Annotated in this window: 103 protein-coding genes, 1 tRNA gene and 1 pseudogene (1 of these 105 running past the window's edge); 57 read left to right on the plus strand and 48 right to left on the minus strand. The window is 71.8% G+C overall.

The genetic code is table 11. The features are described from left to right. The first annotated feature begins 301 nt into the window (after positions 1-301). Positions 302-838 (plus strand): flavin reductase family protein, encoded by a 537-nt coding sequence (locus ABZX96_RS08880; protein ID WP_355540523.1) that lies wholly within the window; start codon positions 302-304, stop codon positions 836-838. A 456-nt stretch (positions 839-1294) separates the two neighbouring features. Here ABZX96_RS08880 and arfB read toward each other — a convergent pair whose 3' ends face one another. Continuing rightward, entirely contained in the window at positions 1295-1732 is a 438-nt protein-coding gene (arfB, locus tag ABZX96_RS08885) for an alternative ribosome rescue aminoacyl-tRNA hydrolase ArfB (RefSeq protein ID WP_355540196.1), read from the minus strand. A gap of 228 nt (positions 1733-1960) precedes the next feature. Here arfB and ABZX96_RS08890 point away from each other — a divergent pair, with 228 nt between their 5' ends. Further along, positions 1961-2536, plus strand: coding sequence for a TerD family protein (locus ABZX96_RS08890; protein ID WP_355540199.1), 576 nt, complete (start codon positions 1961-1963; stop codon positions 2534-2536). A gap of 415 nt (positions 2537-2951) precedes the next feature. Here ABZX96_RS08890 and ABZX96_RS08895 read toward each other — a convergent pair whose 3' ends face one another. Then, the gene (locus ABZX96_RS08895) at positions 2952-3251 is read right to left on the minus strand and encodes a helix-turn-helix transcriptional regulator (RefSeq protein WP_355540202.1); all 300 of its coding nucleotides are present in this window, start codon (positions 3249-3251) and stop codon (positions 2952-2954) included. Positions 3252-3339: 88 nt separating this feature from the next. Between ABZX96_RS08895 and map the strand changes: the two genes are divergently transcribed. Then, complete coding sequence (gene map / locus ABZX96_RS08900; protein WP_355540205.1) at positions 3340-4107, plus strand: type I methionyl aminopeptidase; 768 nt, start codon at positions 3340-3342, stop codon at positions 4105-4107. Positions 4108-4262: 155 nt separating this feature from the next. Here the strand turns inward: map and ABZX96_RS08905 are convergent, their stop codons facing one another. Then, positions 4263-5600 carry an SGNH/GDSL hydrolase family protein gene (locus ABZX96_RS08905; protein ID WP_355540208.1) on the minus strand — a complete coding sequence of 446 codons (1338 nt, stop codon included), beginning with the start codon at positions 5598-5600 and terminating at the stop codon, positions 4263-4265. 234 nt (positions 5601-5834) lie between these two features. Between ABZX96_RS08905 and ABZX96_RS08910 the strand changes: the two genes are divergently transcribed. The 3 genes from ABZX96_RS08910 to ABZX96_RS08920 all read left to right on the plus strand — a co-directional run bounded on the left by ABZX96_RS08910 (position 5835) and on the right by ABZX96_RS08920 (position 10084). Further along, a complete protein-coding gene (locus ABZX96_RS08910) occupies positions 5835-6332 on the plus strand; it encodes a hypothetical protein (protein WP_355540211.1) in 498 nt (165 codons plus the stop codon). 1169 nt (positions 6333-7501) lie between these two features. Further along, entirely contained in the window at positions 7502-8668 is a 1167-nt protein-coding gene (locus ABZX96_RS08915) for an FAD-dependent oxidoreductase (RefSeq protein WP_355540214.1), read from the plus strand. Positions 8669-9073: 405 nt separating this feature from the next. Then, a complete protein-coding gene (locus tag ABZX96_RS08920; RefSeq protein WP_355540217.1) occupies positions 9074-10084 on the plus strand; it encodes a zinc-binding dehydrogenase in 1011 nt (336 codons plus the stop codon). Positions 10085-10251: 167 nt separating this feature from the next. Here ABZX96_RS08920 and ABZX96_RS08925 read toward each other — a convergent pair whose 3' ends face one another. Further along, entirely contained in the window at positions 10252-11352 is a 1101-nt protein-coding gene (locus ABZX96_RS08925) for an aminopeptidase P family protein (protein ID WP_355540526.1), read from the minus strand. A 212-nt stretch (positions 11353-11564) separates the two neighbouring features. Then, positions 11565-11638 (minus strand) — tRNA-Thr (locus ABZX96_RS08930). A 531-nt stretch (positions 11639-12169) separates the two neighbouring features. On the opposite strand from ABZX96_RS08930, the gene ABZX96_RS08935 reads away from it, so the two are divergent. From ABZX96_RS08935 to ABZX96_RS08950, 4 genes are all read left to right on the plus strand, one after another. Further along, a complete protein-coding gene (locus ABZX96_RS08935; RefSeq protein WP_355540220.1) occupies positions 12170-14143 on the plus strand; it encodes a trypsin-like peptidase domain-containing protein in 1974 nt (657 codons plus the stop codon). A 374-nt stretch (positions 14144-14517) separates the two neighbouring features. Further along, complete coding sequence (gene ugpC, locus ABZX96_RS08940; RefSeq protein ID WP_355540223.1) at positions 14518-15654, plus strand: sn-glycerol-3-phosphate ABC transporter ATP-binding protein UgpC; 1137 nt, start codon at positions 14518-14520, stop codon at positions 15652-15654. Between the two features lie 329 nt (positions 15655-15983). Continuing rightward, positions 15984-16403, plus strand: coding sequence for a hypothetical protein (locus ABZX96_RS08945; protein ID WP_355540226.1), 420 nt, complete (start codon positions 15984-15986; stop codon positions 16401-16403). Positions 16404-16447: 44 nt separating this feature from the next. Next, complete coding sequence (locus ABZX96_RS08950; protein WP_355540229.1) at positions 16448-17176, plus strand: nucleotidyltransferase family protein; 729 nt, start codon at positions 16448-16450, stop codon at positions 17174-17176. A gap of 298 nt (positions 17177-17474) precedes the next feature. Here ABZX96_RS08950 and ABZX96_RS08955 read toward each other — a convergent pair whose 3' ends face one another. The 7 genes from ABZX96_RS08955 to ABZX96_RS08985 form a co-directional block, all read right to left on the minus strand. After that, positions 17475-19163: a DoxX family membrane protein gene (locus ABZX96_RS08955; protein WP_355540232.1), complete on the minus strand. Its 1689-nt coding sequence runs from the start codon at positions 19161-19163 to the stop codon at positions 17475-17477. A gap of 323 nt (positions 19164-19486) precedes the next feature. Further along, a complete protein-coding gene (gene rlmB, locus ABZX96_RS08960) occupies positions 19487-20443 on the minus strand; it encodes a 23S rRNA (guanosine(2251)-2'-O)-methyltransferase RlmB (protein WP_355540235.1) in 957 nt (318 codons plus the stop codon). Positions 20444-20625: 182 nt separating this feature from the next. Further along, positions 20626-22023 carry a cysteine--tRNA ligase gene (gene cysS, locus ABZX96_RS08965; protein WP_355540238.1) on the minus strand — a complete coding sequence of 466 codons (1398 nt, stop codon included), beginning with the start codon at positions 22021-22023 and terminating at the stop codon, positions 20626-20628. A 191-nt stretch (positions 22024-22214) separates the two neighbouring features. Beyond that, positions 22215-22619 carry a PPOX class F420-dependent oxidoreductase gene (locus tag ABZX96_RS08970; RefSeq protein ID WP_355540241.1) on the minus strand — a complete coding sequence of 135 codons (405 nt, stop codon included), beginning with the start codon at positions 22617-22619 and terminating at the stop codon, positions 22215-22217. A 427-nt stretch (positions 22620-23046) separates the two neighbouring features. Next, the gene (gene ispF / locus ABZX96_RS08975) at positions 23047-23547 is read right to left on the minus strand and encodes a 2-C-methyl-D-erythritol 2,4-cyclodiphosphate synthase (protein ID WP_355540529.1); all 501 of its coding nucleotides are present in this window, start codon (positions 23545-23547) and stop codon (positions 23047-23049) included. Next, the gene (gene ispD / locus ABZX96_RS08980) at positions 23540-24253 is read right to left on the minus strand and encodes a 2-C-methyl-D-erythritol 4-phosphate cytidylyltransferase (protein WP_355540532.1); all 714 of its coding nucleotides are present in this window, start codon (positions 24251-24253) and stop codon (positions 23540-23542) included. Before ispD ends, ispF begins: the two co-directional genes overlap by 8 nt. Before the next feature lie 746 nt (positions 24254-24999). Beyond that, the gene (locus tag ABZX96_RS08985; RefSeq protein WP_003953493.1) at positions 25000-25482 is read right to left on the minus strand and encodes a CarD family transcriptional regulator; all 483 of its coding nucleotides are present in this window, start codon (positions 25480-25482) and stop codon (positions 25000-25002) included. Between the two features lie 692 nt (positions 25483-26174). On the opposite strand from ABZX96_RS08985, the gene ABZX96_RS08990 reads away from it, so the two are divergent. Then, complete coding sequence (locus ABZX96_RS08990) at positions 26175-26852, plus strand: DUF461 domain-containing protein (RefSeq protein WP_355540244.1); 678 nt, start codon at positions 26175-26177, stop codon at positions 26850-26852. 221 nt (positions 26853-27073) lie between these two features. Here ABZX96_RS08990 and ABZX96_RS08995 read toward each other — a convergent pair whose 3' ends face one another. Continuing rightward, complete coding sequence (locus ABZX96_RS08995) at positions 27074-27754, minus strand: response regulator transcription factor (protein ID WP_355540247.1); 681 nt, start codon at positions 27752-27754, stop codon at positions 27074-27076. Then, positions 27751-29043, minus strand: coding sequence for an ATP-binding protein (locus ABZX96_RS09000; protein WP_355540250.1), 1293 nt, complete (start codon positions 29041-29043; stop codon positions 27751-27753). The genes ABZX96_RS08995 and ABZX96_RS09000 overlap by 4 nt, the downstream gene beginning before the upstream one ends. 202 nt (positions 29044-29245) lie before the next feature. Between ABZX96_RS09000 and phoU the strand changes: the two genes are divergently transcribed. Next, positions 29246-29923 (plus strand): phosphate signaling complex protein PhoU, encoded by a 678-nt coding sequence (gene phoU, locus ABZX96_RS09005; RefSeq protein WP_355540253.1) that lies wholly within the window; start codon positions 29246-29248, stop codon positions 29921-29923. 1625 nt (positions 29924-31548) lie between these two features. On the opposite strand, the gene ABZX96_RS09010 is transcribed toward phoU, so the two are convergent. Then, positions 31549-32310, minus strand: a complete 762-nt coding sequence (locus ABZX96_RS09010; protein WP_355540256.1) for a phosphoglyceromutase — start codon at positions 32308-32310, stop codon at positions 31549-31551. Between the two features lie 238 nt (positions 32311-32548). Here ABZX96_RS09010 and ABZX96_RS09015 point away from each other — a divergent pair, with 238 nt between their 5' ends. Beyond that, entirely contained in the window at positions 32549-33955 is a 1407-nt protein-coding gene (locus ABZX96_RS09015) for an MFS transporter (protein WP_355540259.1), read from the plus strand. 70 nt (positions 33956-34025) lie between these two features. Here ABZX96_RS09015 and ABZX96_RS09020 read toward each other — a convergent pair whose 3' ends face one another. Beyond that, positions 34026-35258 carry a helix-turn-helix transcriptional regulator gene (locus tag ABZX96_RS09020; protein ID WP_355540262.1) on the minus strand — a complete coding sequence of 411 codons (1233 nt, stop codon included), beginning with the start codon at positions 35256-35258 and terminating at the stop codon, positions 34026-34028. A 134-nt stretch (positions 35259-35392) separates the two neighbouring features. Here ABZX96_RS09020 and ABZX96_RS09025 point away from each other — a divergent pair, with 134 nt between their 5' ends. Then, positions 35393-35704 (plus strand): hypothetical protein, encoded by a 312-nt coding sequence (locus ABZX96_RS09025; RefSeq protein ID WP_355540265.1) that lies wholly within the window; start codon positions 35393-35395, stop codon positions 35702-35704. A 20-nt stretch (positions 35705-35724) separates the two neighbouring features. Here the strand turns inward: ABZX96_RS09025 and ABZX96_RS09030 are convergent, their stop codons facing one another. After that, complete coding sequence (locus ABZX96_RS09030) at positions 35725-36243, minus strand: YbjN domain-containing protein (RefSeq protein ID WP_355540268.1); 519 nt, start codon at positions 36241-36243, stop codon at positions 35725-35727. A gap of 282 nt (positions 36244-36525) precedes the next feature. Then, the gene (gene mshA, locus ABZX96_RS09035) at positions 36526-37917 is read right to left on the minus strand and encodes a D-inositol-3-phosphate glycosyltransferase (protein WP_355540271.1); all 1392 of its coding nucleotides are present in this window, start codon (positions 37915-37917) and stop codon (positions 36526-36528) included. Positions 37918-38233: 316 nt separating this feature from the next. Between mshA and ABZX96_RS09040 the strand changes: the two genes are divergently transcribed. Then, on the plus strand, positions 38234-39055 hold the full coding sequence (locus ABZX96_RS09040; protein WP_355540274.1) for a class I SAM-dependent methyltransferase: 822 nt from the start codon (positions 38234-38236) through the stop codon (positions 39053-39055). Between the two features lie 152 nt (positions 39056-39207). Here ABZX96_RS09040 and ABZX96_RS09045 read toward each other — a convergent pair whose 3' ends face one another. Next, positions 39208-39765, minus strand: coding sequence for a TetR/AcrR family transcriptional regulator (locus ABZX96_RS09045; RefSeq protein ID WP_355540277.1), 558 nt, complete (start codon positions 39763-39765; stop codon positions 39208-39210). 254 nt (positions 39766-40019) lie between these two features. Between ABZX96_RS09045 and ABZX96_RS09050 the strand changes: the two genes are divergently transcribed. Then, complete coding sequence (locus ABZX96_RS09050; protein ID WP_355540280.1) at positions 40020-41147, plus strand: oxidoreductase; 1128 nt, start codon at positions 40020-40022, stop codon at positions 41145-41147. 16 nt (positions 41148-41163) lie between these two features. On the opposite strand, the gene ABZX96_RS09055 is transcribed toward ABZX96_RS09050, so the two are convergent. Then, positions 41164-42063 carry a helix-turn-helix domain-containing protein gene (locus tag ABZX96_RS09055; RefSeq protein WP_355540283.1) on the minus strand — a complete coding sequence of 300 codons (900 nt, stop codon included), beginning with the start codon at positions 42061-42063 and terminating at the stop codon, positions 41164-41166. Positions 42064-42213: 150 nt separating this feature from the next. Here ABZX96_RS09055 and ABZX96_RS09060 point away from each other — a divergent pair, with 150 nt between their 5' ends. Together ABZX96_RS09060 and ABZX96_RS09065 are read left to right on the plus strand one after the other, a co-directional pair. Next, the gene (locus tag ABZX96_RS09060) at positions 42214-43221 is read left to right on the plus strand and encodes an aldo/keto reductase (RefSeq protein ID WP_355540286.1); all 1008 of its coding nucleotides are present in this window, start codon (positions 42214-42216) and stop codon (positions 43219-43221) included. 863 nt (positions 43222-44084) lie between these two features. After that, positions 44085-44294 (plus strand): hypothetical protein, encoded by a 210-nt coding sequence (locus ABZX96_RS09065; RefSeq protein ID WP_355540289.1) that lies wholly within the window; start codon positions 44085-44087, stop codon positions 44292-44294. 559 nt (positions 44295-44853) lie between these two features. Here ABZX96_RS09065 and ABZX96_RS09070 read toward each other — a convergent pair. The 5 genes from ABZX96_RS09070 to ABZX96_RS09090 all read right to left on the minus strand — a co-directional run bounded on the left by ABZX96_RS09070 (position 44854) and on the right by ABZX96_RS09090 (position 50847). Continuing rightward, complete coding sequence (locus ABZX96_RS09070) at positions 44854-45291, minus strand: NUDIX hydrolase (protein WP_355540292.1); 438 nt, start codon at positions 45289-45291, stop codon at positions 44854-44856. A gap of 49 nt (positions 45292-45340) precedes the next feature. Next, positions 45341-46477, minus strand: a complete 1137-nt coding sequence (locus tag ABZX96_RS09075) for a CHAD domain-containing protein (RefSeq protein WP_355540535.1) — start codon at positions 46475-46477, stop codon at positions 45341-45343. 295 nt (positions 46478-46772) lie between these two features. Beyond that, the gene (locus tag ABZX96_RS09080; protein ID WP_355540295.1) at positions 46773-49076 is read right to left on the minus strand and encodes an RNA degradosome polyphosphate kinase; all 2304 of its coding nucleotides are present in this window, start codon (positions 49074-49076) and stop codon (positions 46773-46775) included. A gap of 334 nt (positions 49077-49410) precedes the next feature. Next, positions 49411-49803, minus strand: coding sequence for an ATP-binding protein (locus tag ABZX96_RS09085; RefSeq protein ID WP_355540298.1), 393 nt, complete (start codon positions 49801-49803; stop codon positions 49411-49413). A gap of 159 nt (positions 49804-49962) precedes the next feature. Continuing rightward, positions 49963-50847 carry an MEDS domain-containing protein gene (locus ABZX96_RS09090; protein ID WP_355540301.1) on the minus strand — a complete coding sequence of 295 codons (885 nt, stop codon included), beginning with the start codon at positions 50845-50847 and terminating at the stop codon, positions 49963-49965. Positions 50848-51197: 350 nt separating this feature from the next. Here ABZX96_RS09090 and ABZX96_RS09095 point away from each other — a divergent pair, with 350 nt between their 5' ends. Then, on the plus strand, positions 51198-51533 hold the full coding sequence (locus tag ABZX96_RS09095) for a DUF3140 domain-containing protein (RefSeq protein ID WP_355540304.1): 336 nt from the start codon (positions 51198-51200) through the stop codon (positions 51531-51533). A 117-nt stretch (positions 51534-51650) separates the two neighbouring features. Here the strand turns inward: ABZX96_RS09095 and mshD are convergent, their stop codons facing one another. Further along, a complete protein-coding gene (gene mshD, locus ABZX96_RS09100; protein WP_355540307.1) occupies positions 51651-52622 on the minus strand; it encodes a mycothiol synthase in 972 nt (323 codons plus the stop codon). 282 nt (positions 52623-52904) lie between these two features. Between mshD and ABZX96_RS09105 the strand changes: the two genes are divergently transcribed. Continuing rightward, the gene (locus tag ABZX96_RS09105) at positions 52905-54761 is read left to right on the plus strand and encodes a bifunctional metallophosphatase/5'-nucleotidase (RefSeq protein WP_355540310.1); all 1857 of its coding nucleotides are present in this window, start codon (positions 52905-52907) and stop codon (positions 54759-54761) included. A 90-nt stretch (positions 54762-54851) separates the two neighbouring features. Here the strand turns inward: ABZX96_RS09105 and ABZX96_RS09110 are convergent, their stop codons facing one another. Then, positions 54852-55499: a maleylpyruvate isomerase family mycothiol-dependent enzyme gene (locus ABZX96_RS09110; protein WP_355540313.1), complete on the minus strand. Its 648-nt coding sequence runs from the start codon at positions 55497-55499 to the stop codon at positions 54852-54854. A gap of 71 nt (positions 55500-55570) precedes the next feature. On the opposite strand from ABZX96_RS09110, the gene ABZX96_RS09115 reads away from it, so the two are divergent. Both ABZX96_RS09115 and ABZX96_RS09120 read left to right on the plus strand, forming a co-directional pair. Next, the gene (locus ABZX96_RS09115; RefSeq protein WP_355540316.1) at positions 55571-56503 is read left to right on the plus strand and encodes a LysR family transcriptional regulator; all 933 of its coding nucleotides are present in this window, start codon (positions 55571-55573) and stop codon (positions 56501-56503) included. A gap of 105 nt (positions 56504-56608) precedes the next feature. Beyond that, positions 56609-57100 (plus strand): DUF3574 domain-containing protein, encoded by a 492-nt coding sequence (locus tag ABZX96_RS09120; RefSeq protein ID WP_355540319.1) that lies wholly within the window; start codon positions 56609-56611, stop codon positions 57098-57100. Between the two features lie 27 nt (positions 57101-57127). Here the strand turns inward: ABZX96_RS09120 and ABZX96_RS09125 are convergent, their stop codons facing one another. Genes ABZX96_RS09125 through ABZX96_RS09135 form a run of 3 tightly spaced genes read right to left on the minus strand, consistent with a single transcriptional unit; the run spans position 57128 to position 58472 of the window. After that, on the minus strand, positions 57128-57424 hold the full coding sequence (locus tag ABZX96_RS09125) for a hypothetical protein (RefSeq protein WP_355540322.1): 297 nt from the start codon (positions 57422-57424) through the stop codon (positions 57128-57130). Continuing rightward, complete coding sequence (locus ABZX96_RS09130; protein ID WP_355540325.1) at positions 57424-57609, minus strand: DUF397 domain-containing protein; 186 nt, start codon at positions 57607-57609, stop codon at positions 57424-57426. The genes ABZX96_RS09125 and ABZX96_RS09130 overlap by 1 nt, the downstream gene beginning before the upstream one ends. A gap of 11 nt (positions 57610-57620) precedes the next feature. Continuing rightward, entirely contained in the window at positions 57621-58472 is an 852-nt protein-coding gene (locus tag ABZX96_RS09135; RefSeq protein ID WP_355540327.1) for a helix-turn-helix transcriptional regulator, read from the minus strand. A gap of 128 nt (positions 58473-58600) precedes the next feature. Between ABZX96_RS09135 and ABZX96_RS09140 the strand changes: the two genes are divergently transcribed. Both ABZX96_RS09140 and ABZX96_RS09145 read left to right on the plus strand, forming a co-directional pair. Then, positions 58601-59080 (plus strand): ATP-binding protein, encoded by a 480-nt coding sequence (locus tag ABZX96_RS09140; RefSeq protein WP_355540329.1) that lies wholly within the window; start codon positions 58601-58603, stop codon positions 59078-59080. A 151-nt stretch (positions 59081-59231) separates the two neighbouring features. Then, complete coding sequence (locus tag ABZX96_RS09145; RefSeq protein ID WP_355540331.1) at positions 59232-59552, plus strand: cupin domain-containing protein; 321 nt, start codon at positions 59232-59234, stop codon at positions 59550-59552. A 45-nt stretch (positions 59553-59597) separates the two neighbouring features. On the opposite strand, the gene ABZX96_RS09150 is transcribed toward ABZX96_RS09145, so the two are convergent. The 6 genes and pseudogenes from ABZX96_RS09150 to ABZX96_RS09175 form a co-directional block, all read right to left on the minus strand. Further along, on the minus strand, positions 59598-60452 hold the full coding sequence (locus ABZX96_RS09150) for an NAD(P)H-binding protein (protein WP_355540333.1): 855 nt from the start codon (positions 60450-60452) through the stop codon (positions 59598-59600). A gap of 158 nt (positions 60453-60610) precedes the next feature. Continuing rightward, a complete protein-coding gene (locus ABZX96_RS09155) occupies positions 60611-62134 on the minus strand; it encodes a HAMP domain-containing sensor histidine kinase (protein WP_355540335.1) in 1524 nt (507 codons plus the stop codon). Beyond that, positions 62131-62868, minus strand: a complete 738-nt coding sequence (locus tag ABZX96_RS09160; RefSeq protein ID WP_355540338.1) for a response regulator transcription factor — start codon at positions 62866-62868, stop codon at positions 62131-62133. The genes ABZX96_RS09155 and ABZX96_RS09160 overlap by 4 nt, the downstream gene beginning before the upstream one ends. Positions 62869-63192: 324 nt before the next feature. Next, a complete protein-coding gene (locus ABZX96_RS09165; RefSeq protein WP_355540341.1) occupies positions 63193-64404 on the minus strand; it encodes a trypsin-like peptidase domain-containing protein in 1212 nt (403 codons plus the stop codon). A gap of 112 nt (positions 64405-64516) precedes the next feature. Continuing rightward, a complete protein-coding gene (locus ABZX96_RS09170) occupies positions 64517-65542 on the minus strand; it encodes a LacI family DNA-binding transcriptional regulator (protein ID WP_355540538.1) in 1026 nt (341 codons plus the stop codon). 405 nt (positions 65543-65947) lie between these two features. Continuing rightward, positions 65948-66691, minus strand: a pseudogene (locus ABZX96_RS09175) (response regulator transcription factor); the annotation flags it as partial. Positions 66692-67054: 363 nt separating this feature from the next. On the opposite strand from ABZX96_RS09175, the gene ABZX96_RS09180 reads away from it, so the two are divergent. Beyond that, positions 67055-67945, plus strand: a complete 891-nt coding sequence (locus ABZX96_RS09180; RefSeq protein ID WP_355540344.1) for an alpha/beta fold hydrolase — start codon at positions 67055-67057, stop codon at positions 67943-67945. Between the two features lie 603 nt (positions 67946-68548). Here ABZX96_RS09180 and ABZX96_RS09185 read toward each other — a convergent pair. Further along, entirely contained in the window at positions 68549-70510 is a 1962-nt protein-coding gene (locus ABZX96_RS09185) for an ABC transporter ATP-binding protein (protein WP_355540347.1), read from the minus strand. Next, on the minus strand, positions 70507-72240 hold the full coding sequence (locus ABZX96_RS09190; protein WP_355540350.1) for an ABC transporter ATP-binding protein: 1734 nt from the start codon (positions 72238-72240) through the stop codon (positions 70507-70509). Before ABZX96_RS09190 ends, ABZX96_RS09185 begins: the two co-directional genes overlap by 4 nt. A 131-nt stretch (positions 72241-72371) precedes the next feature. On the opposite strand from ABZX96_RS09190, the gene ABZX96_RS09195 reads away from it, so the two are divergent. From ABZX96_RS09195 to ABZX96_RS09230, 8 genes are all read left to right on the plus strand, one after another. Next, positions 72372-72674, plus strand: coding sequence for a MoaD/ThiS family protein (locus ABZX96_RS09195; protein WP_355540353.1), 303 nt, complete (start codon positions 72372-72374; stop codon positions 72672-72674). Between the two features lie 8 nt (positions 72675-72682). Then, entirely contained in the window at positions 72683-74764 is a 2082-nt protein-coding gene (locus ABZX96_RS09200) for a hypothetical protein (RefSeq protein ID WP_355540356.1), read from the plus strand. Positions 74765-74773: 9 nt separating this feature from the next. Beyond that, on the plus strand, positions 74774-75223 hold the full coding sequence (locus ABZX96_RS09205) for an alanine-zipper protein (protein WP_355540541.1): 450 nt from the start codon (positions 74774-74776) through the stop codon (positions 75221-75223). After that, a complete protein-coding gene (locus ABZX96_RS09210; protein WP_355540358.1) occupies positions 75199-75909 on the plus strand; it encodes a DUF2993 domain-containing protein in 711 nt (236 codons plus the stop codon). Before ABZX96_RS09205 ends, ABZX96_RS09210 begins: the two co-directional genes overlap by 25 nt. Positions 75910-76223: 314 nt before the next feature. Next, complete coding sequence (locus ABZX96_RS09215; RefSeq protein ID WP_355540544.1) at positions 76224-76319, plus strand: putative leader peptide; 96 nt, start codon at positions 76224-76226, stop codon at positions 76317-76319. Positions 76320-76498: 179 nt separating this feature from the next. Beyond that, positions 76499-77338 (plus strand): sulfurtransferase, encoded by an 840-nt coding sequence (locus ABZX96_RS09220; protein WP_355540361.1) that lies wholly within the window; start codon positions 76499-76501, stop codon positions 77336-77338. A 41-nt stretch (positions 77339-77379) separates the two neighbouring features. Next, positions 77380-77667 carry a DUF1416 domain-containing protein gene (locus tag ABZX96_RS09225; RefSeq protein WP_355540364.1) on the plus strand — a complete coding sequence of 96 codons (288 nt, stop codon included), beginning with the start codon at positions 77380-77382 and terminating at the stop codon, positions 77665-77667. Positions 77668-77947: 280 nt separating this feature from the next. Then, positions 77948-78211 carry a DUF3099 domain-containing protein gene (locus ABZX96_RS09230; protein WP_355540367.1) on the plus strand — a complete coding sequence of 88 codons (264 nt, stop codon included), beginning with the start codon at positions 77948-77950 and terminating at the stop codon, positions 78209-78211. A 107-nt stretch (positions 78212-78318) separates the two neighbouring features. Here the strand turns inward: ABZX96_RS09230 and ABZX96_RS09235 are convergent, their stop codons facing one another. Further along, on the minus strand, positions 78319-78684 hold the full coding sequence (locus ABZX96_RS09235) for a DsrE family protein (protein WP_355540370.1): 366 nt from the start codon (positions 78682-78684) through the stop codon (positions 78319-78321). 334 nt (positions 78685-79018) lie between these two features. Between ABZX96_RS09235 and ABZX96_RS09240 the strand changes: the two genes are divergently transcribed. The 3 genes from ABZX96_RS09240 (at position 79019) to ABZX96_RS09250 (ending at position 81206) form a co-directional block, all read left to right on the plus strand. Beyond that, the gene (locus tag ABZX96_RS09240; RefSeq protein ID WP_355540372.1) at positions 79019-79582 is read left to right on the plus strand and encodes an FABP family protein; all 564 of its coding nucleotides are present in this window, start codon (positions 79019-79021) and stop codon (positions 79580-79582) included. 188 nt (positions 79583-79770) lie between these two features. Beyond that, the gene (locus ABZX96_RS09245) at positions 79771-80229 is read left to right on the plus strand and encodes a transcriptional repressor (protein WP_355540375.1); all 459 of its coding nucleotides are present in this window, start codon (positions 79771-79773) and stop codon (positions 80227-80229) included. Positions 80230-80240: 11 nt separating this feature from the next. Beyond that, entirely contained in the window at positions 80241-81206 is a 966-nt protein-coding gene (locus ABZX96_RS09250; RefSeq protein WP_355540378.1) for a folate-binding protein, read from the plus strand. A gap of 90 nt (positions 81207-81296) precedes the next feature. Here ABZX96_RS09250 and dtd read toward each other — a convergent pair whose 3' ends face one another. Beyond that, the gene (gene dtd / locus ABZX96_RS09255; protein WP_355540381.1) at positions 81297-81722 is read right to left on the minus strand and encodes a D-aminoacyl-tRNA deacylase; all 426 of its coding nucleotides are present in this window, start codon (positions 81720-81722) and stop codon (positions 81297-81299) included. Positions 81723-81896: 174 nt separating this feature from the next. On the opposite strand from dtd, the gene ABZX96_RS09260 reads away from it, so the two are divergent. From ABZX96_RS09260 to ABZX96_RS09280, 5 genes are all read left to right on the plus strand, one after another. Beyond that, complete coding sequence (locus ABZX96_RS09260; protein WP_355540384.1) at positions 81897-82556, plus strand: ABC transporter substrate-binding protein; 660 nt, start codon at positions 81897-81899, stop codon at positions 82554-82556. 55 nt (positions 82557-82611) lie between these two features. Next, on the plus strand, positions 82612-83640 hold the full coding sequence (locus tag ABZX96_RS09265) for an asparaginase (protein WP_355540387.1): 1029 nt from the start codon (positions 82612-82614) through the stop codon (positions 83638-83640). Between the two features lie 159 nt (positions 83641-83799). Further along, positions 83800-85041, plus strand: a complete 1242-nt coding sequence (locus ABZX96_RS09270) for a GNAT family N-acetyltransferase (RefSeq protein WP_355540390.1) — start codon at positions 83800-83802, stop codon at positions 85039-85041. A 413-nt stretch (positions 85042-85454) separates the two neighbouring features. Further along, positions 85455-85937 (plus strand): ankyrin repeat domain-containing protein, encoded by a 483-nt coding sequence (locus tag ABZX96_RS09275; protein ID WP_355540393.1) that lies wholly within the window; start codon positions 85455-85457, stop codon positions 85935-85937. Between the two features lie 409 nt (positions 85938-86346). Then, positions 86347-86913, plus strand: coding sequence for an NAD(P)H-dependent oxidoreductase (locus ABZX96_RS09280; protein ID WP_355540396.1), 567 nt, complete (start codon positions 86347-86349; stop codon positions 86911-86913). 23 nt (positions 86914-86936) lie between these two features. Here ABZX96_RS09280 and ABZX96_RS09285 read toward each other — a convergent pair whose 3' ends face one another. Next, the gene (locus tag ABZX96_RS09285; protein ID WP_355540399.1) at positions 86937-87836 is read right to left on the minus strand and encodes an NAD(P)-binding domain-containing protein; all 900 of its coding nucleotides are present in this window, start codon (positions 87834-87836) and stop codon (positions 86937-86939) included. Between the two features lie 210 nt (positions 87837-88046). On the opposite strand from ABZX96_RS09285, the gene ABZX96_RS09290 reads away from it, so the two are divergent. Beyond that, positions 88047-88406 carry a helix-turn-helix domain-containing protein gene (locus tag ABZX96_RS09290; protein WP_355540402.1) on the plus strand — a complete coding sequence of 120 codons (360 nt, stop codon included), beginning with the start codon at positions 88047-88049 and terminating at the stop codon, positions 88404-88406. A gap of 206 nt (positions 88407-88612) precedes the next feature. Here the strand turns inward: ABZX96_RS09290 and ABZX96_RS09295 are convergent, their stop codons facing one another. Both ABZX96_RS09295 and ABZX96_RS09300 read right to left on the minus strand, forming a co-directional pair. Then, a complete protein-coding gene (locus tag ABZX96_RS09295) occupies positions 88613-90031 on the minus strand; it encodes a carotenoid oxygenase family protein (RefSeq protein WP_355540405.1) in 1419 nt (472 codons plus the stop codon). Between the two features lie 384 nt (positions 90032-90415). After that, positions 90416-90922, minus strand: coding sequence for a carboxymuconolactone decarboxylase family protein (locus ABZX96_RS09300; protein WP_355540408.1), 507 nt, complete (start codon positions 90920-90922; stop codon positions 90416-90418). A 605-nt stretch (positions 90923-91527) separates the two neighbouring features. On the opposite strand from ABZX96_RS09300, the gene ABZX96_RS09305 reads away from it, so the two are divergent. The 5 genes from ABZX96_RS09305 to ABZX96_RS09325 all read left to right on the plus strand — a co-directional run bounded on the left by ABZX96_RS09305 (position 91528) and on the right by ABZX96_RS09325 (position 96610). After that, positions 91528-92064 (plus strand): hypothetical protein, encoded by a 537-nt coding sequence (locus ABZX96_RS09305; RefSeq protein WP_355540411.1) that lies wholly within the window; start codon positions 91528-91530, stop codon positions 92062-92064. Between the two features lie 98 nt (positions 92065-92162). Continuing rightward, complete coding sequence (locus ABZX96_RS09310; protein WP_355540414.1) at positions 92163-92999, plus strand: DUF4097 family beta strand repeat-containing protein; 837 nt, start codon at positions 92163-92165, stop codon at positions 92997-92999. A gap of 173 nt (positions 93000-93172) precedes the next feature. Next, positions 93173-94168, plus strand: coding sequence for an ATP-binding cassette domain-containing protein (locus ABZX96_RS09315; RefSeq protein ID WP_355540417.1), 996 nt, complete (start codon positions 93173-93175; stop codon positions 94166-94168). Next, positions 94168-94959, plus strand: a complete 792-nt coding sequence (locus ABZX96_RS09320; RefSeq protein ID WP_355540420.1) for an ABC transporter permease — start codon at positions 94168-94170, stop codon at positions 94957-94959. The genes ABZX96_RS09315 and ABZX96_RS09320 overlap by 1 nt, the downstream gene beginning before the upstream one ends. Positions 94960-95287: 328 nt before the next feature. Beyond that, positions 95288-96610 carry a cytochrome P450 gene (locus ABZX96_RS09325; protein WP_355540423.1) on the plus strand — a complete coding sequence of 441 codons (1323 nt, stop codon included), beginning with the start codon at positions 95288-95290 and terminating at the stop codon, positions 96608-96610. 464 nt (positions 96611-97074) lie between these two features. Here the strand turns inward: ABZX96_RS09325 and ABZX96_RS09330 are convergent, their stop codons facing one another. Then, on the minus strand, positions 97075-97434 hold the full coding sequence (locus ABZX96_RS09330) for a VOC family protein (protein ID WP_355540426.1): 360 nt from the start codon (positions 97432-97434) through the stop codon (positions 97075-97077). A 213-nt stretch (positions 97435-97647) separates the two neighbouring features. Between ABZX96_RS09330 and ABZX96_RS09335 the strand changes: the two genes are divergently transcribed. Continuing rightward, positions 97648-98208 (plus strand): DinB family protein, encoded by a 561-nt coding sequence (locus tag ABZX96_RS09335; protein WP_355540429.1) that lies wholly within the window; start codon positions 97648-97650, stop codon positions 98206-98208. Between the two features lie 80 nt (positions 98209-98288). On the opposite strand, the gene ABZX96_RS09340 is transcribed toward ABZX96_RS09335, so the two are convergent. Continuing rightward, positions 98289-98810, minus strand: a complete 522-nt coding sequence (locus ABZX96_RS09340; protein ID WP_355540431.1) for an ATP-binding protein — start codon at positions 98808-98810, stop codon at positions 98289-98291. 495 nt (positions 98811-99305) lie between these two features. On the opposite strand from ABZX96_RS09340, the gene ABZX96_RS09345 reads away from it, so the two are divergent. From ABZX96_RS09345 to ABZX96_RS09365, 5 genes are all read left to right on the plus strand, one after another. Beyond that, positions 99306-99863, plus strand: a complete 558-nt coding sequence (locus ABZX96_RS09345; protein ID WP_355540434.1) for a DUF3291 domain-containing protein — start codon at positions 99306-99308, stop codon at positions 99861-99863. 385 nt (positions 99864-100248) lie between these two features. Continuing rightward, positions 100249-101280 carry a hypothetical protein gene (locus ABZX96_RS09350; protein ID WP_355540438.1) on the plus strand — a complete coding sequence of 344 codons (1032 nt, stop codon included), beginning with the start codon at positions 100249-100251 and terminating at the stop codon, positions 101278-101280. A 347-nt stretch (positions 101281-101627) separates the two neighbouring features. Then, a complete protein-coding gene (locus ABZX96_RS09355; protein WP_355540441.1) occupies positions 101628-102020 on the plus strand; it encodes a helix-turn-helix transcriptional regulator in 393 nt (130 codons plus the stop codon). 91 nt (positions 102021-102111) lie between these two features. After that, positions 102112-102756, plus strand: coding sequence for a hypothetical protein (locus ABZX96_RS09360; RefSeq protein WP_355540444.1), 645 nt, complete (start codon positions 102112-102114; stop codon positions 102754-102756). A 307-nt stretch (positions 102757-103063) separates the two neighbouring features. Next, on the plus strand, positions 103064-103408 hold the full coding sequence (locus ABZX96_RS09365) for a DUF2516 family protein (protein WP_355540547.1): 345 nt from the start codon (positions 103064-103066) through the stop codon (positions 103406-103408). 368 nt (positions 103409-103776) lie between these two features. On the opposite strand, the gene ABZX96_RS09370 is transcribed toward ABZX96_RS09365, so the two are convergent. Further along, complete coding sequence (locus tag ABZX96_RS09370) at positions 103777-105225, minus strand: PP2C family protein-serine/threonine phosphatase (RefSeq protein ID WP_355540447.1); 1449 nt, start codon at positions 105223-105225, stop codon at positions 103777-103779. 635 nt (positions 105226-105860) lie between these two features. Next, positions 105861-106946, minus strand: coding sequence for an NlpC/P60 family protein (locus ABZX96_RS09375; protein ID WP_355540550.1), 1086 nt, complete (start codon positions 106944-106946; stop codon positions 105861-105863). Positions 106947-107548: 602 nt separating this feature from the next. Between ABZX96_RS09375 and pstS the strand changes: the two genes are divergently transcribed. From pstS to pstB, 4 genes are all read left to right on the plus strand, one after another. After that, positions 107549-108667 (plus strand): phosphate ABC transporter substrate-binding protein PstS, encoded by a 1119-nt coding sequence (gene pstS, locus ABZX96_RS09380; protein WP_355540450.1) that lies wholly within the window; start codon positions 107549-107551, stop codon positions 108665-108667. 188 nt (positions 108668-108855) lie between these two features. After that, the gene (pstC, locus tag ABZX96_RS09385) at positions 108856-109860 is read left to right on the plus strand and encodes a phosphate ABC transporter permease subunit PstC (RefSeq protein WP_355540453.1); all 1005 of its coding nucleotides are present in this window, start codon (positions 108856-108858) and stop codon (positions 109858-109860) included. Continuing rightward, positions 109857-110936 carry a phosphate ABC transporter permease PstA gene (gene pstA / locus ABZX96_RS09390; protein WP_355540456.1) on the plus strand — a complete coding sequence of 360 codons (1080 nt, stop codon included), beginning with the start codon at positions 109857-109859 and terminating at the stop codon, positions 110934-110936. Before pstC ends, pstA begins: the two co-directional genes overlap by 4 nt. Before the next feature lie 98 nt (positions 110937-111034). Then, positions 111035-111811, plus strand: a complete 777-nt coding sequence (gene pstB / locus ABZX96_RS09395; protein WP_355540459.1) for a phosphate ABC transporter ATP-binding protein PstB — start codon at positions 111035-111037, stop codon at positions 111809-111811. 295 nt (positions 111812-112106) lie between these two features. Here pstB and ABZX96_RS09400 read toward each other — a convergent pair whose 3' ends face one another. After that, positions 112107-112990 carry the 3' portion of an inorganic phosphate transporter gene (locus ABZX96_RS09400; RefSeq protein WP_355540462.1) on the minus strand. Its footprint extends 115 nt past the window's final position, so the window shows 884 of its 999 coding nt (coding positions 116-999); the start codon falls outside the window, past its right edge; it ends in the stop codon at positions 112107-112109.

A 112990-nucleotide genomic window follows, 5' to 3' on the forward strand; every position in this document is an offset into this window, starting at 1 on the left:
TCCGATTAGCGTTCACGTCGTGTTGACGAAATCCGCTGCCGACGTCCCCGCCCCCACGCCCCACGCCGCCCCGTCCCCGCCCGCCGGGACCGCGTCCCCGACCGGGCCGGACGCGCCGGTCACGGCCCCGGGGACACCGGCCGCGGCCCCGGACACGCCGGTCGTGGCGCTCGCGCCCACCCCGCCCGCCGGGGTCTCACCGGGGCCGGGGACGCTCCGTCACCACGTCACCGAGAGTGACGCGCCGGAACGGGCCACCGGCACCACTCCGGACCCCGGCACCACTCCGGACGCGGGGACGATCCCGCATCCCGTCGGCATCCCGCATTCTGGTGGGGTGAGTGACGACGAGTTCCGTGCCGCTTTGTCCCGCCTGGCCGCCGGGGTCGTCCTGGTCACCGCGCACGATCCGGAGGACGGGCCGCGCGGCGAGGACGTGGGCATGACCGCCACGGCCTTCATGTCGGTGTCGCTCGAACCGCCGCTCGTCATGGTGAGCGTTCGCAACGAGTCGCGCATGGACGACCTTTTGGAGCGGCAGCCGCTCTGGGCGGTTTCCGTGCTGTCGGAGAGCCAGCGGCACATTGCCGGGCGTTTCGCCATGAAGGGCCGCATCAGCGACCGACTGCTCTTCGAGGACATCCCTTACGTACGAGGCGAACAGGCCGGCGCCCCTCTGGTCGGCGGCGCACTCGCGGTCCTGGAATGCCGCACCGAACAGCGCGTCACAGCCGGCGACCACACCCTCGTCATCGGCCGCGTCCTGTCGGCCTCGACCCCGAGCGCGGACGGCGGACCGCTGACGTACTTCCGGGGGCGGTACCGGCAGCTTGGGTGAGGGTGAGCCGGGGGCACGGGCCCAGGGGACAGGCACCTCGGCTCCGGCTGGCCTCCCTGGCGACTTGGCGCCGCTCGACCTTTCCCTGGCGCCTCGGCTTCGCCCGGCCCCCCTGGCGGCTTGTTTCCGCCCGGCCTTCCTCTGACGGCTCGGTTTCGCCCGACCTTTCCTTCCCATCCAGCTCGGCTGATGGGCGGCGGCCCGGCAAATTCAAGCCCGTCCGGCGATTGAGGACAACGCCCCCGGCGTTCACCGGGTCCCTACATCACCCCCACCCGCCCCAGAACCCGCACACGCACTCCCGGGGCGCCCCCGATCACCGGACGGATGCGCGGGGGCAACACAAACTCAAGGGCCGCACAGATCGCCCGGCAGCGGAGGCCCGAAGGACACGCGGACCGAAGGGACACGCGGCCCGGCACCGGGGGCCTCGGAGGCCCCCACGGCAACCGCTCGTCAGCCCCAGTCCCGCCCCGAACGGCCGCGCTTGACGTCCCCGCGCTGCTTCTTCTCCCGCAGCCGCCGCTCGTTGATCCCGCGCGGAACCTTGCTCTTGCGGCGCGGCTTCGGGGGCGGCGCGGACGCCTCGGCCAGCAGGGCCGCCAGCCGTACCGCCGCCGTCTCGCGGTTGCGCCACTGGGAACGGTGCTCGGAGGCCCGCACGGAGACCACGGCGCCGTTCAGCAGCCGACCGCGCTCGGCCAGCCGCTGGAGCGCGCGCTCCTTCCAGACCTCGGGCAGCGCCTGCGTGGCGGCGAGGTCGAACCGCAGCTCGACCTGGCTGTCGGAGGTGTTGACGTGCTGGCCGCCCGGTCCGGAGGACCGCGAGAAGCGCCAGTCGAGCTCGGCCTCCGGCAGGGCGACCGAACCGCGGATGAGATAGGGCCCGGACATACCCCCATGATCCCGCCCGCACCCCCGCGCCGTCACCTTCTTTTCCTCCCCGTTCCGACCCGTTCGCCGTGCGCCTTGCCGCGTCACGCCGGGGAGGGCATCAGAAGCTGGCAAAGAAAGTAAAGAGGGCCGGAACCTCCCGGTCCTCTGCAGGCGTTGTGCTGGGTGACGGTAGCTTCGTCCGCAGTACGAGGCACCGACGCATTCGACGAGGAAAGGGACATTCCCATGCCTGTAAGCCTGTCCAAGGGCGGCAACGTCTCGCTCACCAAGGAGGCGCCGGGCCTGACCGCCGTCACGGTCGGCCTCGGCTGGGACGTCCGCACCACCACCGGCACCGACTTCGACCTCGACGCCAGCGCCATCGCGGTCAACCAGGCCGGCAAGGTCTTCTCGGACCAGCACTTCGTGTTCTTCAACAACAAGGCCACCCCGGACCAGTCCATCGTCCACACCGGCGACAACCTGACCGGTCAGGGCGAGGGCGACGACGAGCAGATCAACGTCAACCTCGCGGCGCTGCCCGCCGAGATCGAGAAGATCGTCTTCCCGGTCTCGATCTACGACGCCGAGAACCGCGGCCAGAACTTCGGCCAGGTCCGCAACGCCTTCATCCGCATCATCAACCAGGCCGGCGGCGCCGAGATCGCCCGCTACGACCTCAGCGAGGACGCCGCGACGGAGACCGCCATGGTCTTCGGCGAGCTGTACCGCAACGGCGCCGAGTGGAAGTTCCGCGCGGTGGGCCAGGGCTACGCCTCGGGCCTGGTGGGCATCGCCCAGGACTTCGGCGTCAACGTCTGAGGTCAATGCCTGAGCGTCGACGTCCCAGCGTCGACATGTGAGCGCGTCAACGTCCCAGCGTCGACGTCTGAGCGCGTCAGCGTCCCAGCGTCGACGTCCGGGCCGAGCTTGAACCGGCCCTGAGCCGAGCCGTCGCGCGGCCCGCCCGATCCTCGGTCCGCGCGGACGGCGTCGGCGTGGGGCCGGGGAGGTCCGGATCGACGAGTTCCACGCGCCCCGCGCGCAGATAGGCGGGGCGCGGCCGTACAGACGCAGCGCTCCGAGCCGGCGGCCGGACGCGTCGGCGCGACGCGTGAGAAGGCGCCCGGTCGGGTTACCCGACCGGGCGCCTTCGCGTTGCCACGGGCCGCGCCCGGCACGTCCCCGCCGGTGCTTTCGCCCACCGGGCCTTCCGTCCCGCCGCTCCGGAACGCGGTCAGGCGGCCATTTCGCCGATGGCATGTCCGGGAGACTCGCCCGCCCTCCCGTCGCCCTCCGGCATGACGAGGGCCACCAACTCGTCCAGCGAGAGGCCGAGCACGCCGGCGAGGGCGGCCACGGTGAAGAACGCCGGGGTCGGCGCCCGGCCCGTCTCGATCTTGCGCAGCGTCTCGGCGGACAGGCCGGCGACCGCGGCGATCTCGACCATGCTGCGGTCGCCCCGGGCCTCGCGCAGCAGCGCGCCCAGTCGCTCGCCGCGTTCCCGCTCGTCAGGGGTCAGTGGAGTGCGCACCATGCCCGTGATACTAATACCGGTAAACAAATACCGGTATAAGAATTGGCGCACGGCGCGTTCGACGCGCACGGAGAAGGGCTGGGGCCTGATGGTCGAGATCAAGACGGATGCGGCACTGGACGCGATGCGGGCGGCCGGACGGGTGGTGGGCACCGCGCTGGAGGCGGTCCGCGCCGCCGCCGCACCCGGAGTGCGGCTGGTGGACCTGGACGAGGTGGCCCGTACGGTCCTGCGCGAGACCGGCGCCACCTCACCGTTCCTCGGTTACCGGCCCGACTTCGCCCCCACCCCTTTCCCCGCCGTCCTCTGCGTCTCCGTCAACGACGCGATCGTGCACGGCATACCGAGTACGTACGCGTTGCGGGACGGCGACCTGGTGAGCGTCGACTGCGGCGCGATCGTCGACGGCTGGGCCGGGGACGCGGCCGTCAGCTTCACGGTCGGTACGCCCCGCCCGGAGGACGTGCGGTTGATGGACACCACCCGGCAGGCGCTGGAGGCCGGGATCGCGGCGGCCGTCGTCGGCGCCCGCATCGGCGACATCGCCCACGCGATCGGCAGCATCGGCCGCGCGGCGGGCTACGGCATCGCGGCCGACTTCGGCGGCCACGGGATCGGCCGGCACATGCACGAGGACCCGGCGGTGCCCAACGAGGGCCGCCCCGGACGGGGGCTCGTCCTCCGCCATGGGCTGGTCATCGCCATCGAGCCGATGTTCCTGGCGGGAGGCGGCGACGACTACTACCCGGCGGCGGACGGCTGGACCCTCCGCACGATGGACGGCAGCCGCGCCGCCCACTTCGAGCACACGGTCGCCATCACGAACGACGGCCCGCGGGTGCTGACGCTGCCGTAGGGACGACGGGGTGGGTGCGGTCGAGATGGGGCGCGGTCGAGGTGACGGCGGTCGGAATGGCGCGGTCGGGGTGGGGCGGTCGGATGGCGCGGTCGGGGTGGGGCCCCGGGCCCGGCTTTGCCAGCCTCACCCCCACCGCGCTCTTCCGATTCCTCCTACAGCTCGTCGAGGTCCACGGCCTCGGCCATGGCCCGGTAACCGGCGTCGTTCGGGTGCAGGTGGTCCCCCGTGTCGTAGGCCGGGGCCATCCGGTCCCCGTCGGCGGGGTCGGCCAGCGCGCGGTCCAGATCCAGGACGCCGTCGAACTCGTCGGAGGTCCGTATCCAGTCGTTCAGCGCGTCCCGCTTGGCCTCGCCGCGCTCGGAGTAGTACCCGGCACCCTTGAACGGTGTCAGCGTCGCACCGATGACCTCGATGCCCTTGGCGTGCGCCTGCCGGATCAACGACCTCTGGGCATTGATCAACTGACTCACCGTCACGTCCGGAGCGCCACCCACCCCGCTCCTCCCGATGTCGTTGATCCCCTCCAGCAGGATCACCCACCGGACGTTCGGCTCATTGAGCACGTCCTTGCGGAACCGGGCCACCGCCTTCTCGCCCGACGTCGGGGAGTCGTTGACGAGCCGGTTCCCGCTGATGCCGTGGTTGACGACGCTGCGCGGATGGCCGGTGGCCGCGAACCGCTCCGCCAGTTCGTCGGGCCAGCGGTTGTTGCGGTCGCGCGTGGAGCCGTGCCCATCGGTTATCGAGTCACCGAAGGCGACCACGCCGTCCCGGCGCACCGGCCCGCCACCGGACACCTCGACGCCCGAGAGGTAGTACCAGGACGCGGAGGTCTCCTTGAAGGCCGTGGCCCCCTCGTCGGAACGGTGGTCACCCGCCGCGCGGTAGCTCGTGGCGGACGCGAGGGAGTGGTGGGTGGCGGGGCCCGTCGGACCGGCCAGGTAGAGCGTGATCGTCAGCGACTCCAGGGCCCTGACCTTCAGCGGCAGTGCGTCGGTGCGCACCTCGCCGCCCGCGGGGACCGTCACCGACCGGGTACGCGCGAAGGACAGGTCCCTCACCGATCCGGGCCGTACCGACGCGCCCTGGGCGGTGCGCGCGACGGTCGCCCCGGTGATCGTCAGCGGGGTGCCGCCGTACCGGTTGGACAGCTCTATCCGGACCCGGGAGCCGCCCGTGCTGAGCCGTACCACCTGGCGGACCGTCTGCCGCTCGAAGCCCTTGTCGGACCAGTTCCTGCCGGGCGAGGGGCTCGGAGCCTGCGCCGACGCCGCCCATCCGCCCCGCCAGTTCCCGGAACCGTGCCCCTTCCCGGAGCCGTGCGCCATCCCGGCGCTCTCGCCCCCTCCGCCCCCTTCGGCGACGCCGGCCGTCGGGGCCCGGAAGGCACCGGGTGCGGAGACCGCGGACGCCGGCAGTGCCGGCAGCGCCAGCACCGCGGTGGTCGTGAGCACCGCGACCGCCGCCCGTCTCCTCGTGGAATGCGCCATGATCCTCTCCCCCTTGCTGAGATCCGTCGCTGAGACCTTGCTGCGTTCCGTCCTTCAGGCCTGCCCTCGCGTCCTGTCGTCGAGGCCCGTGGTGGGGGCCCGTCGCCGAGAGCCGTCAGAGCCGCCCTTCGTCGGCCCATGGCCTAGTACTCATGGCCTCGTACTCATGGCCCCGTACTCGTGGCCTGTAGTCATCGGAACGATCAACCGTGCGCGCGTGGCACCATCGATCCCGTGATCGACCTCGGCTATTCCCTTTCCCGCCGCTTTCCGGACCCGCCGCAGACGGACTACCGCACCGCGGACGTACGGACGCTGCGCCACGACCTGTTCGCCGGTGATGTGTATCTCGCCGACACCCGGGCGGACCGGGAGTTGTCCACAGCCTGGGGATGGGTTCCTGTCCTGGATTTCGCGTGGGCCCTGTGCGACATCGTCGAGCGGATCGATCGCGACCCCCGCGGCAGCCGCGCCGCGCAGCCGCAGTACGCCGAACTGGACTTCACGGAGTCGACCGACCGGATGCTCTTCGAGCGCCGCTTCGGCTGGGTGGACGTTACCGCCGACTGGATGCCGGCCGACGAGCCGCCGCTCACCTTCAACCACGCCGCCCTGCGCCGTGAGGCCCGCGATTTCCTTCATGACGTGATCGCCGACCTCACCGATCTGCACGACGGGCTCGCCGACAACCCCGTCATCTGGGACCTCCAGGCTCGCTTCCCCCGCGTCTGACCGCCACCGGAGCATCCCTCCGCCACACCTGGGCCGAGCCGCCGGGCCGCCCCCGCTACCTTTCTCGTGGCTCTGAAACGGGACTCCTGGCTTCCGGCCCGGCACCGCCCCCTCGTACGCCCGGAACCCGCACCACCGGCTCCACACCGTTCCCGTATGCGCCCGGCGCCTCCCCCGCCGACCCGTCACCCTCGCCCCGTATGCCCGAAGGCCGCACCACCGGGCCCACAGCGTTCCCGTATACGCCCGGCGCCTCCCCCGCCGACCCGTCACCGCCGCCCCGTACACCCGAAGCCCGCACCACCGGCTCCACACCGTTCCCGTAAACGCCCGGCGCCTCCCCCGCCGACCCGTCACCCTCGCCCCGTACACCCGAAGCCCGTGCCACCGGGCCCACAGCGTTCCCGTACGCGCCCGGCACCTCCCCCACCGGCCCGATACCGCGCCCCCGCACGCCCGGAGTCTTCTCCGCCACCGAGCCCGGGGCGCTCCCCCACGCGCTCCGGAAGGCCGCCGCGGGCCCGTGGGCGGCGCCGTTTCCCCGTACGGCTTGACGCCTGGCCCCGCCGGCCCCGGCCGCAGCGCCCCGTGTGCCCGCCCGCCGGAGGCCCGTCCGGCGCCCCCACGCCCGGCACCCGGCCCGCAGCCGCGCCCCGGTCCTCGGGCCCGTGCCGCCCGCCACGCCCGCGGCCCGCATCGCGCACGTCCCGGCCCCGCGTCACATCCCCTCACGTTCACTCCCCCGTTCCCCCGCCTCGTCCGCCCGGCCCGTCCCCCGCCGGACGAAAGCATCATGCACCCCGGCACTGACAACGCCCCTCCCACACGGCCTGACCTGCGGGAACGCTCACCGCGGGCCGGCCGTGTCACATTTCCCGCCGTCCCATCCGTCCAAGTCCACGAGAGCCCACGAGACCCCGATGCCGCCCCCGACACCCTGCCCCTCGCCCTCCCTCCACCGCCGGCTCCGGCCCGGTCCCCCACCCGCCCTCGCCGGCACCGTCCCGACCCCGCGCCCACACCCGCTCAGTCCACACCCACCGACTCCCCACCCGCCAAGTCCACGACCGGCCCTTTTCCCAGCCACCCGCACCACCGCACCACCGAGCACCCACGACACCGCACAACTCTCCAACCACATCAAGAACATCAAGAACAGGAGTCCACCCATGACCCGGACCATCACCGTCATCGGAGGCGGCTTCGCCGGTCTGACCGCCGCCATCTCCTCCGCCGAGGCCGGCGCCACCGTCACCCTTTACGAGGCCCACCAGTCCCTCGGCGGCCGGGCCCGTACCGCCGACGGCCCGTACCGCACCAACGACGGCCCGCACGCGATCTACAGCAAGGGACCCCACTGGGGGTGGCTCAAGCAGCGCGGCCTGCTCCAGCCGATCGCCCCGCTCCCGCTCCGCGAGGGCGCCCGCCTGCGTTTCCACCGCGACGGCACGCTGCACCGGCTCCCTCCGCTCCCCATGCTGCTGCGGCTGCGCCGCTACCAGGACGCCCCGGTGGACCAGGACTTCCGCACCTGGGCCACCGAACGGGTCGGCGAGGAGGTCGCCGTGGCCGCCTCCAACTACATGGGTGTCGCGACGTTCCATCACGACCCCGGGCTGCTCTCCGCGGCCTTCGTCCAGGAAAGGCTGCGCCGGGGAACCGCGCTCCCTCCAGAGGCGCACTACATCCGCGGCGGCTGGGGCGAACTCATCGCCCGGATGGCCGAACGGGCACGCTCCCTCGGCGTGCGGATCGAAACCGGCGCGCGTGTCGACGCCCTGCCCGAGAACGGTCCCGTCATCGTCGCCACGCACCTGGATTCCGCCCGCGCCCTCCTCAAGGACGCCTCGCTCACCTGGAGCAGCGCCCGAACGGTGCTGCTCGATCTCGCCCTGCGGTCCCGGCGCGGTGATCCGTTCGTCGTCTCCGGCCTGGACTTCTCCGGCTGGGTGGAACGGTTCACCGCCCAGGACCCGGGCCTCGCGCCGCGCGGTGAGCAGCTCATCCAGGGCCAGGTCGGCATCGCGCCGGACGAGAGCCGCGCCGACGGGATCACCCGCGCCGAGCGCCTCCTGGACGCCGGATTCCCCGGCTGGCGGGAACGCTCCACCTGGCGCAACGAGGCGTTGTCCAACGGCCGTACGGGCGCGGTGGACCTCCCCGGGACCACCTGGCGCGACCGCCCCGCCATCGACCGCGGAGACGGTGTCTACCTGGCGGGTGACCAGGTGGCGGCGCCCGGCATCCTCAGCGAGGTGTCCTTCAGCAGCGCCATCGAGGCCAGCACCCTCGCCCTCCGCGCCCTCAGGAAGCAGCGGACGAGCGCCACGCTCTGAACGCCCCGTAAGAACGGCGGGGAGGAGGATGCCGGGCCACGGGCGCGTCCCGTCCGAAAAGGCACGCAGGGCTATGGCACCCTCCCCGCCGACCTGCGGCGCCTCCCACCCGAAAGTCGCGGCGGCCCGCGCCGACCTCCCACCCCGAGGCGCCCCAGCCCCCGGCGCCCACCCGCACCGGAAGGCTCCCCGGTCCGCCGCGACCACCTGGCACCAGTAGGCACGCGGGGGAAAACACCCCGCCGCAACCACCTGGCACCGGAAGGCGCGCGGGGAAACACACCCAACCCACTTGACCTCAAGTCAACTTGAGGTCGGAGGCTGTACGCGGCGCGGATCACCAACGCACCACCCACACCACCCGCACCACCGCACCTACCACCCGCACGCCCATCAGGAGCCCCCATGCACGCCGTCCGCCTGCACGCCTTCGGCCCCGCCGAGAACCTGACGTACGAGGAGACCGAAGCCCCGGAGCCGGGCCCCGGCCAGGTCCGCATCGCGGTCGCCGCGGCCGGGGTGCACGTCATCGACACCGTCTTCCGGCAGGGCCTGCCCGGCGCCGGCCACCAGCCGCCCGAGCTGCCCACCATCCCCGGCCGCGAGGTCGCGGGCACGGTCGACGCCCTCGGGGAGGGCACGGATCCCGCCTGGCTGGGCCGGCGCGTGGTCGCCCACCTGGGGATGGTCCCGGGCGGGTACGCCGAAGTCGCCGTGGTGGCCGCCGAGAAGCTGCACGAGATCCCCGAGGGCATGGACGAGGGCGCGGCCGTCGCCATGATCGGCACCGGCCGCACCACCATGGGCATCCTGCGCTTCGCCGAACCGACCGCCGACGACCCCGTGATCGTCACGGCGGCGGCGGGCGGTATCTGCCAGTTGATCGTCCAGTACGCCAAGAACGCCGGTGCCACGGTCGTCGGTCTGGCGGGCGGGCCCACCAAGGTCGACCACGTGCGCGCCCTGGGCGCCGACCTCACCGTCGACTACAAGGAGGACGACTGGCCGACCCGCGTCCGCGCCTTCCTGGACGCCCGAGGGCTGCCCGGCGCCACCATCGCCTTCGACTCCGTGGGCGGCGAGACCGGCCGCGCCACCGCCCTCCTCCTGGCCCGCGGCGGCCGTCACCTGGTCTTCGGCAAGTCGTCGGGGATGACCGGCAACGACCAGCCCGAACTCGACACGGTGGAAGCGGCGGACCTGGGCATCACCTCCCAGGTCGTCGTCGGCCCGCCCATGCTGGCCAACGTCGGCGGCCCCGACCCGCTCCGGACGCTGGAGACCGAGTCGCTCGCCGAGGCGGCGGCCGGCCGGCTCGTCCCGGCGGTACACCGCTTCCCGCTGGCCGAGGCGGCGGCGGCACACCGCGCGCTGGAGAACCGCGGCACGATCGGCAAGGTCGTCCTGATCCCCTGACCCCGACCCGGCCTCGTCCGCGTTACCTCCCCCGGCAGCGGCAGCGCCCCCCACAGGCCACACCGCTCCCCCATGACACCGGCTCGGCGCGCCTCTCAGACGCGCCGAGCCGGAACACCCCGAGCCCCCACCGCCGCCCCCCGGTCAGCGGCCCAACCGGCAACCGCTCAGCTCACGATCCCCATCCCGTGCGCCGTGTTGTTCAGCCGTCGCCCGCCCGTCTCCGTGCACGTCACGATGTCCTCGATCCGCACGCCGAACCGCCCGGGCAGGTAGATGCCCGGCTCGATCGAGAAGCACATCCCCGGTACGAGGGGCAGGTGTTCGCCCTCCACCATGTACGGCGGCTCGTGCGTGGTGACGCCGATGCCGTGGCCCGTGCGGTGGATGAAGTACTCCCCGTAGCCCGCGGAGTTGATGACCTTGCGCGCCACCCGGTCGATCTCCTGGCACGCCACCCCGGGCCGCACCGCCTCGAACGCCGCCTGCTGCGCCTCGCGCACGATGTCGTGCACCTTGCGCTCCTCGGGCGTCGGTTCCCCGACGTGAACGGTGCGGCTGGTGTCCGATCCGTAGCCGTCCTTGAGCCCACCGAAGTCGAGAACGACCATGTCGCCTTCCTCGATGACCCGATCGCCCGCCTCATGGTGCGGGTTGGCGCCGTTGGGACCCGATCCGACGATCGTGAAGTCCACCTGGCTGTGCCCGTGCTCCCGCAGCAAACGGTCCAGGTCGGCGGCCACCTCGCGCTCCCGCCGCCCCGAGAACGGGACCTTGAGGATCTCCTCGTACACGGCGTCCGCCGCCGCGCCGGCCGCCGCCAGCCGCTCCACCTCGTGCGCGTCCTTGACCGCCCGCAGCATCGGCAGCGCCTCGGTCAGCGCCGCGTAGGACGTGCCCGGCAGCGTCCGCTGGAAGCCGAGGACGTGCATCGCCCACGCCGAGTCGGAGATCCCGTAACGGCCGTCTCCGGCGAGGAGTTCGGCCATGGCCGCATACGGGTCCGCGCCGTCGGTCCACCCCGTCAGGTCCACCGCGCCGGCGCCCGGCGCGCGCTCGATGTCCCCCCGCTCCAGCGCGGGAACCAGCATCCGGGGCCGCGCCCCGGGGGCGATCACCAGGGCGGTCAGCCGCTCGCCCGTGGTCTGCTCGTACCCGCACAGCCAGGCCAGATCCGGCCCCGGGGTCACGATCACCCCGGCCAGCCCGGCGTCCGCCGCGGCGTGCCCCGCCCGGGTCATCCGCCGCTCGTAGTCCTCACGTGTCATAGGAGCCGCATTCGAAGTCGTCATGGCGTGAATGTACGCCCGCGCACCCCCCGCGAACCGGCGGACAGGCCCGGCCCGCGGCGCCTCCCGAGGGCGCCTCGCCCGCCACCCGCCCCACCAGGAACGACGAACGCCCGCCCGGACGGTTCCGGACGGGCGAGGGGCCACCGGCCGGTGCCCGAGGGCGCCGGAGCCGGAAAGGCCACAAAAAGAGCCCCCTGTCGGATTCGAACCGACGACCTACGCTTTACAAGAGCGTTGCTCTGGCCAGCTGAGCTAAGGAGGCGTGGACGGCGCGGGAGCGGTACGAACGGACTCCCACGATCCGCCGACCAGCGTAGCCGATGCCGCCCGGGGAACGACACGGCACAGTGCGGCGGTGGCGCAGGGGCCCCGTCCCGGCGCTCCTGCCCCGGCGCCACCACGGCGGGTCCCGTCCGCCCGCCCTGTCGGCGAACGCCTCAAGATCCTTTTATCCCGACTTGTTCGTGAAGCCAGTCACAAACAACTGTCCCGTGTTGCGGCACATCACGCGGACCGGAAAGCATGACGCGGCGCGTACCGGACATCACCGGGCGCGAGGAACTCCGCCGGGAATACCGGAACAGGGACGGTGAATTCCCGCCGGTGCTTCGCGGAGCGGCTTCTGCTTCGCGGAGCGGCTGCCGGAGGAACTTCCCGGCGCGTCTCCTGGCGAAGCCTCCTGGTGAAAGTTCCCCTTGGGACTTCCCGAGGACCCCTCGGAGGGCGAAGAACTCCTCGAAGGGCACTTCCCCGTACGACGTGAGTTCCCGTTCACGGCGACAAGAAGGTGTGTGTGCGTTTTTCACGATGGGCCACGGCCGTCGTCATAGGAATCGGTGGCGGATTGCTCGCCTCGGGTACGGGCGGGGCCGCCGCGGCGCCTGTCGGTCCGGTGCGGGGCGGCACGGACACGAAACCCCAGGTCGGCCCCTCGTTCACGGCGCGGCCGGAGGCGGAACGGCTGCCGCGCACCTGGACGAGTGAGAAGGCGGAGGAATTCTGGACGGCGCGCCGGCTCGCCTCCGCGACGCCGGTGGAACCGGAGCGGAACGGCCCCGCGCGCGGCGGTACGGCGACGCCGGCCGGGAATTTTGCCGTGCGCGCTTCGGCGGGCCATTCGGTGGTGCGGGCCCTGGCCGCCGCACCGGCCACATACGGATCGGTGGCGACCGTACAGAGTGCCGCCGTCCGTACTGTGGCCGGAAAGGGTCAGTATTTCGGCGGAATCCGTACGGTGGGTCTGCTCTTCTTCATGCGCGACGGCAAGGCCACGCCGCAAGCCATGGAGGCCCATTTCTGCACGGCGAGTGTGGTCCAGAGCCCCGGCCGCAACCTGATTCTCACCGCCGGGCACTGCATCGGCGGCAGCAACGCGGTCTTCATTCCGCAGTACAAGCAGGGCAAGTCCGCCGAACAGCAGCCTTTCGGCGCGTTTCCGCTGGACCGCTGGTTCCGGGACAGCCGCTATCCGGCGAACCTGCGCGGGCCGCAGTCCGACCTGGATTTCGCTTTCGGCCGGGTGAAGCCGAATTCGGCCCGCAAGCCCGTCGAGACGGCGGTGGGCGGCGCCAACAAGCTGACCCGCACGCCGAGCTACAACACCACCGTCACGGTCATCGGCTATCCGCACCACAAGCACAATCCCGGCGACCAGGCCATCAAATGCGACCGCGCGGCCACCACCCGGCTCACCGGCTACCAGCAGATGCGGATGGACTGCGCCGGTTTCTACGGCGGCACCTCCGGAAGTCCGTGGCTGCTTGATTTCAACACCGCCACCGGGACGGGAAAGGTCGTCGGCAACATCGGCGGCTGGAACGGCGGCGGCCGGGCGGACAACAGCGACCGGATCTCCTTCAGCCCGTTCTACGGCGACGACATCTTCAAGCTGTACGACGACGCCGTCCACGACCGGGCCTCCAACCGCGGCAAGACGCCCTACTCCATGCACGGTGAAGGCGGCTCGACCTGGCAGAACGCCCGGTACCTGGCCGCCGGCGACTTCACCGGCGACGGCCGCGGCGACCTGCTGGCGGTGTGGGCCGACGGCGGCGTCACGGTGTACCACGGTGACGGCCTGGGCGGATTCAACGGCGAAAGCCGGCTGCAGGGAAGCAACAAGAACTGGCAGAACGTCCGGGCGGTCACCGGTGGGTCCTTCACCGGCGGAAAGCTCTCGGATCTGGTCGTGCGGTTCGCCGACGGCAAGCTCTCGCTGTTCACGGACGTGTCGCCCACGACCAAATTCGGCAAGGAAACGCAGCTCGCCCGCAGTTCCACCTGGCAGCACGCGGACCAGATCGTCGCGGGCCGCTTCAACGGAAGCCAGGCCATCGACGATCTCGTCGTGCGCTGGTCGGACGGGGAAATCTCCCTTTACACGGATGTGAATCCCGCCAACAAGGTCACGAAGGAAAAGCGGCTCCAGCCGGCCGCCGCCTCGTGGAAGCAGGCCACCATGCTGGTGTCCGGCAATTTCGCCGGGAACGCCAACTCGGACATCATGGTCCGCTGGGCCGACGGCACCCGCGAGCTCTACCAGGACGTCAGCCAGTCCACCACCTTCAAGGCCGGCACCGGGAAGAAGCTCCAGGCCAAGAACAACCTGTGGCCGAACTCCCGGGCCGCGGTGGCGGGCAGCTTCACCGCCAACGGGCGCCCGGACGACCTCGTCGTCCGGTGGTCCGACGGGGAGCTCAGCCTCTACGCGGAGACGACGACGGCCCTCGGCAAGGAGCGCCAGCTCGTCCCCCCGAAGGTCAACTGAGCCGGGCCCGGCCACCGAGCGCCGCGCACCGGCCACCGGCCCCGCTGAAAGCCGCGGCCTCCCCACGCGCCCGCGCTCCCCTTGCGGCCCGACGCCCACCGCGTCGGGCCGCAAGGCGTTCCAGGGGAAAACCAGAGCCCGTCCCCACCCCGGGGAAAACCACGGCCCGTCCCCCACCCCTCAGTCCCCAACCCACCGGAGCCCCCTCCCCACCCCCCGTCACCTCTTCGGCAGTTCGCGCATCCAGTGTGCGAACACCTGCTGACAAGGGCCCTTCGCGCAGGTAGCGTCACGGGCAGTCCACAACAGTGGACTACACCACTCCTTTACTCGGATCGTCCGGCACGTTCCTGCCGGTGAAGGGACGCCTCACCATGGCTACGGTCACCTACGACCAGGCAACCCGCATCTACCCGGGTTCCGACAAGCCCGCCGTCGACAAGCTCGACATCCAGATCGAGGACGGCGAGTTCCTCGTCCTGGTCGGCCCGTCCGGCTGCGGCAAGTCCACCTCCCTGCGGATGCTCGCGGGCCTGGAGGACGTCAACGCCGGCGCCATCCGCATCGGCGACCGCGACGTCACCCACCTGCCCCCCAAGGACCGGGACATCGCCATGGTGTTCCAGAACTACGCGCTGTACCCACACATGACCGTCGCCGACAACATGGGCTTCGCCCTGAAGATCGCGGGCGTGCCGAAGTCCGAGATCCGGCAGAAGGTCGAGGACGCGGCCAAGATCCTGGACCTCACCGAGTACCTGAGCCGCAAGCCCAAGGCGCTCTCCGGCGGTCAGCGGCAGCGCGTCGCGATGGGCCGCGCCATCGTCCGTGAGCCGCAGGTCTTCCTCATGGACGAGCCGCTGTCCAACCTGGACGCCAAGCTCCGCGTCCAGACCCGTACGCAGATCGCCGGCCTCCAGCGCCGCCTGGGCATCACGACCGTGTACGTCACGCACGACCAGGTCGAGGCCCTGACGATGGGCGACCGCGTCGCCGTCCTCAAGGACGGCCTCCTCCAGCAGGTCGACTCGCCGCGCAACATGTACGACCGGCCCGCCAACCTCTTCGTCGCCGGCTTCATCGGCTCGCCCGCGATGAACCTCGTCGAGGTGCCGATCACCGACGGCGGCGTGAAGTTCGGCAACAGCGTCGTCCCGGTCGGCCGCGAGGCGCTGGCCGCCGCCGCGGACAAGGGCGACCGCACGGTCACCGTCGGCATCCGCCCGGAGCACTTCGACATCGTCGAGCAGAACGGCGCCACCGCCCGCACCCTGAACAAGGAGGCGGCGGACGCCCCGGCCGGTCTGGCCGTGACCGTCAACGTCGTCGAGGAGCTCGGCTCGGACGGCTACGTCTACGGCACCGCGAACGTCGGCGGCGAGACCAAGGACCTGGTGGTCCGCGTCGACGGCCGCCGGGTGCCGGAGAAGGGCACCGAGCTGCACGTCGTCCCGCGCCCGGGCGAGACGCACGTCTTCTCCACCTCCACCGGTGAGCGCCTCAGCGACTGACGCGCCTGAGGAAGGGCGTGCGGGCGGCTGCTGAATCGCCGTCATGAGGGCGCCTCCTGCGAACGATCGGTCCTTACGGCGGTGCCGGGTTCCACGGATCCCGGCACCGCCGTCGCGCGTCCGGGCCCGCTCTCGATGGCACGCCCGGTCCCTCCGTCCCCGCCGCTCCACCACTTCCGCCCCGTTCGTCCCCGATGTCGATAAATATCCCCCCACTCCGCCCTTTTCGAGGCCGTACGTCAACATCGAGCCCGAATGACGAGGCAACACGTCCCCCGTTTCGGTGACCAAATGTCTCCAAATCATCACTCGTCGCTACCATCGCGACCGTGAACTCCGCAGCCCGCCGCATCGGCCGAACGCTCGCCCTTGTCCTCCCCGTCGTCCTCGTCCTCTCCGGAACGCTCGCGGTCACCGCCGTTCCGTGGGCCTCGCAAACCTCCGAAACGCAGGTGCTCGCCGCGTCTTCCGGGACCGCGTCCAGCAAGGCGGTCACCCGCGCGCCTCAGGACGTCCTCCGTGACCGGCTCCTGGTCGAACTCCAGGAGAAGGACCCCGGCACCGCCCTCACCCACCTCCAGGAGGCGACCACCGCGAGCCCCTCCCTGGCCCGGCACTGCGCGTCCATCGCCCGCGCGCTGGGCCGTGCCGCGGTCGCCAAGTACGGCGGCGCGGCCCACCGCGCCCAGGCATGGTCGCGACCGGTGTGCGACACGTCCTTCGCCTCCGGCGTCGCCTCCGCGCAGTGAGCCCGTACGATCCCCGTCCCCACAGCACCGCATAAGGTGCGGACATGACAGCAGTTCCGTACCCGCGTCCCACTCAGGCCGTCGTCCTGGCCGGAGGCCAAGGTTCGCGGCTCCGCCCCTACACCGACGACCGCCCCAAGCCGATGGTCGAGATCCCCGGAACCGGTATCCCGATCATCGGCCACCAGCTCAACTGGCTCGCGGCGGAGGGCGTCACCGACGCCGTCATCTCTTGCGGTCACCTCGCCGAAGTCCTCCAGGAGTGGCTGGCCGGGGCCGAACTCCCGCTGTCCGTGACCACCGTCGTCGAGAACGAGCCCCTGGGCCGGGGCGGCGGCCTGAAGTACGCCGCCTCCTCCCTCCCCCGCCCCGACGAGCCCTGGTACGCCACCAACGGCGACATCTGGACCCGCTTCTCGCTCCGCGAGATGGCCGACTTCCACCACGAGCGCGACGCCGACGCCACGCTCGCGCTGGCCCGCCCCCGCATCCCGTGGGGCGCCGTGGAGACCGACTCCTTCGGGCACGTCCTGGACTTCATCGAGTCCCCGCCCTCGCCGTACCTCATCAACGCGGGCGTCTACGTCTTCTCCGCCGCCTTCACCCGGCTGCTGCCCGACCGCGGCGATCACGAGCGCACCACCTTCCCGCGGCTGGCCCGCGAGCGCCGCCTGGCCGGCTTCCCGCTCCCTCAGGGGGCGTACTGGCGCGCCATCGACACCGCCAAGGACCTCACCGAGGCCGCCAAGGAACTGGCCGCCCAGAGGGCGTGACGCCGCCGCCGTCCAGCGGTCCGGCTCCCTGATCCGCGGCCCCGGCCCCAGCCCCGCGGCGTCCGGCCCCAGCGGCTCATCGGCCCGGCTCCCATCCCTGCGGCTTCCGCCCAACGGCCCGGCTCCACTACCTGCAGCCCCCGTCCCGCGGAAGCTGGCAAGCCCCCTGCGGAAACCGGCAATCCTCCTACCCGATGCGCCGCCCCACCCCGCATCACCGGCGATCCCCGCACAGCGCCCCGGACACGAAACGGCCGCCCCCACAACACGAGGGCGGCCGTTCGGCGATCGCGGCGGGTCAGCCCAGGAGGCCGCCCAGCGTGCCGCTGCTCCCGGAGTCCTTGTCCTCGGAGCCGCCCGAGCCGCCGCCCGAACCGCCACCCGAGCCGCCACTCGTTCCGCCGCCGGTGGAGCCGCCGCTCTCCTTGGTCGGAGCCTGCTTGGGGGCCGGGGCGTGGGTGGGCGCCGTCCGCCGCGGTGTGCTGCCCGCCGGGCGCTCGGGGCGGACGCCGACGCTGCCGGTCGTGGGCGCCGTGCCGGGCGCGGAGGCCGACGGCGTACGGGACGGCGTCAGGTGGCGCGAGGCCTCCGGTGACGGCGTGCCGCGGCGGTGCGGGGTCTCGTGCGCCTGCGGCGTGCCGGGCCGCGTCGCCGCGCCGCTGCGGTGCGGCCGGGGCAGCGGGGAACCGGGCAGGTTGTTGATCGCGGGCTCCCCGGGCCGCGGCACCGTCGTCACCGAGGTGGACCGCACGGCCCCGCCCAGCAGCGAACCGGTCAGCAGCGTGAGGCCGGTGATCACCGCCGTCATCACGGCGCCCCTGCGCAGCACCCGCCGCCGCAGGTCGGCCAGCTCCACCCGCGGGCCCAGCCGCCGCCACGCCTCGCCGGCCAGCCGCGCGTCGAGCGAGTACACCGGCGCGCCCGCGATGATCAGCGGGCTCCAGGCGGCGAGGTAGATGATGTCCGGCGCGTCGTAGACCGGTACGTGCCGCCAGCTCACCGTCAGCAGCAGCGTCGCGGACAGCAGCGCCCCGAAGGAGGCGGCGAGCCGCTGCCACAGCCCGCACATCGTCAGCACCCCGACGACGACCTGGAGGAAGGCCACGGACAGCCCGGCGCCCACCGGGTGCGCGAGCGCGAAGTCGCGCAGCGGCACGGCCGGCGTCCACGGGTCCAGCGACCGCAGCCAGGCGACCATCGAGCCGCGCTCGCCGCCTTGGAAGTAGGCCGGGTCGCAGAGCTTGCCCATCCCCGCGTAGACGGTGATGAAGCCGAGGAAGACCCGCAGCGGCAGCAGCACCACGCCGAGGTTCATCCGGCGGCCGGGGTAGTAGGCCGTGCGCGGCCCGTCGCCGCCGCGTCGCCGCGGCTCCCCGTCGCCCCCGCCGAAGCCGTCGTACGCCGGAGCGTCCGCGTCGTACGCGGGCTCACCGTCGCGTGCGTCGGCGCGCGCCGCCTCGTACGCCTCGTCGTACGCGCCCGTGATGGGGCGGACGCCCCGCAGCAGCGGCCCGTCCGCGTCGACGGCGCCGCGCTGGCCGATCACCGTGGGGGCGGGGCCCCCGGCGGGCCGCACCCCGTCGTCCATGCGGACCCGGGGCAGGACCTGGGTCATGCCGGCCTCGTCGCCCCGCTCGGCGGACGCGGCGCGGTGGCCGGCCCCGGGGCTGCCGGGACTCCCGTCGGCCTTCCGGACGGCGTGCAGGAGCTGGGTCGTGGCGGCGGCCGGGGCGCCGCGACCGCTCCACACCACGGGCGCGCGGCGCCGGCCACCGGGTGCCGCGTCCCGGACGGCGGGGATGCGCGCGGTGTCCTCCATGGCGGCGCGCACCACGGGCGCGGCCAGCCGCACCCGGAAACTGGCGTGGTTGACGATGACCTGCGCGGGGTCGCACGGCACCTTGACCGAGCTCAGCACCGGCTCGTCATCGAAGCCCGGCGAGCGTCCCCCCGTAGGCGTGCGGGGTGTTCTGGTGTCCACGCTCATCTAACCGAGTGACGCCCGGTTAAGACACTGCCTTGACCGCACCGATCTGTCCGAGACCCGTCAAGAGTTCACCAGATGTCCGCAAGATGGGGGAACGTTCATCTTGGCCGGAATTTCAGCGCGTACGAACGGGCATAGGGCGGCGAGGCCGCACCCCGGACCGGACCGCCGGGAACGGGCCACCGGACCGGCAGGAACGGGCCACTCAGACCAGCAAACCGACAGGACCGGCAGCCAACGAACCGGCAGCAAAAGAAGCGCCGCCCCCGTCACCCGGGGCGGCGCCTCCCAGCGGCGCCCCTGAAGGCACCGCCCGTCTCTCGTCAGCCGCGTCGGCGCGCCGCCTCCCACAGGACGACGCCCGCCGCGACGCCCGCGTTCAGCGACTCGGCGCCGCCCGGCATCGGGATGCGCACCCGCACGTCGCAGGTCTCGCCGACCAGCCGCGACAGGCCCTTGCCCTCGCTGCCGACCACGATGACGACCGGCCCGTCCAGCACCTCCAGGTCCTGGAGCTCCACCTCGCCGTCCGCCGCGAGCCCGACGACGGTGATGCCCGCCTTCTGGTAGCCCTCCAGCGCGCGCGTCAGGTTGGTGGCCCGCGCGACCGGCGTACGGGCGGCGGTGCCGGCCGAGGTCTTCCAGGCACCGGCCGTCATCCCGGCCGCGCGCCGCTCGGGCACGACCACGCCGTGCCCGCCGAAGGCGCACACCGAACGCACGACGGCACCGAGGTTGCGCGGGTCGGTGACCCCGTCCAGCGCGACGATCAGCGGGTCCTCGCCCGCGTCGAACGCCGCGGCGGCCAGGTCTTCGGGGTGCGCGTAGTCGTACGGCGGCACCTGGAGGACGAGGCCCTGGTGGTTGAGGCCGTTGGTCATGCGGTCCAGCTCGGGGCGCGGCGCCTCCATGAGGTTGATGTTGCCGCGGTCCGCCGCGAGCTGGAGCGCCTCGCGCACCCGCTCGTCGTTGTCGATGAACTGCTGGACGTACAGCGTCGTGGCGGGCACGCCGTCGCGCAGCGCCTCGAACACCGGGTTGCGGCCGACGACCAGCTCGGACGTGCCCTTGGCGCCGCCCCGCCGGGGGGCCGGGCGGCGGTGGGCGGCCTGCTTCGCCTTCGCGTTGGCGATGCGGTTCTTCACGTGTCCCTTGCGCGCGGACGCGGGCGGGGTCGGGCCCTTGCCCTCCAGGCCCCGGCGCCGCTGGCCGCCGCTGCCGACCTGGGCGCCCTTCTTGTTGGACGTGCGGCGGTTCCTGCGCTGGCTGTTGCCGGCCATGGGTCACCCTGTTTCTTCACTGCTCTCGACGTCTCTCGACGTGGAGGGGGTACGTACGTGGGACAAGTATGCGGCCGTGCGTCAGACGCCGGTCAGCGTGCGGGCCCGGCGGCGGGTCCGCACACGGCGGCCGGTGGGGGCGTTCCGTGAGGCGGCGCGCCCCGGAAAAGTGTCGCCCGGGATCAGGACAGGGACCAGCGTGGACCGGACGGCGTGTCCTCGATGGCGAGGCCGGACTGCTGGAGCTGGTCGCGGATGGCGTCGGCGGTGGCGTAGTCCTTGCGCGAGCGGGCGGCCTGCCGCTGCTCCAGCACCAGGCGGACCAGGGAGTCCACCACGCCGTGCAGGTCCTCGCTGCGCTCGGAGCCCTCGCGGGACCACGGCTCGTCCAGCGGGTCCAGGCCCAGCACGCCGAGCATGGCGCGGACCTCGGCCAGCCGGGCGACCGCCGACTCCTTGTCGTCGGCCGTCAGCGCGGAGTTGCCCTGGCGGACGGTGGTGTGGACGATCGCCAGCGCCTGCGGCACGCCCAGGTCGTCGTCCATCGCCTCGGCGAACGCGGGCGGCACCTCGGCGGCCGGCTCTACGGTCTTTCCGGCCTTCTCGGTGACGCGCTGGACGAAGCCCTCGATCCGCGCGAACGCCGACTCGGCCTCGCGCAGCGCCTCCTCGCTGTACTCGATCATCGACCGGTAGTGCGGGGTGCCCAGGTAGTAGCGCAGCACGATCGGGCGCCAGCGCTTGACCATCTCGGAGACGAGCACGGAGTTGCCCAGCGACTTGGACATCTTCTCGCCGCTCATCGTCACCCAGGCGTTGTGCGCCCAATAGCGCGCGAACTCGTCGCCGTACGCCTTGGCCTGCGCGATCTCGTTCTCGTGGTGCGGGAAGACGAGGTCCACGCCGCCACCGTGGATGTCGAAGGCGGTGCCCAGGTACTTGTGCGCCATCGCGGAGCACTCCAGGTGCCAGCCGGGACGGCCGCGGCCCCACGGCGTCTCCCAGCTGGGCTCGCCTTCCTTGGCGGCCTTCCACATGGCGAAGTCGCGCGGGTCGCGCTTGCCGGTCTCGCCCTCGCCGGAGGGCTGGCGGAGGTTCTCCAGCTCCTGGCCGGACAGCTCCAGGTAGTCCGGGAAGGAGGCGACGTCGAAGTAGACGTTGCCCTCGGCGGCGTAGGCGTGACCACGCTCGATCAGGCCGCGCATCATTTCGATCATCTCGGGAACGTGACCGGTCGCGCGCGGCTCGTACGTCGGCCGCAGGCAGCCCAGGGCGTCGTACGCCGCGTTGAAGGCGACCTCGTTCTCGTAACCGATGGCCCACCAGGGGCGGGCCTGCTCGGCGGACTTCTTGATGATCTTGTCGTCGATGTCGGTCACGTTCCGTACGAACGTGACCTGGTAGCCGCGGTAGGCGAACCAGCGGCGCATGATGTCGAAGTTCAGTCCCGACCGGATGTGCCCGATGTGCGGGGCGGCCTGCACGGTCGCGCCGCACAGGTAGATCGAGACGCAGCCCGGCGTGAGCGGGACGAAGTCACGGATCTGCCGGGCGCTGGTGTCGTACAGGCGAATGGTCACGCCACCAGGGTAGTCGGAACGAGGCAGTGCCCCGCGACCCATCGGGCCACGGGACACAGAAGCGTGACACAAGGGCGACCCATGGGGCGCCCGGGAAACGGGCACCGCCCACCGGACGCGCGGCCCTCATGGAGGCGCGCGGGACCGGGCCGTTCCGGGCCCGGGCCCCGGCGCATGCTCCCCGTCGGCCGTCAGATGTTGCCGATGACCTTGCCCGGGGTGATGCGCACGACCACGCGCTCCGCGTCCCGCGCCGACGCGGGGTTGAAGTCGGCGTACAGCTTGCCGGTGTACTTCTGCGACAGCTCGTCGATGAGCTCCTGGCCGCCCTCCGTGGAGAGCTCGGCCGTGCCGCGGATCTCGGCGTACGTGTACGGAGCGTCGAAGGGCTGCACCAGGACCGTCACCCGGGGGTCGCGGCGGAGGTTCTTCGTCTTGCGGCGGTCCACGGTGGTGGAGATGAGGACGTCGTCGCCGTCCCGCTTGGCCCAGACCGGGGAGACCTGGGGGCTGCCGTCGGGCTGGATCGTGGCCACGGTCACGAACACCGGGCCGTCCAGAAGCTGCTTGAGGGAGTCGGACAGAGTGGCTGCCACGATGGGTCCTTCCTTTGGAACCGATCGAACGGGCACATCTCCTCCGATCCTGCCTCAAGCCGCCGCCGGTGGGCGGCATTCCGGGGGCACGCAACCGAAGGACGTCCCTCCACCGGGCGGCAGAGCGGCCTGGCGGACGAACGGCACCGCGACGGCCCGCGCCACCCGGCCGGCCTACGGCCCCCTGCCCGGCGCGCGGCCGTCAGCCGACGGGCGCCACGTACGCCGGACGAGGGGCCGCGTCCACACCGGCTCCCGTCCTCGCGTACGCCGGACGGCCCCGCGCCCCGCCCCTCGAACGGCCTGGCCGGCACGCGCCCCGACGGCCCGGCAGCCCCGATCAGTCCGTGCCCACGGCTCGGCAGCCCCCATCAGTCCGCGCCCCCACGGTCCGGCAGCCCCGGTCAGTCCCATCGCCGACCGGGCCTCAGGCGGGCAGCACCAAGGCCGTGGCGATCGCCGCGAGGCCCTCGCCGCGGCCCGTCAGCCCGAGTCCGTCCGTCGTGGTGCCGGACACCGAGACCGGTGCCCCGACCGCCTCGGACAGCACCTTCCGCGCCTCCTCGCGCCGCTTGCCGATCTTCGGGCGTACGCCGATGACCTGCACCGACACATTGCCGATCACGAAACCCTCGACCCGCACCAGCCGCGCCGCCTCGGACAGCAGCGTCACCCCGGACGCGCCGGCCCACTCCGGGCGGTCGGTGCCGAAGTGCGCCCCGAGGTCGCCGATGCCGGCGGCCGAGAAGAGCGCGTCGCAGGCCGCGTGCGCGGCGACGTCGCCGTCACTGTGCCCGGCCAGGCCGTGGCCCCCGCTCTCGGCCTCGTCCCACAGCAGCCCGGCACACCACAGCTCGCGCCCCTGCTCGAAAGCGTGGACGTCGGTGCCGACACCGATCAGCGGCATCCGCGCCCACTGCTCATACATCCCCATCAGTAGCCCTCCTCCGGGCGAGTACGGCCTCGGCCAGGACGAGGTCCAGCGGCCGGGTCACCTTGAACGCTTCCTCGTGGCCGGGCACCACGACGACGGGCGCGCCGAGGCGCTCCACCATCCCGGCGTCGTCGGTGGCCCCCTCGCCCTCGACGGCCACCGCCTCGTGCGCCCGCACGAGCGTCGCCCGGTCGAAGCCCTGCGGCGTCTGGACGGCGCGCAGCCGCGCCCGCGCGGGCGTGCCGACCACCGGTTCCGCCCCGCCGTCCGGGCGCGGCTCGACCTCCTTGACCGTGTCCGCCAGCGGCAGCGCGGGCACCACGGCCGGGGCGCCCGCCTGTACGGCGGCGATCACCGCGTCCACCGTCCCGACCGGGACCAGGGGGCGCGCGGCGTCGTGCACCAGCACCACGTCCACGCCGTCGGGCAGCGCCTCGATGCCCCGGCGCACGGACTCCTGCCGGGTGTCGCCCCCGGGGACGACCAGGACGTCGGTCCGCTCGGGCAGCGGGTGCTCCTCAAGCAGGCGGCGGACCTCCTCGGCGCCGCCGGGCGGTGCGACCACGACGACGAGGGAGACCGCCCGCGAGGCGGACATCGCCTGGACGGCGTGGACCAGCATGGGCGTGCCGCCCAGCGCCCGGAGAGCCTTGGGAGCGCCCGGCCCGAGCCGCACGCCCCGGCCGGCCGCCGGGATGATCACGGCGGTACGGGAGCGCGGTACGGCGGTACGGGACTCGGCACCCGTTTCGGTACCGGCCTCCGCGCCGATCTGTGGGGAAAGGGATGGTTGCGTCATCGGTGACATCTTGGCCCAGGCGTCCGCCGCTCCGTGGCCCGGGGCATCTCCTGGAATTAGTGCGGGCAGGTTTGTTTCCTCCACCCACATGGGTATGGCCAGAGCGTGCCGGGCGCGACGCTCCGATCGGACCCTTCCGTGACGACCGGTCGAGTCAGCTGCCCGGGCCCGGCACACCACAGGGCCCGTTGAGGCCACGGGGGGCGCCGCCGGTGGCGGCACAGACGCTGGGGGTGCGGCATACGCGAAGACGACGGCCCGGTCCGGGCCGACGAGATCGATCGCCGCGCGTGGCCCCTTGAAATGAACGAATTCGGCCGAGAGGCGCTGCGGCGAAGGCGTGACCCGCGTACGCGGTGATCTGCACATGCCATAAGTCGCATGCACATGGCTGCGCGCGTTGTGTGACCGAATGGGCCAGCGTCGGCGTGCGCCAGAGTGCTCGGTGGCGAGTTCGTGATGCCGTGCACAGCCCGTCGTGGTCATCGCGCCCTGCGCCCGAGCGTGCGCCGGCGCGTGAGGACAGGCGCACACACCTTCGGCATGCCGCCCCAAGCAAACACAGCGAACACAGAAATGCCGCAGCGCCCGGCAACGGACCGCTCACGGGGAGCGATCGCCGCACGGGCACCGCGGCATGACGCGTATCAGGAGGCGAGGACCTCGTCGAGCAGAGCCTCGGCCTTGTCTTCGTTGGTGTTCTCCGCGAGGGCGAGCTCGCTGACCAGGATCTGGCGCGCCTTGGCGAGCATGCGCTTCTCACCGGCGGAGAGTCCGCGCTCGCGCTCACGGCGCCACAGGTCGCGGACGACCTCGGCAACCTTGATCACGTCGCCGGAAGCGAGCTTTTCGAGATTTGCCTTGTAACGACGGGACCAGTTCGTCGGCTCCTCGGCATACGGTGCGCGCAGCACCTCGAAGACCCGGTCCAGCCCGTCCTGGCCGACCACGTCGCGCACGCCGACGAACTCCGCATTGTCCGCTGGCACACGAACCGTCAAGTCGCCCTGGGCGACCTTCAGCACCAAGTAGGTCTTGTCCACGCCTTTGATCTGGCGAGTTTCGATGGCCTCGATCAGCGCGGCCCCGTGATGGGGATAGACCACGGTGTCGCCAACCTTGAACGTCATGTGACAGGTACCCCTTCCGTGGCTATCCATGTTAACACGGGAACGGGCTGTTCTGAATGGCGTTTTCGCAGGTCAGGGCATATCTCAGGGCTTGACAAGCGTGCCCGGAACGTGCTGCGACCACCCGCCGGACGCGGGAATTCGCAGGTCGGAGGCGCTTCCCCGAGGGCGGGAAACGCGCGCGCCGGGCGTCGGGACGCCGTCGGCAGGGACGAGGTACGTCCCGTTTTGCCGGGATCCGGATGCCGCGCTTCCGCTACTCCGTTCGGTTCTCTCGGGAGATCCCCATACCGATTCCGGAATTGATCACGAGCTCCCGGCCACGGTGTGTGATCAAATTCCCGGACCTCCGCGTATTCCGCCCCCGGTCCGTTTTCCCGTGCCTTGGCGAAAAATCCGTCGCCCTTCAACCGAACGGCCTCTTGGTGCTTATTCCGGCGCCTTCCGGGAACTCGCCGAAGAAGCGATCTTTCGGCGCCGGTCGGCTGACGCGGCGGGGGCGTGATCGCGTTGGGGGCGGGTCGGGTGCGGCTGCTCCGGGACGGCTCGGTAACCTAGCCGCGCTGACACACCCTTAGGGCGGCTTTACGCAGGCGTCGTCCCGGCGCCTGGGGAACGGTCGCCCAGCCGTCCATCCCGCGACCGGGCACGAAGTTCGGCCGCCGAAGCTCGTCCAAGGAGATGCCGCCGCCGTGAGCCGCAGCCTTCGACGCGGCGTCCTCGCCGCCACCGTCCTCACGCTCTCGATCGCCTCGCTCTCCGCGTGCGGTGCCGGGAACGACGCCCAGACGCTCCAGATCAAGCCGGACAACGCGGCGACCACCGTTGGCGCCATCAAGATCCAGAACGCCTCCGTCGTCACCCAGCCCGAGGCCGACGCCAAGGGCCCGGCCACGGTGACCGCCACCCTCTTCAACAGCGGCACCAAGGACCAGACGCTCAAGTCGATCAAGCTGACGGGCACCGGCCACGCGGCCAAGCTGTCGCCCGCCAAGGGTTCCGACAAGATCACCGTCCCGGCCGGCGGCTCGGTCGTCATCGGCGGCAAGGACAACGCCTCCGCCGTCCTGGAGAACGGCCGCGACGTGGTCAAGGACGGCGACGCCCAGTCGCTGACCTTCGACTTCAGCGAGACCGGCGAGGTCAAGCTGCGGGCGTACGTCGTCCCCGCCAAGGGCACCTACGAGCAGTACGGCCCGAGCGCGCTGCCCTCGGCGTCCGGCTCCGCCTCGCCGTCCTCCTCCGCTTCCGCGTCGGCTTCGGCCTCCGCTTCGGGCTCGCCGTCGGGCTCCGCCACCCCGGCGGGCTCCGCCACCCCGGCGGGCTCCCCGTCCGGCTCGGCGAGCGGCTCGCCGTCCGCCGGTCGCTGACGGTCACCCGAGCGCGTCGGGCATCCAAGGCCACCGAGCGCGCCGGCCGCCTCGCGCACACGCCTCACGTCGGGAGGGGCGGGAACCCGTGGATCCGGTTCCCGCCCCTTCGGCGTGATGGATGCGCGAGAGCGTGCGGACGCTGGCGGAAACCGGCGCGCCCGCGGCCGACCCCCTGGGAGGGGCCGACGCGGGCGCGGAGGGCGCGGTCCGTACGGGGCCTACGGCTCGAACTTGTAGCCGAGGCCGCGGACGGTGACCAGGTAGCGCGGGGCGCCCGGGTCCGGCTCGATCTTGGCGCGGAGGCGCTTGACGTGCACGTCGAGGGTCTTGGTGTCGCCCACGTAGTCGGCGCCCCAGACGCGGTCGATGAGCTGCATCCGGGTGAGCACCCGGCCGGCGTTGCGCAGCAGCATCTCCAGGAGGTCGAACTCCTTCAGCGGCAGGTCGACCTTTCCGCCGGAGACCGTGACGACGTGGCGGTCCACGTCCATCCGGACCGGGCCGGCCTCCAGGGCCTGCGGGGCGACCTCCTCCGGCTCGCCGCGCCGGCGCAGGACGGCGCGGATGCGGGCGACCAGCTCGCGGGTGGAGAACGGCTTGGTGACGTAGTCGTCGGCTCCTATTTCGAGGCCGACCACCTTGTCGATCTCACTGTCCTTGGCGGTCACCATGATGACCGGGACGTTGGAGCGGCTGCGGAGCTGGCGGCAGACCTCGGTGCCGGGCAGGCCCGGCAGCATCAGGTCCAGCAGCACCAGGTCCGCGCCGTTGCGCTCGAACTCGTCGAGGCCGTCCGGGCCGGTGGCCGCCACGGCGACCTCGAACCCTTCCTTGCGGAGCATGTACGACAGTGCGTCACTGAACGATTCCTCGTCCTCGACGACGAGCACTCGGGTCACGGAAGGACCTCCGGGGCAGGGTGAGCAGGGAGCGGTTCGTTGAAGGTCTCGTAGGGACGGTCCTCGGTCTCGGGGCCGTCCTCGGGGGTGGTGTCGGTGGTGCGGTCCCGCACGGCGCCGGCCTCGGGGAGGCGGAGGGTGAAGGTGGAGCCCTGTCCCTCGGCGCTCCAGACCGTGACCTCCCCGCCGTGCGAGGCGACGACGTGCTTGACGATGGACAGGCCCAGGCCGGTTCCGCCGGTGGCGCGGGAGCGGGCCGGGTCCACGCGGTAGAAGCGCTCGAAGACGCGGTCGCGGTCCTTCTCCGAGATGCCGATGCCCTGGTCGGTCACCGAGATCTCGATCATGCCGACCGCTCCGGCGCGCGTGGAGGCGCCCTTGCCGGTCGCCGGGAGCCGCCGCCCCGCGATGCCGACGCGGGTGTGGGCCGGGGAGTAGTTGACGGCGTTCTCCACGAGGTTGCCGAGCGCCGCGGCGAGCTGGCCGCGGTTGCCCCACACGTACAGGTCGGCGGTGCCGCCCGCGGCCATGGTGATCTGCTTGCTCAGGGCCTGCTGGCGGCAGCGGTCGATCGCCTCGGCGACCAGTTCGTCCACGCGGACGGGCTCCGCGTCCTCCAAGGGGTCGTCGTTCTGGACCCGGGAGAGGTCGATGAGCTCCTGGACGAGGTTGGTCAGGCGGGTCGCCTCGTTCTGCATCCGGCCCGCGAAGCGGGTGACCGCCTCGGGGTCGTCGCTGGCGTCCATCACGGCCTCGGAGAGCAGCGAGAGCGCGCCGACCGGGGTCTTCAGCTCGTGGCTGACGTTGGCCACGAAGTCCCGGCGCACCGCTTCTATTCGCCGCGCCTCCGTCAGGTCCTCCACCAGGAGCAGCACCAGGCGGGAGCCGAGGGGCGCGACCCGGGCGGAGACCGCCAGGGCGTCGCCGCGGCCCGTGCCCCGGCGCGGCAGATCCAGCTCGACCTGCCGTATCTCACCGTCACGGCGGGTGTCCCGGGCCATCTGGAGCATCGGCTCGACGGCCAGCTTCCCGCCCCGGACCAGGCCCAGGGCGTACGCCGCCGAGCTGGCCTTGACCACCTCGTCCGCCTCGTCCAGCACCACGGCGGAGGAGCGGAGCACCGACAGGACCGTGTCGACACCGGGCGGGAGGACGGCGTCGGTGTGCAGGGACGTACGGGTGGGCTTGGTCTGTTCCCGCTCGCTCCAGCGGAACGCCAGCATGGCGAAGACACCGGTGCACAATCCGGCGATCGCCGCCACTGCGGCAACCGCCGCGTCCACGTTCATGACTCCAGGTTATGCGTCGGGTAGGACACTCCCCCAGCCATCCGGGGCCCTGCTCGAACACCCGTCGCCCAGAGTTCACCTTGACGTCGGTGGTGGTTCACTCCGGATGGAAGAAGGCGACGCGTTCGGGACGGACCGTGGGAGCGTGGGGGTGCCAGGCACCGTTCCCCACGTCATCACGCCACGCGAGAGAAGGTCACAGATGCGGGACGCCTACCACGAGGAGCTGGATTCGATCGGTGAGGGCCTGGTCGAGATGGCCCGGCTCGTCGGCTCCGCGATCGGACGGGCCACGGCGGCCATACTCGACGCGGACCTCAAGCTGGCCGAGAGCGTGATCGCCGCCGACGAGAAGATCGACGATCTCCAGCGGGACCTGGAGGCCCGGGCCATCACCCTGCTGGCCCGCCAGCAGCCGGTCGCGACCGACCTGCGCATCGTGGTCACCTCGCTGCGCATGAGCGCGGACCTGGAGCGCTCCGGCGACCTGGCGCAGCACGTCGCCAAGCTCGCCCGGCTGCGGTTCCCGGAGACGGCCGTACCGCGCGACCTGCACGCCACGATCCTGGAGATGGGCCAGCTCGCGCAGCGCCTGATGGCGAAGGCCGGCGAGGTCATCATCACCAAGGACGTCGATCTCGCCCTCCAGCTGGAGCAGGACGACGACGCCATCGACCTGCTGCACCGCGCGCTGTTCAAACACCTGATGGACGACCGCTGGAAGCACGGCATCGAGACCGCCGTGGACGTGACGCTGCTGGGCCGTTACTACGAGCGGTTCGCGGACCACGCGGTGTCGGTGGCCAAGCGCGTGGTCTACCTGGTGACCGGCGAGCACGCGGACGAGATCGCGACGCCGGCGCCGGTCGAGGGCGCGTAAGGGGCGGTCGTCGGGGCGGGGGCGCGCCGGTCCGGGAACGCGCCCCCGCCCCGACGTGTGCCCGTCTCCGTCCTGACGAGCGCCCACCCTGCCCCGACGTGGGTCCGGGGCCGCGTGCCGTGACGTGTGTCCGGATCCGGTGGACGAGTGCCGTTACGTGCGTCCGGACCCGGCGGACGAGGCATCTTCGGCGACGGTCGCCGGGCGCCGCCTTCCCGAGGACGCGCGGTGCGCCGGCGCCGGACGAGGGCGCACAGGTGTACGCCGGTCGGCAGGCGCGCGGCGTGCGTTGTGCCCCCGCGCGCCGTTGATGCTCCGCCGCGGGCAGGAATCCAATGAGGGCAGGTGAACCCGCACCAGAGGAGGTAACTCATGGCGGTCTCCCGGATACCCGCCGCCGACGTCCGTACGTGCGGCTGCGGACCCGGCTGCACCTGCGGCTGTCAGTCCGGCGGCCCCTGCCAGTGCGGCGGCAGCTGCAGCTAGCGGACCGCGCGCACCCGACGCGCGTCGCATGGAAGGCGCGCGGCACGAGTGAGGACGCGCGGCCGTACGTCCGTGAGCGTCGGGACATCTCTCACGGCTTCGTGCGGTTCCGCACGTCTTCCGGCCGCGGATCTCCACGGACGCGCACGCGGCGGTCGGGCTCGTACGACCGGACACGTCAGGCCCATGGACGTCGCGTGCGACACGTACACCGAAGGCACCCGTTGCACCTCCTTCCGTGGCGATCCCGCAGCAGCGGAGCAGCATTAACAAACACACGGATCACGGACACACGGGCACACGGACCATATCGGACACATCAGCACACAACAGCACGCACAGCATCCGACGATGCAATGCATAAACAGGACAAATAACCAGGAAAAGAACAGGACAACGAAGCCACACGCACACGGCCCCGGCCGGCGAGAAGCCGGCCGGGGCCGATGGCGTGCGCGCGCACGGACCGGGGCCCGTGCCGGGCGGGCCTGCTTCTTGGCCGTAACCACCGTGCGGGGCCCGCGTCAGGCCTTGCTTCTTCTTTTCCCTGGCTCGTGGGATCTTCTCGTGGGTTCTTGACGACCTACGCTCCCGCAGCTCCCAGGTTTGGTCGCGGCTGCCTGACAGGTCACCGTCGGTCGGTGACGAGCGGCGTCGAGCACCCCGGAGACGGCCCGGGCCGCAGCTTCATCCACGGCGGATGAGGGCGTCACGAAGCACCTCGAACCAGCTTGTGAAAAGCCACCGCAGTCGCCACCACCAACTGCGCCGCCCTCCTTTTTCTTGCGGCGGTGGGCTGACCGATACACGTGCGGGCCGGCGTCGCGGAAGACGGATATCGATACTGCTCCGACTTGGGCGCTCGCCCCCGTGCAAGTGGCAGTAGCCGTTCCACCGAGCTGGGTTGCGGCAGCTTCGCCCCTGTCGTGTCGTGCCGGCACAACGCACCATGAGCGGATTCTGCCAAACCTGTGTGGCCAGGCGTACCCACTGAGGCGCCCGAATCGTTCGCCTTCGCCTTCGGCATGGCCCGGTCGACCCGACCCGGCCTCGCAACGGATGCCCCAGAGACCGCCCCGGCCCAGCAACAAGCCCCCTACCCGCGAAAAACCGCGGACAGGGGGCTTACGTGTGTGGCCTTACTTCTTCTTGCCCTGGTTCTTGACCGCCTCGATGGCGGCCTTGGCGGCCTCCGGGTCGAGGTAGGTGCCGCCGGGCTTGACCGGGTGGAAGTCGGCGTCCAGCTCGTAGGCGAGCGGGATGCCGGTGGGGATGTTCAGGCCGGCGATGTCCGCGTCGGAGATGCCGTCCAGGTGCTTGACCAGGGCGCGCAGCGAGTTGCCGTGCGCGGCCACCAGGACGGTGCGGCCCGCGGCCAGGTCCGGGACGATGTTGTCGAACCAGTACGGCAGCATGCGGACGACGACGTCCTTCAGGCACTCGGTGCGCGGGCGCAGCTCGCTCGGGACGATCGCGTACCGCGGGTCATCGATCTGCGAGAACTCGGCGTCGTCGGCCAGCGGCGGCGGCGGGGTGTCGTAGGAGCGGCGCCACAGCATGAACTGCTCCTCGCCGAACTCGGCGAGGGTCTGCGCCTTGTCCTTGCCCTGGAGCGCGCCGTAGTGGCGCTCGTTCAGCCGCCAGCTGCGGTGGACGGGGATCCAGTGACGGTCGGCGGCCTCCAGGGCGAGCTGCGCGGTGCGGATCGCGCGCTTCTGCACGGAGGTGTGCACGACATCGGGGAGCAGACCGGCGTCCTTCAGCAGCTCACCGCCGCGGACCGCCTCCTTCTCGCCCTTCTCGTTCAGGTTGACGTCCACCCAGCCGGTGAACAGGTTCTTCGCGTTCCATTCGCTCTCGCCGTGGCGGAGGAGGATCAGCTTGTACGGTGCGTCGGCCATGTTTCGAGCGTAATCCAATTCCGGAGCCGGTCCCGACCCAGGGACGTTTGACGCCGATCGTCAATCCAATGGCGCGCGCCGGAGCCCCCTGAGTAGTTTGCGATCACCGCGTCAGTAACTCGCCTTTTCGGCGACCGCCACTTACCGGCATCTCGGCTTACGAGGGCTGCCGCTTATCGGCGCCGCTGACGCGGGCCAGCAGGCCGCGCACACCGCTCACCTCTCGGGGGGAAATGTCATGTCCATAGCCGGGCTCAGACGGGCCGTCGCCGACAGCGTCTCGGGGCTTCCCCGCCAGTTCTGGTGGCTGTGGACCAGCACCCTGGTCAACCGCCTCGGCGCGTTCGTCGCCACCTTCCTGGCGCTGTACCTGACGGTCGAGCGCGGTTACTCGGCCTCGTACGCAGGCCTGGTCGGCGCGCTCTACGGGCTCGGCGGCGTGGTCTCCTCGGTGGTCGCCGGCGTCCTGGCCGACCGGCTCGGGCGGCGGCCCACGCTGCTGATGGCCCAGCTCGGCACCTCGGCGTCGGTGGCGCTGCTCGGGTTCATGGAGCACCCGGTGACGATCGCCGTGGTGGCGTTCCTGGTGGGCCTGACCTCCAACGCCTCGCGTCCGGCGGTGCAGGCGATGATGGCGGACATCGTCGCGCCCGCCGACCGGATCCGGGCGTACGCGCTGAACTACTGGGCCCTCAACATGGGCTTCGCGATCTCCGCGACGGCGGCCGGGCTGATCGCCGCGCACGGCTACCTGGCGCTGTTCCTCATCGAGTCGGCGATGGTGCTGGCCTGCGCGCTGCTGATCTTCTTCAAGCTGCCCGAATCGCGTCCCGAGCCGGGGCAGGGCGAGGAGGCGGACGGCGACCGGGGCCCCGAGCGCGTCTCCATGCTCACCGTCGTGCGGGACGGCCGCTTCATGACCGTCGTCGGCCTGGCGTTCCTGCTGGCGCTGATCCTCCAGCAGTCGTCCGTCGCCCTGCCGGTGGTCATGGGGCAGGACGGGCTGTCCAGCACGCAGTACGGGCTGGTGGCCGCCGTCAACGGCGCGCTGATCGTGCTGATCCAGATCCCCGTCACCCGCTTCATCGAACACCGCAGCCCCGCGATGCTGCTCGTCGGCTCCGCCCTGCTGACCGGCTACGGCTTCGGGCTGACCGCCTTCGCCGGCTCGGTGGCGCTGTACGCGGTCACGGTGGCCGTCTGGACGCTCGGCGAGATCATCAACTCCCCCACCCAGATGGGCCTGGTCGTCCGCCTCTCCCCCACCCACGGGCGCGGTCGCTACCAGGGCATGTTCGCCCTGTCCTGGACCGTCGCCTCCCTCGTCGCCCCGCTGATCAGCGGCACCGTCATCGACCGCTTCGGCTCGGACACCCTGTGGGCGGGGTGCGCGGTGGCCGGGACGGTGACGGCGCTGGGGTACGCGGTGCTGCTGCGGCGGGTGGGAACGTCGCCGGACGAGTCGGACGGCGGGACGGAGGCGGGGAGTTCCGGGGCGTCGGTGGTGGCCGCGCGAGGGTCGGCGGCCGGGGACGAGGCCCCTGTGGCTGCGGGGCGTGATGGCGCTTCTGTGGCGGACGGTGTCGCGGTGGCGGGCACGGCGAACGGTGACGCGGCGGCCAAGGCGGCCCACGCCGCGCCGTAGTTCCCGGGTGGGGGCGGGGGCGGCCGGCGCGCGGGTGCGACGCGCGTCGGCCCACGTCCACAGGCCCCGTTCAGTCGCGATCCCTCAGGGCGTCGGACAACCGGCGCCCCTCCCGTGCCCCCCGCCGCAGCAGCGCGGCGGCCGTGACGTGGAGTTCGTCCCAGGCGTGCGGGCGGCCGACGGCCGAGGCGTCCGGCAGGCACCGTTGGGCGACCCGCAGCGCTCCCTCCGCCTCGCCCGCGCCCGCGAGCGCGTGGGCCAGGCAGGCGCGGTACCAGGCCTTGTCGCGGCGGTAGTCGTCCGGCAGCGCGGCCAGGCCGGAGGTGATCAACTCCGCCGCCGTTCCCCATTCGCACAGGTGCAGGGCGGCCATGCCGCGCTGCAAGGTGAACCAGGTCTCGTCGTAGAAGTACATCCACGGCGGCTCGTCCTCCGGGTGGCGGGCGGCGGTGCCGACGAGTGCCTGGGCCTCGTCCAGCAGCCGGTGGGCCGCCCGCGCGTTGCCGGTGAGGGCATGCCCCCGGGCCTCCATCTGGGCGGCCATCCCCCGCACTCCCGGGGATGTCTTTGGTCCGGCCCAACGGGCGGCCCGGGCGAGCGCGACGCACCGTGCTCCCCGTCCTCCGGACCAGGCCAAATGGGCCTTCATGCTCAGCGTCGTCGCCGCCATGCCGGCGTCCCCGGCCTCCAGCGCCCAGTCGTGCGAACGGTCGTACCAGGCGAGCGCGGCGGCGGTGCGTCCCTGGTCCTGCGCCAGCCACGCGAGGAACTGGGCGTACTCGGAGGCGAGCCGGACGAGCCGCCGTTCCAAGGGGCCTCGCGCGCCCGCGTACAGATCGACGACCACATGGAGTTGACGGTGCGTCACATCGTCCATGGGCCGCGACCCGATGAAGTCCTCGGCCTTCCGGTGCTCCGCGAGCAGCCGGTCGAGCCAGTCCAGCGTGGCCGCGTCCACCCGCCGGGCACCTTCGACGGTCAGGGTCACCCGGGCCCACAGGTCCTCGTCGGGGACGATCCCGGGGAGCGCCAGGCCGGGAACGGGCAGCGCGGACGGGCCCGGACCGTCCGGGATGCCGAGCCCGGTGACGATGCGCTGGCGCACCTCGACCGAGGTCACCCGGCGGTGCCCGCGCTCGATCTCGGAGACGTCGGACTGCGCGAGGCCGACGCGTTCGCCGAGCTTGGTCTGGCTCGTGCCCGTCAGCCGCCGGTACGCGCGGAAGACCGCGCCCCAGTCCTCGTCGGCGAGCGGGGCGGTAAGGCGGGGGTGGGTCCACAGGTCCGCGTACGGGTCGGCCATATCGCCAATATAGGGCCGTCCTATGGGGAGTTCGGATGGCCCGCCGTCTCCCTCACCGGCAAGGTCGCGGACGAAACCACCCGGTCGCCTGGGGTGATCCGGGACACCGCACCGCACGTGAAGAAGGCCCCACCATGAACACCACCCCCCGCCTCCTGCCGTGGGACACGTCCGAAGGCAAGCCCTGCTACCTGATCGCCGGAGACGGTGCGGGTTACGTGTCCCGCAGGGCCGACCAGATCGAACGCGCGCAACTGGACATGGGCGCCGCCCTGCTCGGTCACGCGCGGGCCCTGCTCGACGATCCGCGCACCGACGCCGTCCAGCTCCGCTACCTTTCCGCCCGGCTGACCGAAGCCCTCCGTGACGCCGTACGGGTCGCGGAGAGCCGGGGCGGACAGATGGCCTGTGCCTGCGGTACGGAACGGGAGAACGAGCCGGAGTGACGGACGGCGGCGGCTTCGCCCTACTCCCCCCGCTCCCCCGTCACCCGCCCGAACGCCTCCAGGTTCCGGGTCGACTCCCCCCGGGAGACCCGCCACTCGTACTCCTTGCGGATGGCGGAGGCGAAGCCCATCTCCAGCAGCGTGTTGAAGCTGCCGTCGGCGTGTTCCAGGACGGTGCCCAGGATGCGGTCCAGCTCTTCCGGGGTCACGGCCGCGAGGGGGAGGCGGCCGACGAGGTAGATGTCGCCGAGGGTGTCGAGGGCGTAGGCGACGCCGTACAGGCGGGTGTTCCGTTCCAGGAGCCAGCGGTGGACGGCCTCGTGGTTCTCGTCCGGGCGGCGGACGACGAAGGCGTTGATGGAGAGGGAGTGGGTGCCGACGATCAGCGAGCAGGTCGTGGAGAGCTTGCGGGTGCCGGGCAGCTTGACGACGTACGAGCCGGGGGACGGGGACTCCCAGTCCAGTTCGGCGTCCCGCAGCGTCCGCTCGATCGCCTCGGTCGCCTTCCGCGCGTCTTCGCTCCTGCGTGCGTCAGCCATGCGGCGATCGTAGGCGACGGCGGCGGGCCCGGGACCGTCGGACCGTGCCCATCGGACCCGCGACCGTCGGCCGTACGGTCGTCGGCCGTGTGGTCGTCAGCCGTACGACGCCCGGCGGCAACGCCGACCCCGCGACCGTCGGCCGTGTAGTCGCCAGCCGTGTAGTCGTCAGCCGTACGACGCCCGGCGGCAACGCCGACCCCGCGACCGTCAGCCGTGTGGTCGTCAGCCGTACGACGCCCAGGCGACGACGCCGCCCCCGCGACCGTCGGCCACCGGCCCTCAGCCCTGCGGCGCCCGCAGCCGGCGCCGTCGCTCCTGCATCGCGGCGGTGTAGACCTCGCTGGTCACCGCCGCCGTGGTGTCCCACCCGAAGTCGCGGGCGTGGCGGGCCGCGGCGGCGCCCATCCGGCCGGAGAGCGTCGGGTCGTCGGCGAACCGGCGCAGCATCCGCGCGTAGTCGGCCGGGTCGTGGCCGGGGACGAGGAAGCCGCTGACGCCGTCCCGCACGGCCACGGGCAGGCCGCCCACCGCGGCGGCGACGACCGGCGTCCCGCAGGCCTGGGCCTCGACCGCCACCAGTCCGAACGACTCGCTGTAGGAGGGCATGACCAGCACGGACGCGGCGCGGTACCACTCGGCGAGCCGGTCCTGGCCGACCGGCGGGTGGAAGCGGACGACGTCGGCGATGCCGAGCCGGGCGGCGAGTTTCTGGAGCTGTTCGGGCTTGGCCAGGCCGCTGCCGCTGGGCCCGCCGACCACGGGGACGAGGAGGCGGGAGCGCAGGGCCGGGTTCTCGTCCAGGAGGACGGCGACCGCGCGGAGCAGGATGTCGGGCGCCTTGAGGGGCTGTATGCGGCCGGCGAAGAGGGGGATGAGCGCGTCCCGGGGGAGGCCGAGCCGGGTGCGGGCGGCGGCGCGGCCCGCGGTGATCTCCGGTTCGGCGGCGAGTCCCGCGAGCCCCGGGACGGCCGGGCGGAACCGGTCGAGGTTGACGCCGGGGTGCACGACGGCGACCTGGCTCCGGGCCGCGTCGTAGTGCCGGACGAGTTCGTCCGCCTCCTCGGCGGTGTTGGCGATCAGGCGGTCCGCGGCGCGGACGACCTGGGTCTCGCCTATGACGCGGGCGGCGGGTTCGGGGGTGTCGCCCTGGGCCAGCGAGGCGTTCTTGACCTTGGCCATGGTGTGCATGGCGTGCACCAGGGGGACGCCCCACCGGTCTGCGGCCAGCCAGCCGACCTGGCCGGACAGCCAGTAGTGGGAGTGCACGAGGTCGTAGTGGCCGGGGCGGTGGCCCGCCCACGCGCGCATCACGCCGTGCGTGAAAGCGCACAGCTGCGCCGGCAGGTCCTCCTTGGCCAGGCCCTCGTACGGGCCCGCGTCCACGTGCCGGACCAGGACGCCGGGGGCCAGCTCGACGACGGGCGGGAGGGCGCCGGTGGTGGCGCGGGTGAAGATCTCCACCTCGATGTTGATCGCGGCGAGCTTCTTGGCCAGCTCCACGATGTAGACGTTCATGCCGCCGGCGTCGCCGGTGCCCGGCTGGTGCAGCGGGGAGGTGTGGACGCTCAGCATGGCCACCCGGCGCGGGCGGCGCGCGCCGCCCGGCAGCCGCAGGCGCGGGGAGCCCGCGCTGTGGGGACGGCCGCGGAGCCGGGACACGTGTTGGCTCACTGCGAGCTACCTCCTAGGCGGGGCCTGCTGCGCCTCGTACCGGGCCCGGAACACTGGGAACAACAAAATTTTCGCATTCATTTCCGGTCGGAGCGTTCCGGTTCACTCTTTACCGAAGCGTGACTGAGGGAGTGCGCGAGGGGTTTCGGCGGGCCGCCGCTGTGGTGGTGGAGCGGGGCATCGTCCCTGGTCAGGCCGGGTTCGGACGTTCCGTGTGGCCGGCGACCGGTCGCCTTGCGCAAGCGCCCCACCGTATTCGCACGTGCGTACGAGTTCCGTTCGAGTCGGCGCGCCCCCTGCGCATACGCTCGTACACATGGCCCGCAGCACTCCCGCCCCTCCCCCGGCGACCTCCCGGCCCGTCGGCAACGCGACCCGCGGCACCACCAACCCCAACCGCCTCCGCCGCATGGACCGCTGGATCGCCGCCACCCACGGCGCCGAGCTGCGGCGCAGCCCCGACCCGGTCGCCGTGGACCTCGGTTACGGGGCCGCGCCCTGGACCGCCGTCGAGCTGCTCACCCGGCTGCGCACCGTCCGCCCCGACGCCAGCGTGGTCGGCGTCGAGATAGACCCGGCCCGGGTCGCGGCGGCCCGGCCGTACGAGCGCGGCGGACTGTCCTTCGCGCACGGCGGCTTCGAGGTGCCGCTGCCGGGGCGACGGGCGCCGGTGCTGATACGGGCCGCGAACGTGCTGCGGCAGTACGACGAGGACGAGGTCGCGGCCGTGTGGGCGCGGCTGTGCGCCCGGCTGGCCCCGGGCGGGCTGCTGGTGGAGGGGACCTGCGACGAGATCGGGCGACGGCACGTGTGGGTCGCCCTCGGCCCGGAAGGCCCCCGCACGGTCACCTTCGCGGCCCGGCTCGGCTCCCTGGAAACCCCCTCCGACCTGGCCGAACGCCTGCCGAAGGCGCTGATACACCGCAATGTGCCGGGCGAGCCGGTGCACGCCTTCCTGCGCGACTTCGACCGCGCGTGGGCCGCCGCCGCGCCGTACGCGGCGCTGGGCGCGCGTCAGCGGTGGGTGCGTTCCATACGGGCCCTGGCGGCGGACTGGCCGGTGACGGGGGCCCGCCAGCGGTGGCGGCAGGGGGAGGTCACCGTGCGGTGGGAGGCGCTGGCGCCTCGGGGCGGGTAGGGGCGCCTGACCTCCTGGCCTGGGACGCCCTTCTTACGGCACCCCGGCAGCGTGCCCGTCGGCCCATCACCCCCTGGCCGTCACACCGACGGCAGCGCGCCCCTCGGCCCATCACCCCAGGCCGTCACCCCCAGCTCCCCCCCACCAGGCCGTCACCCCCTCGGCAGCGCGCCCGCCCGCGCGGCGGCCAGCGCGACGTCGACCGCACGGTCCGCCGTGGTCTCGTCCACCGTCTCGCCCGTGAACACAAGGCGGAAGTAGATCGGCGCGGCGAGGGCCTTGAGGAGTTCGGCCGGGTCGGTCTCCTCGGGCAGTTCTCCGCGCTCGACGGCACGGGTGACGACGGGCTCCGCGCGCCGGAACCGGTCGTCGAAGAGCGCCTGCTTGATGTCGGCGAGCCGCGGGACGCGCACCGCTTCCGAGAGGACGGTGGCCAGCAGCGCCCGCCCCGCCCGCGTGGTCATGGTGGCGACGAGCGACCGGGCCAGGGCGCGGAGATCGCTCTCCACCGCCCCGGTGTCGGGGATCGGCACATCGACGGCGAAGTGCGTGGTCAGCGCGTCGGCGACGAGATCGTCCGAGGTCTTCCAGTTCCGGTAGACCGTCGTCTTGTGCACCCCGGCCCGCTGAGCGACACCCTCGACGGTCAGCGCCGCGTACCCCGTCCGCGTCAGCTCGGCCATGGTCGCCTCCAGTACGGCGGCGCGCATCTTCTCTCCCCGTCCGACTCCTGGGGCGCGCTTCGACGACGGGACGGCCGATTCCATTGCAACTCCCAGTTGCTTTGAGGGCGGAACGCATGACAGTCTCAGGCTATCGCAACTCGGAGTTGCAATGCGGCCTTGCGGTGCGCCTTTGCCGTGCCGCTCTCCCTTTTAGGCCTTTAGACCCGCAGGAACCCGCGACGGCCCGCAACAGCCTGCAAAAGGCCGCACGACACCCACCCGACACGGAATGAGATCCCATGCCCGGCGAACCACGGACCACCACGCAGGTACCCCGGCACGACGACCACCCCGACCACGCCGACCACGACGGCCACCCCGACTACGACGACCACGCCACGCCGGACGGCCCCGGACACCGCCCCCTCCCCACCGGCCGCCCTTCAGCCGAAGGCCCGGCACGGCGCCGAACGGCGGCCCCCCGCACGCCATGGACCCCGGACTCCCTCCCCGACCAGTCCGGCCGCCTGGCCCTCGTCACCGGCGCCAACAGCGGCATCGGCTACGTCACCGCCCGCGAGCTGGCCTGCCACGGCGCCCACGTCGTCCTCGCCTGCCGCAACGCGGAACGCGGACGGGCCGCCCTGAAGCGGCTGCGGGCCGAGGCGCCCCGCGCCCGGACCGAGCTGCGCCTGCTGGACCTGGCCGACCTGGCCTCCGTCCGCCGTTTCGCCGAGGACTGGCCGCACGAGCGGCTCGACCTGCTGGTCAATAACGCGGGCGTCGCCATGGTGCCGTTCGCGCGGACCGCCGACGGCTTCGAGTCGCAGTTCGGCGTCAACCACCTCGGCGCCTTCGCGCTCACCGGCCTGCTCCTGCCGCGCCTGCTGGCCGCCGGCGACCCGCGCGTGGTCACCGTCAGCAGTGAGGGGCAGCGGTTCGCCCGGTTCGACCTGGACAACCTCAACGCCGAGCGCCGCTACCGGACGGCGTTCGCCTACGTCCAGTCCAAGCGGGCCAACCTCTACTTCGCCAAGGAACTGCAGCGCAGGGCCGACGCCGCCGGGCTGGGGCTGCGCAGCATGGCGGTCGCCCCGGGCCTCACCCGCTCCAACGTGCTGACGGGCGGCGCCAACAGCACCCGGGGCCGCGCGTACCAGACCCTGACCCGCCTGCTCGTACGGTTCGCGTTCCGCCCCACCCCGGAGGGCGCCAAGACCTCCCTGTACGCCGCGACCGTCCCCGACCTGCCCGGAGGGAGCTACGTCGTGCCCGACGGGCCGTTCCAGCTCCGCGGCGAACCGGTCCCGCGCACCCGGGAACGGGCGCTCCGGGACCCCGTCACGGCCCGTCGGCTGTGGGAACTCTCGGAACGGCTCACCGGAGTGCGCTACCCGCTGCCCGGCCCTCCGGCATCCCCGAAATGAGCCTCGCCAACCGTCCTCAGACGTGCTCCGGCACCGCCGGGCGCACGGATGGCCGGGGCCCAGCCCCCGCGCCCGGTGCACCCCGCGACCCGATACGGGCCAGGGCACGCAACCGTTCCTCCGTCCGAGTCCCGGGAACCGCCGTGTAGGTCATCAGGAGCTGATCGGACTCGACGGCCAACCGCAGGCCCTCGAAGGCCAGCCGGAGTTCCCCGACCTCCGGGTGCAGCAGCCGCTTCTCCCCGCGCAGGCACTCGCGCACCTCCTGTGCCTCCCACACCCGGCGGAAGTCCGTGCTGCGCTCCAGCAGTTCGCCGACGAGACGGCACAGGCGCGGGTCGTTGGGGTGGCGGCCGGTCTCGGCGCGGAGGTTGCCGACGATTTCCTCGGCGATCCGGTCCCACTCCGGGTAGTACGCGCGGGCCGCCGGTTCGAGGAAGACCAGCAGCGCCGAATTACGCCGGTGGGGCTCCAGCGCGTCGAGGTCGAAGCTGAGCAGTCCGCCGAGGTGGTTCCAGGCGAGGATGTCCATGCCGCGTCCGATCACCACGGCCGGGACCGCGTCCCCCATGGCGTCGAGCAGGCGCCGCACCTCGGGCCGTACGCGTTGCTCCTGGTGCGCGGTGTCGTGGCGCGGCGGCGCGGCGACGTTGCGCAGGTACCCGGTCTCGTACTCGCTCAGCCGCAGCGCCCGCGCCACCGCGTCCAGCACCGAGTCGGAGATGGCGGGCGCGCGGCCCTGTTCGATGCGGGTGTAGTAGTCGACGCTGATGCCGGCGAGCTGGGCCACCTCTTCGCGGCGCAGGCCGCGTACCCGCCGCCGGTTCAGGCCCTCGGGAAGTCCGACGTCGGCGGGTTCGAGCGCCGCCCGCCGGGCCTTGAGGAACGCGCCTATGCCAGGTTCCGCATGCACCATCGCACCAGTATGCGACGCGGCGGCCCCTGGGTGGTTCTGGCAGACCCAGGTTGCCCCGGGCCTGGCCCGCCCCCTGACGGCGTCGGCAAAGTGACGCGCAGCGATACGGGAACGAACGGCGACACCGCCACCGCGACGGGAGACGTACACATGAAGCGCAGGATCCTCGGCGGCACCGGTATCTCGGTGAGCGAGTACGCGCTCGGCGCCATGATGTTCGGCGCCTGGGGCAACACCGACCACGACGAAAGCGTGCGGATCATCCACCGCGCGCTGGACGCCGGTATCAACTTCGTCGACACGGCGGACATCTACTCCGCGGGCGAGTCCGAGGAGATCGTCGGCAAGGCGCTCAAGGGCCGCCGGGACGACATCGTCCTGGCCACCAAGTTCCACAACCCCATGGGCCCGGACGACAACCACCGCGGCAACTCCCGCCGTTGGATCGTCCGCGCCCTGGAGGACAGCCTGCGGCGCCTGGGCACCGACCACATCGACCTCTACCAGGTGCACCGCCCCGACCCGGCGACCGACATCGACGAGACCCTGTCCGCCCTGTCCGACCTCGTACGCGCCGGGAAGGTGCGGGCGATCGGCACCTCCACCTTCCCCGCCGAGCAGATCGTCGAGGCCCAGTGGGCGGCCGAGCGGCGCGGCCACGTGCGGTTCCGCAGCGAGCAGCCGCCGTACTCCCTCCTGGCGCGCGGCATCGAGGCCGCGGTGCTGCCGACCGCGCAGCGCTACGGCATGGGCGTGCTGACCTGGGGCCCGCTCAGCGCCGGGTGGCTGTCCGGCCGCGATCTGTCCGCGAGCGGCCGGGCCGCCCTGGAGCAGGCCAAGTTCGACCTGTCGGTCCCGGAGAACGCCCGCAAGGCCGAGGCCGTCACCGCCCTGTCCGAGCTCGCGGAAGAGGCCGGACTGCCCCTGCCGCACCTGGCCACCGCGTTCGTCCGCTCCCACCCGGCCGTCACCTCGGTCATCATCGGCCCCCGCACGATGGACCAGCTCGACAGCCTCCTGGACGGAGCGGAGGTCACCCTGAGCGAAGACATGCTGGACCGGATCGACGAGATCGTTCCTCCGGGGACCGACCTCAACAAGGCCGACGCGTACTACGTGCCGCCGGCTTTGAGCGATGCGTCGTTGCGGAGGCGGTGAGGGACGGGGAGGCTGGGCGTTCGTGCCGGGGTTGCATCGAGGGGGCCGGATGGTGTGCGCGTCCGGCCCGCTCCCGTGTCTCTGTTCCCGTGTCCCTGTCCGGGCTGGCCTCCATACATCTTGACCTCCGTTGGTCGCTCCTGGTCGAGCACGGGCACCTGCGTCCCTTCACGAACACCGCCTGTCGAACGACCTTTCCCGCTAGCGGAGTTGGTACTGACTCGACGGAACGAAGACACGTCAGACCAACGACTGCGGCTACTCCCGGGCGACATCACACAGCGAGCCCAGGCCACCGAAAGCGAAACGGCCCGCCAACGGAGTCGCCGGACCACCACGAAAGAACGAGACCAAAGGCAAACTAAAATTACTTACGGAGTAGCGTAAAGAGCAGGGCGCAGCAGCGCATGGACCACCAGGGAAACAGGTCCTCACCTAGCACCACCCCACAGCGAGAAGCGGCCATTGGGTGGCCGATCTTGCTCTTGTGGCATGTATGCATTCGCCACTAGAGTACGTCCTTGTTTTCCGTGCAGCACAACTTCCTCACCTTAAGGCGGAGTTGCAGGCCCAATCACCTGCCCCACCTCGTGCGCACGGTTTTCCATGGATTCCTGGATCGGAGAGACGTGCCACCTGCTTGCCTTCAATTTACGAAACGCAGCCGAAGCGCTCTTGTTTCCGCGACCGCCCTCGTGGCAGCCGTCCTCTTATCTGCATGCTCCAACGCGTCGGCCCCAGACGGGAAGAGCACCGCAGGGCCGAAGGCTGAGGTCCGAAACGCCTTTGCGCGAGTACAAGCGCGCCTATATGAGGGCTGCGGGCAATCCCGCGATACGTGTGCAGAGTACCTGAGCAGCGCCATGGAGAATCTCGATTTTCTGCTCCAGGCCATGAGGGAAGACCCCAAGGGCGTCGATCACTTCGCCGCCCCCGCAAAATGGATAGAGGAAACACGGAAAAATGTTCCCGATCGATCCAATAATGACATCATAAAGCACGAAAAGGAAATAGTTCAAACCCTGAAGCGCATTAATGAATGGATGCAGGGCCATCCGGAGGATTACAGATGAAAGCAAGCAAGCTTGTTTTCATGCCGCGGCGCGGCCATTCGGCGTAGCCGCTTTGCCGTTGACAATCCCGGTGGACGAGAACAAGGATGCGACTCCGCACTTCGGCATCGTCTTCCAGTCCTACATGCCCGGCCTGCACCAGCCGGTCTCCTCCTTCTGCGCTCTCAAGAAGGACTTCTCATGGCGCTCGGGTTCATGGCCATCATCGTTGCGTTCCTCTACCTGCCAATCGCGATGCTGCTCTGCGTAAGAGTCGCCGACAGGCAACAGCGAAGAAGGGCTGGGCCATGGCCACAAAGCTGATCTTCTTACCCGTCGCCGTCATCACCGTCATCACCGCTGCCTCCTGGGACGGAAATCTCGCTCCGAGGCCGGACCGGGTGGCTGACCTACTGTTCCGGCGGGGCCTCTGTTCCGCTCCACTCGGCCCCTATGGCAAGTCCCGCAACTCGGAACGGCAGCGGTCGCGATGATGGCAAATGGACCTGACCGCCGGCCGATCCGGCCCGGCTGCTGCGGGTGGCGCTGTCTCCCTGCGTGAGATGCGGGAGGCTCCCTCTCAGTCTTTCTCCAGCGTCCCCAACAACGCGTCCACCAACGGCCGATCGCGCTCCTGGGTCAGGCGATCACGCGCGGCGGCGGGCCGGAGCCATTCCAGCCGGTCCACCTCGTCATTCGGGGCGAAGGTGCCGCCCGTGGCCTCGGCCGCCCAGTAACGGACTTCTTTGGGGCGGCCGTTCACGCAATAGTGGGAGGTCGGCAGCTCCGCGCCGGGGCGGCAGGTCATGCCCGTCTCCTCGGCCACTTCGCGCAGCGCTCCGGCCAGCGCGCCCTCGTCGCGCTTCAACTTCCCCTTGGGGAAAGAGTGATCGTCGTACCGGGGCCTGTGGACGAGTGCCAGCTCCAGCTCGCCGTCGATCGGCGAGCGGCGCCACAGCACGCACCCCGCCGCCCTGATCGGCGGCTTCCGCGTCAGCGCCGTCGCGTCGCTTTTCACGTCCACACCTCCTCGCGGGTCCTGTCATGGATCGTGCCGGGCACCTCGCTCAAGCCGACCACCCCGGCTCCCCCGCCCCCACCCGGGCCGGTGCCCAGGCGCGGCCGAAGGCGAAGCGGGCCGCCTCGACCTCGTGCCGCTGGTCGGCGTGCAGGGCGCCCAGCGCGTAGGCCGTGGCCGGGGCGATCCGGGGGGTGCGGGCGGCGGCGGCTGCCGCGGCGGCGGCTTCGGCTGCGTCGCGGTGGCGTTCCAGGGCGCGGGCCGCCTCCGCCAGGCGCGGGGTTTCCCCCTCGAACCCGGCGGACGGGTCCTCGTCACAGACCTCGGCCACCTCCTGGGCGAACCGGCTCAGCCGCAGCAGCACGCGCACCTGGTGCCAGGGCAGGTCCTGGCGGTTCGCCGCGGCCAACGCGCCCCCGCGAGGGGGGTACCCGGCCCGGGTGAGCGGCAGGGCGGCGACCGCTTCGGCCAGTCGGCGGTGCGCGTGTCCGGCCAGCGGCGGCAGCACCTCGGCGGCAGGCCGGTCCGCTACGTCGGGGAGTAACGGGACCTCCGAGGCCAGTACGGCCACCGCGTCCGCGACCGCGTGGAAGCGGGAGGAGCCCAGGGCCTGGAGCGCCGCGGAGTGGGCGCGGGTGCGGGCCAGCGTGAGCTGGCGCTCCAGCAGCGCGCCCGCGCGCGCGGCGCCCACGGCCAGCGCCCGGTCGGTCTCCCGCGCCTCCTTCGCCTCCGCCGCCGACACCGAGGAGGAGGACGAGGAAGAGGGCGAGGAGGAGGAAGCCGAAACCGAGGACGAAGCAGACGCCGGGGCCGAAGCAGACACCGAAGCAGACGCCGACGCCGTCACGGACTCGGCGCCCATCACCGCTTCGGACGCCTTCCCGGCTTCCCGCCCCTCCCCCGTCAGCCGCCGCAGCGCCGTCAGCAGCCGCTCCAGCCGCGCTCCGCAAGCGTGCTCCCGGGCGAGCGTCCCCGACAGCCACCCGAGTTCGGAGCGGAGGTGGTCGGCCCAGGCCGCGTCCACCACAGGCCGGTAGGTGTGCAGCGCCCCGCTGATCCGCCGCGAGGCGGCCCGCAGTTGCCGTACCGCCTCCCCGGCGCCCGTGGCGTCCGGCCCGCTCTCCCGGTGGAGGCGCAGGCTGCGCAGGAATTCGACCGACTGCTCGCGCAGGTACCCGGCCAGCACCTCGCCCGCCGTGGGCCCGGAGGGGGCCGGTGGAGCGGTCCGGACGCGCGCGGCTTCGTCCGCCGTGCGCGGCGGGCCGTCCGCCACGACGGCACGGACTCCGGGCCGAGCGTCGGGCCGCGCACCGGACCGCGCATCGGGCCGCACGTCGGCGAGCGCGTCGGACCGCGCATCAGGCCGAACGTCGGCGAGCGCATCGGGCCGCACGTCGGCGAGCGCGTCGGACCGCGCGTCCGCGAGCCCGGCCGTGCCGGTCACCGGCGGCCGTGGGTGCGCCCCGCGGAGCGCCGTGGGGTCATGTCGCTGGGCCACGCCGGCGCCTCCGGGCGTCGATGAGCATTTCCTGTACGTTCGGCAGCGGGTTGCCGTCGGCGTCCGTCGCGTGCCGGATCCAGTCGCCGTCGGGGCCCAGGTGCCAGGAGGACGTGTCGTCCGAGGTCCCCAGCTCCAGCAGGCCGCACAAGGACGCCCGGTGGCCCGGGTCGGAGACCCGTACGAGGGCCTCGATCCGCCGGTCCAGGTTCCGGTGCATCATGTCGGCGCTGCCGAGCCAGACCTCCGGGTCGCCGCCGTTGCCGAAGATGAACACGCGGCTGTGCTCCAGGAACCGTCCGAGCACACTGCGGACCCGGATGTTCTCGCTGAGCCCGGGCACGCCCGGCCGCAGCGCGCATATCCCGCGCACCCACACGTCCACCGGCACGCCCGCCTGCGACGCACGATAGAGAGCGTCTATGACGCTCTCGTCCACCATCGAGTTGACCTTGATGCGGACGTACGCGGGCCGTCCGGCCTCGTGGTGCCCGATCTCCTTGGTGATCCGCTGCACCAGACCGTCCCGCAGCGAGGTCGGCGCGACCAGCAGCCGCTGGTAGGTCTCCCGCCGCGAGTAGCCGCTGAGCCGGTTGAACAGGTCGGAGAGGTCCGCGCCCACCTGCGGGTCGGCGGTGAGCAGGCCCAGGTCCTCGTACAGCCGGGCGGTCTTGGGGTGGTAGTTGCCGGTGCCGACGTGCGAGTAGCGGCGCAGCATCTCGCCCTCCTGCCGGACGACGAGGGAGAGCTTGCAGTGCGTCTTCAGGCCCACCAGCCCGTAGACGACGTGACACCCGGCCTCCTCCAGCTTGCGGGCCCACTTGATGTTGGCCTGCTCGTCGAACCGCGCCTTGATCTCGACGAGGACGAGCACCTGCTTGCCGGACTCCGCGGCGTCTATCAACGCGTCCACGATCGGCGAGTCGCCGGAGGTGCGGTACAGCGTCTGCTTGATGGCCAGCACGTCCGGGTCGGCGGCGGCCTGTTCCAGAAACGCCTGGACGGAGGTGGAGAAGGAGTCGTACGGGTGGTGCAGCAGCACGTCCCGGGTGCGCAGCGCCGCGAAGATGTCCGGCGCGGACGCCGACTCGACCTCCGCGAGGCTGCGGTGCGTCCCGGCCACGAACTTGGGGTACTTCAGCTCGGGCCGGTCCAGCGCCCCCACCCCGAACAGACCCGTCAGGTCCAGCGGGCCGGGCAGCGGGTAGACCTCGGACTGCGAGACCTTCAACTCCTCGACCAGCAGGTCCAGTACGTCGTGGTCGATGGACTCCTCGACCTCCAGCCGGACCGGCGGGCCGAAGCGGCGCCGCATCAACTCCTTCTCCAGCGCCTGGAGGAGGTTCTCCGCGTCGTCCTCCTCGACCTCCAGGTCCTCGTTCCGCGTCACCCGGAACATGTGGTGCGCCCGCACCTCCATCCCCGGGAACAGCTCCTCCAGGTGCGCCGCGATCACGTCCTCGATGGGCACGTACCGCTGCGGCGACGCCTCCAGGAAGCGCGACAGCAGCGGCGGCACCTTCACCCGCGCGAAGTGGTCGTGGCCGCTGACGGGGTTGCGGACGACGACGGCGAGGTTCAGGGACAGGCCGGAGATGTACGGGAACGGGTGCGCCGGGTCCACCGCGAGCGGGGTGAGGACCGGGAAGATCTGCTGGCGGAAGAGGGTGAACAGGCGGGCCTGCTCCTTCTCCGTCAAGTCGGGCCAGCGGATCAGGTGAATGCCCTGGTCGGCGAGTTCGGGGGCGACGTCCTGCTGGAAGCAGGCGGCGTGCCGGGCCATGAGCTCGCGCGAACGGGTCCAGATCTGCTCCAGCACCTCGCGCGGCTGGAGGCCGGAGGCCGAACGGGTGGCCACGCCGGTGGCGATGCGGCGTTTGAGACCGGCGACGCGGACCATGAAGAACTCGTCCAGGTTGCTGGCGAAGATCGCCAGGAAGTTGGCCCGTTCGAGGAGCGGGGTGTCCGGGTCCTCGGCCAGCTCCAGCACCCGCTCGTTGAACGCCAGCCAGCTCCGCTCGCGGTCCAGGAACCGTCCGCTCGGCAGCTCCGCGCCGGACTCGCCGTCGTCCTCGTACGCGTCCGCGTCACCGTCGAGGTCCGGCTCCAGCTCCGGCACCGGACCGGCGACCGTATGCGGCCGGTGCGCGGCGATCGAACCCACCGAGGGCTGCGCGGCGACGGACGCCGCGAGCCGGGCCGCCGCCGTCTGACGGCGGGCGGCGGAAGTCGTCGGAATGCCGGTCTCGGCCTCGGCCGGGGCCTGGGCGCTGGACTGCTGGTTCATGGCCTTATTCTTCCGCGCTGAGGGCGTCGCAGGCACGGACGGGAGAAGTCGGACGGAGCCCGGCCTCCGGTGGGGCCGGTCGGGCGCGGCGGGCTGCATTCCGCGATGCTCGCAAGCGTCGTTGAACCGCCGGTAACGCGGACATGGCGGCCAGGCAAGCGGGAGGGTGCCTGGAGGGGGTGCGGGGGTGCGTAGGTCTCGGGGAGGGAGTGCGTACGTCTCGGGCGGGGTCCCCGAAGAGCGCGACTGCGCAGCGGCTTCCGCCCCGGTCGACACCCACTCGTGGATCGGCACAGCCGCCGGGCCCGATCCTCGGTTCAGCGTGCCGACCGGCTCAGATCAGCGTCACGGTCAGCGTCACCACGGCCCCCCGGCCGGCGTCCGGGCCGGGTGCGTGGGCGTGGGCCGGGGCCACCCCCAGCCCGTCCATCAGCTCCCGGACCGTCCACAGTCCCCAGCCCGTGGCCCGCGCGGGGTCCGGGGCGGTCCCGAGGACGCGGGCCAGGTCGAAGCCGGGCCCGTCGTCGGCGACCCGGCAGCGCACCGACCGGCCCTCGCGGTACAGGCACAGCCGCCCCCGGCCGCCCGCGTGCCGGATCACGTTGTCGGTGACCTCGTTGACGGCCAGCAGCAGGGCGCCCCGGCGCGGGCCCACCACGCCCAGCCGGGCCGCGTACGCGCCGACGGCGTGCCGCAGGCGGGGGAGGTCGGGGCGGGTGAAGCTCATCTCCAGGGCCGGGGGACGGGCGGTATGGAGCTCGCTGGGCCCGTGGGGCCGGTGGGGCCCGTTGGACTCGTGGATTTCACGGGTCTCACGGCACTCGTCGGACTCATGGCACCCGTGAGGTTCGCGGAAAGGGAAGGCGTCGGGACGGGGGCCCATGGCTCACTCGCCCTCCAGCGTCAGTTGCGGCACGTTCAGGGCCCCCAGCAGCAGGAATGTGTGCGCGTGCATTCCGCCGCAGCGGATCTCGACGCGTCGGCCGGACTCCATGGCGGCGGCCAGCCGCAGGACGGAGCGGGCGCAGTGCACGTCCAGGAAGGTCAGCTCGGTGAGGTCCATGACGACGCGCTCCGCACCGGAGGCGGCCACCCGGCGCAGGATGTCGGCGAACTGTTCGCGGGTGGACAGGTCCGCGTCCCCGACCAGCCGCAGCCCGTACCCGGCGCCCGGCCGCTCGCCGCCGATCGCCAGCAGGCTCCCGGGCCGCTCCAGCAGGGCCGTGGGGTGCCCGGCGGCGGCCCGGTCCAGCACGTCCGTGGTGAACCGGGCGCGGTCGTAGGCGCACAGCTCCGTGTAACGGGAGTCGGCGAACAGGTAGTGGCAGCCCGCGCTCTCCCGCCACAGCACCCGCTCGATGTCCGCCCCGAAGGACGGCACCCAGGCCATGTCGATGGCGCTGCGGACGGAGGGGTACCCGGCCCGCCGCGCCCGCTGGATCTCCCGGTGCAGCCCGGCCACCTGCCGCTCCACGGACAGCGTGTGCGGCAGCCACATCTGCTCCATGGTCAGCACGACCAGTTGCCCGCTCTCCAGCGCGCCGTCCACCGGAGGCCCGTACGCCGCCAGGTGCGCCAGTACCTCGGCTCTCGGCAGCGCCGGGTCCGGGAAGAGCAGGACCCGTTCCCCCTTGGTGATGCCGGTCTGGGCGAACGAGCCGAGGGTGGACCACCGCGCCTCCTCGTCCGCGTAGCTGGCGAAGGCGTGGTCTCCCGGGCGCAGGCGCTCGACCGAGACGACGCGGGCGTGCTCTTCGACGTGGAGCGTCACGGAAGTCTCCTGCTCTCGAAGTCGTCCCCTGCTACCGCTGCCGACGCGGAGCCACTGGCGCCGAGCCGTCGGAACGGGCCGCCCAGGGCTGTGAACGACGCGGGCCGCCGGGCCCCGGTCGGCGCGCGCGGCACCGGGGAGGCTAGCCACCGACGGCCGGGAGAAAGGCGTTCGCCGCTATTGACCGGAAGCAGGCCGAGAGACGCCGATCGGCGCACGGAACCGACCGCTCCACATCCGTCATCGATCGCTTCGCAACCGCTGTCGCCCGTTCGGCCCAAGGGTTTGCCCAGGCGGTACACCGGACACCCGTGGTCCGTCCGTTCCCGACGAGCCTGGGGAGGTTCGCCATGGCAACAACCCAGATCAGCGCCGAACTGTGGGACGAGTTCCACAAGGTCGTCAACATGACGTCCCGCGAGCTACAGGAGTGGCTGAGCGTGCAGGCCGCGGGCGAGGAGACCGAGGCGCTGCCCGACCAGGCCGGGCCGCCCCTGGGCCGGCGGGTGGTGGAGATCCTGGGCAAACGCCGCGCGGACCTGTCGCAGGACGACGTGCACGTCATGGAGCGGGTGTGCGACATCGTCCACTCCCAGCGTCCCCCGGACCTGGACCCGAAGGCCGGCGGCTCGGACTGGCGGCACGGCCTGATGAACATCGGCCACGACCCGCTCAAGCCGTCGTGACCCGGAGGGCACGCGCCTCGGAACGGAACCGGAACGGATTCGGAACGGAAACGAACGCCCGATAACAAACGCCCGACGCGGACGAGGACGGGGCCGCCCCGTCCTCCCCCGCTCCTCTCAGCTCTCGCTGCGGTACATCAGGTCCGTCTCGTACGTGACGAAGCCCAGCCGCTCGTACACGGTGACCGCGGCCGTGTTGTCCGCGTCCACGTACAGCATCGCCGTCGGCAGCCCCTGACCGGCCAGGTGCCGCAGACCGATGGCGGTCAGCGCCTTGCCGAGTCCGCCGCCCTGCGCGCCCGGGCGCACCCCGAGCACGTACACCTCGCCGAGCCCTTCCTCGGCGTGCACCTTCGTCCAGTGGAAGCCGACGATCTCGCCGTCCTTCTCGGCGAGGAAGAAGCCCTTCGGGTCGAACCACGGCTCGGCCTTGCGGTCGTCCAGGTCCCGCTGCTTCAGGGAGCCCTGCTCGGGGTGGTGCGCGAAGGCGGCGGCGTTCACCGCCAGCCAGGCCGCGTCGTCCGCGCCCGGCTGGAAGGTACGGACGGTGACGCCCTCCGGCAGCACCGGCTCGGCCAGGTCCAGCCCGGCGAGCGGGCGGCGCATCTGCCGCAGCTCGCGGAAGAGCGTGAGGCCCAGCGTCTGGGCGAGGTGGCGGGCGGCGGCGTGTCCGCCGTGCGCCCACACGCGCAGCCGCCGGTGGGACTGCTCCAGCAGCGCGGTACCCAGCGCCCGGCCGTGCCCCCGGCCGCGGTGCGAGGGGTGCACCAGCAGTTCGGCGGCGGGTGCCTCCACGGGGTCGGTGTCCTCAAGCTGGGCGTACCCGACGAGCTGCTCCCCGGAAGCCCCGTCACCGGCCCCGGCAGCCTCGGCCCCACCCTCCGTCACATACAGCAGCACATGCCGCACGCCCGGCCGCGGCCCGCCGCGCAGTTGCAGCCGGCCCTGCTCGGACACCGCGGGCTGCCCGTCCGTCTTCGCGGCCTCCGCGACCAGCGCGAGCACCGCCCCGGCCGTCTCGGGCGACAGCTCGTCCCGCACCTCGATCCTGCGGCCTGCCCGGCCATTCTCCTGCGCAGCGTCAGTCATGCCTCGAAGCGTACGACCCGCGATGGGCCGATCCGGTGGCCCGGGCCCCCAGGGCGCGTCACGACAATCCCATAAGCACATCGACTCGTAATCTGATACCCCCTGTTGCGCTACGCGCGTTGACCGTAGGCTGCGGTCCGCTCGGACACCTGTACCCATCACCGGAACCTCTGGTTCCGGCGCTCGGCGTACCAGCAGTACCCCCGTCCGTCACCGGATGCCGGTCCCCGCGCCCGCGGACCGCTCCGCCCACCCGCAACCTGCCATGAAGGGGAAAGACGCATGTCAGCGACACCTCAACGGCGCCGCACGGCCCGGAAGCCGGCGGCCGTGGTCGCCGTGCTGGCCGCCGTCGTCGGGGTCACGGCCACGGCGGCACCGGCCGGCGCCGAAGACACCCGCGCGGGCCAGGCGGCCCACGCCTCCCACGGTCACCACGGAAAGCCGGCCCCCCACAAGGGCCACACCGTGGACGTGCAGCTCCTCTCCTTCAACGACTTCCACGGCAACCTTGAGCCGCCGCAGGGCTCGTCCGGCACGGTCGAGGAGGTCCAGCGCGACGGCACCAAGAAGAAGGTGGAGGCCGGCGGCGTCGAGTACCTGGCCACCGCCCTGCGCAAGGCCCGCAAGGGCCACCCCTACTCGGTGACCGCCGCGGCCGGCGACCTCGTCGGCGGCAGCCCGCTGCTGTCCGGCCTCTTCCACGACGAGCCGACCGTCGAGGCCATGAACAAGCTGGGCCTGGACGTCACCTCCGTGGGCAACCACGAGTTCGACGAGGGCCGCGCCGAGCTGACCCGCCTCCAGAACGGCGGCTGCCACCCCAAGGACGGCTGCTACACCAAGGGCCGCAAGTTCGGCGGCGCCGACTACCCGTACCTGGCCGCCAACGTCACCGACGAGCGCACCGGCAAGCCGATCCTCAAGCCGTACTGGGTCTGGCGCAACAAGGGCGTGAAGATCGGCTTCATCGGCGTCACGCTGGAGAACACCCCGGGCATCGTCAGCGCCAACGGCGTCAAGGGCCTGAAGTTCCACGACGAGGTCGCCACCATCGACAAGTACGCCAAGGAGCTGGACCGCCAGGGCGTGAAGTCGATCGTCGCGCTCGTCCACGAGGGCGGCTTCCCGGCCTCCACCTCCTACAACTACAACTGCGACAGCAACGGTCCCGGGGACGGGATCTCCGGCCCGATCGTCGAGATCGCCAAGAAGGTGACCCCGAAGGTCGACGCGCTGGTCACCGGCCACACCCACCAGGCCTACGCGTGCACCATCCCGGACCCGGCGGGCACCCCGCGCACCGTCACCTCCGCCGCGTCCTTCGGCAAGCTCTACACCGACACCACGCTGACGTACGACCGCCGCACCAAGGACATCGTCCGCACCAGCGTGCGCGGCGCGGGCGCGGCCAACCACGTCGTCCACCGCACCCAGCCCAAGGCCGCCGACATGACGGCCCTCATCCAGCGCTGGAACAAGCTCGCGGCCCCGGTCGCCAACAAGCCGGTCGGCTACATCTCCGCCGACATCTCCGGCCGCGGCTCCACCGATCCCGAGACCCCGCTCGGCGACCTGCTCTCGGACGCCCAGCTCGAAGCCACCGCCGGCGCGGACAAGGGCAAGGCGCAGATCGCCTTCATGAACCCCGGCGGCATCCGCACCGACCTCGCCCACAAGGCGTCCGGGGCGGAAGGCGACGGCGTGGTGACGTACGGCGAGGCGTTCGCCGTCCAGCCCTTCACCAACATGACGAACGTCGTCTCGCTCACCGGCGCCCAGCTGATCACCACGCTCCAGCAGCAGGTCAGCGGCCTGAACGAGGCCAACCCGAAGATCCTCCAGGTCTCCAAGGGCTTCACCTACACCCTCGACATGACCAAGTCCGGCGCCGCCCGCGTCGTCAAGGACTCGGTCAAGCTCGACGGCAAGCCCATCGACCCGGCCGCGACCTACCGGGTGGCGATGAACGAGTTCCTGGCGGGCGGCGGCGACAACTTCCCCGTCCTGAAGGAGGGCAAGGACAAGTACGTCGGCCCGTCCGACCTGGACGCCTTCACCGCGTACCTGACGGCCCACTCCTCGGCGGCCTCGCCCCTGGCCCCGCCGAAGGCGGACCGCATCAAGATCGTGAAGTAACGGCGTATGTCGGGGCCGGGGGGAGTCGTGCTCCCCCCGGCCCTGCTTCCGTCAAGCAACTCAAGCGGCTCAACCAGCGGCAAGCTCTCCTCAACCAGCGACGAACCGCTCCCAGGCCGCTCCCCGCAGCCGCCCCTCCGGCACCTTCCGCCCGAACGCGACCAGCAGCAGATCCTGCGCACTACCGCACACCTCCGGCCCGCTGCCGTACGTCCAGTCGAGATCATCGGCGACGAGCGTGACGCCCCCCAGCTCGGCCCCGAAGAACTTCGCCGACTTGGGAGTCACCGCCCCCAGCAGCACCCGCACCCGCTCCTCCGGAACGCGACGGTCCAGCCCCAGAGGGACGGTCATGTCCAGCCCGTGCACCACGTCGTGCCCCAGCGCCGACGTGAACCCTCCGACCGGCGGCGTCCACGGGTGCTCCGCGTTCTCCCGCAGAAACGCGGCGAGCCGACCCGCCGAATGGGCAGCCGCGTCCCGACGCGCCAACCGGTCCGTCATCCGGTCCAGACTGCCGCGCGCCTTCGCCACCTCCCACACCACCTTGGGCAGCGCATACCGGAACCCCAGCGACATATGCGCCGCCACCTCCCGCACCCGCCACCCGGCACACAGGGACGGCGCGTCCCACTGCGCCTCCCCCAGGCCGTCCAGCACATCGGCCAGCTCCCGCCGCTCGGCCGCGATCATGGCGCGAATACCCGCTGTCGTCTCCTGCCGCGTCGAATTCCCCATGATCTCCACGATGGTTGGCGCCCGGCCATAAGTCCAAGAGCGGAAAACTCTCGCCACTAGAATTCATGGTTATGGAACTGCGCCAACTGCGGTACTTCGTCGCCGTGGTGGAGGAGGCCAACTTCACCCGCGCCGCCGCCCGGCTGCACCTGTCCCAACCCGGCCTCAGCGCCCAGATCCGCCAGCTCGAACGCGAACTGGGGCACCCCCTGCTGCACCGCTCCGGCCGCTCGGTGACCCTGACGGAGGTGGGCGAGGCCGTCCTCCCGTACGCCCGTGCCGCACTCGCCGCCGCCGACGGGGTACGGCAGACGGCGGACGAGTTCACCGGGCTGCTCCGCGGCCGGGTCGCGCTGGGCCTGATCTCCGGGGCCGCCCGGCACGCGTTCGACATGGCCTCCCTGCTGGCCGACTTCCACGCCCAGCACCCCCGGGTCGAGATCGCCCTGACCGAGGACACCTCGGACCGGATGCTCGCCGCCGTCCAGCGCGGTGACCTCGACATCGCCGCCGTCGGCCTCGCGGACCCGGAACCCCCGCCGGGCCTGTCCCTCCACCTCCTCGTGGACGTACCGCTGGTCGCCGCCGTGACGCCGGACGACCCGCTGGTCGGGGACGCGCGCGACGGAGCCATCCCCCTGACCGCACTCCGCGACCGCCCGCTGATCGGCCTGCCGCGCGGCACGGGCATGCGGGGCGTCCTCCACCGCACGTGCGCGCGGGCCGGCTTCCACCCCCACGTCGCCTTCGAGGCCACCGACCCGCACGTCCTGGCCCTGTTCGCCGCCCGGGGGCTCGGCGTCGCCGTCATCCCGGAACTGACGCCGGACGAAGCGGCGGCCCGCGGACTACGCACCCTCTCCATCACCGACCCGGACCTGCGCGGACGCGTTGCCCTCGCCTGGCGCACGGACGGCCCACCCGGCCCGGCGGCCCGCGCCCTCCTGGACCTTCTCCGCAAGGAACTGATCCCGCAGGCACACACCACCCCCGCGACCGGCTGACCCGCTCTCCCCCTCCTTTGGCCGGAACGCACGACGCGCCCGGCCCCTCCCCCTCACTACTGTCGCGAACCGCCCGCCCGCACACCCCGCCGAGAGGGGACCCCCATGGCCCACCTGCCCCGCCCCTTGACCAACCTCCGCCCCCGCGTGGCCGCCCTCACCCTGACCGCCGCCCTCCTGGGAGCGGCGGCCCCCACCGCGTACGCGTCCCTCACGGACGACGACTCCAAAACCACCGTCACGTCCGCGCCCCAGTCCGACGAGACCCGCCCCTACATCGAGACCAGCCTCCTGTTCGGCACCGCCCGCCCCAATGGCGGCCCACCCGTCACCGACAAGGAATTCCGCGCCTTCGTCGACGAGTTCGTCACCCCGCGCTTCCCCGACGGCCTGACCGTCCAGGACGGCTACGGCCAGTACCGCGACACCCACGGCACCATCGAACGCGAACGCTCCTACGAACTGATCCTGCTCTACCCGACGTCCCAGGCCCGCCCGAACAACCCGAAGATCGAACAGGTCCGCGCCGCGTACATGAAACGCTTCGGCCAGGAGTCCGTGGCCCGGATCGATGATCGGGCGCGGGTGGACTTCTGACCGAAGCGTTTTCCGTTTCGGCGCGGGTCAGCCGTTGAGCGTCCCTGCCTTGATCGTCAGGAGTAGGTCGCGGAAGGTGCGGGGCGCCACGGGGATAGTCACCTCGGGCACGTCGCTCTCGCACAGGAGGAGACCACGCGCATCCTCCGTAACATTGACGCAGCTGCTTCCCTCACTGCAATAGAGCGATCCAGTCGCTTGCGCGACGAGTTCCTCCTTGCCCACCCGCACGGCTTCCTCGCCGCCTGCGCGGGCAACGTGCTCCGCGCGGATATCCCGCCAGCGCGTATATCCGATCTCACCTGTGCTGGGAGTCATCTCCATCAGCCGTCGATCACCCCTTCCTTGAGTTGCAGAAGGAGGACGCGGAAGGGGTGACGGGCAGCACGCAAGGTGACCTCAGGCGCGCTGCTCTCCCGCAGGTAGATGCCTTCCGCATCCGCCGAGACATTGACGCACGCGTTCCCTTCACTGCAATACGACGACTGTTGCCAACCCTGCTGAACCATGTCCCCATCCCTCACAGACTTCGCATGATCTCGTAAATCAGGTGACGCGAATCCTCTTCATTGAGCGCGACAGCCTCCATTCGATCGAGCAGTGATCGGTACTTGGCGAGTTGGTCCTCGGCATCAAGCAACACCGGACCATGTGCTTGATCCAGCTGCACGGTGTCCAGCTCAGGAACTTCTCCCCGCGCGTAGCAGACCAGTTGCCCAGCACCCGGATATGCACCGACATCGAACGGGATGGCGATAACCGTCACGTGTTCGCGCTCACTCATCTCCAGGAGGAATTCGAGCTGCTTCCGGGCGATTTCAACGCCTCCGACTTTCATCCGCAGTGCAGCCTCGTGAACAATCGCCCGGTAGGGCACCGGTTCTTCCCTGAAGATCACTGCCTGGCGCTTGATGCGGAACGACACCCGATGCTCGACTTCTGGAGGCGAAAGCGGAGTAACGGCCTGCCTAAACACCTCTCGCGCGTGCTCGGCAGTCTGCAAGAGGCCAGGCACATGCGCTGTGGCTGCCGCATGCAGGCCCTTTGCATGGTGTTCCAACTCCGCGAGGTCCAGCAGGCCCGAAGGCAGAATCCCTCGGTACTCCTCCCACCAACCACGCTGTCGGTTCGCAGCCATGTCGATCAACGCATTGATCAACGCGTCATCGTCACAACCACAGTTCCGAGCCATCGTACGAATGCGTTCGGCACTCACACCGAAGCGTCCCGCCTCGATATTGCTCACCTGAGTCTGGTTTGTTCCGAGCATGCGCCCCGCGTCCGTCGACGAAATCCCCGCGCGCTCGCGCAACTTGCGCAGCTCGATACCCAAACGCAAGCGACGTGCCGACAGGGCCGTCTTTGGTGTCACCCGCGCACTCCCTCCGTCACCCATATGGGGGTTATTTAAGGTCCTAGCGGAGCGACTTCTAAGCACTTATATACCGTGTTCGTGGTGTGAGTCACACCACCCACGACCTCCTCCGATAGGAGCGCTTCATGGCCACCGTATCGCCCGCCAAACCCTGGGCGTACACACTCCAACTCCCCCACGACCCCGGCTCCGCCCGCATCGCGCGAGCCATCGTCCGGGCCCTGCTCGACCACTACAACCTGGACGAACTCACCGCCACCGCAACCCTCTTGACCAGCGAATTGGTCACGAACGCCTACCTCCACTCCAACGGCCCCGCCTCACTGCGCGTACGCGGCCTGTCCCCCGACCGCCTGCGCATCAGCGTGTGCGACACCAACCCCGTCATCCCGGCGCCCTTCGACCGCCCACCCGTCGACCTGCTCGGTCCATGCGGCACGAGTCTGGCGCTCGATGCCGAGTCGGGGCGCGGGCTGCTGCTCGTACGCCTCTGCGCCGCGAACTGGGGCGGCTACGCGCTCGGCGAAGAACTCTTCGGCATGGCGGGGAAGCTGCTGTGGTTCGAGCTGCTGCCCGAACGGGAGGCGTTCGGCGTCGCCGCGTGAGAGACCGAACCCTCCACCGCTGACCTGGCAGAACGGTTCGTCGATCTTTGCCGAACGGTCAGCCAACCACCCTTCCGTCGCCGGTAGGTTCCTCCGCGTCGTACGGAACGTCGTACGGAAAACCGAATGCGGCAATCAATGGAGGAACGGCATGACGGCCCTTGACCTGGGTGCATTCACGGACGCTCTCCCGCAGGCGTGGAGCTCGCGCATAGTGGGCGAGGTGGCGGGCGCCTGGGTGAAGGTGCTGCGGATGGATGAGATGCCGGTGGTGGAGGAGAGCCACACGGCGGACGAAATCCTCGTGGTGGTCGATGGCGTCTTGGAGCTGACGCTCGGGGACGAGCCGGTGTCGGTGCCGGCCGGGAGTCTGTGCCGGGTCCCGGCCGGGGTGCCGCACGCGGTGCGGTCGGGGAGCCGGGGGACGTTGCTGATCGTGGAGGCGGCGGAGGGTTCCCCGTCCGGGCCGTGAACGGGTTGCTGCCTCGTGCGGCAGCAACCCGCTCCCGCGATCACCTCAGCGGAAGTCCCCCGCATGATCCCGCGCCCACTCGGCGAACGAGTGCGGCGGGCGGCCGGTGAGGCGTTCGAAGGTGTCGGTGACCTGCGGCTTCGTGCCCACCGTGGAGCCGAAGTAGCCGATGAGGGTCAGGGCGAGTTCCTTCGGGACGCCGGAGAGGGTCATTCCCTCGGCGGCCTCCTCGGGGGTGATCTTCTCGACGGTGAGGGGGCGGCCGATGACGCGGCCGATCTCGGCGACCTGTTCCTCCATCGTGATGCCTTCCGGGCCCGTGACGACGTAGGTCTGTCCGGCGTGGGTGCCGTCGCGGTCGAGGAGGGCCAGGGCCGCGAGCTCCGCGAGGTCGGTCTCGTGGACGGGTGCGCCCGTGGCGCCCGGGTGCGGCAGGCGTACCGTCCCGGCCGTCCGGATCGCCTCGGCCCATTCCAGGGTGTTGCTCGCGTACATGCCGCCCCGGATGAAGGTGAACTCCAGCCCGGACGCGCGGATCACGCGCTCGGCCGTGGCGTGCATGCGGGCGATGAAGTTCTCGTCGTCGGCCGGAGTGTCGGTGACGGCGAGCGAGGAGTTGAAGACGATCCGGCGGACGCCCGCGCGGACGGCGGCCTCGACCAGCAGGTCGGTGCCGCGTTCGCCGCCCGCCGCGTGGTTGAGGAAGACGGCGTCGGCGCCCTGGAGGGCGGGTTCCAGGGAGGCGGGGTCCGTCAGGTCGGCCCGTATCGTCTCGACGCCGGCCGGGAGTCCGGCGCGTTCGGGGTTGCGGGTCAGGGCGCGTACGGGGGCGCCCTGCTCGACGAGGCGGCCGACGAGGTCGCGGCCGATGTTGCCGGTCGCTCCGGTGACAACGATCATGGTGGGCCCTTCGGTAGGGGGAGCGGGTGTGCTGCCGGTGACACGGACGGCGGATGATCACCATTGCCCGGTGCGCCATCTGTACACCCCAGCACGCACGCGGCGCGCGGAATTTCCAACCCGGGTGCCGTGACCGCGACTTCGGCAGGTGGGCGGCCCTATCTCCCCGGCATATCCGACGGTGGCGGCGTCGCCGCGCCCGGCAGCCGCAGTACCGCCTCCATGCCGTCGCCGTCCGCCGCTGGGCGCAACTGGACGGTGCCGCCCGACTGGTGGACCGTGCGGGCGACGATCGACAGGCCGAGGCCGCTGCCGGGGAGGCTGCGGGCGGAGGGCGAGCGCCAGAAGCGTTCGAAGACGTGCGGGAGTTCGTCGGCGGGGATGCCGGGGCCGTGGTCGCGGACGACGAGTTCGCCGTTCGTCAGCCGGACCTCCACCGTGCCGCCCGCCGGACTGAACTTGACCGCGTTGTCGAGGAGATTGACCACCGCCCGCTCCAATGCGGCCGGTTCGGCGCGTACGTACCACGGGTCGAGCGACGCGGTGAGGGTCAGCGACGGGCCGCGCAGCCGGGCGCGTTCCAGCGCGGCGCCCGCGATCTCGTGCAGCGCCACCACCCGCAGCGCCGCGCCGCCGCCGGGACCGGCCTCGGGCGCCCGGGAGAGTTCCTGGAGATCGCCGATCAGCGCGGCCAGCTCACCCATCTGGGCCTTCACCGAGGTCAGGAGGGCGTCCCGGTCGTCGGGCGGGAGCTGGCGGCCCGAGCGTTCGCTGCGCACCAGCAGGTCGACGTTGGTGCGGAGCGAGGTGAGCGGGGTGCGCAGCTCGTGACCGGCGTCGGCGATGAGCTGTTGTTGCAGGTCGCGGGAGGAGGCGAGGGCGGCGGTCATGGAGTTGAAGGAGCGGGAGAGCCGGGCGATCTCGTCCTCGCCGTCGACGGGGATGCGGATCGTCAGGTCCTCGGTGCGCGCGACGTGTTCGACGGCGGCAGTCAGCCGGTCCACCGGCTTCAGGCCCGCGCGGGCGACCCACAGCCCGGCCGTGGCCGCGCCGATCACCCCGATCCCGGCGACGATCAGCAGCACCAGCGCGAGCTGGTTGAGCGGGTCGGTGACCTGGTTCATGGGCGTGGCGACGGAGACCGCCATCCGGCTGCCGCCACCCAGGATGTCCGGCACCGCGTTGTCGTAACGGACGGTGAAGACGCGCATCTCCTTGCCGTCCTTGGCCCGCGTGGTGTGGACGACGCTCCGCATCGCGCCGGCGGCCACCGCCGCGTCCGAGGGCTGCGCCGGGATGACGGACTTCCCCGGTGAGGTGCACGTCGTCCCGCTCGGGGAGACGAGCTGGATGGTGTACGGGGTCGGGAAGTCCAGCCGGGCGGTTCCCGAGCACGCGGCGTCCAGGGCCCGTACGTAGTCGTCCGTGACCTTCACGTTGGTCAGCGTGCTGTCCAACTGCTCGACCAGCCGGTCGCGGGTGATCAGCCAGCAGGCGGCGGCCGAGGCGGCGACGGCGAACGCGACGGCCACGGCGGTGAGCATCGCCAGGCGGGAGCGGAGGGGGAGCCTCCGGTAGCGGCGGACGAGGCGCTGACGGAAGCTGGGAGCCGCCGGGGGCTCGTGCGGGGCGGTGGCCGGGGGCTCGTGTGAAACCGTGCCCGCGTCGTCTCCCGTGCTCATTCCGTCCCGCCGTCGGTCCGCAGGACGTACCCGACACCGCGCATCGTGTGCACGAGCCGGGGCTCGCCGCCCGCCTCCGTCTTGCGGCGCAGGTACATCACGTACACGTCCAGCGAATTGGACGTCGGCTCGAAGTCGAAGCCCCACACCGCCTTGAGGATCTGCTCACGTGTGAGCACCTGGCGCGGGTGCGCGAGGAACATCTCCAGCAGCGTGAACTCCGTACGGGTCAGCTCCACCGGCCGCCCGCCGCGCGTGACCTCGCGGGTCGCCAGATTCATTCGCAGGTCGGCGAAGGACAGGACGTCGCTGTCGGTGGGCTGGGCGCCGGCCGCCGCCGCGTAGGAGCTGCGCCGCAGCAGGGCCCGGATGCGGGCCAGCAGCTCGTCCAGCTCGAACGGCTTGACGAGGTAGTCGTCGGCACCGGCGTCCAGACCGGTGACCCGGTCGCCGACCGTGTCGCGGGCGGTGAGCATCAGGATCGGCACGGTCACGCCCTGCGCGCGCAGCCGCCGGGCGGCGGTGAGCCCGTCCATCCGGGGCATCAGGACGTCCAGCACGATCAGCTCGGGATCGTAGGACGCGACCTTGTCGAGGGCGTCCAGCCCGTCCACGGCCTGCTCGGTCCCGTACCCCTCGAAGGCCAGCGAACGTTGCAGCGCCTCGCGGACGGCGGGCTCGTCGTCGACGATCAGGATGCGGGCGGGCTGGTCACCGTGCTCGGCGGGACTCATCGGTGTGGCTACCTCGGGGTGCGGTGGACGGTGGACGGCGGGGCGGCCGGACGGGACCGGCGTCCCCCGGCCAGATTCGCACGCCGGGGTGTCGTCGGGCGGGGGCGGGGCGGTGGGTGTGGCGTGCCCGGCCCCGGGGCCCTCGTCACACGTTCCCGCTGCCGCCCCCGTAGCGGCGGTGGGCGGCCGGGCGGGACCGCGTCCCTCGCCCGGATGCGTACACCGGGGCGTCGGCGGACGGGGGCGGGGCGGTGGGCGTCGCTGCACCATCCCGACGGGGCCGTCTGGCACGACAAGGACGGCAACGCGGCCCCGAAGTGCTCGTCACACGTTCCCGCTGCCGCCCCCGCCGCGCAGGGCCTTGAGGTCGTCCTTGACGGTGTTGATCGGGATGGCGAACCCGAGGCCGACGCTGCCCGCCGAGCTGCTGCTGGCGGCCGAAGCGGGCGAGTACATCGCCGAGTTGATGCCGATGACCTGGCCGCGCATGTTGATCAGCGCGCCGCCGGAGTTGCCGGGGTTGAGCGAGGCGTCCGTCTGGATGGCCTTGTAGGAGGTCGTGGACGAGCCGGTGTCGCCGTTGTACTCGTTGCCGCCGAACGAGAACGGCCACTGCGGCAGGCCCCGGTTCTGCTCGGGGGGCTGGGTCTCGTTCTTGGGGACGGTCACCTCGCGGTTGAGGGCGGAGACGATGCCGCTGGTCACCGAGCCGGTGAGCCCCTCCGGCGAACCGATCGCCACGACCTGGTCGCCCACCGCGAGGTCGTCCGAGTTGCCGAGCGCGGCGGTCTTCAGCCCCTTGGCGCCCTTGACCTTGACCAGAGCCAGGTCCTTGTTCGGGTCGGTGCCGACGACGTCGGCGGTCTTCGTGCTGCCGTCGCTGAACCTGACGGTCACGGTGTCGGCGCCCGCCACCACGTGGTTGTTCGTGATGATCTCACCGTCACTGGTGACGACGACCCCGGAGCCGGTGGACCGGCCGGTGTCCGTCCGCGCCGATATCTCCACGATGGCCGGCATGACCGCCTTGGCCACCGCCGCGACCCCGCTGTCACCGGTCTTCCCGGCGTTCACGACGGGGGTGGAGACATCGCCGTTGCCGTCGAAGGCGCTGCCCGCGATCAGCGCGGCGCTGCCGCCGCCGATCAGGCCAGAGGCCAGGGCCACTGCCGCGATCAGGACGGCCGGTTTGCGCCACCGGCGGCGCGACCCGCCGCCCTCGCCGGGCGCGCCGGCGGGCGGGTAGGGCGGCGGGGGCGGGAACGCGGGGCCTCCGGGGCCGCCCGCGCTGCCGAACCCGGCGTATCCGCCAGGGGGCATGGGGGCGAAGCCGGGGGCGGCACCCTCGCCCTGACCGGGCACCTGGCCGGTCGCGGGCTTTTGCTCACCCGGGCCGCCCGGCTGCCGACCGCGCGGATCGATCCCGCCCTGCCGGGCCGTCATCGGCTCCGGCGTCCCCTGCCGCTCGTTCCACTGCCCCCGGGAGTCCTGCCCCTGGGCTGTCGCGTCGCCGCTCCGGCGGTAGTTCTCCGTCATGTCTACGACTGTGCGAGCCGTGCATGAGAACCGCCTGAGAGCACCCTGAGAGGCCCGACAGAAGTGGGTATGCCCGGTATAAGGAAGAGCAGCTCAAGCTCAACGGGACGGGTCAGGTCCCGCAGCCGCAGGACCTGCGGACGACCAGCCGGGACGGGAACTGCCGCAGCCGCTCACGCCGGGAGCCGACCACCCGCAGGGCGTCGTCCAGCACCAGATCGACGGCCGCCCGGGCCATCGCCTCCCGGTCGGAGGCCACCGTGGTCAGCGGCGGGTCGGTCAGGGCCGCTTCCTTCACGTCGTCGAAACCGGCGACGGCCAGCTCGCCGGGCACGTCGATGCGCAGTTCGCGGGCCGCCCGCAGCAGGCCGATCGCCTGGTCGTCGGTGGCGCACATGATGGCCGGGGGTCGGTCGGGCCCGGAGAGCAGCTTCAGCGCGACCTGGTACGCCTCGTACCGGTCGTACGGGGCCTGGAACAGGCGGCCCTCGATGCTCTTCCCGGCCTCGCGCATGGCCCGGCGCCAGCCCTCGACGTGGTCGGCCACCGGGTCGCCGACGGTGGGGGTGTCCTCCGTGCCGCCGAGGCAGGCCACGTACGGGTGCCCGTGCTCCAGGAGGTGGCGGGTGGCGAGCTGGGCGCCGCCCAAATCGTCCGTCATCACCGCGAATTCGTCGATCGCCTCGGGGCGCTCGTGCATGAGCACCACCCGGGCGTCCCACGCCTCTATCTCGGCCGCCGCCAGGTCGCTCAGGCCCTGGCTGATCAGGATGAGCCCGGCGACCCGCATGCCCAGGAAGGCGCGCAGGTAGTGCAGCTCGCGTTCGGCGAGGTAGTCGGAGTTGCCGACCAGCACCATCTTGCCGCGCTCGGCGGCGGCCCGTTCGACCGCGTGTGCCATCTCGCCGAAGAAGGGCTGCCGGGCGTCCGGGACGATCAGTCCTATGAGGTCGGTGCGGCGGGAGGCCATCGCCTGCGCGACGCGGTCCGGCCGGTAGCCCAGCTCCTTGATCGCGGCGAGCACCCGCTCGCGCGTGGCCGGGGCGACCGGCCTCGGTCCGTTGTTGATGACGTAACTGACGACGGCGGTGGACGTCCCCGCCAGCCTTGCCACATCATCCCGCGTCACCTTGGCCACGCGCGGCAGTCTACGCGGGTGGCGCGTCACCGTGTCCGGCAGCGCCCGCGGGGAACTGCCGGACACGCGCCATTCCTTGGCCGGTCCGGATGCGGGTCAGCCCTTGGCCGATCCGGGCCCAGGCTGTCTCTTGGCTGATCCGGACGAGGGTCAGCCCTGGGCCGATCCGGACGCGGGCTCCTCCTCGTCCTACCCCTTGGCCGATCGGGCGGCCACGGCCTTGGCGCCCAGGGGGAGGCCGTTGAGCGCGGCCACGGACCCGGTGCCGGAGCCGGTCCCGGACGCGAGGCCCGCGTCCGTCCCGACCGCCGTCCCGGCCGCCGCCCCCGCGTCGGCGGCGGGGGCGGTGTGGGCGGCGGTCGCGCCGGAGGGCCCGGAAGCCCCGGCCTGCCGTCGTTCGGCGTCCTTCTGGCGCGCGGCGCGCTCCTGCTCCCGCTGCTCGCGCTGCTCGCGCTCCTTGGCCTCCGCCGCGCGTTCCACCTTCTCCGGCAGGACGAAGCGGTAGCCGACGTTGCGGACGGTGCCGATCAGCGCCTCGTGCTCCGGCCCGAGCTTGGCCCGCAGCCGCCGCACGTGCACGTCCACCGTCCGCGTGCCGCCGAAGTAGTCGTAGCCCCAGACCTCCTGGAGGAGCTGGGCGCGGGTGAAGACCCGGCCCGGGTGCTGGGCCAGGTACTTCAGCAGCTCGAACTCCTTGAAGGTCAGGTCCAGGACCCGGCCCTTGAGCTTGGCGCTGTAGGTGGCCTCGTCCACCGAGAGGTCGCCGGTGCGGATCTCCGTGGGGCCGTCGTCGGTGATCTGCTGGCGGCCGGTGGCCAGCCGCAGCCGGGCCTCGACCTCGGCGGGGCCCGCGGTGTCGAGCAGCACGTCGTCGATGCCCCAGTCGGCGGTGACAGCGGCCAGCCCGCCCTCCGTCACGATCAGGATCAGGGGGCACCCCGGGCCGGTGGACCGCAGGAGCTGGCACAGGGAACGCACGTGCGGGAGGTCCCGCCGGCCGTCGATCAGTATGACGTCGGCTCCGGGGGTGTCGACCAGCGCCGGGCCCTCGGCGGGGGCGACCCGCACGCTGTGCAGCAGCAGGCCGAGCGCGGGCAGCACCTCCGCCGACGGCTGCAGCGCGTTGGTCAGGAGCAGCAGCGAACTCACTGCCGACCACCTTCCCCCGTCGCCCTGGTGAGGTGTGGGTTGTCCTGCACGCTTCGCTTGCCCATGACGTCGGTTCCTCCTCGGTCCCTGCGTGGGGGCACCGCCCAGGCCCGGCCTGGGGAGTATGCGGCACTGCTTCGTACGGTCGCGGGCTCCGTCCCGCTCCGGCGCCCTGGTCCGGTCCGGCGCCCGGCCCGCACGCGGTGTGCTGTGCGGTTCAGCACACATCGTCCAGCTTGGGCGCTTTCGGGGGCCGGGGCACCCTGGAGCACGCGTGCGCTCATCCGCGCGGGGCGTCTGAAAGCACAAAAGGACCCGGGGGCAACGCTGCCCGGATCCTTCTTGCCCAGCAGAATAGCCCACATGACTTCCGGACCCGAGGCCGATTTTGCGCGATCTTGTGTTCCGTCGATCACTTCAGGTGGCCGCCGCTCTGCTCTGTTGACAGACGACGGGGTGCGCATCGAGGCGGCGTACGAGCCCTGCGCCACGCCCGGCGCGGCACCGGCGCACGGGCTCGCGGTGGTTCTCGCACACGGGTTCACCGGCGCCCTGGAGCGCCCCGCCGTGCGCCGGGCGGCGGCGGTGTTCGCCCAGCGTGCGGCCGTGATCACGTTTTCGTTTCGGGGGCACGGGAACTCCGGCGGACGGTCCACGGTCGGCGACCGCGAGGTGCTGGACCTGGCCGCGGCGGTGCGATGGGCACGGATGCTCGGGCACCGTGACGTGGCCACCGTCGGTTTCTCCATGGGCGGGTCCGTAGTGTTGCGACACGCCGCGCTGTATCGGCGGGAGCACGAGGGGCGCATTGGTGCGCACACCGACATGGTGGCGGCCGTCAGCGCGCCGGCCCGGTGGTTCTACCGGGGCACGCCCTCGATGCGCCGTCTGCACTGGGTCGTGACCCGGCCCGCCGGGCGGCTCGTGGGGCGGGTGGGACTCCGCACCCGCATCCATGCGGAGGAGTGGGACCCCGTCCCCCTCTCCCCTGTCGCCGCGGTTCCTCTGATCGCGCCGACGCCGTTGTTGGTGGTGCACGGTGATCGGGACCCGTACTTTCCGGTTGATCATCCCCGGATGCTGATGGCCGCCGCCGATCCCTCGACCAGCGAGCTCTGGCTGGAGCGCGGCTTCGGCCACGCGGAGAACGCGGCGCCTGCGGTGCTGCTGTCGCGGATTGCGGATTGGGCGGCGCAGCACCTTCCAGCCCGTCCGGCGCTTGAGGACGAGGCCCGCACCACCGATCCGGCCTGACGGCCGGGGACAGCGCGCGCGTTTTCCAGCCTGTCCGGCGATTGAGGACAAGACCCGCACCACCACCGGCCTGACGGCCACGGACGACGCCCGCAAAACCCAGCCCGCCCGCTGATCAAGGACGGTGGCCGCAAAAACAAGCCCGTCCGGCGCTTGAGGACAAGACCCGCACCACCACCGGCCTGACGGCCACGGACGACGCCCGCAAAATCCAGCCCGTCCGGCGATTGAGGACAACGCCCCGGCGTTCACCGGTCTCAAAATCATCCAGCACCCACCCAACGACCCCGGGCACGCGGGGGCAGGCTCGGCGGTGAGGGACGAGTGATTGGGGACCCGGTAAACGCCGGGCGGCGTTGTCCTCAATCGCCGGACGGGCTGAAATTTGGCGCTCGCCCCCGGGGCGCGGGAACAAGTGGCGGGTGATTCGGGGTCCGGTGAACGCCGGAAGCGTTGTCCTCAAACGCCGGACGGGCTGGAATTTGCGGGCGTCATCCTCGACCAGTCGGAACGCGAACCTTTCAAAGCCACCGCCCCGCCAGGGCACCCCGCCCGGGGCCCGGGGCCGGCGCCCCGGACGGGCCGGGGGCCGGGCCCCCAAACTCACTCCGTCTCGGCCACCGCCTCCGCGAATTGCGCCGCGTACAGCCGCGCGTACGCCCCATCCGCCGCCAGCAGCTCCTCGTGGGAGCCCTGTTCCACGATGGAGCCGGATTCCATGACGAGGATGACGTCCGCGTCGCGGATCGTGGACAGCCGGTGGGCGATGACGAAGCTGGTGCGGCCGGTGCGGAGGCGGCCCATCGCGTGCTGTATCAGGACTTCCGTGCGGGTGTCGACCGAGCTGGTGGCCTCGTCCAGGACGAGGATGGCGGGCTCGGCCAGGAAGGCCCGCGCGATGGTGATGAGCTGCTTCTCGCCGACCGAGACGTTGGCGCCCTCGTCGTCGAGCACCGTGTCATAGCCGTCGGGCAGGGTGCGGACGAAGCGGTCGACGTGCGTGGCGCGGGCCGCCTCGACGATCTTGTCCATGGACGTGCCCTCGGGCGCGCCGTACGCGATGTTCTCGGCGATCGTGCCGCCGAAGAGCCAGGTGTCCTGGAGCACCATGCCGATGTTGGCCCGCAGCTCCTCGCGGGACATCGCGGCGATGTCCACGCCGTCCAGCGTGATCCGGCCGCCGGTCACCTCGTAGAACCGCATGAGCAGGTTGACCAGCGTCGTCTTGCCGGCGCCGGTCGGGCCGACGATGGCGACCGTCTGGCCGGGGCGGACCGCCAGCGACAGGTCCTCGATGAGCGGCTTGTCCGCCTCGTAGCGGAAGGAGACCTTCTCGAAGCGGACCTCGCCGCGGACGTGCTCGGGCCGGGCCGGCTCGTCCGCGTCCGGGCGCTGCTCCTCGGCGTCCAGCAGGTCGAAGACCCGCTCGGCGGAGGCGACGCCGGACTGGACGAGGTTCGCCATGGAGGCGACCTGGCCGAGCGGCTGGCTGAACTGGCGCGAGTACTGGACGAAGGCCTGCACGTCGCCGATGGACAGCGCGCCCGACGCCACCCGCAGCCCGCCGACCACGGCGACCAGGACGTAGTTCAGGTTGCCGATGAAGACCATCGCGGGCTGGATGACCCCGGAGATGAACTGGGCCTTGAAGCCCGCCTGGTACAGCGCCTCGTTCTCGCGCCGGAACAGTTCGGCGGATTCCTTCTCCCGCCCGAAGACCTTCACCAGGGAGTGCCCGGTGTACATCTCCTCGATGTGCGCGTTGAGCTTGCCGGTGGTCGCCCACTGCTGGACGAACTGCGGCTGCGCCCGCTTGCCGACCTTCGTGGCGACGATCACCGACACCGGCACCGTCACCAGCGCGACCAGCGCCAGCAGCGGCGAGATCCAGAACATCATCACCAGCACGCCCACGATCGTCAGCAGCGAGGAGACGATCTGGCTGAGGGTCTGCTGGAGCGTCTGCGCGATGTTGTCGATGTCGTTGGTGGCGCGGGAGAGCACCTCGCCGCGCGGCTGCTTGTCGAAGTAGCTCAGGGGCAGCCGGGCGAGCTTCTCCTCCACCTGGTCGCGCAGCCGCAGGACGGTGCGCTGGACGACGCTGGTGGCGATGCGGGCCTGGAGGAAGCCGAGGACCGAGGCGGCGACGTAGATCAGCAGCACCCACAGCAGGACGGTGCCGACCGCGTCGAAGTCGATGCCCTGGCCGGGGACGACGGGCATGGTGCGGAGCAGGTCGGCCAGCCCGCCCTGGCCCTGTTCGCGCAGGTGGGCCGCCGCCTCGGCCTTGGTGACGCCGGAGGGGAGCTGCCGCCCGATGATGCCCGCCACGATCAGGTCGGTGGCCCGGCCGAGGACCTTGGGGCCGACGACGGTCAGCGCCACGCTCACCGCGCCGAGCGCCAGCGCGGCCAGGAGGGCCGGGCGCTCCGGGCGCATCTGGCCCATCAGCCGTCTGCCGGAGCCCTTGAAGTCCATCGACTTCTCGGTGGGCTGGCCGCCCATGAAGCGCCCGATCCCGGCCGCCGGCGCGGGACCCCTCCGTTTGGGTGCCGGGGCACTCATGCCGCCTCCTGCTCGGTGAGCTGGGAGAGCACGATCTCCCGGTAGGTCTCGTTGTCCGCCATCAGTTCGTGGTGGGTGCCGGTGCCGACGACCCGGCCCTCGTCCAGGACGACGATCCGGTCGGCGTTGCGGATGGTGGCGACGCGCTGGGCGACGATGACCACCGTGGCCCGGTCGGTCTCGCGGGCGAGCGCGGCGCGCAGCGCGGCGTCCGTGGCGTAGTCCAGGGCCGAGAAGGAGTCGTCGAAGAGGTAGATCTCGGGCTTGCGGACCAGGGCGCGGGCGATGGCCAGCCGCTGCCGCTGCCCGCCCGAAACGTTGCTGCCGCCCTGCGCGATGGGCGCGTCCAGCCCGCCTTCCATCCGCTCGACGAAGTCGCGGGCCTGGGCGGTCTCCAGGGCGTGCCACAGGTCGTCGTCGGTGGCGTCCGGGTTGCCGTACCGCAGGTTCGTCGCGACCGTGCCGGAGAAGAGATACGGCTTCTGGGGGACGAGGCCGATGGCGCGGGCCAGCGTCTCGGGGGCCAGGTTCCGCACGTCCTCGCCGTCCACCAGCACCGCCCCGGCCGTGGCGTCGAAGAGCCGGGGGACGAGGCCGAGCAGGGTGGACTTGCCGCTGCCGGTCGAGCCGATGACGGCGGTGGTCTCGCCGGGACGGGCCAGGAGCGACACGTCCTTCAGGACGGGCTCCTCCGCGCCCGGGAACCGGAACTCCACACCGCGCAGCTCCAGCTCGCCGTGCCGGCGCAGTTCGGTGACGGGGGCGGCGGGCGGCGTGACGCTGGTGTCGGTGTTCAGCACCTCCTGGATGCGCTCGGCGCACACCTCGGCGCGCGGCAGCATCATGATCATGAAGGTGGCCATCATGATCGACATGAAGATGTACATCAGGTAGCTGAGGAACGCGGTCAGCGCGCCGATCTCCATCGCGCCGTCCTCGATCCGGTGCCCGGCGAACCACACCACGGCGACGCTGGAGACGTTCACGATCAGCGTGACCGTCGGGAACATCATCGACATCAGCCGGCCGGCCTTGATCGACACGTCGAACAGGTCGCGGTTGGCGCCCGCGAACCGCTCGCGTTCGTACCGGTCGCGGACGAACGCGCGGATGACGCGGATGCCGGTGATCTGCTCCCGCAGCACCCGGTTGACCGTGTCGATCCGCTTCTGCACCGTCCGGAACAGCGGACGCATCCTGCGGACGATCAGCGAGACGAGGATCGCCAGGACCGGCACGATCACCAGGAGGAGGCCCGAGAGCGGCACGTCCTGGTTGAGCGCCATGACCACGCCGCCGACGCACATGATCGGGGCGATGACCATCATCGTGAACGTCATCAGGACCAGCATCTGGACCTGCTGGACGTCGTTGGTGGTCCGGGTGATCAGCGACGGGGCGCCGAACGTGCCGACCTCGCGGGCGGAGAAGGACTGCACCCGGTCGAAGACGGCGGACCGGATGTCCCGGCCGAGCGCCATGGCCGTGCGGGCACCGAAATAGACGGCGCCGACGGAGCAGAGGATCTGGAGGAGGGTGACGGCCACCATCAGGCCGCCGACGGACAGGATGTAGCCGGAGTCCCCCTTGATCACGCCGTCGTCGATGATGTCGGCGTTGAGCGTGGGGAGGTAGAGCGAGGCCAGGGTCTGGACCAGTTGAAGGACGACGATCAGGGATATCGAGCGCATGTGGGGCCGCAGGTGCGCCCGGGCGAGTCGGACCAACACACGCCGAGCCTATGTGAGCACCTGCTGCTGACAATCGAATTTGCGTACTGCGTCAGCCCTGGGAGCTGAGGCTTTGCCAGTTCTTGCCCGTCGCCGAGCCGCCCGTCGCGTACGCCATCATGGAGGCGCACATGACGGGGACACGCGACGAACACGATGAAGAGGCCGCCGTGACAACAACTGGCACCGTGCGCTACTGGGCCGCGGCCAAGGCCGCCGCCGGCACGGCAGAGGAGCCGTACGCGGCGGCGACGCTCGCCGAAGCGCTGGACGCGGCACGCGAGGCACACCGCGCGAACCCCGAATTCGCCCGCGTCCTGACGCGCTGCTCCTTCCTGGTCGACGGGGACCCGGTGGGCACCCGCGACCACGCGGCGGTGCGGCTCGTCCAGGGCGGCACCATCGAGGTCCTGCCGCCGTTCGCGGGAGGGTGAGCGCGACGATGAACGACGAGCAGCAGCCGCAGCAGCGCGAATACGGGTCACGGCCGCAGCCGCACGGGTACGGCGGCGACGGGGACGGGCCGGGGGCGGGGTCGGTTTCCGGGCGTCCGTATGGGGCGCGGGATTCTTACGGGGCTCAGGACGCGTCCGGGGCGTACGGGGCGGCGTCCGGGGCGTATGGGACGCAGGGGGCGTCGGGAGCGGCGCCCGGTGCGTACGGTGGGCCCGATTCGTCCGGTGCCTACGGTGCGTCCGGTGCCCCCGGGGCGCAGGGGTCGTACGGCGGTGCGGCGGACGGGTACGGGGCGGGCTCCTACGGTGCCCCGGACGCTTACGGCGCCCCGGGATCGGGCGCATACGGCGCGGCCGAGGCGCAGGCGCCGACCGGTACGTACGGCGGGCACCCGGGTTCCTACGGCGACCCGGCGAGCTCCTATGGGCCCCCTGGCTCCCCGGGCTCTTACGGTGCGCCAGAAGGGTTCGGCTCCCCGGCGCCGGGCGCGTACGCCTCTCAGGGGGGCGAAACTCCGTACACCTCGGGTGGCGGTCCGGCGCGGCCCTACGGGCAGCAGCCCGGTTACCCGCAGCACTCCCAAGCCGGGCAGCCGCACGCCCCGGAGCAGACCGTCTGGCCCACGGCCGGTGGCAGTCAGCCCACGTACGGCGGTCAGTCGGCCGCCCCCGGGCCCGGCACGTACGGGGCCGCGCCCGCCGACGACGACGGCCCGCAGACGCAGATCTGGTCCGCCCCGACCTGGGAGACCGGCTACCACATGCAGGTCCAGCCCCCCGCGTCCGCGCCCCCGCACGGGTCGGCGCCCACGCACGGTGGCGCGCCGCCGCCGTCCGCGGCCGAGGAGACCGCCTACCTGCCGCAGACGCCGACGACGGGGGCGCCGACGGGGGGCGTGCCAATGCCTCCGGGGGCTCCCGGGGCTTCGGGGCCCGCCGCGGCTCCGGCGGCCTTCACGGCCTCGGCCGCCTCCGCCGCCTCCGCGGCCGAGGAGACCGCCTACCTCCCCCCGCAGACGGGGCGCGCCCCCCGGCGCGACCCCGCGGGCGCGGCGTACCCCCAGAGCTCCCCGCACACCCCCGGTGCCGCCGCACGCCCCCCGGCCCCGGCGCACCCGGGTTCCACGGGCGGGCCGGAACCGGCGTACGGACCCGCGACCCAGCACGGCATCCGGGCCTCCAGCAGGACGGGCGGCACGGGCGGCACAGGCACGGGCACAGGCGCGGGCGCCCCTACAGGCAGCCCGTCGACCGGCGGCCCCGCACCCTCCGGCCCCGCGACCGGCGACACCCCCGCCCCCGACCTGTCCCGTCTCGCCCCCAACCAGCGGGCCCGGGCCGAGGGCCGGTCGCCGATCATTCCGCCGGGCATCCAGCCCGCCGGGATCACCGCCGTCCTCGCGCTGCTCCTGGCGGTGACCGCGCCGCTGGCCCGTCCGGTGCTGTTCGTCCCGGTGGTGCTGCTCCAGGCGGTCACGGCTGCGGGCTGGTTCCGGCTCAACGGGATGTGGCCCGCCCGCCAGGGCATCGCGCTGGCCTTCCTCGCCGGGCTGACCACGGACATCGCGCTGCTGGCCACCGACAGCCATCAGGCGCCGCTGGTCGCCGTGGGCACGCTCGGCGTCTGGTGCCTGTTCGTGCTGATCCTGCAACTGCGCAACCGCAGCAGCGCCGACGAGCGGATGTACGCGCTGACCGCCGGGCTGGCCTCCACCGCGCTGGCGGTGCTGGCCGCGGGCCACCTCGCCGCCGCTCCGGACGCGGTGGTGGCCGGTGCCGCCGGTGTGGCCCTCGCGACGCTGGCCCGCGCGCTGCCGCTGCCGTCCGCCGCCTCCGTGGTCGTGGCGCTCGTCGCCGGGGCCGGGGCGGGCATCGCGGCCGGCGGGCTGACCGGGCTCGGCGCGGCCGGGGCCCTCGTGGGCCTGGTGGCCGGTGGCTGCGCGCTCATCGGCCTGCGGGTGGCCAGCTACGACTACCCGTCCCGCTTCGTGCACATGACGGCGGGCGTGGCCCTGCCGCTGGCCCTGGCCGCCCCCGCGGTGTACGTCCTCGGGCGGGCGCTGGCGTAGCGCACGCCGCTGCTCGCGGGTCGGGCCCCGTCGTTCCCTGGTGGTTACCGGGAACGGCGGGGCCCTTTCCGCACACGGTGGGGCCGTTCCGTACAGAGCAGGGCCCATTCCGTACAGAGCAGGGCCCATTCCGTACAGAGCAGAGCCCGTTCCGCACAGAGCAGGGCCCGTTCCGCACAGAGCAGGGCCCGTTCCGCACACAGCGGGGCCCTTTCCGTGCAAGAGGGGGGCCGTTCCGTGCAGAAGGGGAACGCTCTCCTCCGTACGGGCGCGGCCCTCCTCGTACAGCGGACGCGGAACGACCCAAGGAAGTGCGGCGGGGGGGTTCGACACCCGGGCCGGTTAGGCTCCCTGTCAGGCAGTTCGGGGGACCTGTCCGGAATACACCGGCCGGAACGGCGCTTTCCGGCCCGATGCGTGGGGGTAATGGTTCGATGCGCGCTCTGCGAGTGCTGGTGATTCTCGTCGTCGTCTTCGGCGGCCTGTTCGTGGCGGCCGACCGCCTGGCGGTGAACTTCGCCGAGGACAAGGCGGCCGAGAAGATCCGCGGCAGTCAGGGGCTCGACAAGGCCCCCGACGTGTCCATCAAGGGCTTCCCGTTCCTGACCCAGGTGGCCGGCCGGTCGCTCGACGAGGTGGACGCCAAGCTGGACGGCATCCGGACCAGCAGCGAGGGGAAGCAACTGCGCATCCAGGAGCTCTCCGCGCAGTTCCACGACGTCAAGCTGACCAGCGACTTCTCCTCCATCGAGAGCGCCGCGCGGGCCACCGGCACCGCCCACATCAGCTACGCGGACCTCACCAAGGCGGCGGGCGCGGACGTGGAGATCGGGTACGCGGGCCAGAAGAACGGCAACGGCCAGGTCAAGATCGTGCCCCGGCTGGCCGGGCTGCCCGCGCTGAACTCCCTGGAGGTCACCGGCACGGTCACGGTCGTGGACCGCACGACGATCCAGGTGCGCGCCGACCACCTGCCGTCCCTGTGCCTGAGCCTCCCCGGCTGCGAGAGCAAGGTCCGCGAGCGCACCGACCACAGCTGGAAGCTGGACCGGCTGCCCGGCGGCCTGAAGCTGGACCGGGTCGAGGCGTCCCCGGACGGCGTCAAGATCTCCGCGTCCGGCACGAACGTGAAGATCACCGGCTGACCGCCGCCGCTCCGCCGGCTCCGTCCGCCCCGCCCCGTCACCCGTCCGGCCGCCGCATGCGGGCGTCCATCAGATGAGACGCGCGCGTCCGATCGACAGACCGTCGGTCTTCCGCTCCGCGGCGGCCCCGGGCACCATGGGGCAAGTGTGCCGACACCATGGCCCGGGCCTGCACCAATGCGTCTTCCCGGGCGCTCGCGCCACCTCTCCCGCAAGCCCGTCATCCCGGATATCGGTCGCCTCTGTCTCACCATCCGACACATCGGTGACACGTCAGGGCGCCCCTCCCTACGATCGGTCGCATGCAGAGCTCTATGAGCGGTCCCCGCCCCCGGGGACAGGCGGATCTCACGAAACGGCGGGCAGTCGACCTGTGCCGTGTCGCCGCCATGCTCTGTCGCTGCGCCTGACGGGCCCTTGACGGACGTGACGGGAGGTCGCCGGTGATGCCGATGTTTCCGTGCCCGACTCCCGTACCCGCCCGGCCCGTTGTCGTCGTCCCCACCGCCCCCGCCCGGCGCGGCCCCGTACCGTAGCCGCGTGCCCCGGCGTACCCGCGCACCCCGCAACTGCCCCGGAGGAGAAGAACATGAGCCGTAGCGACGTCCTGGTGGACGCCGACTGGGTCGAGGCCCACCTCGACGACCCGAAGGTGGTCATCGTCGAGGTCGACGAGGACACCTCGGCCTACGACAAGAACCACATCAAGAACGCGGTGCGCATCGACTGGAAGCAGGACCTCCAGGACCCCGTGCGCCGCGACTTCGTCGACCAGGCGGGCTTCGAGAAGCTGCTCTCCGAGAAGGGCATCGCCAACGACGACACCGTCGTCCTCTACGGCGGCAACAACAACTGGTTCGCCGCGTACGCGTACTGGTACTTCAAGCTCTACGGCCACGAGAGCGTCAAGCTGCTCGACGGCGGTCGCAAGAAGTGGGAGCTGGACTCCCGCGACCTGGTCGCGGCCGTCCCCACCCGCGCCGCCACCCAGTACAAGGCGAAGCCGCAGGACACCTCCCTCCGGGCGTTCCGCGACGAGGTGCAGGACGCCATCGGCAAGCTCAACCTGATCGACGTCCGCTCCCCCGACGAGTTCAGCGGCAAGCTGCTGGCCCCGGCGCACCTCCCGCAGGAGCAGTCCCAGCGCCCCGGCCACATCCCCAGCGCCCGCAACATCGGCTGGGCGAAGAACGCCAACGACGACGGCACCTTCAAGTCGGACGAGGAGCTGCGCGCCCTCTACGAGGCGGAGCAGGTCGACCTCTCGAAGGACACCATCGCCTACTGCCGCATCGGCGAGCGTTCCGCGCTGACCTGGTTCGTGCTGCACGAGCTGCTGGACCAGCCGAACGTGAAGAACTACGACGGTTCCTGGACCGAGTGGGGCTCGCTCGTCGGCGTCCCCATCGAACTCGGCTCCGGCAAGTGAGCCCCGCTTCTTACTGATCCCCGAGCCTCAAGGAAGTACGTATGTGTGGAGCACAGGCCGGTGGCCCGGACGCCTCGACCATCAAGCCCGGTGAGACCACCATCCAGGGCAGCGTGACCCGCGACGGCCAGCCCGTCGCCGGCTACGTCCGCCTTCTCGACAGCACGGGCGAGTTCACCGCCGAGGTCCCCACCTCGGCGACCGGACAGTTCCGTTTCTACGCGGCCGAGGGCACCTGGACGGTGCGCGCGCTGGTTCCGGGCGGCAGCGCGGACCGCACGGTCGTCGCCCAGAAGGGCGGCCTGGCGGAGGTCGCGATCACCGTCTGACGGGCGCCGCCCGACGGCGGTCTCCGTACGGCCGGAGGGCCGCACCCCAGGGGTTTGGACGCCTTGGCTGGGGGTGCGGTCCTTCGTGCTGTCCGGGTGGGGGCGGAGCGGTCCCGGCCGGGGCGCCGGTCCGGTCGTCGGCGGCCCCGGGCCGGTCGCCGGTCCGTCCCCGTCCGGTCGCCGGTTCGTCCCCGGCCGACCATGGTCACGTCCGCGCCGCATGACACCTACGGCCGTCGAGCGGTGTTCGCGGCCCGGTGTCCGCGCGTACCGTGGCGGTATGTACGCGCGGCGCCGTCGCTGGTATTTCGCCATGATGGGCGTATGCATCGCCCTGTTCGTCCTGGCGTGGGGCGTGGTGCGCCTCTGGTCGGTGCCCGCCGCGGTCGCGATGTGCGTGGTGGCCATGGTCATCCCGCCGTTCGCCGCCATCGTCGCCAACCGCCGGGGGCCGGACGACCGCTGGTGGGACGACCCCGGGGACTCCGGGGACGCGGAGTCCGACCGGTGGTGGGAGGAGCTGGACCGCAGGAACAGCAAGTAGGGGTGCGCCTTTATGGACGCGCGGGCACCCGCCCCGGCTTATGGGCACCCGCCCCGGCCTTTGGACGCCCGGTGCGCGGGCGCCCGCCCAAGGCCGCGCGGTGCTCGTCAGTAGACCAGCGCCTGCACCCCGTCCGGCATGATCTCGCTGACGAAGACCTGGGCGCCGGCGATCCGCGCGCCCTCGATCAGGTCCTTCTCCTCGATGTCGCGGCGCGCCGCGCACTGCGTGCACACCGTGATCATGCCGCCGCCCGCCAGGATGCCGTCGATCAGATCCGGCAGCGGCGCCGCGTGCGGCAGCTCGAACTCCGCCGCGCGGCCGGGCAGCGCGAACCAGGACGCCTCCCCGGTCAGCCACAGCGACACCTCGACGCCGCTGGCCACCGCCACCGCCGCCACCGTGAACGCCTGCGAGCACCGCTCGGGCGCGTCCGCGCCCGCCGTCACCTTGATCACGAGCTTCTTCGCCATGCCCCGCACTCTAAGCCGCGGCGGCGGGGCCGGTACGGCGGCCGGCGGGACCGGGGGCGTCGGCAGGGGGCTCCGGGGCGGGCCGGTACGGCGGCCGGTGGGCCGCGCGGCGGACCTCACAGCGCCGCCCAGGTCACCGCCGACTAGACTCGCACCCGGTCCGTAACACCTCACTCCGTCCGAGGAGAGCGCTCGTGCTTGAGGCAGTCTTCACGTCCCTGCTTGTGCTGGTCGCCGTGGGCGTCGTCGCCTTCGCCGGTCTGACCTGGAAGAAGCTGTACCAGGGCCAGCGCTGACCCGTCACTGATCCACTTCTCACAGATCGCCTGAGCTCATGATCGAGATCCCGTCCGACCTGAACCCGGCCCTCGTGCCCCTCGCCTTCCTCCTCGGCAACTGGGAGGGCGCGGGCGTCTACGACTTCCCCGGCACCGAGAAGTGCAACTTCGGGCAGGAAGTCACCTTCACCCACGACGGCCGTGACTTCCTGGAGTACACCTCCCACACCTGGGTTCTCGACGGCGAGGGCAAGAAGGTCCGCCCGCTGGAGACCGAGACCGGTTACTGGCGCGTCGACAAGAACCGCAAGGTCGAGATCGTCATGGTCCGCGACCAGGGCATGGTCGAGATCTGGTACGGCGAGCTGGCCGACCAGAAGCCGCAGATCGACCTGGTCACCGACGCCGTGGCCCGGACCACCACCGCGGAGCCGTACTCGGGCGGCAAGCGCCTGTACGGCTACGTGAACAGCGACCTGATGTGGGTCGGCGAGAAGGCCACCCCCGAGGTGCCGCTGCGCCCCTACATGTCGGCGCACCTGAAGAAGGTCGTGGACGTGCGCGAGTGGGCCAAGGACCTCAAGGACCTGCCGGACGACGGCATCGCGTTCTTCAAGTGAGCGGCGCTTCATAGGCTCCGCCTATGGACGGTGACGACGGGCCGGTCCGGGATTCCGGGACCGGCCCGCCGCGCGTTCCCGGGGCCCGCTCCGTTCATCTGCGCGTCCCCAGGACCGCTCCGTTCATCCGCGCGTCCCAGGACCCCGCTCCGTACGGCCTCCGGCCCCGTCCTCCTACACTGGCTTGTGTGGTGACCACCGACTGGCAGAGCGACCTCCGCAAGCGCGGGTACCGGCTGACCCCGCAGCGCCAGCTCGTCCTGGAGGCCGTGGACAGGCTGGAGCACGCCACCCCCGACGACATCCTCACCGAGGTGCGCAAGACCGCGGGCGGCGTCAACATCTCCACGGTCTACCGGACGCTGGAGCTGCTGGAGGAACTGGGCCTGGTGAGCCACGCCCACCTCGGCCACGGCGCGCCGACCTACCACCTCGCCGACCGGCACCACCACATCCACCTGGTGTGCCGGGACTGCTCGGACGTGATCGAGGCGGACCTCTCGGTGGCCGAACCGTTCACGGCCATGCTCCGCGAGCAGTTCCGGTTCGACACCGACCTCAAGCACTTCGCGATCTTCGGCCGGTGCCACGGATGCTCCGCCGCTCGGGGGGAAGCGCCCGGGCGGGGTTCAACTACCGAGTCGTAGGCTTGGTTTCCATGAAGAGTCCCCTGCTGTCGCTGCCCGGTGCCGTCCCCGCCGAGGCCCCCGACGAAGGCGTCGCCGCCCACTACGGCGACCTCTTCCGGGAGCAACGCGCGCTCGCGGACGGCGCCGGCTTCGTCGACCTCTCGCACCGCGGCGTGGTGACCGTCTCCGGCCCCGAACGGCTGAGCTGGCTGCACCTGCTGCTCACCCAGCACGTCAGCGACCTGGCTCCCCACCAGGCCACCGAAGCGCTCATCCTCTCCCCGCACGGCCACATCGAGCACGCGCTGTACCTCGTCGACGACGGCGCCACGACCTGGATGCACACCGAGCCGGGCCGGCAGGAAGCGCTGATCGGCTACCTGGAGAGCATGAAGTTCTTCTACCAGGTGGAGGTGGCCGACCGTACGGACGAGATCGCCGTGGTCCACCTGCCCGCCGGGTCGATCACCGAGACGCCCGCGGACGTCGTCGCCCGGGAGACCCCGCACGGCCGCGACCTCTTCCTGCCGCGCGGTGCCCTGGAGTCCTTCGCCACCGCGCACGGCCCGGCGATCGGCGTGCTGGCCCTGGAGGCGCTGCGCGTGGAGGCGCACCGGCCGCGCCTGGGCCGGGAGACCGATCACCGCACCATCCCGCACGAGCTGGGCTGGATCGGCACCGCCGTCCACCTCCAGAAGGGCTGCTACCGCGGTCAGGAGACCGTCGCCCGCGTCCACAACCTGGGGAAGCCGCCGCGCCGCCTGGTCTTCCTGCACCTGGACGGCAGCGAGGTCACGCTGCCCGCGCACGGCGCGCCCGTACGGCTGGCCTCCGAGGGCGAGGAGGGGCGGCAGCTCGGCTTCGTCACCACCGCCGTCCGCCACCACGAGCTCGGCCCGATCGCGCTGGCGCTGGTCAAGCGCAACGTCCCGACCGACGCGGCGCTGATCGCGGACGCGACGGCGGCGGCGCAGGAGGTCGTGGTCGAGCCGTAGGGGCGTCGTTTCCGGGGCCGGGCCATCGTCGGCCCCGGACCCCGTCCCCGTGCCCGGCCGTCCTCGTCCCCAGCCTCGTCCTCGTTCTCCTCAGACCTCGATCAGCACCGTGAACGGGCCGTCGTTCGTCAGCGAGACCTTCATGTCCGCGCCGAAGCGGCCCGTCTCCACCTGGGCGCCCAGCTCCCGCAGCCGCGCCACGACCTCGTCCACCAGCGGCTCGGCGACCGGGCCCGGCGCGGCGGCGTTCCAGGTGGGGCGGCGGCCCTTGCGGGCGTCACCGTAGAGGGTGAACTGGCTGATCACCAGCAGTGGGGCGCCGGTGTCCGAGCAGGACTTCTCGCCCTGGAGGATGCGCACGGACCACAGTTTGCGGGCGAGCTGCGCGGCCTTCTCCGGGGTGTCCTCGTGCGTGACGCCGACCAGCACGCACAGCCCCTCGCCGACGATCTCGCCGGTCGTCTCGCCCGCCACCTCGACGCGGGCCCCGTCCACCCTCTGCACCACAGCTCGCATACCGGCCATCATGCCCTGCGCCATCCGGTCCCCGGCACAGCCACCCCTCCGGGTCCGTTCGGGTGCCATCGCCCTGCGCGGGCGCCGCCCAGAGTGGCACGATGCGTGCACGCGGTGCGTTTCACGGACAACCTGCCCGGAAGGACGCACCGGACGAGGGGACGGAAGCAACTCATGAGCACAACCGGATCCGGGCCGACCCCCGATCCCGTACCGACCGCCCGCACCACTCCCGCCACAGCGGCCCCGTACGCCCCACCGTTCGCGCCCGTATCCGCACCGGCCGCGACCCGCACCGAGGACGGCACCGGGCGGCCCCGCCCCCCGCGGCAACGGGATCGTTTCGGCCCGGTGCCGCGGCCGGACCTCGCCGGAATGGGCCTGCCGGACCTGCGCGTGCTGCGCCGCGACGCGCAGCAGGAGGAGGCGGACCTCAGCTACGTGCGGCGGCTCCTCCAAGGGCGGATCGACATCCTGCGGGCCGAGACCTCCCGCCGCAGCGCGCCGCAGCCCTCCCTGCTGGACCGCCTCCCGGAGATCCTGGCCGACGTGCCGTCCCGGCACCGCTCCTCGGCCCGGCACGTCACGCTCGGGATGCCGCACAGCGAGCGGTACCGGCGGCTGGCGGAGGAGATGGTCGGCGAGGTGGCGCTGTCGGACCTCACCGCCCGTACGGACGAGGAGCTGCGGGACGCGATGGGGCGGCTGGTGCGCTACGAGCAGGAGGTCTCGCGGCGCAGACAGTCGCTCCAGCGGACGGCCGACGATTGCAGCGCGGAGATCGCCCGAAGGTACCGTGAGGGTGAAGCACAAGTAGACGACCTGCTCTCCTGACCCACGGGCCACACGCCTTCGGCAGGGCCGCGGGTCCCGCCCTGGAAGGCCGACGATGACCTCCTCTTCCTCCGAGACGCCCGCCGGTATATCCCCCGCGCCCGCCGGCCACGAGCCGTCGGCGGGCGGCGCGTCCGTTCCCGGCCCGGCGCCGGTGCTCGCCGAGGTCGTGCGGTCCGGGTTCGTGGAGGGGCGCCATCGCGGCTCGCTGGTGATCCTGGCGGCGGACGGCAGCGTGGAAACGGCGCTGGGCGACGTCACCGCCCCGGTCTTCCCCCGTTCGTCGAACAAGCCGATGCAGGCGACGGCGGTGCTGCGGGCCGGGCTCGACCTCTCGGGCGAACGGCTGGCGCTGGCCGCCGCGAGCCACTCCGGCGAAAGGTTTCACCTGGAACTCGTCGAGAAGATGCTCGCCGAGTTCGGCCTGGACCGCGCCCTCCTCCAGACCCCGCCGGACCTCCCGCTGGACCCGGCCGAAGCGGAGGAGTACCTCGCAGCCGGCCACAAGCGCGAGCGGATCACCATGAACTGCTCCGGCAAGCACACCGCGATGCTCGCCGCCTGCGCCGCCAACGGCTGGCCGCTGGAGACCTACCTCGACCTGGAGCACCCGCTCCAGCAGCTCGTCCTGGACTCCGTGCGCACCGCCTCCGGCGAGGCCGTCACGGAGATCGGCACGGACGGCTGCGGCGCGCCCCTGATGGCGCTCTCCCTGGTCGGACTGGCCCGCGCCTTCCGGCACCACGTCCTGGCCGCGCCCGGTACGCCCGAGCGCCGGGTCGCGGACGCGATGCGCGCCCACCCCGAGTACGTCGCCGGCACCCGCCGCCCGGACACCTGGCTGATGCGCGAACTGCCCGGCACGCTGTCCAAGATGGGCGCCGAGGCCGTGCAGGCGCTGGCGCTCCCCGACGGCCGGGCGCTCGCCTTCAAGGTGGACGACGGCGCCGGCCGCACCCTGGGGCCCGTCCTGGCCCGCGCGCTGCGCCTGATGGGCGTGGACGCGCCCGTGCTGGCCCGCATCGAGGACGTGCCGCTGCTCGGCGGCCCGGAGCGGGTGGGGGAGATCCGGGCGGCGTTCTGAGCGGGCTTTCAGCCGGGGCCGGGGCGGGCGCCGTCCGAAGGGCGTTGGGGGGCAGGGCCGGGGCGGATCTCGCGGCCATCGCCCACCCGTCCCGGGCGCGTCCCGTCACCTTCGAAAATACGCGCGACGCCACAACAGGTCCGTCGCTACGGTACGGCCATGAGCATCCAGGTCCGAACGGTTGGCGACGACGACATACCCGGCTGGCTGAGCGCGGTCGGCGGTGGCTTCCTCCGGCCGCCGGAGATCTCCAAGGAGGACATCGAGTTCCGGCGGGCCGCGTTCGACCCGGAGCGCACCCAGGGCGCCTACGACAACGGGCGGTGGGTGGCCACCTTCCGCAGCTTCGAGCAGCGGCTGACGGTCGTCGGCGGCGCCCGGGTGCGGGCCAACGCCGTCACCACCGTCACCGTCGCCGCCACCCACCGTCGCCGCGGCCTGCTCAGCCGCATGATGACCACGGACCTGAAGGCGGCCAAGGAACGCGGGGACATGGTGGCGACGCTGATCGCCGCCGAGTACCCGATTTACGGGCGGTTCGGCTTCGGCCCCGCCACCTCCGCCACCGAATGGGCCGTCGACGTGCCGCGCGCCGGGCTCGACCCGCGGCACTCCGTGCCCGCGTGCGGCGGCCGGGTCGACTTCGCCTCCCCCGAGGAGGTCCGCGAGGTCGGCCCCGGCCTGCACGACCGGTGGAGCGCCCGCCGGCCCGGCGCCGTCTCCCGCGAGGACCGCTGGTGGGAACGGGCCACCGGCGCCATCCGCCTCCCCAGCAACCCCTGGACGGAACCCTTCCACGCCGTGTACCGGTCCGCCGACGGCGAGGTGCAGGGCCTGGTCACGTACCGGGTGAACGACAACTGGGAGGGCAAGCGGCCGAAGAACACGGCCACCGTCGACCAGCTCATCGCGACCACCGTCGACGCCGAGCGCGCGCTGTGGCAGTTCCTGTGCTCGATCGACTGGGTCGTCACCGTCCAGACCGGTCCGCGCGCGCCCGACGACCTGCTCCCGCACTTCCTCGGCGACCCGCGCGCCGCCGCCGTCCAGTCCTCCTCCGACCTGATGTGGCTGCGTCCGCTGGACGTGCCCCGGCTGCTGGAGGCCCGTACGTACGCCGCCTCGGGGGAACTCGTCCTGGAGGTCGAGGACCCGGCGGGCCTGGCCGGCGGGCGGTTCCTGCTCGACGCCACCCCCGAGGGCGCGCGCTGCGTCCCGACCACCCGCACGGCGGACCTGACGCTGCCGGTGGGCGAGCTGGCCCCGCTCTACCTGGGGGACGACTCCATCGTCCGACGAGCCGACCTGGGCCACGTACGGGAGGAGCGCGCGGGCGCGCTGAGCACGGCGGACGGGCTGCTGCGGACGGGGCGGCGGCCGTGGTGCCCGGACATGTTCTAGGGGGTCGCGGGAGGCCGGGAGGTTGTGCCGGGGGACGGTGACCGAGGACCGGAGGCGGTTCCGGGGGACGGTGACCGAGGATCGGAGACGATTCCGGGGGACGGTGGCCGAGGATTGGAGGCGATTCCGGGAGCCGTGACCGAGGTCCGGAGACGATTCCGGGAGACGGTGGCCGAGGTTCAGCTGATGACCCGAGGGTCTCTTTCTCCGTGTGCGTGGGCGCGTACGGAGGGAGGGGCCCTTCCGTCTTTCGTCCGGCTTTCCACCACACGGCGCGCATGACGGACGGCTCCCCGCCCGCCCCGGAAGACAGGCCCCGGCCGACCCCACCGGGAGGGGCCCGGACGGCCGTGGCCTGCATAAAGTGGCCGGGACAGCGCAACTGGACCCACCATGGCTGGAGGCCGACGACCATGACCGACCCGAACACGGAGCCCCAGGTGACCGCGTCGACGGGGACGCCCGAGCCGAAGCAGCCGGCAGGCGCGCCGGGGCCCGAGTCGATCGAGCACGCGCACGACCCGGAGGTGCTGCAACTGGCGGCCAAGGTCTTCGACCTGGCGCGCCACGGCGACACCGACACCCTCGCCGCCTACGTGGACGCCGGTGTGCCGGTCAACCTGACGAACGACAGGGGCGACACCCTCGTCATGCTGGCCGCCTACCACGGTCACGCGGCGGCGCTGGAGGCGCTGCTCCAGCGCGGCGCCGACGCCGACCGGCCCAACGACCGGGGGCAGACGCCGCTGGCCGGGGCCGTCTTCAAGGGGGAGACCGACATCATCCGCCTGCTGCTGGCGCACGGCGCGAACCCGGCGGCCGGCACGCCGTCCGCGATCGACACCGCCCGGATGTTCCAGAAGACCGAGTTGCTGGCGCTGTTCGGGGCGGAGTGACGCGGACGCTGTGCTTGGCGACGCGAACGCTGTGCTCGGTGACGCGAACGTTGTGCTCGGTGACGCGGACGCTGTGCTCGCGGCGGAGTGACGCGGGCATTGTTCGCGGCGGAGTGATGTGAAAGCGCTGTTCGCGGCGGAGTGACGCGTACGCGGTGCGCGGCGGAGTGGCGCGGGCGCAGTTCACGGCGGAGTGGCGCGGGCGCCGGTCGGCCCCGGGCGGCCGATCACCTTCGGGCGGTCGGGCGCCCCGGGCGGCTCCCTGGCGGACGGGCCCGGTCACCGGCGGTCGTACACGGTCGCCGGCGGGTGCCGACTCGATCGCCCGTTGACATGAACCTTGCTTGAGGTTTTAGCGTCGGGGTCATCAGTCGGCACCACGCCCGCCCGCCTTCAGAAAGGCCCCACCGTGTCCGAGCGCCCCTTCACCCTGGCCGTCATCGTCAGCAGCACGCGGGAGGGCAGATTCGCGCCCGTCATCGCGGACTGGTTCACCCGGCACGCCGAGGGCCGGCCGGACATCACCGTGGACGTCATCGACCTGGCGACGGTCCAGCCGTACGAACTGCGGTGGGGCAGCGAGGAGATGGCCTCGTACGCCAAGCGCGTCGACGCGGCGGACGCCTTCGTCGTCGTCACCCCCGAGTACAACCACTCCTTCCCGGCCCCCCTCAAACACGCGATCGACCTGCTGCGCGCCGAGTGGCAGGGCAAACCGGTGGGGTTCGTGTCCTACGGGGGGATCTCCGGGGGCCTGCGCGCGGTGGAGCAACTGCGGCTGGTCTTCGCCGAGTTGGGCGCGACCACCGTGCGGGAGACGGTGAGCTTCGCCATGGCGCACGGCCTCTTCGACGACACCGGCGCGCCGCACGACCCCGCCGGAGCCGACCGTGCCGCCGACGCGCTGCTGGACCAACTCACCTGGTGGGCGGTCGCGTTGCGCCAGGCGCGGGAGGCCCGGCCCTACGTGGGGTGACGCGCGGGGGGAGCGGGCGAGGGTCAGGCCCGTGCCCCCTTCGCGGCGCGCAGCAGCTCCGCCACGCCCGTGATGTCCTCCGCGCCGTGCCCGTCGGCCACCCGCTTCCGGATGAGGGCGTACAGGGGGGCCAGCAGTTCCAGGCCCACGCCCTGCTCGTCGTGCGCGCGGGTGATGTTGTCCAGGGCGACGGACTGCATGCCCAGGTTGGAGACCACGTTCTCCCCATAGGCGCGGCGCTGCATCTGGTCCGCGTAGTGCGGCACCATCGTCGTCATCGCGGAGATCCACGGCACCAGCAGCGTGGACGCGAACTCCGGCAGCTCCACCTCCGCCGAGCGCACCAGGGCCAGCGACTGGAGGACGCCCGCGAACATCCCGTACATGCCGGTCAGCAGGGCCAGGTCCTGCAACGAGGCCGCGCCCGGGTCCGCACCGACGTACGTGGCCGCGCCCAGCACCTCCAAGCCGTCCTTGTGGGCGTCGAACACCTCGCGCGCGCCGCTGTAGAGGATGAACGCCTGCGGGGTGCCGATCCCCGGCGGCACGGCCATGATGCCGCCGTCCAGGTAGCCGATGCCGTGCTCGTCCGCCCAGGTGGCGACCTCGCGGGCCTGCCCGGGCGTGCCGTTGGTCAGGTTGACCACGGTCCGGCCGCGCAGCTCGTCGGCCAGCGGGTCGAGGACGCCGTGCACGGCCTCGTAGTCCAGCACGCAGACGATCACCAGCGGTCCGGCCACGACCGCCTCCGCGGGCGTCTCCGCGCGGGTCGCGCCGCGGGCGACCAGGGGGTCGGCCTTGGCCGCCGTACGGTTCCAGACGGTCGTCGGGTGCCCCGCGTCCAGGAACGCGCCGGCCAGCGCCACCCCCATGTCCCCCAGTCCGATGACGGTCACCGGGGTCCGCACGTCCACGTCACTCATCTTCCACAACTCCCGTGTCGCCCACGTCGCTTGCCTGTCTCTGCGCGCACCACCGATCCTGTGGGCTGGCTTAACATTCCTCAAGTACCGACTATTTCGTCAGGTACCCACCTTTTGGTAAGTGGGTCGCGGGGGACGCCTCCGCGACGGCACGGACGAGACGTCGCCGTCCGGTGAGCACGTCACCGGACGGCGAGTGGGGAGCGGGTCATGCGATGGGTCAACGGGCACTACACCTGCGGTCTGGACGCGGCGGTGGACGTCATCGGCGGCAAGTGGAAGGTACTGCTGCTGTGGGCCATGCACGAGGGCCCGCGCCGGTTCGCCGAACTGAAGCGGGACGTGCCGGGGATCAGCGAGAAGATGCTCATCCAGCAGCTGCGCGAGATGGAGGCGGACCGCATCGTGCACCGCGAGGTCTACCACCAGGTCCCGCCGAAGGTGGAGTACTCCCTCACCAAGCTGGGTGCCTCGCTGAACGACGCGCTGGCGCCGCTCGCGGCGTGGGGCACCGCGCACCAGGAGGAGATCGAGGAGACGTACCGGGAGCGGCATCCGGAGGCCGGATGAGGTGGGGCGGGGGTGGGGTGCCGGGGGGGCGGGGGCGGGCTGACGCGGGGGCGCGCTGACGGGGGGGGCTCCCGTCCCTGGGCTCGTGGCCGTCCCCGTCTCCCGGGCTCGTTCCCGTCCCTGCGTTCGTTCTCGTTCCTGGGCTTGTAGCCGTCCCTGGGCTCGTTCCCGTCCCCGGGCTCGTTCCCGTCCCCGTCCCCCGGGTCTCACTCCCGTTCCGGCAGCCAGTTCCCGTGGAAGCCCACCGGTACGCGCACCGGCAGGTGGACCCGGGCGACCGGCGGTCCGGTGATGTCCCGCGCGGACAGGATGACCAGGTCCGTCGCCTCCCGCTCGGGGTCGAAGACGTACGTCATCAGCCAGCCGTCGTCCTCCGCCGTCTCCGGCCCCGTGGGCACGAAGACCGCCTCCCCCACATCACCGCGCGGATCGAACCGGCGCACCTCACTGGTGCCGCGTTCCAGGTCGTACTTCACCAGCCCGACCCCTATCCGGCCGACGCTCGCCGCCGCCCCGCCGTGGCCGGAGGCGCCGCCGTGCTCCCGCATGAGCGTTTCTCCGTACCCGTTGCCCGGCTCCACCACCCCGTACCCGTAGCGGTGCCGCCCGGCCAGCCGGCGCGGGTCCACGCGCGGGAACTCCACCGGCCGGTCGTCCAGCGGTTCGCGCCGCACCCGGCCCGCGATCAGGTCCACCGTCCAGCGGTCCAGGGCGGGCGGACACTCGTCCGGGCCCGAGTGGCCCTCGTCGAAGATCTTTTCGTACCGGATCAGGTCCACGGTGATCTGCGTGCCGTCCTGCGACTCGTACGCGTTCATCGGATGGAAGACGAAGCACGGCTCGATCTCCAGCCAGCGCACGTCCTGCGCGCCCCCGGCCCGGGGCAGGATGCCCAGCCGGGCCGGGCGGTCGGGGTCCCAGGCGTAGGGGAAGGCCCCGCGGTGCCCGGCGCGTTCCGGGCTCAGGACGACCGGCAGGTCGTACAGCAGGACGTGCCGCGCGGTGAGCGAGAAGTCGTGCATCATCGGCCGTCCGCTGACAGGGATGTCGACGTGCCGGCGGATGCGGCCGTTGGTGCCGGCGACCAGGTACTGCACGTACGGCCAGGCCCAGCAGTAGGCGACGCAGTGCAGTTCGCCGGTCGCCGGGTCGATCGTGGTGTGGGCGGCCAGTCCGCCGGGGAGTGTGCCGGCGAAGTCGTAGGGGCCGACGGTGTTGAGGTCGTCGTCCAGTTCGTACGGCAGCGGGCCGCCCTCGACGAGGGCCAGGTTCCGGCCGGCGAAGCGGGTGATGTGCGTGTTGGGCGCGACGTCCATGTCCAGGTGGCGCGGCCCGTGCTGGATCTTCTCGCCCAGCCGCTGGGCCACCGAGTCCGAACGCACCCAGCGGTTGCGGTACCACTGGGCGCGGCCGTCGCGCAGCCGCACCCCGTGCACCATGCCCTCACCCGTGAACCAGTGGTACGCCTCCGGGTCGTCCACCCGCAGCGGGTTGGGGCCGTTGCGCAGGTAGCGGCCGTCGAGTTCCTCCGGGATCCGGCCGGTGACCTCCAGGTCGTACGTGGTGATCTCATCCCGTACGGGGGCGAAGAGCCCACTGAGATACGGGTTCCCGTGCTGCGGCATGGCCGTCCACCTCCCCGGCCGCCGCCCCTGGCGGCCCCCGCATCCACCCTCCCAACGGGCGCCGCGCTCGTCGAGTCCCGGGTGGGGAGGAGAGGGGCGGACGGTGTGCCCTTCACGTTCCGGGACGCGGGCTATAAGGGGCAGGGGCGGCGGCGTGAGGTGCTACGGGTGCGCCCCTCACGGCCTGAGGTGCGGGCCATGAGGGGCGCTGGGGACGTGCTGCGGAGGGTGCCACGGGTGCGCCCTTGACGGGCCGAGGTGTGGGCCGTCAAGGGACGCCGGGGACCGCGCTGCGGAAGGTGCCACCGGTGCGCTCTCATGGACCGAGGCACGGGCCATGAGGGGCGCCGGGGACCTCGTCGTGGCGCCTGGGTCGGTCCGGTCTCACCAGGTGGCGCCCGCGACCTGCCGCGTGGTGACGTTGATCCGGTTGAACAGGTTGGTGACGCCGATCCACAGGACCAGGGCGGCGAGTTGCCGCTCGTCGTAGTGGGCGGCGGCCTCGTTCCAGATCTCGTCCGGCACCGGGTCGGACCGGTCGGACAGCCGGGTGACGGCCTCGGCCAGCGCCAGCGCGGCGCGTTCGGCGTCGGTGAAGAACGGCGCGTCCCGCCACCCCGCCACCGCGAACAGCCGCTCGTCGCTCTCCCCGGCCTTGCGCGCGCTCAGCGCGCCGCCGAACACGCAGAAACCGCAGCCGTTGACCTGGCTCGCGCGCAGGTGGACCAGCTCCAGCGTCTTCTCCGGCACGCCGCCCCGCTTCGCGGCCTTGAGGAGGTCGAGCACGGCCGGCACCGCTTCGGGGATGACCTCGGCGGGATTCCGCATCCGCGCCTGCGGAGTCCGCACCTGGGTGGTGGGGTCGGTGGAGGGGTGGGTGGTGGCCTGCATGGTCGTGCTCCCTTGCGAAGTTGTTGCCTGTCACCCCTTCGACGGGGCGGGGGGCGGAGTTGTGACATGGGGGTGGGATGCGTCGTGGGGGTGACGGCCCGTGTCGCCGTCCTGGGGCCTTGTCCTTCTGCGCTCCAGCGGGCGCGGGACGGGGCCCGTCCGCCCGATCGGGTGCTGAGCCGACGAGCCAACGGCGCCCGACACCTGGCACCCACTCGGCCAGGCGGTGCCATGCATGGCACCAGCGCGACGCCACGCGGCACCATCCCCGCGCCACGGCAGCATCACCTCGTCGTCATTGCCGCCCCTTCTCGCCCGCGCACAGGCCACACGCGGGTCACACGCAGGCCACATGCTCGCGGCGGACCGAAGCGCAAGGGCCGGGAAACGGAGCGACCAGACGCCGCCCGACCTGCACAAACAGTGCACCCCGGCCCCACTCGACCACCCTCCGCGCCCCTTCCCCGCCCCCGCCCCGGCTCCACTTCGGCTTCATTTCGGCAAGCCCCAAGTCCCAGCATTCCGTACCCACGTACGAGTGAATGAGTGCCACCCCGCGCCAAAACCCCTTGCGGATGGCGCCACGGTGACGCCACAATGGCGTCATGGACCTCACCCCGTATGTCGACAACCTCCGTCACGAGCTCGCGGTCGCCGCGGCAGCGGGCGGGGAGGAAGCCCGCGAGCTGGCGGAGCGGCTCACGACGCCGCTGGAATCGGCCGCCCGCCTGACCCTCCTCAACGCGCTGTCGGTCGCCATGGACGAGATCACCCGCGAGCTGGCGCCGGGCTCCGTCGACGTGCGGCTGCGGGGCCTGGACCCCGAATTCGTCGTGTCCCCGCCGCCGGGCCAGGAGGCGTACGCGGGGGAAGAGGAACGCACGAGCGCGCCGAGCGCCGCGTGGCAGCCCATTCCCCCGCCACCTTCGGAGGGCGACGAAGGCGGCACGGCACGCATCAACTTCCGGCTCCCCGCTCACCTGAAGGCCCGGGTGGAGGGTGCCGCGGGACAGGAAGGGCTTTCCGTCAACGCCTGGCTCGTACGGGCCGTGACCGCCGCCCTGGAGCCGGGTGGTCCCGCCGGCTCCACCGGGCGCGCCCGTAACCGAGGCCCGCGGAGCTACACCGGCTGGGTCCGCTAGCCGGCCGGCACCGCCGGGCCCACCCGGCACACAGCACCACCCATCACGCCCGCCCGACCAGCGGGAACGCACCCCACAGCCATGAGGACGGGACAGCCATGCCTGAATTCGAGACACCCGAGCCGATCTCCGTCACCTTCGGTTTCGACATCGGGACCATCCGGTTCACCGCCGAACAGCGCACGCGCACGGTCGTCGAGGTCCGGCCGGGCAACGAGGACGACGAGGTCGACGTCCGGGCGGCGCGGCAGACGCAGGTCACGTACGCCAACGGCACGTTGGTGATCAAAGGCCCCAAGAAGCGGTCCCTGTTCGGCCGGAGCGGGTCCATCGACGTGAGCGTCGAACTGCCGGCCGGCTCGGACGTGGTGGGCTCCTCCCCCATGGCGGACATCCTGTGCGAGGGCCGCCTCGGCGATTGCGACCTCAAGACGTCGGCCGGGGACATACGCGTCGCCGAGGCGGACGGCGTCACTCTGCGGACCGGCTTCGGGGACACCAGCCTGGACCGCGCGACAGGAAACGTGGACATCACCGGCCACGGCCGCGTCGACGTGGGAGAGGTCGCCGGCACGGCGACGCTCAAGAACCTCGGCGACACCACCATCGGCGAGGTCAACGGCGAACTGCGGGTGCGGTCCTCCATCGGCCGGATATCCGTGGGCGTGGCACACGGCGACGTCGAGGCCCGGTGCGCCAGCGGTCACATCCGGGTCGAGCAGGTGGCGCGCGGCAAGGTCACGCTGCGGACCGGCGCGGGCGATCTGGAGGTCGGCGTCCGGGAGAACTCCGCCGCCTGGCTGGACGTGAGCGCGCGGGCCGGTGGCGTGCACAACTCCCTCACCCCGTCCGACGGCCCCGGAGCCTCTGAGGAGACCGTCGAAATACGCGCCAACACCGGGCTGGGCGACATCGTCATCCGCCGTCCGCAGTGACCCGGCCGCCAAGCCGTCCCGAACGACGAAACCCAACTCCAAGCAGCGAATCCTCACCCCAAGCAGCACGCCCCACCGCACCCCGCCCCAAGCAGCACGCCCCACCGCACTCCACCGCACTCCACCGCAAGCAGCGAAGGCCACCATCCCTTCACCAGGAAGGCATCACCACTGTGAGCGCACCATCCGTCTCCGCCCCGTCCACGGCGTTACCCACCATCTCCGCCACCGGCCTGCGCAAGTCCTACGGCGACAAGCTGGTGCTGGACGGCATCGACCTGCACATTCCGGAAAGCACGATCTTCTCCCTGCTGGGCCCGAACGGCGCGGGCAAGACCACCACCGTGCAGATCCTGTCCACGCTCATCGCCGCGGACGCCGGCGAGGCCCGGGTCGCGGGCCACGACCTGGTACGGCAGACCGACGGCGTGCGCTCCGCGATCGGCGTCACCGGGCAGTTCTCCGCCGTGGACAACCTGCTCACCGCCGAGGAGAACCTGCTCCTCATGGCGGACCTCCACCACCTGAACCGCCGGGAGGGCCGACGGCGCACCGCCGACCTCCTGCGCCGTTTCGATCTCACCGAGGCGTCGAGAAAGCCGGTCGTCACCTTCTCCGGCGGCATGCGGCGCAAGCTCGACCTCGCCATGACGCTGGTGGGCAACCCGCGCGTCATCTTCCTCGACGAACCGACCACCGGCCTCGACCCGCGCAGCCGCCGCACCATGTGGGAGATCATCCGCGGGCTGGTCGCCGACCAGGGCGTCACCGTCTTCCTGACGACGCAGTACCTGGAGGAGGCGGATCAGCTCGCCGACCGGATCGCCGTCCTGGACCACGGCAAGCTGGTCGCCGAAGGCACCGCCGACGAGCTCAAGCGGCGCATCCCCGGTGGCCACATCCGCATCCGGTTCACCGATGCCCACGACCTCGCGTCGGCCGCCGCCCTCTTCCGCGTCGGCACGTCCGACGACGACGCGCTCACCCTGCGTGTCCCCAGCGACGGGGGGCTCTCCGATCTGCGCGCCGTGCTCGACGTTCTGGACGGCGCCCAGGTCAGGGCGGAGACCCTCACCACCCACACGCCCGACCTCGACGACGTCTTCCTCACCCTGACCGGTCGGCCCCGCACCGACGCCGCATCCCTCCTCGCGAAGGCGAGCGCCTGATGAGCACCCTCACCCACGCCGTCGGCGACGCCCGGACCATGCTGCGGCGCAACCTCAAACACGCGCTGCGCTACCCCTCCATGACCGTTTCGGTCATCGCGATGCCCGTCCTGATGCTGCTCCTGTTCAACTACGTCTTCGGGGGCGCCCTCGGGAGCGGTATTGGCGGCACCGCCACCGGCAGCACGGAGTACATCGACTACGTCGCCCCCGGCATCATCCTGATGGCCGCCACGTCCGGCGCCGTCTCCACGGCGGTCAGCGTCTGCGTCGACATGACCGAGGGCATCGTCAACCGCTTCCGGACGATGTCGATATCCCGCGCGTCCTTCCTGACCGGGCACGTCGTCGGTGGCGTGATCCAGACGATGGTCAGTGTCCTGGTCGTCGTCGGCGTCGCGCTCCTGATGGGCTTCCGGCCCGACGCCACCGCCGTCGAATGGCTCGCCGCCCTGGGCCTCCTCGCGCTGCTCGTCCTGGCGCTGACCTGGATATCGGCCGGCATCGGCCTGGTGACCAAGACCCCGGAGACCGCCAGCAACCTGCCCATGCCGCTGACCTTCCTCCCGTTCCTCGGCAGCGCCATCGTCCCGACGGAGTCGATGCCCACCGGACTGCGCTGGTTCGCCGAGTACCAGCCCTTCACCCCCGTCATCGAGACGCTCCGCGGCCTCCTGATGGGCACGGAAATAGGCAACAGCGGCCTCATCGCCCTCGCCTGGTGCCTCGGCCTCGCCCTGACCGGCTACCTGTGGGCCCGCACGGCCTACCAGCGCGGCGCCAAGCGCTGACGAACACACCACCACCGGCGCGGCAGATCCCCACCGCCCTCTCTCGCGCGCCCCACCCCCGTACAAGCCCCTTAGCGATCACCGGCCACAGCCCCCACCCGGGCCCCGTACGGGAAACACCACCGCGCCCTTCACCACGCCTCTATCAACGCGCGTCCACCTGCGACCTCCGCGCCTCCGCCGTGCCGCGATCACCTCCGCACCTCCCGTACCGGGACGGCCCGCGAGATCACCAATGCGCCGCCCCTGACGCACCACCCAGCGCCATCAGCACGTCACCGTTCCTCGCACACGTCACTCAGCGACACCACCGCATCGAGAGGACACCATGCACTCCGAACCGTCGACGCCCACCACCGAAACCACCAGGCAAGGAACCGGCACCCACACCGACCGGGGAACCGACCACGCGGCCCTCCCGGGAACCATCCGGGAGACCGCTCCGGAAGCCGCCCCGGCCTCCGAGCTCGTCACCGCCTTCCCCACGGCCCGCCCCTCCGGCTGCCCCTTCGACCCGCCCCGGGAACTGGGCGAGCTGCGCGAGGAGCGGCCGATCACCCGGATGCGTTATCCGGACGGGCACATGGGCTGGCTGGTCACCGGTCACTCCGCGACCCGGACCGTACTCGGCGACCGCCGTTTCAGTTCCCGCCAGGAGCTGATGCACTACCCGGGCCCGGGCACGCACGAAGGCCCCCTCCCGCCGGCCCCTCTCGGTGACCTGACCGCCATCGACCCGCCGCACCACACCCGCTACCGGCGGTTGCTCGCCGGCAAGTTCACCGTCCGCCGGATGCGCGCGCTCACCACGCGCGTCGAGGAGATCACCCTCGCCCACCTCGACGCCATGGAACGCCAGGGCTCGCCCGTGGACCTGGTGGCGGCGTACGCGCACCCCATCCCGGCCTTGATGATCTGTGAGCTGCTCGGTGTCTCCCAGGCCGACCGCGAGCTCTTCCAGCAACACACCTCGGTGATGAGTGCTCCGGACCTGAACATGGAGAAGTTCATGGCCGCCTGGGCCGCACTCACCGAGTTCATCGCGAACCTGGTCGTGACCAAGCGCGCCCACCCCACCGACGACCTGCTCAGCGACCTGACCACCACCGACCTCACCGAGGAGGAACTAGCGGGCATCGGCACCTTCCTGCTGGCCGCGGGCCTCGACACCACCGCCAACATGCTCAGCCTGGGCACCTACGCCCTGCTGACCAACCCGGAGCAGGCCGCCGCCCTGCGCTCCGACCCCGAGATCGCCGACCAGGCCGTCGAGGAGCTGCTGCGCTACCTCACCATCGCCCACACCGGGGTGCGCGTGGCGCTGGAGGACGTCGAGTTGGACGGCCACCTGATCAAGGCGGGCGAAAGCGTGACCCTGTCCCTCATGGCCGCCAACCGCGACCCCGCCCGATTCCCCGACCCGGACGCCCTGGACCTGAGCCGCAAGGCCACCGGGCACCTCGCGTTCGGCCACGGCATCCACCAGTGCCTCGGGCAGCAACTGGCCCGCGTCGAGATGCGCGTCGCCTTCCCCGCCCTCTTCACCCGCTTCCCGACCCTCCGCCTCGCCGTCCCGGCCGAGGAGATACCCCTCCGCTCCGAGTCCAACATCTACGGCGTGCGCCGCCTCCCGGTGACCTGGGACGCGTAACCGCTACCCGCGCGAACAGCGTCCCCCGCGGCCAGGACTGCGGGGGACGCCCGCGGATCCTCCACGCCCACCTGCGGCGGAGACCGGTCCGGGCGGCCCGGGCAGGCCGGAGGCCCGACCTCACCCACCGTCCCCCAGGGCCCCCGGCCTCACTCCCCCACCCGACTCAGCCGACCCCGACGTCGTACGCGGCCCCCTCGGCAACGGCCCGAAGCTCGCCCGGACAAGGCCCGGCAACCAACAAGCCGGACGCGGTGACGCCGCCCTCCAGACCCCCACAGCCAAGGCCGTGGGGCCAAAACCCCCCACGGCCTCACCTCACCTCACTCCACCGCCCCCGGCTCCCACACCCGCAGCGCCTTTCGCAGCCGAGCGCCGGTCATGGCACCTCAGCCGAGTACCGGACACGGCGCCTCAGCCGAGCGCCCGTCACCGCACCTCAGCCGAGTACCCGTCACGGCACCTCAGTCCACGGGTGCCACCCGGATCAGGTTGCCGTCGGGGTCGGCGACGACGAACGTGCGCCCGAACACCTCGTCGTGCGGCTTCTCCACGACCTCGACGCCCTTGCCCGTCCACTCCTGGTACTGGCGCTCGATCTGCTCGGGACCCCCGTCCAGCGTCAGGCACAACTCGCTGGTACGCGACGGAGCGAAGCCGTCCGTCCTGGGCTTCCACAGCGCCAGCTGAATGCCGCCGGCGAGGTCGAACGCGATGAAGGCGGGCGTCTCGAAGCTCGGCCGCATGCCGAACAGGTCCGAGTAGAAACGCGCGGAGGTCGGCGCGTCGGAAACGTAGACGATGAACATGTTCGGGATGGGCACGGCAGTCTCCTTCAGTCGTCCCGGATTGGTCCGGTCGCAAGGAGCCTCCCTGTCATATATGACAGGTGCCGTCATGTTTGGAGACGTCCGGCGTCGGCGTACAGAGGACGGCGACGGCGCGACTTTCGGCGGGCGCGCCCACCCCCGTTCAGGATCGAAGATCGCCGCAAATCCACTGGCGGGCTTAAGTGTTCACGGACGAGCATGGAACACATGAGTGACCACCCCGCACGATGGAGCCGCGCGACCGTCTATCCCGACATGTGGGCCGACCCGGACGACGACCCCCGCGACAGCGAAGGCGTCAGCCCGGAAGGCGAGCTGGCCACGCTGCGCGACTTCCTGACGAACTACCGCATGACCCTGCGGATGAAGTGCGAGGACCTGACCCCCGAGCAACTGGCCCGCCGTTCGGTCCCGCCGTCGACGATGTCGCTGCTCGGCCTGCTCCGGCACCTCGCCGAGGTGGAACGGGACTGGCGCAACTGGATCAGTGACGGCGACCCGCTGCCGAAGGTCTACGGCGAGCGCGACGCGGACTTCGACGGAGCCGTCGCCGACCAGGCCGTCGTAGACGCCGCCTACTCCACACTGGAACGCGAGCAGGCGGCGACCGACGCCGCACTGGCCGAGCACCCGGACCTGGGCGAACGCCTGGGGAAGGACGGAATAGCCGTCCGGGAACTGCTGGTGCACAGGATCGAGGAGTACGCCCGCCACTGCGGACACGCCGACCTGTTGCGCGAGTGCATCGACGGGCGGGTGGGTCAGTAACGAGGCCCGGGAATCGCGTCCGCCTCGTTGCCGCCCGCCCCTGTTCTCGCGTGACGGCATGACGGCGTGACGGGCGGGCCTCACCCCTTGACGGCCTCCGCGATCCGCGAGGCGGCCTGGGCGGGCGTGAGGTGCGTGGTGTCGACGACCTCGGCCTCGGCGTGCAGCCACGTGCGGGCCGCCTCGGCGTAGGGCTCCAGATATTGGAGACGGAACGGGGACGGGCCGAGAACGGTGTCCCCCTCGATGCGCCCGCGGAGAGTGTCCTGATCGGCGTGGAGAACGAAGTGGCGTACCGGAATCGCGTGGCCGGCGAGCCCCGCGCTGATCTCCCGCCAGTACCGCTCGACCAGTACGGTCATGGGGATCACCAGAGTCCCACCGGCGTAGTCGAGGACGTGCCGGGCGGTCTCGACCACGAGGGGCCGCCACGGCGGCCAGTCCTGGAAGTTGCCCGTCCAGGGCAGCCCCGGCTTGATGTCCATGAGCGTCTCGCCGACCTTCTCGGCGTCGAACACCCGTGAATCCGGGATCAGCTGCTGCACGAGCACACTGGTCGTCGTCTTGCCCGCGCCATGAGTGCCGTTGATCCATACGATCATGCGCCCACGCTAACGCCGAGCGGACGGCGGGAACGAGCACGGCAGAAACCCGGTACGGCTTCGGCGCCGCTCGGGGCGACGAAGACCTCATCGACCACGTCGACCACTACACCAAGTGGCGCCTGTCCCCCACCACATGCCACCTAAGCGGCCATCGGTGATCACGACCTCCGGTGGACGAGAAGGCCGTCCGTAATGACCGCTCGTCCCCCAACAAGCCGTGCCGAACCGGCCGATCAGGCGCGACGTATTCGCGGTATTCGTCCGCGACCCGTGACGAGAGGCCACTCGGACAGGGAAAACGCAACTTCGACATGGCCCGCGGAGGCGGCTACCTTCACCTCGTCCTCGGCGGTTGCCCACGGTCGCACAGGGTCTTCTCCGGGCTGAGCCACCCACTACGGGATCAGTCGGCCACGCCCCACGCATCCCCGCCCTCATGCGCAAGCCATTGCACCGGGTCCGCACCAGACACCTCCTACCAGGAAGAGACGCATGCCCCATCTCGCTCTGTACACATTCGGCGTCCTGAAGTCGCCTCTCGCCGATCCCGCACCTCTCACGCAGGAGTTCTACGACACGGGGAAGACCGTCTACCGGGAGATCAGTGAGCACCCCGGATACCTCGCGCACGCTGAAGCGGCACACGGCGACCGGGGCTCGCACTTCGACCTGGACTGGGGCGCGTGGGGAGAGTTCGCCGTACCGGCCTGGTACGGCAAGGGCCGCACGGTGGAAACCACCGCCCTGGCCGCGTCCCTCTCGCTCTGGACAGGCCTGCGCCCCGCCTTCGACGCCATCTACACCGGCATGCACCGTGACGCGCTGAACAGGCGTTACGACTGGTTCGAGAGGACAGGACACCCGGGTTACGTGTTCTGGTGGGCCCCCGACGACGTGATACCCACTTGGCAGGACGGGGTTTCCAGGCTGGAACACCTCCACGACCACGGCCCCGCGCCGCACGCCTTCACCTTCCACCACTCGTTCACCCAGGACGGAACCCGGGCCACGATCAAGGAGATCGGACCGAAGAGCCACCAGGTTCACTGACAAGAAAGCCTGAAGAACGACTGGGCTCACTGCCGAACGTCTCGGCTGAACGACGGCGGACAGCCCGGCCCGAATCGGCGGGACGCGATCACGCCACCGGTCGGATGCTGCGGGGCCCGCTCGCCTCGGCAGGCAACGGACCAGCCCGACGCCCGTCCCGTCTCGGCGACGGCGAACCACGTCGAGGCCGTGCCCGGCGATGGGCCATCTTCCGTGGGACACGGTGTGATCTGGCACCTCGGCCAGCTCGATGATGATCTCCGAATTCTCCGCGTCCCGGATATTCCTGTCGACCGTCTGTTGCACGGGAGTTGAGGTGTGATGTGAAGTGAATATCTGTGCCCCATCACGTAACAGGCTGACGTGACAGCGAGGAGCAGGAACGATGACGAACCCGGCGGCTCCGGATCCTGCGGCGGGAAATGGGCAGGCCCCCAGCGGAGGCAGTGACGCCAACACAGGTGCTGCCGGTTCCGGCAGCGGTTCGGTGAACACTCCGTCAGGGTCTTCCTCGCCTACGCCGGCCACCCCGACGACGTGGCGCGATGAAGTGCTGGAACAGCTGTCGGGACAGGATCCGGCTCGCGGCCGACGGCGCGCCTTCAGAGCGATCGCCGTCACCTGCGCGGTGGCCTTGGTCAGCATCGTCGGTGGCTTCGAGGTCTCGCACTGGCTGGAGGACAGGCACGCGCAGGGAGACGCCGAGCGCGACGACCGCAACGCGGATGTGATCGAGGACGCGAAGAAGCCGTTCGACTGGAAGATGAACCCAGGGCTCGGCGACGAGCAACCGTGGACGAGCTGGGTGCTTGACCGGCGACTCACTCCGGAGGAGCAGACGGAGCTCAAGGGGTTGAGGGACGACCGGAAGGCCATCTGGGCCTTCGTGAAGAAGCGCGGCGGGTGGCGTGTCGGCATGGACGCTGATTCGTACAAATTGCAGCTGACCAGCGAAAAGGAGAAGGCGGTAGTCGTCACGCAGTTGGCGGCACGGGCGGTCGATTGTCGGCCGTCGCCGGTGAAGACCAGCATCTCGATCGGAACCGGGGGGACCGAAGTGTGGGACGACGCGCACTTCCGCCTCACCGCCGACGGCTCGTCGGTGCCCGCGCTCGTCTTCAAGCAGAAGGACCCGACGGACATCCCGGAAGAGGCGCCGTTCGAGAAGGTGGTCTCGTTGGGCGGTGCTCAGTCCCCGGGCTTCTTGGTCCTGACTCCCTTCTTGGACGTTCCGAAGCTGTGTGACTGGTCGGTGTCCCTGGAGTACAACGTGAACTCGGGGAAGACGCGGTCCCAGACGATCGCCAAGGATGACGACGGTCGGCCTTTGCGGGTCACCGGACCGCACGGGGAGGGGGTCGACTCCTGGGTGTGGTCAGCTGGTGGCACCTGGGTGCGCTCCCCATCAGCGTCTTGACTGAGCATGTGGTCCGGTGGCGTCGGAACTGCACCGCCGAAGCTCAAAAACACCCATTCCCTTGTCATTTATGGTCCGGTGTCGAACGTGGCTCGAACCTGACCGGCCTTTTCGCAGTTCGGCGGATGTGACCACGGCCTTCGTCTGGTCCTGTGCTCCGTCACGGCGGGCACCGGCGCGAAGGCGGTGGTCACGGCTTCGGCGATGCCTCTGGTTCGGACGGACCGAGACCAAATCACCTTCAGCGAGACACGACACGCCGGCCGCCTCCCCCACCCCCACCGACACGCCGCAACTCGCGCAAGCACTTGCTTGCAATAGTTAGCAGGACGGGGCACCATCGAGGCATGGCATCACTCAACGTCGGCAATCTCGGCGAGTTCCTGCGGGAGCAGCGGCGGCACGCGCAGCTGAGCCTGCGGCAGCTCGCGGATGCCGCCGGGGTGTCCAACCCGTATCTCAGCCAGATCGAACGGGGGCTGCGGAAGCCGAGCGCGGAGATCCTCCAGCAGCTCGCGAAGGCGCTGCGGATCTCGGCCGAGACGCTGTACGTCCAGGCCGGGATTCTCGACGAGCGGCGGACCGTGGACGGGATCGAGGTGCACACCGCGATCCTGACCGACCCCTCGCTGACCGAGCGGCAGAAGCAGGTGCTGCTGCAGATCTACACGTCTTTCCGCAAGGAGAACGGGCACGACGCGGACGCCCGCGAGGCCGACGGCGACCCATCCGCCACCTGAGCAACCGACAGCAGACGACGTCCGACCACCGGGCCGGTACCGGGGCCGAGTCAGGCCCTGGGTCGGGTCCGATTTCAGGAGGAAATACGCCATGGCCCTGACCGATGACTTCCGCAAGACGCTGACCGACCCGACCCCCCTCTACTTCCTGGCGGGCACCGCCGACCTGGCCGCCGAGAAGCTCGGAGAGGTGCCCGCGCTGGTGGGCAAGATCCGGGAGGAGGCGCCCAAGCGCTTCGAGACGGTGCGCAACACGGACCCGAAGGACGTGCAGGAGCTCGTCACCAAGCAGGCCAAGCAGGCGCAGGACAAGCTGGCCGAACTGCTGGGCTCCCTGGACGCCGACCTCAAGAGCATCAGCCGGCAGGCGCAGGACCTCGCGCTCCAGGGCGTCGGCCGGGTCGCCGAGTACGCGGTCAAGGCCCAGGAGACGTACGGGGAGCTGGCCGAGCGCGGCAAGGGCGCGGTGCGCAACTGGCGCGGCGAGGTCGCCGAGGAGGTCGAGGAGCTGGCCGTCGCCATCGAGCCGGAGCCGGAGACCGACAAGACGGCCGGCACCACGGGCACTGGCACCGGCACCGAGTCCGAGGAGAAGAACGGCTCGAAGCCGGCGACCGCGAAGAAGAGCTCCGGCAGCACGGCGCGCAAGAGCCCGGCGAAGAAGGCCGCCTCGGCGGAGGACAAGGCCGCCACGCCGGCGGAGGGGTCCGCCGAGGAGAAGCCCGAGGGGAAGTAGGCCGGAGCGGGTGCCGAGGCGCGCGGGCGGGGTGTCCCCCCGTCCGGCGCGCGGGCGCAACGTACCTCCGTCCGGCGCGCCGCCGGCACCCGTGGGCGCCTCGCGCCGCCGGGTACCCGTGGGGCACCTCGCGCCCGGCGCGCCGCCCGACGCGCTGCCCGGTGCCCACAGGTCGCCGCCCGTCCGATACGCCGCCGCACGGTGACGGGCCGGGAGGTTAACGCATGCCCGGTTCGTTCTCCGGGCTGTACGGTGGGGCGGCGATGGACCGAGTCGAACTGGTGGTGGACAGCGGGTGGTGGACAACGTGCTGATCTTCGGATTCGAGAACGCGCTGAGCTGGGTGCAACTGGCACTGGCCGTGTACGCCGCCGTCATGCTCATCGACGCGGCCCTGCGGCCCGACGACGCCTACCGGGCCGCCGACAAGCAGACCAAGGGCATGTGGCTGATCTTCCTGGTGGTCGCCACGGCGATGCTGTTCCTGATGCCGTTGCTGTCCTTCCTGCCGATCATCGGTCTCATCGCGGTGATCGTCTACACCGTCGACGTCCGGCCCGCGCTCAAGCAGGTCTCCGGCGGCCGGGGCGGCCCGCGCCGGGGCGGCTCCAGCTCGGACGGCCCCTACGGGCCGTACAACGGGGGACGGTGACGGGCGGGACCCGGGCCCGGGCCCGGACGCGTACTCGCTGACGGCCCGGGGAGGACGAGGGACGGGGAGGACGAGGGGCGGGGTGAGAGCTCCGCCCCCTCATGGCCGGGCGCCGAAGCCCGCAGCCGGGTACCGAAACCTCCGGCCGTGCGCCGAAGCCCCAGCCACGCACCACCGGGCCCCACCCGGGCACCGCAGCCCCAGCCGCGCCCCCAGCCCCCACCGGGACCCATCAGCCCCCACCGGGACCCACCGGCACCCACCCAGGCACCGAAGCCCCACCCACGCCCCCAGCCCCCACCGGGACCCATCAGCCCCCACCGGCACCCACCCAGGCACCGAAGCCCCCACCCGGGCCCGCCCGCCCCTCACCCTCGCCCATCCCCCCGATCCAGCAGCAGCACCGCCAGGTCGTCCGTCAGCTCTCCCCCGTTGAGGTCGCGGACCTCGCGTACGGCCGTGTCCAGGAGGTCCTCGCCGCGCAGGCCGTCGGACATCAGGCGGGTCATCATCGCGGTCATGCCGTCCTGGCCGAGGCGCTGGGTGCCGTCGCCGACGCGGCCCTCGATCAGGCCGTCGGTGTACATCATCAGGCTCCAGGACTCGCCCAGCGCGATGCGGCGGCGCGGCCAGCGGGCGTCGGGGAGCCAGCCGAGCGCCGGGCCGGGGTCGTCGTAGGGCAGCAGGTGCGGGTCCTGGCCGGCGCGGGCGAGCAGCGGGGCGGGGTGGCCGGCCAGGCACAGGCCGGCCTCGCGGCCGTCGGGGGCGATGTCGACGGTGCACAGGGTCGCGAAGATCTCCTCGTCGGCGCGTTCGTGCTCCAGGACCTGTTGCAGGGTGCGCAGCAGGTCCTCGCCCCACAGACCCGCGAAGGTCAGCGCGCGCCAGGCGATGCGCAGTTCGACGCCGAGGGCGGCCTCGTCGGGGCCGTGGCCGCAGACGTCGCCGATCATCGCGTGCACGGTGCCGTCCGGGGTGCGGACGGTGTCGTAGAAGTCGCCGCCGAGCAGCGTCCGGCTCCGGCCGGGGCGGTAGCGGGCGGCGAACCGCAGGTCGGAGCCGCTCAGCAGCGGCGTGGGCAGCAGTCCCCGTTCCAGCCGGGCGTTCTCCTGGGCGTGCAGCCGTGACTCGGTGAGCTGGCCGTGCGCCAGGTCGGCGCGCTTGCGCTGCACCGCGTACCGCACGGCCCGGCTGAGCGTCGCGCCGTCGAGCTCGTCGTGGAAGAGGTGGTCCTGCGCGCCCGCGCGGACCGCCGCGGCGGCGCGCTCGGCGTCCTTCCCGGTGGTCAGGGCGAGGACGGGGTGTTCGGGCGCGAGGCGGAGCAGCGCCCGGAGGGTGTCGAGGCCGTCGTGCCGTCCGGGGCCCGGGGGCTCGGTGGCGCCGTTCGGGGAGGCGGTGGCGGGCTCGGTGCTCCGTATGGGCCCGGCCTCGTCCTCCGGGCCGGGCGCCTCCCGTTCCAGGGGAGCCAGGTCCAGGAGGACGCAGTGGACGTCGGGGGTGAGCAGCCGCTCGGCCTCGGTGAGGTTGCGGGCCGTGCGGACGCGGACCCGGCGGCCGTCCTCGTCCCGTATCTCGGGGACGAGACTGGTCGGGTCCTCGCCTATGAGGAGCAGGGTCAGCCCTTGGGGGCCCGGGGCGGCCGGGCCGGGTGGTCGCTCGGGGTCGTCCTGGGCGGCGGGGGGACGCGGGCCCTCGGGCACGGCCTCCTGGGCGGACATCCGCGCCCCCTCGTCCGCTCCCCCACAGGTGTCGTCATCCACCGGCCGTGTCTGATGGGACAGCACGGCCGTCCGCTGCTGCGGTCCGGGTACGGGCATTGCTCTGCCTTCCTCCCTCCCCCGAGGGCGCGGTGACGCCCGAACGGGCGCCGCCGTGTCCGGTGGCGGCCCGCTCGTCGGTGGCTGTGCGGGTGCGCCACCGGGCACCGAGAGGGGACCTTAGCGGTGGCCCCGAGCGCTGCGGAATGGCCGACGGCACGGCTCCGGCGCCCGGGACCTCGTCGAACAGGGCCGATGAGCAGGGAGAAGACGGCAAGCGGAACGGTGATCGGTGCTCCGTATGACCCACGTCACTCGTCGCCGCGCCGAGCGCCGCACGGCCCCCGGCCGCACGGACGCTTTCCCTGCTCAGAAAGCGGAACGCGGTGTCCTGCCGTTGGGCCGGATCGTACGGCCAACCGAATTCTCCATCGCGTTCGCCACCGTGTGCGCGCCGTTCGCGCCCGGTCGGACGCGCCGGTGCACGCTGGGGGCGAGCCGGGGCACGTGGGGCGCGTTGGGGCACGTCATCCGGCCGGGAGAGGACCTGAGTGAGAGGGCCTGAGTGCCGCGCCGCCCCGGCCCGCTCCCGACGCGCCGCCTCCGACGCGCCGCCCGGGCGCACACTCTCCGCGCCCCGGCGACCCCACACGCCCCGGCCCCGCCCTCGCCCCTCACACATCGCGCGTCACACGTCACGCGTCCGGCCGGACCACCCCGAGAATCGGCATCGACCCTGCCCCGGCGAGGGTCACCTGGCGGCCGGGGCGCGGCGCGTGGACCATCTCGCCGTCGCCCACGTACAGGGCGACATGGCTCGCGTCGTCGTAATAGATGATCAGGTCGCCGGGGCGCATGTCCTCGATGTCCACGTGCGGGAGCTGCCGCCACTGCTCCTGGGAGGTGCGCGGGATGGCCCGGCCGCCCGCCTCCCACGCGCGCAGGGTCAGCCCGGAGCAGTCGAAGGTGTCCGGGCCCTCGGCGCCCCAGACGTAGTCCTTTCCTATCTGCGCGGTGGCGAAGGCGAGGGCCTTCTTTCCGCCGTCGGACGCCTTTCCGCCGATGTCCTTCAGGACACCGGAATCCAGCCATTTCCGCTGTTCCCGCAGCGCCTGTTCCTCCTCCAGTTTCCTCAGACGCTCCTTTTCCTCGGTGGCGAGGCGGGATTCCAGTTCCTTGGCGGCGTCGAGCTTGGCGCGGATGTCCCGCTGGGCCTTCTCCTTCTTCTCCCGCTGGGCTTCCAGGCGTTCGTAGCGGTCGTTGGCGACTTCGGCGTAGGCGTCCAAGTCCTCGCGCTTGCCGTCGAGTTGACCGAGCAGTCCCCTGGCCGCCTGCTGGGCCTTGTGGATGAGGGCGGCGTCGTCCAGGAACCGTTCGGGGTCGGCGTGGAGCAGCAGCCGGGCCTCGTCGGGAATGCCGCCGCTGCGGTACTGGGCGCTGGCCAGGACGCCGATCTGGCGCTTGAGCTCGTCGAGTTCGTGCTGGGTGCGGTCGATGGTGCGGCCGAGTTTCCTGATTTCCTTCTGCTGGCGCTCGACCTGTTCCTTGGCGCCGTTGTAGGCGTCGGTGGCCTTTTCGGCCGCGCGGTACAGGGCGTCGATCTTCTTCCGTACGGCTTCGAGCTCCTTGGCGCCGCGGGCCTGCGCATCATCCGCGTCGGTCCCCGTCCGGGGGCCCGGAGAGCTCACGCCGCCGCCCGGCCCCGGGTCGGCGTACGCCGCCGGCGCCGTACCGGCGAGCAATCCGGTCACGCACAGCGCCACCGCCGTGCACGCCGCCACCCACCGCGGACTCCGCCGGGCCCGCGGCCCGGCCCCGGCCGCCTCGTGGGTGTCCCCGCCGGGGCTCCCCGCCCGTATGCCCGTCTCCGCCCCCTGGTTCCCCACCGGCCACCTCCGTCGCTCTCCGTCCGCACCCGCCGCCACTCCGGTGACGCCACCGGCCACCCCGCCGCACCGCTCGTCGAGGAGCGAGGAACGGCAGAGAGAACCCCCAGGTCGCGACCCCGCGGGATCGGCCGGGAAATGTCGTGCGGCCTCAGGCGCGGATGCTGCCATACCCGCCGGTAATCCAACAGAGTGACGGTGTCGTTCCGTTCCGCACCCACCTGACGGCCGAGGTTCACCTCGCGTTCACCCTCCTCCATCGGCGGCTTCACCTGATCTGCCTAATTTCAGCCGTACCGAGCGCGCCGGGCCCTCGTAAGGCAGGCGCGTCAGGGCACCGCTGGGAACGACGAAGCAGCAGGTCGAACGGATACGCGACGAGACCGAGCGGCCGGGTCTCCCGCCCAGCGCCCGGGCCGACGCCCACCCTCCAACAGCACCCTCACCACTCCCCGCACGCCGGAGCAGCGGCGCGCCCCAGGAAGGAACCCTCGACCGTGAAGCTTCAGCGCAAGAACCGGGTTCGCGCCCTCGCCGTTGGCGCTCTCGCCGTCTCCGGAGCCCTGGCCCTGTCGGCGTGCGGCTCCGACGAGACCAGCCCGTCCGGCGGCAACTCCACCAAGGCCGCCAACATCAAGTGCGAGGGCAAGGGCGAGCTGCTCGCCTCGGGTTCGTCCGCGCAGAAGAACGCCATCGACGCGTGGGTGCAGAACTACGCCGCCGCCTGCAAGGACATCAAGGTCAACTACCAGCCCACCGGTTCCGGCGCCGGCATCAAGGCGTTCAACCAGGGCCAGACCGCCTTCGCGGGCTCCGACTCGGCGCTCAAGCCCGAGGAGATCACCGCCTCGCAGAAGGTCTGCCAGGGCGGCAAGGCGATCAACCTGCCCATGGTCGGCGGCCCGATCGCGGTCGGCTACAACGTCCCCGGCGTCGACAGCCTCGTCCTGGACGCCCCGACGCTCGCCAAGATCTTCGACGACGAGATCAAGAACTGGAACGACGCGGCGATCAAGAAGCTCAACCCGGACGCCAAGCTCCCCGACCTGAAGATCCAGGCGTACCACCGCTCGGACGACTCCGGCACCACCGACAACTTCACCAAGTACCTCAAGGGCGCCGCCCCCGACGCCTGGAAGCACGAGCCCGCCAAGACCTGGGCGGGCAAGGGCGGCCAGGCCGCGTCCGGCTCCTCCGGCGTCACCAGCGGCGTCCGCCAGACCAGCGGCGCGATCTCCTACATGGAGCTGTCCTACGCCACCTCGTCCAAGATCCCCACGGTCAAGCTGAACACCGGCGCCAAGGAGCCCGTCGAGGCCACCGTCGACAACGCCTCCAAGGCGATCGCCGAGGCCAAGCAGGTCGGCGAGGGCAACGACCTGGCGCTCAAGCTCAACTACACCACCAAGGCCGAGGGCGCCTACCCGATCACCCTGGTGACGTACGAGATCGCCTGCGACAAGGGCAACAAGGCCGCGACCCTGCCCGCCACCAAGTCCTTCCTGACCTACCTGTCGAGCCAGGAGGGCCAGAACGTCCTCAAGGACCTCGGCTACGCGCCGCTCCCCACCGAGATCGCCGACAAGGTCCGCAAGGCCGTCGCCGCGCTGTCCTGACCCCCGGGCGGCGGCCCGGGCCGCGCGCCGACGCGCGCACGGCCCGGCCGCCCCGTACGCGAACCCGTACGCGCCGGCCCCCCGTCCCCGCACGCCCGTAGGGGAGTCCCCTACGGCCCCCGGGCCGCCGCCCATCCGGTGCACCGCCGCGCCAGGAGCCGCACCGGCTCCGCAGACCGGAGAAACCCATGACCCATCCCCCCGCCATATCCGACGCACCCCCGCCGCCCCCGCCGGCGGACGCCCGGCCCTCCTCGGTGTCCGGCTCGGCGGTGCGCCCCGGTGACCGGATCTTCCTCGGGCTCTCCCGGGGTTCCGGCGTCACCCTCCTGGTGATCATGGCCGCCATCGCGGTCTTCCTCACCGTCCGCTCCGTGATCGCCATTTCCGGCAACACCGCGAACTTCCTCACCACCTCCGAGTGGAACGCCACCGGCGCCGAGCCGAAGTTCGGCATCGCGGTGCTGGCGTTCGGCACCGTCGTCAGCTCGATCATCGCGATGGTCATCGCGGTGCCGATCGCGGTCGGCATCGCGCTGTTCATCTCGCACTACGCGCCGCGCAGGCTCGCCTCGCCGCTCGGCTACGTCATCGACCTGCTCGCCGCCGTGCCCAGCATCATCTACGGCCTGTGGGGCGCCCTGTTCCTCGTCCCCCACCTCGGCGGCCTCTACAGCTGGCTGGACGACTACTTCGGCTGGACCGGCGTCTTCGAGTACAACGACGGCGCCGCCCGCTCCCTGTTCACCGTCGGCATCCTGCTCGCGATCATGATCCTGCCGATCGTGACGAGCGTCAGCCGCGAGGTCTTCCTCCAGGTGCCGAAGATGCACGAGGAGGCCGCGCTGGCGCTGGGCGCCACCCGGTGGGAGGTCATCCGGATGGCGGTGCTCCCCTTCGGCCGCTCCGGCGTCATCAGCGCCTCCATGCTGGGGCTGGGCCGCGCGCTCGGCGAGACGATGGCCGTGGCCACCGTCCTGTCCCCCGGCTTCGTGATCAACCTCAGCCTGCTGGACCCGGGCGGCGGCACCTTCGCCCAGAACATCGCCAGCAAGTTCAGCGAGGCCGACGCCTTCGGCCAGGACGCCCTGATCGCCTCCGGCCTCGTCCTCTTCGTCATCACGCTGCTCGTCAACGGCGCGGCCCGCCTGATCATCGCCCGCCGCAAGGAGTACTCGGGGGCCAACGCATGAGCAACGCAGTGATCGACCAGCCGCCGGTCGCCGACCGCGCCCCGCGCCCGGCCTCCCTCAAGCAGGCCCGGCTGCCGCGCTGGTCCACGCCCGCGCTCGCGGTGGCCGCGCTCGCCGTCGGCTGCGGAATCGGTGTGGTCGCCGGACTCGACAGCAGGATCCAGTGGGGGCTGATCGCCGCCGTCCTGTTCATCGCGGGGACGTACGCGCTCGCGGCGGTGGTCGAGGGCAGCCGGCAGGCCAAGGACCGGCTGGCCACGAGCCTGGTGTGGGTCGCCTTCCTGCTCGCCGTCATCCCGCTCGCGTCCCTCCTGTGGGAGACCGTCGCGCGCGGCATCAAGGTGCTCGACGGCTTCTTCCTGACGCACTCCATGGGCACGCTGCCGGACAAGATGCCCGGCGGCGGCATCTACCACGCGATCATCGGCACGCTGGAACAGGTGGGCCTGGCCACCCTCATCGCCGCGCCGATCGGCCTGCTGACCGCCGTGTACCTGGTGGAGTACGGACGCGGCAGGCTCGCCAAGGCCGTGACCTTCTTCGTCGACGTCATGACCGGCATCCCCTCGATCGTCGCCGGCCTGTTCGTCCTCTCGGTGTGGATCCTGATCCTCGGCTTCGGGCCGTCCGGGTTCGCGGGGGCCATGGCGCTGGCGATCCTGATGATGCCCGTCGTGGTCCGCTCCACCGAGGAGATGCTCAAGCTCGTCCCGAACGAGCTGCGCGAGGCCTCCCTCGCCCTCGGCGTCCCCAAGTGGCGCACCATCCTCAAGGTCGTCCTGCCGACCTCCATCGGCGGCATCGCCACCGGCGTCATGCTCGCCATCGCCCGCATCACCGGTGAGACCGCCCCGGTGCTGCTCCTGGTCTGGGGCGCCAAGACGATCAACAACAACCCCTTCGAAGGCGCCCAGCAGTCCCTGCCGCTGTACGTGTACCAGCAGTGGCAGGACGGCTCCGACGCCGCGTACGACCGGGCCTGGGCCGCGGCGCTCGTCCTCATCGCCATCGTGATGATCCTCAACCTGGTCGCCCGCGGCATCGCCCGCTGGAAGGCCCCGAAGACCGGCCGCTAGGCACACGTCGTCCCGCCGGCCGGGGCGGCACGCGCCCGCCCCGGCCCTCGACCTCCGGCCCCCGCCAGGACCGGAGCCACGAAAGAAGCAGTGATCCCATGGCCAAGCGAATCGACGTCAGCGGCCTGACCGCCTTCTACGGCACCCACAAGGCCATCGACGACATCTCCATGACCGTCGAACCCCGCTCGGTGACCGCCTTCATCGGCCCCTCCGGCTGCGGCAAGTCGACCTTCCTGCGCACCCTGAACCGGATGCACGAGGTCACTCCCGGCGGCCGGGTCGAGGGCAAGGTCCTGCTGGACGACGAGAACCTCTACGGCGCCGGCGTCGACCCCGTCGCCGTCCGCCGCACCGTCGGCATGGTCTTCCAGCGCCCCAACCCCTTCCCCACCATGTCGATCTTCGACAACGTCGCGGCGGGGCTGCGCCTGAACGGCTCGTACCGCAAGTCCGAGCTCGGCGACATCGTCGAGAGGTCCCTCAAGGGCGCCAACCTGTGGAACGAGGTCAAGGACCGCCTCAACAAGCCCGGCTCCGGCCTCTCCGGCGGCCAGCAGCAGCGGCTGTGCATCGCCCGAGCCATCGCCGTCGAACCGGACGTCCTCCTGATGGACGAGCCCTGCTCGGCGCTCGACCCGATCTCCACCCTCGCCATCGAGGACCTGATCGGCGAGCTGAAGGAGCGGTTCACCATCGTCATCGTGACGCACAACATGCAGCAGGCCGCCCGCGTCTCCGACCGGACCGCCTTCTTCAACCTGGCGGCCGTCGGCCAGCCGGGCAAGCTCATCGAGATCGACGACACCGAGCGGATCTTCTCCAACCCGTCGGTGCAGGCGACGGAGGACTACATCTCGGGGCGCTTCGGCTGAGCCGGCCGGAGGCTCGTCCGGTCCTCGTTCGCCGGATCCTCCGGCCCTCGTTCGCCGGATCCTCCGGCCCTCGTCCACCGGATCCTCCGGCCCTCGTCCACCGGATCCTTCAGTCCTCGTCCGCCGGATTCTCCAGCCCTCGGAGGCGCGCACGGAGCACCACCCTCCGCTTCCCTGCGGCCCCAGTGCTTCCCGCGGTGCTGCATGGCGGTGCCGCCGCGGGACGGAAAAGGGCCCGCCTCCCTTCCCGGGAGGCGGGCCCGTCACCGCCGGACGGCCCCATGGGGGCCGGGCGTCAGCCGAAGGCGAGCAGCACCGCCCAATAGGCCAGCGCGCCCACCACGGCGGCGGCCGGCATGGTGATGAACCAGCCCATGACGATGTTCTTGGCCACGCCCCAGCGCACCGCGCGCGACCCCTTGGTCGACCCCACACCCATGATCGCGGAGGTGATGACGTGCGTGGTGGAGATCGGCGCGTGGAACATGAAGGACGCGGTGTACATGACCGAGGCCGCGGTGGTCTCGGCCGCGAAACCCTGCGGCGGGTCCAGTTCGATGATCCGGCGGCCGAGCGTCCGCATGATCCGCCAGCCGCCCGCGTACGTGCCGAGCGACAGCGTCAGCGCGCAGGCGATCTTGACCCACACCGGGATCGGGTCGCCCTGGCCCTCGACGTCGGCGATGACCAGCGCCATCACCACGACACCCATGGTCTTCTGGGCGTCCTGGAGGCCGTGCCCGAGCGCCATGCCCGCGGCCGAGACCGTCTGCGCGATCCGGAAACCGCGCTTGGCCTTGTGCGGGTTGGTCTTGCGGAAGATCCACATGATCACGACCATCACGAAATAGCCGAGGACCAGCCCGATGACCGGCGAGAGGAACATCGGGATGACGACCTTCTCGATCACGCCCGACCAGTAGACGGTGGTGCCGCCGGCCAGCGCCGCGCCCACCATGCCGCCGAACAGCGCGTGCGAGGACGAGGAAGGAAGCCCGAAGTACCAGGTGACGAGGTTCCAGACCACCGCGCCGAGCAGCGCGGCGAACAGGATCCCCATCCCCTTGTTGCCTTCGGGTGAGGAGATCAGCCCTTCACTGACCGTTTTGGCGACCCCGCTGCCCAGGAAGGCACCGGCGAGGTTCATCACCGCGGCCATCGCGAGCGCCGCCCGCGGGG

The organism is Streptomyces sp. NPDC003077 (assembly GCF_040611095.1).
Lineage (GTDB): Bacteria > Actinomycetota > Actinomycetes > Streptomycetales > Streptomycetaceae > Streptomyces.

Bases quoted from the DNA above. Each gene is read 5' to 3' on its own strand.
- ABZX96_RS09080 (WP_355540295.1), bottom strand. From the start codon at position 49,076: ATGAACCAGCAGTCCAGCGCCCAGGCCCCGGCCGAGGCCGAGACCGGC.
- ABZX96_RS09200 (WP_355540356.1), top strand. From the start codon at position 72,683: ATGAACGACGAGCAGCAGCCGCAGCAGCGCGAATACGGGTCACGGCCG.
- pstA (WP_355540456.1), top strand. From the start codon at position 109,857: ATGAGCAACGCAGTGATCGACCAGCCGCCGGTCGCCGACCGCGCCCCG.
- ABZX96_RS09180 (WP_355540344.1), top strand. From the start codon at position 67,055: ATGACTTCCGGACCCGAGGCCGATTTTGCGCGATCTTGTGTTCCGTCG.
- pstC (WP_355540453.1), top strand. From the start codon at position 108,856: ATGACCCATCCCCCCGCCATATCCGACGCACCCCCGCCGCCCCCGCCG.
- ABZX96_RS09215 (WP_355540544.1), top strand. From the start codon at position 76,224: ATGAGCGGTCCCCGCCCCCGGGGACAGGCGGATCTCACGAAACGGCGG.
- ispF (WP_355540529.1), bottom strand. From the start codon at position 23,547: ATGTATGAGCAGTGGGCGCGGATGCCGCTGATCGGTGTCGGCACCGAC.
- ABZX96_RS09085 (WP_355540298.1), bottom strand. From the start codon at position 49,803: ATGAGCTTCACCCGCCCCGACCTCCCCCGCCTGCGGCACGCCGTCGGC.
- ABZX96_RS09120 (WP_355540319.1), top strand. From the start codon at position 56,609: ATGGCCCACCTGCCCCGCCCCTTGACCAACCTCCGCCCCCGCGTGGCC.
- ABZX96_RS08895 (WP_355540202.1), bottom strand. From the start codon at position 3,251: ATGGTGCGCACTCCACTGACCCCTGACGAGCGGGAACGCGGCGAGCGA.
- ABZX96_RS09000 (WP_355540250.1), bottom strand. From the start codon at position 29,043: ATGAACGTGGACGCGGCGGTTGCCGCAGTGGCGGCGATCGCCGGATTG.
- ABZX96_RS09340 (WP_355540431.1), bottom strand. From the start codon at position 98,810: ATGATCGTATGGATCAACGGCACTCATGGCGCGGGCAAGACGACGACC.
- ABZX96_RS09010 (WP_355540256.1), bottom strand. From the start codon at position 32,310: ATGGCCGACGCACCGTACAAGCTGATCCTCCTCCGCCACGGCGAGAGC.
- ABZX96_RS09195 (WP_355540353.1), top strand. From the start codon at position 72,372: ATGACGGGGACACGCGACGAACACGATGAAGAGGCCGCCGTGACAACA.
- ABZX96_RS09345 (WP_355540434.1), top strand. From the start codon at position 99,306: ATGCCCCATCTCGCTCTGTACACATTCGGCGTCCTGAAGTCGCCTCTC.
- ABZX96_RS09250 (WP_355540378.1), top strand. From the start codon at position 80,241: ATGAAGAGTCCCCTGCTGTCGCTGCCCGGTGCCGTCCCCGCCGAGGCC.
- ABZX96_RS09300 (WP_355540408.1), bottom strand. From the start codon at position 90,922: ATGCAGGCCACCACCCACCCCTCCACCGACCCCACCACCCAGGTGCGG.
- ABZX96_RS08925 (WP_355540526.1), bottom strand. From the start codon at position 11,352: ATGACACGTGAGGACTACGAGCGGCGGATGACCCGGGCGGGGCACGCC.
- ABZX96_RS09095 (WP_355540304.1), top strand. From the start codon at position 51,198: ATGGCAACAACCCAGATCAGCGCCGAACTGTGGGACGAGTTCCACAAG.
- pstB (WP_355540459.1), top strand. From the start codon at position 111,035: ATGGCCAAGCGAATCGACGTCAGCGGCCTGACCGCCTTCTACGGCACC.
- dtd (WP_355540381.1), bottom strand. From the start codon at position 81,722: ATGCGAGCTGTGGTGCAGAGGGTGGACGGGGCCCGCGTCGAGGTGGCG.
- ABZX96_RS08920 (WP_355540217.1), top strand. From the start codon at position 9,074: ATGCACGCCGTCCGCCTGCACGCCTTCGGCCCCGCCGAGAACCTGACG.
- ABZX96_RS08955 (WP_355540232.1), bottom strand. From the start codon at position 19,163: ATGAGCGTGGACACCAGAACACCCCGCACGCCTACGGGGGGACGCTCG.
- ABZX96_RS09020 (WP_355540262.1), bottom strand. From the start codon at position 35,258: ATGGCCGACCCGTACGCGGACCTGTGGACCCACCCCCGCCTTACCGCC.
- ABZX96_RS08950 (WP_355540229.1), top strand. From the start codon at position 16,448: ATGACAGCAGTTCCGTACCCGCGTCCCACTCAGGCCGTCGTCCTGGCC.
- ABZX96_RS09325 (WP_355540423.1), top strand. From the start codon at position 95,288: ATGCACTCCGAACCGTCGACGCCCACCACCGAAACCACCAGGCAAGGA.
- ABZX96_RS09350 (WP_355540438.1), top strand. From the start codon at position 100,249: ATGACGAACCCGGCGGCTCCGGATCCTGCGGCGGGAAATGGGCAGGCC.
- ABZX96_RS09210 (WP_355540358.1), top strand. From the start codon at position 75,199: ATGCGCGCTCTGCGAGTGCTGGTGATTCTCGTCGTCGTCTTCGGCGGC.
- ABZX96_RS09360 (WP_355540444.1), top strand. From the start codon at position 102,112: ATGGCCCTGACCGATGACTTCCGCAAGACGCTGACCGACCCGACCCCC.
- ABZX96_RS09275 (WP_355540393.1), top strand. From the start codon at position 85,455: ATGACCGACCCGAACACGGAGCCCCAGGTGACCGCGTCGACGGGGACG.
- ABZX96_RS09060 (WP_355540286.1), top strand. From the start codon at position 42,214: ATGAAGCGCAGGATCCTCGGCGGCACCGGTATCTCGGTGAGCGAGTAC.
- ABZX96_RS09055 (WP_355540283.1), bottom strand. From the start codon at position 42,063: ATGGTGCATGCGGAACCTGGCATAGGCGCGTTCCTCAAGGCCCGGCGG.
- ABZX96_RS09150 (WP_355540333.1), bottom strand. From the start codon at position 60,452: ATGATCGTTGTCACCGGAGCGACCGGCAACATCGGCCGCGACCTCGTC.
- ABZX96_RS09320 (WP_355540420.1), top strand. From the start codon at position 94,168: ATGAGCACCCTCACCCACGCCGTCGGCGACGCCCGGACCATGCTGCGG.
- ABZX96_RS09105 (WP_355540310.1), top strand. From the start codon at position 52,905: ATGTCAGCGACACCTCAACGGCGCCGCACGGCCCGGAAGCCGGCGGCC.
- ABZX96_RS09015 (WP_355540259.1), top strand. From the start codon at position 32,549: ATGTCCATAGCCGGGCTCAGACGGGCCGTCGCCGACAGCGTCTCGGGG.
- ABZX96_RS09050 (WP_355540280.1), top strand. From the start codon at position 40,020: ATGCCCGGCGAACCACGGACCACCACGCAGGTACCCCGGCACGACGAC.
- rlmB (WP_355540235.1), bottom strand. From the start codon at position 20,443: ATGGCCGGCAACAGCCAGCGCAGGAACCGCCGCACGTCCAACAAGAAG.
- ABZX96_RS09130 (WP_355540325.1), bottom strand. From the start codon at position 57,609: ATGGTTCAGCAGGGTTGGCAACAGTCGTCGTATTGCAGTGAAGGGAAC.
- ABZX96_RS09370 (WP_355540447.1), bottom strand. From the start codon at position 105,225: ATGCCCGTACCCGGACCGCAGCAGCGGACGGCCGTGCTGTCCCATCAG.
- ABZX96_RS09025 (WP_355540265.1), top strand. From the start codon at position 35,393: ATGAACACCACCCCCCGCCTCCTGCCGTGGGACACGTCCGAAGGCAAG.
- ABZX96_RS09160 (WP_355540338.1), bottom strand. From the start codon at position 62,868: ATGAGTCCCGCCGAGCACGGTGACCAGCCCGCCCGCATCCTGATCGTC.
- ABZX96_RS09140 (WP_355540329.1), top strand. From the start codon at position 58,601: ATGGCCACCGTATCGCCCGCCAAACCCTGGGCGTACACACTCCAACTC.
- ABZX96_RS09290 (WP_355540402.1), top strand. From the start codon at position 88,047: ATGCGATGGGTCAACGGGCACTACACCTGCGGTCTGGACGCGGCGGTG.
- ABZX96_RS08915 (WP_355540214.1), top strand. From the start codon at position 7,502: ATGACCCGGACCATCACCGTCATCGGAGGCGGCTTCGCCGGTCTGACC.
- ABZX96_RS09225 (WP_355540364.1), top strand. From the start codon at position 77,380: ATGTGTGGAGCACAGGCCGGTGGCCCGGACGCCTCGACCATCAAGCCC.
- ABZX96_RS09240 (WP_355540372.1), top strand. From the start codon at position 79,019: ATGATCGAGATCCCGTCCGACCTGAACCCGGCCCTCGTGCCCCTCGCC.
- ABZX96_RS09110 (WP_355540313.1), bottom strand. From the start codon at position 55,499: ATGGGGAATTCGACGCGGCAGGAGACGACAGCGGGTATTCGCGCCATG.
- ABZX96_RS09115 (WP_355540316.1), top strand. From the start codon at position 55,571: ATGGAACTGCGCCAACTGCGGTACTTCGTCGCCGTGGTGGAGGAGGCC.
- ABZX96_RS09265 (WP_355540387.1), top strand. From the start codon at position 82,612: ATGACCTCCTCTTCCTCCGAGACGCCCGCCGGTATATCCCCCGCGCCC.
- ABZX96_RS09165 (WP_355540341.1), bottom strand. From the start codon at position 64,404: ATGACGGAGAACTACCGCCGGAGCGGCGACGCGACAGCCCAGGGGCAG.
- ABZX96_RS09230 (WP_355540367.1), top strand. From the start codon at position 77,948: ATGTACGCGCGGCGCCGTCGCTGGTATTTCGCCATGATGGGCGTATGC.
- ABZX96_RS08905 (WP_355540208.1), bottom strand. From the start codon at position 5,600: ATGGCGCATTCCACGAGGAGACGGGCGGCGGTCGCGGTGCTCACGACC.
- phoU (WP_355540253.1), top strand. From the start codon at position 29,246: ATGCGGGACGCCTACCACGAGGAGCTGGATTCGATCGGTGAGGGCCTG.
- ABZX96_RS09355 (WP_355540441.1), top strand. From the start codon at position 101,628: ATGGCATCACTCAACGTCGGCAATCTCGGCGAGTTCCTGCGGGAGCAG.
- map (WP_355540205.1), top strand. From the start codon at position 3,340: ATGGTCGAGATCAAGACGGATGCGGCACTGGACGCGATGCGGGCGGCC.
- ABZX96_RS09305 (WP_355540411.1), top strand. From the start codon at position 91,528: ATGGACCTCACCCCGTATGTCGACAACCTCCGTCACGAGCTCGCGGTC.
- ABZX96_RS09235 (WP_355540370.1), bottom strand. From the start codon at position 78,684: ATGGCGAAGAAGCTCGTGATCAAGGTGACGGCGGGCGCGGACGCGCCC.
- ABZX96_RS09260 (WP_355540384.1), top strand. From the start codon at position 81,897: ATGAGCACAACCGGATCCGGGCCGACCCCCGATCCCGTACCGACCGCC.
- ABZX96_RS09040 (WP_355540274.1), top strand. From the start codon at position 38,234: ATGGCCCGCAGCACTCCCGCCCCTCCCCCGGCGACCTCCCGGCCCGTC.
- ABZX96_RS09310 (WP_355540414.1), top strand. From the start codon at position 92,163: ATGCCTGAATTCGAGACACCCGAGCCGATCTCCGTCACCTTCGGTTTC.
- ABZX96_RS09145 (WP_355540331.1), top strand. From the start codon at position 59,232: ATGACGGCCCTTGACCTGGGTGCATTCACGGACGCTCTCCCGCAGGCG.
- ABZX96_RS09125 (WP_355540322.1), bottom strand. From the start codon at position 57,424: ATGGAGATGACTCCCAGCACAGGTGAGATCGGATATACGCGCTGGCGG.
- ABZX96_RS09155 (WP_355540335.1), bottom strand. From the start codon at position 62,134: ATGAGCACGGGAGACGACGCGGGCACGGTTTCACACGAGCCCCCGGCC.
- ABZX96_RS09285 (WP_355540399.1), bottom strand. From the start codon at position 87,836: ATGAGTGACGTGGACGTGCGGACCCCGGTGACCGTCATCGGACTGGGG.
- ABZX96_RS09185 (WP_355540347.1), bottom strand. From the start codon at position 70,510: ATGAGTGCCCCGGCACCCAAACGGAGGGGTCCCGCGCCGGCGGCCGGG.
- ugpC (WP_355540223.1), top strand. From the start codon at position 14,518: ATGGCTACGGTCACCTACGACCAGGCAACCCGCATCTACCCGGGTTCC.
- arfB (WP_355540196.1), bottom strand. From the start codon at position 1,732: ATGTCCGGGCCCTATCTCATCCGCGGTTCGGTCGCCCTGCCGGAGGCC.
- ABZX96_RS09030 (WP_355540268.1), bottom strand. From the start codon at position 36,243: ATGGCTGACGCACGCAGGAGCGAAGACGCGCGGAAGGCGACCGAGGCG.
- ABZX96_RS09045 (WP_355540277.1), bottom strand. From the start codon at position 39,765: ATGCGCGCCGCCGTACTGGAGGCGACCATGGCCGAGCTGACGCGGACG.
- ABZX96_RS08985 (WP_003953493.1), bottom strand. From the start codon at position 25,482: ATGACGTTCAAGGTTGGCGACACCGTGGTCTATCCCCATCACGGGGCC.
- ABZX96_RS09220 (WP_355540361.1), top strand. From the start codon at position 76,499: ATGAGCCGTAGCGACGTCCTGGTGGACGCCGACTGGGTCGAGGCCCAC.
- ABZX96_RS09295 (WP_355540405.1), bottom strand. From the start codon at position 90,031: ATGCCGCAGCACGGGAACCCGTATCTCAGTGGGCTCTTCGCCCCCGTA.
- ABZX96_RS09270 (WP_355540390.1), top strand. From the start codon at position 83,800: ATGAGCATCCAGGTCCGAACGGTTGGCGACGACGACATACCCGGCTGG.
- ABZX96_RS09335 (WP_355540429.1), top strand. From the start codon at position 97,648: ATGAGTGACCACCCCGCACGATGGAGCCGCGCGACCGTCTATCCCGAC.
- ABZX96_RS09065 (WP_355540289.1), top strand. From the start codon at position 44,085: ATGGAGAATCTCGATTTTCTGCTCCAGGCCATGAGGGAAGACCCCAAG.
- mshD (WP_355540307.1), bottom strand. From the start codon at position 52,622: ATGACTGACGCTGCGCAGGAGAATGGCCGGGCAGGCCGCAGGATCGAG.
- ABZX96_RS08890 (WP_355540199.1), top strand. From the start codon at position 1,961: ATGCCTGTAAGCCTGTCCAAGGGCGGCAACGTCTCGCTCACCAAGGAG.